This is a genomic window from Winslowiella arboricola (assembly GCF_025527015.1).
GTDB lineage: Bacteria > Pseudomonadota > Gammaproteobacteria > Enterobacterales > Enterobacteriaceae > Erwinia > Erwinia arboricola.
Genome location: NZ_JAODIM010000038.1, coordinates 229,464 through 344,806 on the forward strand (window position 1 = coordinate 229,464; position 115,343 = coordinate 344,806).

Annotated in this window: 105 protein-coding genes and 1 pseudogene (2 of these 106 cut by a window edge); 31 read left to right on the plus strand and 75 right to left on the minus strand. The window is 53.8% G+C overall.

Annotated elements, in window-relative coordinates; all coding sequences use genetic code 11:
• On the plus strand, positions 1-123 hold the end of the coding sequence (gene acrD, locus N5923_RS07030) for a multidrug efflux RND transporter permease AcrD (RefSeq protein ID WP_267143329.1). 2,994 nt of this gene lie to the left of the window's left edge; only the last 123 of its 3,117 coding nucleotides appear in the window; the start codon falls outside the window, past its left edge; its stop codon occupies positions 121-123.
• Between the two features lie 97 nt (positions 124-220).
• Here acrD and ypfM read toward each other — a convergent pair whose 3' ends face one another.
• The gene (ypfM, locus tag N5923_RS07035; protein WP_101505280.1) at positions 221-280 is read right to left on the minus strand and encodes a protein YpfM; all 60 of its coding nucleotides are present in this window, start codon (positions 278-280) and stop codon (positions 221-223) included.
• Between the two features lie 186 nt (positions 281-466).
• On the opposite strand from ypfM, the gene N5923_RS07040 reads away from it, so the two are divergent.
• On the plus strand, positions 467-904 hold the full coding sequence (locus N5923_RS07040) for a GNAT family N-acetyltransferase (RefSeq protein ID WP_267143328.1): 438 nt from the start codon (positions 467-469) through the stop codon (positions 902-904).
• A gap of 106 nt (positions 905-1,010) precedes the next feature.
• On the opposite strand, the gene N5923_RS07045 is transcribed toward N5923_RS07040, so the two are convergent.
• Positions 1,011-1,187 carry a Hok/Gef family protein gene (locus N5923_RS07045; protein ID WP_407704404.1) on the minus strand — a complete coding sequence of 59 codons (177 nt, stop codon included), beginning with the start codon at positions 1,185-1,187 and terminating at the stop codon, positions 1,011-1,013.
• A gap of 252 nt (positions 1,188-1,439) precedes the next feature.
• On the minus strand, positions 1,440-1,565 hold the full coding sequence (locus N5923_RS07050) for a Hok/Gef family protein (RefSeq protein ID WP_267143345.1): 126 nt from the start codon (positions 1,563-1,565) through the stop codon (positions 1,440-1,442).
• Between the two features lie 363 nt (positions 1,566-1,928).
• Here N5923_RS07050 and N5923_RS07055 point away from each other — a divergent pair, with 363 nt between their 5' ends.
• The 3 genes from N5923_RS07055 to N5923_RS07065 are packed head-to-tail and all read left to right on the plus strand — an operon-like array spanning position 1,929 to position 3,627.
• Positions 1,929-2,285: an ArsC family reductase gene (locus tag N5923_RS07055; protein WP_267143344.1), complete on the plus strand. Its 357-nt coding sequence runs from the start codon at positions 1,929-1,931 to the stop codon at positions 2,283-2,285.
• A 1-nt stretch (position 2,286) separates the two neighbouring features.
• On the plus strand, positions 2,287-3,414 hold the full coding sequence (gene dapE / locus N5923_RS07060; protein WP_267143327.1) for a succinyl-diaminopimelate desuccinylase: 1,128 nt from the start codon (positions 2,287-2,289) through the stop codon (positions 3,412-3,414).
• Between the two features lie 24 nt (positions 3,415-3,438).
• A complete protein-coding gene (locus N5923_RS07065) occupies positions 3,439-3,627 on the plus strand; it encodes a YpfN family protein (protein WP_267143326.1) in 189 nt (62 codons plus the stop codon).
• A gap of 6 nt (positions 3,628-3,633) precedes the next feature.
• On the opposite strand, the gene N5923_RS07070 is transcribed toward N5923_RS07065, so the two are convergent.
• The 5 genes from N5923_RS07070 to dapA all read right to left on the minus strand — a co-directional run bounded on the left by N5923_RS07070 (position 3,634) and on the right by dapA (position 9,457).
• Complete coding sequence (locus N5923_RS07070; RefSeq protein WP_267143325.1) at positions 3,634-5,649, minus strand: tRNA(Met) cytidine acetyltransferase TmcA; 2,016 nt, start codon at positions 5,647-5,649, stop codon at positions 3,634-3,636.
• 6 nt (positions 5,650-5,655) lie between these two features.
• The gene (gene ypfJ, locus N5923_RS07075; RefSeq protein ID WP_267143324.1) at positions 5,656-6,510 is read right to left on the minus strand and encodes a KPN_02809 family neutral zinc metallopeptidase; all 855 of its coding nucleotides are present in this window, start codon (positions 6,508-6,510) and stop codon (positions 5,656-5,658) included.
• A gap of 188 nt (positions 6,511-6,698) precedes the next feature.
• Positions 6,699-7,412: a phosphoribosylaminoimidazolesuccinocarboxamide synthase gene (gene purC, locus N5923_RS07080; RefSeq protein ID WP_026112006.1), complete on the minus strand. Its 714-nt coding sequence runs from the start codon at positions 7,410-7,412 to the stop codon at positions 6,699-6,701.
• 117 nt (positions 7,413-7,529) lie between these two features.
• Positions 7,530-8,564 (minus strand): outer membrane protein assembly factor BamC, encoded by a 1,035-nt coding sequence (bamC, locus tag N5923_RS07085; protein WP_267143323.1) that lies wholly within the window; start codon positions 8,562-8,564, stop codon positions 7,530-7,532.
• A gap of 14 nt (positions 8,565-8,578) precedes the next feature.
• Positions 8,579-9,457 carry a 4-hydroxy-tetrahydrodipicolinate synthase gene (dapA, locus tag N5923_RS07090; RefSeq protein ID WP_267143322.1) on the minus strand — a complete coding sequence of 293 codons (879 nt, stop codon included), beginning with the start codon at positions 9,455-9,457 and terminating at the stop codon, positions 8,579-8,581.
• Between the two features lie 158 nt (positions 9,458-9,615).
• Here dapA and N5923_RS07095 point away from each other — a divergent pair, with 158 nt between their 5' ends.
• Entirely contained in the window at positions 9,616-10,209 is a 594-nt protein-coding gene (locus N5923_RS07095; RefSeq protein WP_017803236.1) for a glycine cleavage system transcriptional repressor, read from the plus strand.
• Positions 10,187-10,654 carry a thioredoxin-dependent thiol peroxidase gene (gene bcp, locus N5923_RS07100; protein ID WP_267143321.1) on the plus strand — a complete coding sequence of 156 codons (468 nt, stop codon included), beginning with the start codon at positions 10,187-10,189 and terminating at the stop codon, positions 10,652-10,654. The genes N5923_RS07095 and bcp overlap by 23 nt, the downstream gene beginning before the upstream one ends.
• A 33-nt stretch (positions 10,655-10,687) precedes the next feature.
• Here the strand turns inward: bcp and N5923_RS07105 are convergent, their stop codons facing one another.
• The 4 genes and pseudogenes from N5923_RS07105 to N5923_RS07120 form a co-directional block, all read right to left on the minus strand.
• Positions 10,688-11,755 carry an AI-2E family transporter gene (locus tag N5923_RS07105; protein WP_267143320.1) on the minus strand — a complete coding sequence of 356 codons (1,068 nt, stop codon included), beginning with the start codon at positions 11,753-11,755 and terminating at the stop codon, positions 10,688-10,690.
• A 121-nt stretch (positions 11,756-11,876) separates the two neighbouring features.
• Entirely contained in the window at positions 11,877-13,487 is a 1,611-nt protein-coding gene (locus N5923_RS07110) for a sensor domain-containing diguanylate cyclase (protein ID WP_267143319.1), read from the minus strand.
• A gap of 274 nt (positions 13,488-13,761) precedes the next feature.
• Positions 13,762-13,911, minus strand: a pseudogene (locus N5923_RS07115) (DsrE family protein); the annotation flags it as partial.
• Positions 13,912-14,051: 140 nt separating this feature from the next.
• A complete protein-coding gene (locus N5923_RS07120) occupies positions 14,052-14,657 on the minus strand; it encodes a DsrE family protein (RefSeq protein WP_267143318.1) in 606 nt (201 codons plus the stop codon).
• A gap of 750 nt (positions 14,658-15,407) precedes the next feature.
• On the opposite strand from N5923_RS07120, the gene bepA reads away from it, so the two are divergent.
• Both bepA and arsC read left to right on the plus strand, forming a co-directional pair.
• The gene (gene bepA, locus N5923_RS07125; protein WP_267143317.1) at positions 15,408-16,874 is read left to right on the plus strand and encodes a beta-barrel assembly-enhancing protease; all 1,467 of its coding nucleotides are present in this window, start codon (positions 15,408-15,410) and stop codon (positions 16,872-16,874) included.
• Positions 16,875-16,880: 6 nt separating this feature from the next.
• On the plus strand, positions 16,881-17,228 hold the full coding sequence (gene arsC, locus N5923_RS07130; protein ID WP_267143316.1) for an arsenate reductase (glutaredoxin): 348 nt from the start codon (positions 16,881-16,883) through the stop codon (positions 17,226-17,228).
• 6 nt (positions 17,229-17,234) lie between these two features.
• On the opposite strand, the gene hda is transcribed toward arsC, so the two are convergent.
• The 3 genes from hda to upp all read right to left on the minus strand — a co-directional run bounded on the left by hda (position 17,235) and on the right by upp (position 20,125).
• Positions 17,235-17,936 (minus strand): DnaA inactivator Hda, encoded by a 702-nt coding sequence (hda, locus tag N5923_RS07135; protein ID WP_267143343.1) that lies wholly within the window; start codon positions 17,934-17,936, stop codon positions 17,235-17,237.
• A gap of 198 nt (positions 17,937-18,134) precedes the next feature.
• Positions 18,135-19,418: a uracil permease gene (gene uraA / locus N5923_RS07140; RefSeq protein WP_267143315.1), complete on the minus strand. Its 1,284-nt coding sequence runs from the start codon at positions 19,416-19,418 to the stop codon at positions 18,135-18,137.
• Between the two features lie 80 nt (positions 19,419-19,498).
• Positions 19,499-20,125, minus strand: a complete 627-nt coding sequence (gene upp, locus N5923_RS07145; RefSeq protein WP_267143314.1) for a uracil phosphoribosyltransferase — start codon at positions 20,123-20,125, stop codon at positions 19,499-19,501.
• Positions 20,126-20,366: 241 nt separating this feature from the next.
• Between upp and purM the strand changes: the two genes are divergently transcribed.
• Together purM and purN are read left to right on the plus strand one after the other, a co-directional pair.
• Positions 20,367-21,407: a phosphoribosylformylglycinamidine cyclo-ligase gene (gene purM, locus N5923_RS07150; protein ID WP_267143313.1), complete on the plus strand. Its 1,041-nt coding sequence runs from the start codon at positions 20,367-20,369 to the stop codon at positions 21,405-21,407.
• Positions 21,404-22,042, plus strand: coding sequence for a phosphoribosylglycinamide formyltransferase (purN, locus tag N5923_RS07155; RefSeq protein ID WP_267143312.1), 639 nt, complete (start codon positions 21,404-21,406; stop codon positions 22,040-22,042). The genes purM and purN overlap by 4 nt, the downstream gene beginning before the upstream one ends.
• A 32-nt stretch (positions 22,043-22,074) precedes the next feature.
• On the opposite strand, the gene pstB is transcribed toward purN, so the two are convergent.
• Genes pstB through N5923_RS07170 form a run of 3 tightly spaced genes read right to left on the minus strand, consistent with a single transcriptional unit; the run spans position 22,075 to position 26,656 of the window.
• Positions 22,075-22,857 (minus strand): phosphate ABC transporter ATP-binding protein PstB, encoded by a 783-nt coding sequence (gene pstB / locus N5923_RS07160; RefSeq protein WP_267143311.1) that lies wholly within the window; start codon positions 22,855-22,857, stop codon positions 22,075-22,077.
• 14 nt (positions 22,858-22,871) lie between these two features.
• Complete coding sequence (pstA, locus tag N5923_RS07165) at positions 22,872-24,524, minus strand: phosphate ABC transporter permease PstA (RefSeq protein ID WP_267143310.1); 1,653 nt, start codon at positions 24,522-24,524, stop codon at positions 22,872-22,874.
• Complete coding sequence (locus tag N5923_RS07170) at positions 24,521-26,656, minus strand: ABC transporter permease subunit (RefSeq protein ID WP_267143309.1); 2,136 nt, start codon at positions 26,654-26,656, stop codon at positions 24,521-24,523. The genes pstA and N5923_RS07170 overlap by 4 nt, the downstream gene beginning before the upstream one ends.
• Before the next feature lie 154 nt (positions 26,657-26,810).
• Between N5923_RS07170 and ppk1 the strand changes: the two genes are divergently transcribed.
• The 3 genes from ppk1 to tehB all read left to right on the plus strand — a co-directional run bounded on the left by ppk1 (position 26,811) and on the right by tehB (position 31,086).
• Positions 26,811-28,871 carry a polyphosphate kinase 1 gene (ppk1, locus tag N5923_RS07175; RefSeq protein ID WP_267143308.1) on the plus strand — a complete coding sequence of 687 codons (2,061 nt, stop codon included), beginning with the start codon at positions 26,811-26,813 and terminating at the stop codon, positions 28,869-28,871.
• Between the two features lie 5 nt (positions 28,872-28,876).
• Complete coding sequence (gene ppx, locus N5923_RS07180; RefSeq protein WP_267143307.1) at positions 28,877-30,403, plus strand: exopolyphosphatase; 1,527 nt, start codon at positions 28,877-28,879, stop codon at positions 30,401-30,403.
• Between the two features lie 77 nt (positions 30,404-30,480).
• Positions 30,481-31,086: a tellurite resistance methyltransferase TehB gene (tehB, locus tag N5923_RS07185; protein ID WP_267143342.1), complete on the plus strand. Its 606-nt coding sequence runs from the start codon at positions 30,481-30,483 to the stop codon at positions 31,084-31,086.
• Here tehB and N5923_RS07190 read toward each other — a convergent pair.
• Positions 31,076-33,310, minus strand: a complete 2,235-nt coding sequence (locus N5923_RS07190; protein ID WP_267143306.1) for an EAL domain-containing protein — start codon at positions 33,308-33,310, stop codon at positions 31,076-31,078. The genes tehB and N5923_RS07190 overlap by 11 nt on opposite strands.
• A 308-nt stretch (positions 33,311-33,618) precedes the next feature.
• Here N5923_RS07190 and N5923_RS07195 point away from each other — a divergent pair, with 308 nt between their 5' ends.
• Both N5923_RS07195 and mgtE read left to right on the plus strand, forming a co-directional pair.
• On the plus strand, positions 33,619-33,801 hold the full coding sequence (locus N5923_RS07195) for a YfgG family protein (protein WP_267143305.1): 183 nt from the start codon (positions 33,619-33,621) through the stop codon (positions 33,799-33,801).
• Between the two features lie 123 nt (positions 33,802-33,924).
• Complete coding sequence (gene mgtE / locus N5923_RS07200) at positions 33,925-35,361, plus strand: magnesium transporter (protein ID WP_267143304.1); 1,437 nt, start codon at positions 33,925-33,927, stop codon at positions 35,359-35,361.
• Positions 35,362-35,367: 6 nt separating this feature from the next.
• Here mgtE and N5923_RS07205 read toward each other — a convergent pair whose 3' ends face one another.
• Complete coding sequence (locus N5923_RS07205; protein WP_267143303.1) at positions 35,368-36,141, minus strand: DUF3750 domain-containing protein; 774 nt, start codon at positions 36,139-36,141, stop codon at positions 35,368-35,370.
• A 74-nt stretch (positions 36,142-36,215) separates the two neighbouring features.
• Entirely contained in the window at positions 36,216-36,623 is a 408-nt protein-coding gene (locus N5923_RS07210; protein WP_267143302.1) for a winged helix-turn-helix transcriptional regulator, read from the minus strand.
• Between the two features lie 96 nt (positions 36,624-36,719).
• Between N5923_RS07210 and N5923_RS07215 the strand changes: the two genes are divergently transcribed.
• Positions 36,720-37,184: a nuclear transport factor 2 family protein gene (locus tag N5923_RS07215; protein WP_267143301.1), complete on the plus strand. Its 465-nt coding sequence runs from the start codon at positions 36,720-36,722 to the stop codon at positions 37,182-37,184.
• 420 nt (positions 37,185-37,604) lie between these two features.
• Here the strand turns inward: N5923_RS07215 and N5923_RS07220 are convergent, their stop codons facing one another.
• The 16 genes from N5923_RS07220 to satP form a co-directional block, all read right to left on the minus strand.
• Positions 37,605-38,249, minus strand: coding sequence for an NrsF family protein (locus tag N5923_RS07220; RefSeq protein ID WP_267143300.1), 645 nt, complete (start codon positions 38,247-38,249; stop codon positions 37,605-37,607).
• Entirely contained in the window at positions 38,236-38,805 is a 570-nt protein-coding gene (locus N5923_RS07225; RefSeq protein ID WP_267143299.1) for a sigma-70 family RNA polymerase sigma factor, read from the minus strand. Before N5923_RS07225 ends, N5923_RS07220 begins: the two co-directional genes overlap by 14 nt.
• 49 nt (positions 38,806-38,854) lie before the next feature.
• On the minus strand, positions 38,855-40,087 hold the full coding sequence (locus tag N5923_RS07230; protein ID WP_267143298.1) for a protein-disulfide reductase DsbD family protein: 1,233 nt from the start codon (positions 40,085-40,087) through the stop codon (positions 38,855-38,857).
• Between the two features lie 24 nt (positions 40,088-40,111).
• A complete protein-coding gene (locus N5923_RS07235; RefSeq protein WP_017803207.1) occupies positions 40,112-40,693 on the minus strand; it encodes a peroxiredoxin in 582 nt (193 codons plus the stop codon).
• A 115-nt stretch (positions 40,694-40,808) separates the two neighbouring features.
• Positions 40,809-41,501, minus strand: coding sequence for an amino acid ABC transporter permease (locus tag N5923_RS07240; protein WP_267143297.1), 693 nt, complete (start codon positions 41,499-41,501; stop codon positions 40,809-40,811).
• A gap of 18 nt (positions 41,502-41,519) precedes the next feature.
• Complete coding sequence (locus N5923_RS07245; protein WP_267143341.1) at positions 41,520-42,212, minus strand: amino acid ABC transporter permease; 693 nt, start codon at positions 42,210-42,212, stop codon at positions 41,520-41,522.
• Positions 42,213-42,297: 85 nt separating this feature from the next.
• A complete protein-coding gene (locus N5923_RS07250; RefSeq protein ID WP_267143296.1) occupies positions 42,298-43,116 on the minus strand; it encodes a transporter substrate-binding domain-containing protein in 819 nt (272 codons plus the stop codon).
• A 20-nt stretch (positions 43,117-43,136) separates the two neighbouring features.
• Positions 43,137-43,874 carry an amino acid ABC transporter ATP-binding protein gene (locus N5923_RS07255; protein WP_267143295.1) on the minus strand — a complete coding sequence of 246 codons (738 nt, stop codon included), beginning with the start codon at positions 43,872-43,874 and terminating at the stop codon, positions 43,137-43,139.
• Positions 43,875-43,932: 58 nt separating this feature from the next.
• Positions 43,933-44,496, minus strand: coding sequence for a peroxidase-related enzyme (locus N5923_RS07260; RefSeq protein ID WP_267143294.1), 564 nt, complete (start codon positions 44,494-44,496; stop codon positions 43,933-43,935).
• Positions 44,493-44,975 (minus strand): carboxymuconolactone decarboxylase family protein, encoded by a 483-nt coding sequence (locus tag N5923_RS07265; protein WP_267143293.1) that lies wholly within the window; start codon positions 44,973-44,975, stop codon positions 44,493-44,495. Before N5923_RS07265 ends, N5923_RS07260 begins: the two co-directional genes overlap by 4 nt.
• Positions 44,972-46,441, minus strand: coding sequence for an NAD(P)-binding domain-containing protein (locus N5923_RS07270; protein WP_267143292.1), 1,470 nt, complete (start codon positions 46,439-46,441; stop codon positions 44,972-44,974). The genes N5923_RS07265 and N5923_RS07270 overlap by 4 nt, the downstream gene beginning before the upstream one ends.
• A 351-nt stretch (positions 46,442-46,792) precedes the next feature.
• Positions 46,793-47,863 carry an ABC transporter ATP-binding protein gene (locus tag N5923_RS07275; RefSeq protein WP_267143291.1) on the minus strand — a complete coding sequence of 357 codons (1,071 nt, stop codon included), beginning with the start codon at positions 47,861-47,863 and terminating at the stop codon, positions 46,793-46,795.
• Positions 47,856-49,625 (minus strand): ABC transporter permease, encoded by a 1,770-nt coding sequence (locus N5923_RS07280; RefSeq protein ID WP_267143290.1) that lies wholly within the window; start codon positions 49,623-49,625, stop codon positions 47,856-47,858. Before N5923_RS07280 ends, N5923_RS07275 begins: the two co-directional genes overlap by 8 nt.
• An 86-nt stretch (positions 49,626-49,711) precedes the next feature.
• On the minus strand, positions 49,712-50,800 hold the full coding sequence (locus N5923_RS07285; protein WP_267143289.1) for an ABC transporter substrate-binding protein: 1,089 nt from the start codon (positions 50,798-50,800) through the stop codon (positions 49,712-49,714).
• Between the two features lie 437 nt (positions 50,801-51,237).
• Complete coding sequence (locus tag N5923_RS07290) at positions 51,238-53,355, minus strand: tetratricopeptide repeat protein (protein WP_267143288.1); 2,118 nt, start codon at positions 53,353-53,355, stop codon at positions 51,238-51,240.
• A 171-nt stretch (positions 53,356-53,526) separates the two neighbouring features.
• Complete coding sequence (satP, locus tag N5923_RS07295; RefSeq protein ID WP_267143287.1) at positions 53,527-54,093, minus strand: acetate uptake transporter; 567 nt, start codon at positions 54,091-54,093, stop codon at positions 53,527-53,529.
• Between the two features lie 339 nt (positions 54,094-54,432).
• Here satP and N5923_RS07300 point away from each other — a divergent pair, with 339 nt between their 5' ends.
• Entirely contained in the window at positions 54,433-55,059 is a 627-nt protein-coding gene (locus N5923_RS07300) for an SMI1/KNR4 family protein (protein WP_267143286.1), read from the plus strand.
• A 205-nt stretch (positions 55,060-55,264) separates the two neighbouring features.
• Here the strand turns inward: N5923_RS07300 and N5923_RS07305 are convergent, their stop codons facing one another.
• Both N5923_RS07305 and N5923_RS07310 read right to left on the minus strand, forming a co-directional pair.
• Complete coding sequence (locus N5923_RS07305) at positions 55,265-55,735, minus strand: DUF943 family protein (protein ID WP_267143285.1); 471 nt, start codon at positions 55,733-55,735, stop codon at positions 55,265-55,267.
• Positions 55,735-56,580, minus strand: coding sequence for a DUF3289 family protein (locus N5923_RS07310; protein ID WP_267143284.1), 846 nt, complete (start codon positions 56,578-56,580; stop codon positions 55,735-55,737). Before N5923_RS07310 ends, N5923_RS07305 begins: the two co-directional genes overlap by 1 nt.
• Before the next feature lie 516 nt (positions 56,581-57,096).
• Here N5923_RS07310 and N5923_RS07315 point away from each other — a divergent pair.
• From N5923_RS07315 to N5923_RS07325, 3 genes are read left to right on the plus strand one after another with little or no spacing between them, the layout of a single operon-like run.
• Positions 57,097-57,423, plus strand: a complete 327-nt coding sequence (locus N5923_RS07315; protein ID WP_267143283.1) for a type II toxin-antitoxin system RelE/ParE family toxin — start codon at positions 57,097-57,099, stop codon at positions 57,421-57,423.
• Between the two features lie 4 nt (positions 57,424-57,427).
• The gene (locus N5923_RS07320) at positions 57,428-57,766 is read left to right on the plus strand and encodes an addiction module antidote protein (protein ID WP_267143282.1); all 339 of its coding nucleotides are present in this window, start codon (positions 57,428-57,430) and stop codon (positions 57,764-57,766) included.
• Positions 57,767-57,805: 39 nt separating this feature from the next.
• Positions 57,806-58,420, plus strand: coding sequence for a Shedu immune nuclease family protein (locus N5923_RS07325; RefSeq protein ID WP_267143281.1), 615 nt, complete (start codon positions 57,806-57,808; stop codon positions 58,418-58,420).
• 354 nt (positions 58,421-58,774) lie between these two features.
• On the opposite strand, the gene guaA is transcribed toward N5923_RS07325, so the two are convergent.
• Both guaA and guaB read right to left on the minus strand, forming a co-directional pair.
• On the minus strand, positions 58,775-60,355 hold the full coding sequence (gene guaA / locus N5923_RS07330) for a glutamine-hydrolyzing GMP synthase (RefSeq protein WP_267143280.1): 1,581 nt from the start codon (positions 60,353-60,355) through the stop codon (positions 58,775-58,777).
• A 79-nt stretch (positions 60,356-60,434) separates the two neighbouring features.
• Positions 60,435-61,901, minus strand: a complete 1,467-nt coding sequence (gene guaB, locus N5923_RS07335; RefSeq protein WP_267143279.1) for an IMP dehydrogenase — start codon at positions 61,899-61,901, stop codon at positions 60,435-60,437.
• A 170-nt stretch (positions 61,902-62,071) separates the two neighbouring features.
• On the opposite strand from guaB, the gene xseA reads away from it, so the two are divergent.
• From xseA to N5923_RS07350, 3 genes are all read left to right on the plus strand, one after another.
• Entirely contained in the window at positions 62,072-63,439 is a 1,368-nt protein-coding gene (gene xseA / locus N5923_RS07340; protein WP_267143278.1) for an exodeoxyribonuclease VII large subunit, read from the plus strand.
• Between the two features lie 157 nt (positions 63,440-63,596).
• A complete protein-coding gene (locus tag N5923_RS07345; RefSeq protein WP_267143277.1) occupies positions 63,597-64,613 on the plus strand; it encodes a M4 family metallopeptidase in 1,017 nt (338 codons plus the stop codon).
• The gene (locus N5923_RS07350; protein ID WP_267143276.1) at positions 64,610-64,942 is read left to right on the plus strand and encodes a protealysin inhibitor emfourin; all 333 of its coding nucleotides are present in this window, start codon (positions 64,610-64,612) and stop codon (positions 64,940-64,942) included. Before N5923_RS07345 ends, N5923_RS07350 begins: the two co-directional genes overlap by 4 nt.
• Before the next feature lie 61 nt (positions 64,943-65,003).
• Here N5923_RS07350 and der read toward each other — a convergent pair whose 3' ends face one another.
• The 11 genes from der to N5923_RS07405 form a co-directional block, all read right to left on the minus strand.
• Complete coding sequence (gene der / locus N5923_RS07355; RefSeq protein WP_267143275.1) at positions 65,004-66,503, minus strand: ribosome biogenesis GTPase Der; 1,500 nt, start codon at positions 66,501-66,503, stop codon at positions 65,004-65,006.
• Positions 66,504-66,672: 169 nt separating this feature from the next.
• Positions 66,673-67,854 (minus strand): outer membrane protein assembly factor BamB, encoded by a 1,182-nt coding sequence (gene bamB, locus N5923_RS07360; RefSeq protein ID WP_267143274.1) that lies wholly within the window; start codon positions 67,852-67,854, stop codon positions 66,673-66,675.
• A 19-nt stretch (positions 67,855-67,873) separates the two neighbouring features.
• Positions 67,874-68,491 carry a YfgM family protein gene (locus tag N5923_RS07365; protein ID WP_267143273.1) on the minus strand — a complete coding sequence of 206 codons (618 nt, stop codon included), beginning with the start codon at positions 68,489-68,491 and terminating at the stop codon, positions 67,874-67,876.
• A gap of 39 nt (positions 68,492-68,530) precedes the next feature.
• Complete coding sequence (hisS, locus tag N5923_RS07370) at positions 68,531-69,805, minus strand: histidine--tRNA ligase (RefSeq protein ID WP_267143272.1); 1,275 nt, start codon at positions 69,803-69,805, stop codon at positions 68,531-68,533.
• A gap of 166 nt (positions 69,806-69,971) precedes the next feature.
• On the minus strand, positions 69,972-71,093 hold the full coding sequence (gene ispG, locus N5923_RS07375; protein WP_017803181.1) for a flavodoxin-dependent (E)-4-hydroxy-3-methylbut-2-enyl-diphosphate synthase: 1,122 nt from the start codon (positions 71,091-71,093) through the stop codon (positions 69,972-69,974).
• A 40-nt stretch (positions 71,094-71,133) separates the two neighbouring features.
• Entirely contained in the window at positions 71,134-72,156 is a 1,023-nt protein-coding gene (gene rodZ, locus N5923_RS07380; protein WP_267143271.1) for a cytoskeleton protein RodZ, read from the minus strand.
• A complete protein-coding gene (pilW, locus tag N5923_RS07385) occupies positions 72,146-72,880 on the minus strand; it encodes a type IV pilus biogenesis/stability protein PilW (RefSeq protein ID WP_267143270.1) in 735 nt (244 codons plus the stop codon). The genes rodZ and pilW overlap by 11 nt, the downstream gene beginning before the upstream one ends.
• 99 nt (positions 72,881-72,979) lie before the next feature.
• Positions 72,980-74,146: a bifunctional tRNA (adenosine(37)-C2)-methyltransferase TrmG/ribosomal RNA large subunit methyltransferase RlmN gene (locus tag N5923_RS07390; protein WP_267143269.1), complete on the minus strand. Its 1,167-nt coding sequence runs from the start codon at positions 74,144-74,146 to the stop codon at positions 72,980-72,982.
• A gap of 206 nt (positions 74,147-74,352) precedes the next feature.
• Entirely contained in the window at positions 74,353-74,784 is a 432-nt protein-coding gene (gene ndk / locus N5923_RS07395; RefSeq protein ID WP_267143268.1) for a nucleoside-diphosphate kinase, read from the minus strand.
• 187 nt (positions 74,785-74,971) lie between these two features.
• Positions 74,972-77,293, minus strand: coding sequence for a peptidoglycan glycosyltransferase PbpC (pbpC, locus tag N5923_RS07400; protein ID WP_267143267.1), 2,322 nt, complete (start codon positions 77,291-77,293; stop codon positions 74,972-74,974).
• Positions 77,294-77,335: 42 nt separating this feature from the next.
• Positions 77,336-82,312 (minus strand): alpha-2-macroglobulin family protein, encoded by a 4,977-nt coding sequence (locus tag N5923_RS07405; protein WP_267143266.1) that lies wholly within the window; start codon positions 82,310-82,312, stop codon positions 77,336-77,338.
• 262 nt (positions 82,313-82,574) lie between these two features.
• Here N5923_RS07405 and sseA point away from each other — a divergent pair, with 262 nt between their 5' ends.
• Positions 82,575-83,423 carry a 3-mercaptopyruvate sulfurtransferase gene (sseA, locus tag N5923_RS07410; RefSeq protein ID WP_267143340.1) on the plus strand — a complete coding sequence of 283 codons (849 nt, stop codon included), beginning with the start codon at positions 82,575-82,577 and terminating at the stop codon, positions 83,421-83,423.
• Positions 83,424-83,459: 36 nt separating this feature from the next.
• Here sseA and sseB read toward each other — a convergent pair whose 3' ends face one another.
• From sseB to trmJ, 5 genes are all read right to left on the minus strand, one after another.
• Positions 83,460-84,242 carry an enhanced serine sensitivity protein SseB gene (gene sseB / locus N5923_RS07415; RefSeq protein WP_267143265.1) on the minus strand — a complete coding sequence of 261 codons (783 nt, stop codon included), beginning with the start codon at positions 84,240-84,242 and terminating at the stop codon, positions 83,460-83,462.
• 88 nt (positions 84,243-84,330) lie between these two features.
• A complete protein-coding gene (gene pepB / locus N5923_RS07420) occupies positions 84,331-85,617 on the minus strand; it encodes an aminopeptidase PepB (RefSeq protein ID WP_267143264.1) in 1,287 nt (428 codons plus the stop codon).
• A 276-nt stretch (positions 85,618-85,893) separates the two neighbouring features.
• Positions 85,894-87,075, minus strand: a complete 1,182-nt coding sequence (locus N5923_RS07425) for an IscS subfamily cysteine desulfurase (RefSeq protein WP_267143263.1) — start codon at positions 87,073-87,075, stop codon at positions 85,894-85,896.
• A 156-nt stretch (positions 87,076-87,231) separates the two neighbouring features.
• Positions 87,232-87,729 carry a Fe-S cluster assembly transcriptional regulator IscR gene (gene iscR, locus N5923_RS07430; RefSeq protein ID WP_267143262.1) on the minus strand — a complete coding sequence of 166 codons (498 nt, stop codon included), beginning with the start codon at positions 87,727-87,729 and terminating at the stop codon, positions 87,232-87,234.
• A gap of 175 nt (positions 87,730-87,904) precedes the next feature.
• Complete coding sequence (gene trmJ / locus N5923_RS07435; protein ID WP_267143261.1) at positions 87,905-88,633, minus strand: tRNA (cytosine(32)/uridine(32)-2'-O)-methyltransferase TrmJ; 729 nt, start codon at positions 88,631-88,633, stop codon at positions 87,905-87,907.
• Between the two features lie 120 nt (positions 88,634-88,753).
• Here trmJ and suhB point away from each other — a divergent pair, with 120 nt between their 5' ends.
• A complete protein-coding gene (suhB, locus tag N5923_RS07440) occupies positions 88,754-89,557 on the plus strand; it encodes an inositol-1-monophosphatase (RefSeq protein WP_267143260.1) in 804 nt (267 codons plus the stop codon).
• Positions 89,558-89,595: 38 nt separating this feature from the next.
• Here suhB and N5923_RS07445 read toward each other — a convergent pair whose 3' ends face one another.
• Positions 89,596-90,594: a nickel/cobalt transporter gene (locus N5923_RS07445; protein ID WP_267143259.1), complete on the minus strand. Its 999-nt coding sequence runs from the start codon at positions 90,592-90,594 to the stop codon at positions 89,596-89,598.
• Positions 90,585-91,235 carry a DUF1007 family protein gene (locus N5923_RS07450; RefSeq protein ID WP_407704410.1) on the minus strand — a complete coding sequence of 217 codons (651 nt, stop codon included), beginning with the start codon at positions 91,233-91,235 and terminating at the stop codon, positions 90,585-90,587. Before N5923_RS07450 ends, N5923_RS07445 begins: the two co-directional genes overlap by 10 nt.
• Before the next feature lie 138 nt (positions 91,236-91,373).
• Between N5923_RS07450 and csiE the strand changes: the two genes are divergently transcribed.
• A complete protein-coding gene (gene csiE, locus N5923_RS07455; RefSeq protein ID WP_407704411.1) occupies positions 91,374-92,642 on the plus strand; it encodes a stationary phase inducible protein CsiE in 1,269 nt (422 codons plus the stop codon).
• Here csiE and N5923_RS07460 read toward each other — a convergent pair.
• Complete coding sequence (locus N5923_RS07460; RefSeq protein WP_267143256.1) at positions 92,628-93,785, minus strand: 3-phenylpropionate MFS transporter; 1,158 nt, start codon at positions 93,783-93,785, stop codon at positions 92,628-92,630. The genes csiE and N5923_RS07460 overlap by 15 nt on opposite strands.
• Before the next feature lie 92 nt (positions 93,786-93,877).
• Positions 93,878-95,131: a serine hydroxymethyltransferase gene (glyA, locus tag N5923_RS07465; protein ID WP_267143255.1), complete on the minus strand. Its 1,254-nt coding sequence runs from the start codon at positions 95,129-95,131 to the stop codon at positions 93,878-93,880.
• A 345-nt stretch (positions 95,132-95,476) separates the two neighbouring features.
• Here glyA and hmpA point away from each other — a divergent pair, with 345 nt between their 5' ends.
• Complete coding sequence (gene hmpA, locus N5923_RS07470) at positions 95,477-96,661, plus strand: NO-inducible flavohemoprotein (protein WP_267143253.1); 1,185 nt, start codon at positions 95,477-95,479, stop codon at positions 96,659-96,661.
• Positions 96,662-96,732: 71 nt separating this feature from the next.
• Here hmpA and glnB read toward each other — a convergent pair whose 3' ends face one another.
• The 5 genes from glnB to purL form a co-directional block, all read right to left on the minus strand.
• Positions 96,733-97,071 (minus strand): nitrogen regulatory protein P-II, encoded by a 339-nt coding sequence (gene glnB / locus N5923_RS07475; protein ID WP_017803161.1) that lies wholly within the window; start codon positions 97,069-97,071, stop codon positions 96,733-96,735.
• Positions 97,072-97,205: 134 nt separating this feature from the next.
• Positions 97,206-98,543 carry a two-component system response regulator GlrR gene (glrR, locus tag N5923_RS07480; protein ID WP_407704407.1) on the minus strand — a complete coding sequence of 446 codons (1,338 nt, stop codon included), beginning with the start codon at positions 98,541-98,543 and terminating at the stop codon, positions 97,206-97,208.
• Entirely contained in the window at positions 98,540-99,310 is a 771-nt protein-coding gene (gene qseG, locus N5923_RS07485; protein WP_267143252.1) for a two-component system QseEF-associated lipoprotein QseG, read from the minus strand. The genes glrR and qseG overlap by 4 nt, the downstream gene beginning before the upstream one ends.
• 4 nt (positions 99,311-99,314) lie before the next feature.
• Positions 99,315-100,697 (minus strand): sensor histidine kinase, encoded by a 1,383-nt coding sequence (locus tag N5923_RS07490; protein ID WP_407704412.1) that lies wholly within the window; start codon positions 100,695-100,697, stop codon positions 99,315-99,317.
• A gap of 664 nt (positions 100,698-101,361) precedes the next feature.
• Positions 101,362-105,252 (minus strand): phosphoribosylformylglycinamidine synthase, encoded by a 3,891-nt coding sequence (purL, locus tag N5923_RS07495; protein ID WP_267143250.1) that lies wholly within the window; start codon positions 105,250-105,252, stop codon positions 101,362-101,364.
• Positions 105,253-105,520: 268 nt separating this feature from the next.
• Between purL and mltF the strand changes: the two genes are divergently transcribed.
• The gene (gene mltF / locus N5923_RS07500) at positions 105,521-106,978 is read left to right on the plus strand and encodes a membrane-bound lytic murein transglycosylase MltF (protein ID WP_267143249.1); all 1,458 of its coding nucleotides are present in this window, start codon (positions 105,521-105,523) and stop codon (positions 106,976-106,978) included.
• 24 nt (positions 106,979-107,002) lie between these two features.
• Here mltF and tadA read toward each other — a convergent pair whose 3' ends face one another.
• Positions 107,003-107,497 carry a tRNA adenosine(34) deaminase TadA gene (gene tadA, locus N5923_RS07505; RefSeq protein WP_267143248.1) on the minus strand — a complete coding sequence of 165 codons (495 nt, stop codon included), beginning with the start codon at positions 107,495-107,497 and terminating at the stop codon, positions 107,003-107,005.
• 100 nt (positions 107,498-107,597) lie between these two features.
• On the minus strand, positions 107,598-108,236 hold the full coding sequence (yfhb, locus tag N5923_RS07510; RefSeq protein ID WP_267143247.1) for a phosphatidylglycerophosphatase C: 639 nt from the start codon (positions 108,234-108,236) through the stop codon (positions 107,598-107,600).
• 263 nt (positions 108,237-108,499) lie between these two features.
• Here yfhb and N5923_RS07515 point away from each other — a divergent pair, with 263 nt between their 5' ends.
• Together N5923_RS07515 and N5923_RS07520 are read left to right on the plus strand one after the other, a co-directional pair.
• Positions 108,500-109,339: a MurR/RpiR family transcriptional regulator gene (locus tag N5923_RS07515; RefSeq protein WP_267143246.1), complete on the plus strand. Its 840-nt coding sequence runs from the start codon at positions 108,500-108,502 to the stop codon at positions 109,337-109,339.
• 172 nt (positions 109,340-109,511) lie between these two features.
• Complete coding sequence (locus N5923_RS07520; protein WP_267143245.1) at positions 109,512-109,763, plus strand: YfhL family 4Fe-4S dicluster ferredoxin; 252 nt, start codon at positions 109,512-109,514, stop codon at positions 109,761-109,763.
• A gap of 45 nt (positions 109,764-109,808) precedes the next feature.
• On the opposite strand, the gene acpS is transcribed toward N5923_RS07520, so the two are convergent.
• From acpS to lepA, 7 genes are all read right to left on the minus strand, one after another.
• On the minus strand, positions 109,809-110,189 hold the full coding sequence (gene acpS, locus N5923_RS07525; RefSeq protein WP_267143244.1) for a holo-ACP synthase: 381 nt from the start codon (positions 110,187-110,189) through the stop codon (positions 109,809-109,811).
• Entirely contained in the window at positions 110,189-110,920 is a 732-nt protein-coding gene (gene pdxJ / locus N5923_RS07530; protein WP_267143243.1) for a pyridoxine 5'-phosphate synthase, read from the minus strand. The genes acpS and pdxJ overlap by 1 nt, the downstream gene beginning before the upstream one ends.
• A 76-nt stretch (positions 110,921-110,996) precedes the next feature.
• Positions 110,997-111,734, minus strand: a complete 738-nt coding sequence (gene recO / locus N5923_RS07535; protein WP_267143242.1) for a DNA repair protein RecO — start codon at positions 111,732-111,734, stop codon at positions 110,997-110,999.
• A gap of 7 nt (positions 111,735-111,741) precedes the next feature.
• Positions 111,742-112,647, minus strand: a complete 906-nt coding sequence (gene era / locus N5923_RS07540) for a GTPase Era (protein ID WP_267143241.1) — start codon at positions 112,645-112,647, stop codon at positions 111,742-111,744.
• A gap of 56 nt (positions 112,648-112,703) precedes the next feature.
• Positions 112,704-113,384 carry a ribonuclease III gene (rnc, locus tag N5923_RS07545; RefSeq protein WP_017803142.1) on the minus strand — a complete coding sequence of 227 codons (681 nt, stop codon included), beginning with the start codon at positions 113,382-113,384 and terminating at the stop codon, positions 112,704-112,706.
• Positions 113,385-113,534: 150 nt separating this feature from the next.
• The gene (lepB, locus tag N5923_RS07550) at positions 113,535-114,509 is read right to left on the minus strand and encodes a signal peptidase I (protein ID WP_267143240.1); all 975 of its coding nucleotides are present in this window, start codon (positions 114,507-114,509) and stop codon (positions 113,535-113,537) included.
• Between the two features lie 12 nt (positions 114,510-114,521).
• On the minus strand, positions 114,522-115,343 hold the end of the coding sequence (lepA, locus tag N5923_RS07555) for a translation elongation factor 4 (protein ID WP_267143239.1). Its footprint extends 978 nt past the window's final position; only the last 822 of its 1,800 coding nucleotides appear in the window; its start codon lies beyond the right edge, outside the window; the stop codon is at positions 114,522-114,524.

Sequence of the window (115,343 nt, forward strand, 5' to 3'; positions counted from 1 at the left end):
GCGGTGGGCACCGGGGTAATGGGCGGGATGATCTCGGCGACGGTGCTGGCAATTTTCTTTGTCCCGCTGTTTTTTGTCGTGGTGCGTCAGCGCTTCCCGCTTAAAACGAAAGTGACCGACTAAAAAACAAGGCAGCCAACATGTTGGCTGCCTTTATTCATTTTGCTGTGGTCAGAGTTTATCGCAATAAAGACTGTAACTGCTTTTCTAATAGAATCGCTTACTTACGCAACATTGCTTCAATAAAGTCTTTCCAGTTCCCAAGTTCTAAATCGATCATGATGCCCTCTCTTATAATTAGCGCCAGTATACGCTGGTTTTTTATCGGGGTGAATAGTTTGGCGCTGTAATGACTATCGGCATTTTTAATCAAAACTGTAAATTTTTTTGATACTCATATATATTTTGAATAAATCTTCGCAACCACTGATTAACTATGCCAAACGAAAAATAAAGGAGCCTGTGAATGGGTTTTATTCTCAAAACCAAAGATGATAATCCACCAGTTAACTGGCAACAGCTGGCAGAGATGATTGCACGCGCTGGTCTGAGCGCGCGCGATCCACAAATTCTGCAACGCGCTTATCAACACAGTCAGTTTGTCTGGTTTGGCTATGTTGACGGTAAGCTGATGGCAACGGCCCATGCCATTAGCGATTTGACTTATACCTCTTATCTCTCCGACGTGATTATTGATCCGCAGTATCAGGGTAACGGCTATGGCCGCCAGCTGATGCAGGCTATCCTTGAGGCCCTGTCGCCTTTTGGCAAAGTGGTTATCTACTCAATGCTGGATAAAATAGAGTTTTACCAGAACCTGCAATTCCACCGGTTGAATAGCGCGATGGTTTACGCGCCGGATAGTATTATTAAAGTTTTACGCAATGGGAAATTCATAGATTAAATAATAATTAAATTTATTATTAATTGCATTGATAATAATGAAATAAAAAAGGTGCCTGAACTGCTGATCACCACAACCCGTCAGGCGGGGTTTCCCCCGCCTGTGGTTAGCTCTTAACTTCGTAGGCTAATAGCGCCATATATTCATTACCACCATGAGTAATACGCACCTCGCATAAGCGATCGCGTACCAGCCACAGGCAGGAAAGAATTGTGAAACAAAGCACAATCAGTCCCTGTAATAATGCTTTTTTGGCATTTTCATCTCCGTTGCATTTCTGCAATTAAGAGGCTATCCTGACATTGTTGGTGTGTCGGGACGGCCTCAGGTTAATAGAATATTGACCTGGGGCCTTCTTCTGCCTGCTCCCGACAATACCTGAAGCAGACAGCTTCAGGCACCCGGCAGAATTCTAACCTGTATTATTCCACTGCGTCATTAGTCGAAAGATTAATAAACATCAAAATAAAAAAAGAAAGGGCGCCTGAATACCTGATCACCACAACCCGTCAGGCGGGGTTTCCCCCGCCTGTGGTTAGCTCTTAACTTCGTAGTTTAAAAGCGCCATATAGTTATTACTTCCGTGAGTAATACGCACCTCGCATAAGCGATCGCGTACCAGCCACAGGCAGGAAAGAATTGTCAGACAAAGCACAATCAGTCCCTGTAATAATGCTTTTTTGGCATCTTAATCTCCGTTGCATTTCTGCAATTAAGAGGTTACCCTGACATTGTGTGGTGTCGGGGCGGCCTCAGGCTCATGAAATATTGACCTGGGGCCTTCTTCTGTCTGCTCCCGACAATACCTGAAGCAGACAGCTTCAGGCACCCGATATCATTCTACCCGCTGTTATTTCACTTCGTCATTAGCCATATGGTTAACAAACTATAAAAACCCGAGGCAGATCGAAAAATAATATTGTATTGCTCACTCAATTTATTGCATGATCACCATTAATATTAAATATAAAATAATTACCAGGAGAATAATGTGACTGATACAAATCAGAAGCCCGCGCTGACGATGTACGGCATCAAAAATTGCGATACGATTAAAAAAGCCCGCCGCTACCTGGAAAGCCAGCAGATTGATTTTCAGTTTCATGATTACCGCGCGGATGGCCTTGAGCGCGAATTATTACAGGGTTTTATCGATAAACTGGGTTATCCGGCACTGCTAAACACCCGTGGCACCACCTGGCGTAAACTGCCCGAAGAGCAGCGCAACGCAATTGATAATGCCGATGCCGATGCCGCACGGGAACTGATGCTGGCACAACCTGCAATCATCAAACGCCCATTGCTCTGCGACGCCAGCGGCTCTATGCTGCTGGGCTTTAGTGAAGAAACTTATCAGCAGTTTATGCAGGAGAAGTCATAATATGTTCTGTCCGGTCATTGAGCTGACGCAGCAGCTCATTCGTCGCCCTTCCCTCAGCCCGGATGATGCCGGCTGCCAGGCTATCCTGATCCAGCGCCTGCAAGCGATTGGCTTCACTATTGAGCCGATGAATATCGACGATACGCTCAACTTTTGGGCATGGCGCGGTCAGGGCGAAACTTTAGCCTTTGCGGGTCATACCGATGTGGTACCGACCGGCGACGCCAGCCGCTGGATTAATCCACCTTTTGAACCGGCTATTCGTGACGGCATGTTATTTGGTCGTGGCACTGCCGATATGAAAGGCTCGCTGGCGGCAATGGTGGTGGCAGCTGAACGCTTTGTGGCAGCAAATCCTGACCATAAAGGTCGCCTGGCATTTTTAATCACCTCTGATGAAGAGGCCAGCGGCGCCAACGGCACGGTAAAAGTGGTAGAAAAACTGATGGCGCGCAATGAACGCCTCGACTACTGCCTGGTGGGTGAGCCATCCAGTACGGAAGTGGTAGGTGACGTGGTGAAAAATGGCCGTCGTGGCTCAATAACCGCTAATCTGACCATTCATGGCGTGCAGGGTCACGTGGCTTATCCGCATCTGGCGGATAACCCGGTGCACCGCGTGATGCCAGCGTTAAATGAGCTGGTTGCCACCGAATGGGATCAGGGCAATGAATTTTTCCCTGCCACCAGTATGCAGATTGCTAATGTGCAGGCCGGTACTGGCAGTAATAATGTGATCCCCGGTGAATGCTTTGTACAGTTCAATTTCCGCTTTAGTACCGAGCTGACCGGCGAGCTGATTCAACAGCGCGTTCAGCAGCTGCTCGATCGCCACCAGCTGCGCTATACCATTGAGTGGAAACTTTCCGGCCAGCCATTCCTGACCACCCGCGGTAAGCTGGTTGATGCGGTGGTGAACGCCGTTGAGCACTATAATGAAATTAAACCGCAGTTGCTGACCACCGGTGGCACTTCAGATGGTCGTTTTATCGCGCGTATGGGTGCACAGGTTGTTGAGCTGGGGCCGGTAAACGCCACCATCCACAAAATTAACGAGTGCGTTAAAGCTGCTGACCTGCAACTGCTTAGCCGTATGTATCAACGTATTATGGAACAGCTGGTCGCATAAGCGTCTCGCTGTGGAGAAGAGATCATGGAGTGGTTTAAAGAGTACTGGTGGATTCTGATTATCGTGCTGATGGTTGGCATACTGATGAATGTCTATAAAGACCTGAAACGTATCGATCATAAAAAGTTTATGGACAATAAGCCTGATCTGCCACCCCATCGTGATTTTAACGATAAATGGGATGACGAAGACGACTGGCCGAAAAAGAAATAATCAGCCTCACTTTCCTCTCCCGTCCGGGAGAGGAAAATATTCAGATACTTGTTTGCTTATCGCACCGCATGGATCGAAATCCGCTAAAGCCAGCCGGGCTTCCTGACGCCAGCGCTGTAGTAAGGCTTTGCGCCCGGCTAATCCCAACGAGCGGCATAACTCACCGACCGACAGTTGCCGGGTAATCGCTCCGCGTAGTGCAGGCAGCGCCAGCGACGAGCGCGCCAGTAAGCGTCCCAGCGCAGGCATCGCGGCTTCAAACGGACGATGCGCAAAGGCGAATCCGGCCACTTCCTGTCCGTCCGCGTGGTTAAATTCCTGCTGTAAATCACAGACTATCGCCAGCGATTGATCAAGCTGTTGCTGCAACCAGTAGTAGTCACGCGCCAGCCGTTTTACCGCGCGCTGTGTAAGATCGCGCCCTGCTGCACTGACTGGCAATAACGCCATCGCGCTGTAACAGCCACTGCTGGCTTCACGCTGGGTGCCGATGCGCACCAGCTGAAAACCACAAGCCTGCCAGAACTGCCAAAGTTCATCGGTATAGCCGAAACTGACTGACAGAAAATCCAGTCCGGCCGCACCGGCAACGCACTGCGCTATCAACTGTCTTCCGATGCCGCAGCGGCGGCGCGCGGGCGTGATGGCAATGCGTGAAATACGCCTTGAACGCAGCTGCGCCGCCTCAGGAAAGCCTGAATGTGCTGCCAGCGACTGCGCCACCAGATTACCGCGCGGACGGCGAGCCCCTGCCCATACCGCAGACGCCAGCTCAGCGCTCAGCCCTCCCTCGTCAACCAGCCACAGCGCCGCGCACACTTGTTGCTGACAATACGCGGCAACAAAATGCATGCCCTGCGCATCCATCATACGGCGTAAATCCAGCGGTGAGGTGCGATAGTGCGCGCTGGTCAGCAGCTGGTATAACGCCGTCAGCGACGCTGGCCGGGCCAGCCAGTCACTCTGCTCAGCACGCTGAAAATGCACTTCTCCGCTACTGCTAAAGCTGCCGCCTTCATCAAACAGCAAACTGCGTTCAACAAAACTTTCCAGCGGATCGTTCAACGCCCAGCGTAGCGGCTGATCAAGGGTGAAAAACTGCGCCTGCGGCAGCGCAGCACAAAACTTCAACAGAAAACCGCGACCGGTGCCTTCATAGCCCTGCACGGTAGTGGTCAGCAGGACGCGCGGAAAATAGCGGATTAAGCGCTGTAATATCGGCGCCGGGATCGCCGCCGCTTCATCGATCAACAACCAGTCAACTTGTGCCGGTGGCTGACTGGCGCAGGCAGCTAACAGCGTATCGGGCGCATAAAACCGAAATGCCTCTCCGGCAAACTGCGCCAGCACATCGGTTGATACTTTGGCCGGTGCGGTGACCCAACATTTTCCCGGCCAGCGTTGTGCCAGCATACCAGCCAGTGCCGATTTACCGCGTCCCCGTGGGGCAGTGAGCACCGACACACCTGGCGGTGCGGTCAGCAACTGCTGTAACAGCCGCTGTTGCTGTTGTTGCCCCTCAGGCTGCCAGTCGGCCGCTGCAGGTAAGGGTTGCAGGCGAAGCGGCGCATCCTGGCGCAGGATCGCTACACGTTTATCGCTTAACAGTTGTTGTTGCAGGTGGGCGACAAAATTGGGCGTAGCGATGGCCTCTGCAGCATCATTCCAGCGCAGTGAATCGCGGTCGATAGCGGCTGACCATGCCTGCCATGGCGGCACCAGCAGCAATAACCAGCTACCGGCCAGCAGTGTGCCCGCCAGAGCGGCGAAGGCTTCGGCATGGAAACCTTTGCGGGCATCAAATAGCGCGTGACGAAACTCCTGCCCCAGCAAGTTACGCAGCGCACCTGGCGCACAATGTGGTTGCTGCTGTGCTGCTTCACCCACCCACAGCCAGTCGCCTGCCAGCTGCGCCTGCCACTGCTCTGCCTGATGCTGGCACCACTGTGCATCGCCGCTGATCACCAGCAAACGACGCATGCCCTGACGCTGCATCTGCGTGGTAAGCTTTTGCAGATCCATTAAAGATTAACTACCAAAGGTATTACATTTACCCGGATCGCCACTATCATAGCCGCGTTTAAACCAGCTGTAACGCTGTTCAGAGCTACCATGGGTAAAGCTGTCCGGCACCACGCGCCCCTGACTCTGCTGTTGCAGGCGGTCATCGCCAATCGCTTCAGCGGCATTCAGCGCTTCCTGCAGATCGCCCGGCTCCAGAATCTGCTGCTGCTGCATATAGTGTCCCCAGACACCGGCAAAGCAGTCGGCCTGTAGCTCCATTTTTACTGATAGCTGGTTAACCTGGGTTTGCGACGCATTTTGCTGCATCTGCCGCACTTTCGGCTCTATTCCCAACAACTTCTGCACATGATGTCCAACTTCATGCGCAATCACGTAGCCCTGGGCGAAATCGCCGTCAGCGCCGAGTTTGTTTTTCATCTGGTCATAGAAAGAGAGATCGATATACACCGTCTGATCAGACGGACAGTAGAATGGCCCCATCACCGACTGGCCGGTGCCGCATCCGGTGCGCGTGGCGCCGCGATACATCACCAGCTTCGGCGCCTGCCAGGGTTTATCCATCTTCTGAAACAGTTTTTGCCAGGTGTCTTCAGTGGTAGCCAGTATCACCGAAGTGAACTTCGCCGCCTCATCATCATTCGGGCTGATGCTCTGCTGCGATGACTGCTGTGTGGCCGGCTGTTCACCGGTCAGCAACGGCGTCAGATCATAGCCATAATAGCCCGCCACCATGACGATAATCAGTAAAGCGATACCACCTTTACCGCGCGGGATACGCATGCGCCCGCCACCCATGGAAGGCGACTGATTGCGTCGGTCTTCCACATTGTCGCTCTCGCGACGCCCTTGCCAACGCATAGCCAGCTCCTGCAATTGTGCCAATAAAATAGATAGTAGTCGTGCCGCCAGTGAATAACCAGAGCGCAACGCGGCCAACGCGCGCAACAGGACCATTTATGAACGGAATGAAGGAGATTCAGACAATAAAAAGAGGCCGGGATTAACCGGCCTCTTCGCGAAGAAAAGCGAGGTAAACGATTGCGCAGTTAGTCTAATTTAATACCAAGACGGTGTGCGACTTCTTCATAGGCTTCGATAACGCCACCGAGGCTCTGACGGAAGCGATCTTTATCCATTTTCGCCATGGTCTCTTTATCCCACAGGCGCGCGCCATCTGGTGAGAATTCATCACCCAACACCACTTCACCGTTGAACAGACCAAACTCCAGTTTAAAGTCCACCAGAATCAGACCCGCATCAGAGAACAGCTTGCTCAGCACTTCGTTGGCTTTATAGGTCAGCTCACGCATACGCGCCAGATTCTCTTTATTCACCCAACCGAAGGTTTCGCAGTATGACTCATTTACCATTGGATCGTGTTTGGCATCATCTTTCAGAAACAGATCGAACAGCGGCGGATTGAGTACGATCCCCTCTTCCACGCCGAGACGTTTCACCAGTGAGCCTGCGGCACGGTTGCGCACAACGCACTCCACCGGCACCATCTCCAGCTTTTTCACCAGGGCTTCGTTATCGGACAGCAGCGCTTCCATTTGCGTCGGGATACCCGCTTCCTCAAGTTTGGTCATAATAAAGTGGTTAAACTTATTATTGACCATCCCCTTGCGGTCGAACTGCTCAATACGCGCACCATCTCCTGCTGACGTATCGTTGCGGAATTCGAGTATCAGCAGGTCCGGGTTTTCGGTGCTGTAAACTGTTTTCGCTTTGCCGCGATACAACTCAGCTTTCTTTTGCATCTTGATTAACTCCAAACGTGGTAGAAGTGTTGCTATACATCTGCACGGGCAAAGGCCCCTGCGTCGGTTAACTGGGTTAGTAATGAAAAAAGGCCGGAGTGCTCCGGCCCTTTTAGTTTACTTGCTAAATGCCGCCTGGAATACGGCGACCAGTGCATCGTTTTGCGACTGTGTCAGCGGATGCCCTTTCGGATCGATAAACTGCAGACTACTGCGGTTATCTAAATCACCCACCTGCAGTTTGTAATCACCGTTTGGCAACCCAGGATCTTTCGCGCCCAGGTCATCCCAGTGACCACTGCCCGGTGACTTATAGGTCACCGCCAGGCTGCCCTGAGAGCGGTTATTATCCGTCACTGTCATGCCGGCACGCTTCAGTGCATCCGGCAAACGCTGCCAGACAGCATTGAACGGTGCGCGCAGAATCAGATTCGGCAGGCCGGTATCATCAGCGCCGCTCTGTACATCGATTTGCGATACGCTGCGATTGGCAGCGGCATCTTCCTGCGCGGATTCAATTTTGTCTAAACCGGTGCTGATGTCGTTAAGCATCTGCGCGGTATAGCGCTGGATCTGCACCGGAGAAGTGACATCTTTATCCTGCTGCTGTAGCTGCAGTAAACGTACTGTCAGCGCCTGCTGATAGCCCTGCTGCTGCACGCTCACCTGATAGCGGCCACGATACTGATTATCTTCGTCCGCACGATTCCACTGTACCCAGTCGGTGGTCAGCTGCTGGCTGGCATCCTGACGATCGGCAATCGGGAACTTATACGACTGAACCACATTCACTACCTGTGACCAGATAGAACCGCTACGCCCGTTCTCCACCAGCAGGATGCCGGTATTGCCGGTAAACTGCGTGCGCGTGCCGTTCATCAGCGCCAGAGGCTGGGCGGGTGGACGAATGTCGAGCTGCTTGCCAACGGCACCGTTGCTGTTGGTTGCTGCGATCTCATAATCACCGTTTTGCAGCGGCAGAATGGTTCCTGCTGGTGCGGTTAAATCTTTCAGTTCGGTCGCCTGCAAATAAGACTCGTCGCCACTGACCTGACGCTTATAGCGCTGATCGGTAGAACAAGCTGCAAGCAGCATCACCGTTGACAGTCCAACAACTTTCACTACCGTGGACTTCTTTACTGAGTAAGCCATCAAATCTCCCTAATTTACAGCAGACCCGCATGCTTGAGCGCCTGCTCGATAACCGGACGCCCCGCGTCGGTTATTGGCGTCATTGGAAGACGCAGCGTATCGGTTGCTATTAATCCTAATTTCATCGCGGCCCATTTCACCGGGATAGGATTGGGTTCAACAAATAACTTCTGATGCAGATGCATCAGGCGCTGGTTAAGGCGGCGCGCTTCAACAAAGTTGCCCTGCTGCGCAAGCGCACAGAGTTCAACCATCTCGCGTGCGGCAATGTTGGCCGTTACCGAGATCACGCCATGACCGCCCAGTTGCATAAAGTCCAGTGCAGAGGCGTCATCGCCACTGACTAACACAAACTCTTCATCAACCAGCTCTTGGATCTGGCTAACACGCGATAAGTTCCCGGTCGCTTCCTTAATACCGATAATATTTTTAATTTTGGCCAGACGACCCACGGTTTCCGGCAGCATATCGCAGCCAGTACGTGAGGGAACGTTATACAGCATCTGCGGCAGTGAAGTACTTTCCGCGATCGCTTTAAAGTGCTGATACAACCCTTCCTGCGTCGGACGGTTGTAGTAAGGCGTCACGGTCAGGCAACCGACAACCCCGGAATTCTCGAAGCGTTTGGTAAGAGAGATGCCTTCCGCTGTCGCGTTAGCACCGGTTCCGGCAATCACCGGAATTCGCCCATCGGCCAGCTCCAGCGTCTGCATCACGACATCGCCATGTTCATCATGGCTGAGGGTGGCGGACTCGCCGGTAGTGCCTACAGATACAATCGCTGCGGTTCCGCTAGCGACATGATAATCAATCAGTTTTTTCAGACTCGCCCGGCAGACATTACCTTTGTCATCCATTGGCGTAACGAGCGCAACTATACTTCCCGTGAACATTGGCCATCCCCTCCACAAACAAGTCCTTCATGGTACGTTTGACGGGCATTGAAAAGCAAGCAGGCAACACCCTGGAGACCCTTGGCAGAGGGTATTTTTTATGTTTACCTTAGGGTTATCACTATTGCTAATCACCATGACCGACAGGACGTATCATTTTGCCGCAGTCACAGCAACATCATTTGGTCATTACCGCACTGGGCGTTGACCGTCCGGGTATTGTCAATGCCATTACCCGCCATGTCAGCAGCTGTGGGTGTAATATTGAAGACAGTCGGCTTGCGATGCTCGGCGATGAATTTACATTTATCATGCTGCTTTCCGGCAGCTGGAATGCAATTACCCTGATTGAGTCGACCCTGCCGCTGAAGGGTGCGGAGCTGGAGTTACTTATCGTAATGAAGCGCACCAATGCCAGAGCCCACCCGCCAATGCCCGCGACAGTCTGGGTACAGGTAGAAGTCACAGACTCGCCACATATCATTGAACGCTTTACCGATCTGTTTGATTCACACCAGATGAACATTGCGGAACTGGTGTCACGCACCCAACCGGCACAAGAAAATCAGCCGCCATTCCTCTATATTCAAATTACTGCGCATAGTCCTGCCAGTCAGGATGCATCATTTATTGAACAAGCATTTAACCAGCTATGTACAGAACTGCAGGCTCAGGGCACTATTAGTGTCGTGAATTATCCACAGCATGAAGAAAAAATGGAGAGTAGTGATGAATCCACTGAAAGCCGGTGATACTGCACCGAAATTTAGCTTGCCCGATCAAGACGGCGAACAAGTAAATTTGGCCGACTTCCAGGGACAGCGCGTGTTAGTCTATTTCTATCCGAAAGCGATGACACCGGGCTGCACCGTTCAGGCTTGCGGCTTACGCGATAACATGGACGATTTGAAAAAGTCAGGGGTAGAAGTGCTGGGTATCAGCACCGATAAACCGGAAAAATTGTCACGTTTTGCCGAGAAAGAGCTGTTGAACTTCACGCTGCTTTCCGATGAAGACCATCAGGTTTGCCAGCTGTTTGGCGTCTGGGGGGAGAAAACCTTTATGGGAAAAACCTATGACGGTATCCATCGCGTCAGCTTCCTGCTGGATGGTAATGGTAAAGTGGAAAAAGTGTTCGACGATTTCAAAACCACCAATCATCACGATGTGGTGATGGATTATCTGAAGTCAGCCTGATGTCAGCGGGCGGCAATGCCGCCCTTACTGAAATCACGGCTCCTCGTCGACCAGCATGCCATCTGGCCAGGCATGCACTACTGCCTTCACCAGCGTCGCCAGCGGAATGGCGAAGAACACGCCCCAGAACCCCCACAGGCCGCCAAAGATCACCACCGAAAGAATAATCACCAACGGATGCAGATTCACCGCCTCGGAGAACAGCACCGGCACCAGCAAATTACCGTCCAGCGCCTGAATAATCAGATAGACGATAATCATAGTCCAGAAATCGCTGCCCAGTCCCCACTGGAACAGGCCGACGCAGATCACCGGAATGGTCACCACCAGCGCGCCGATATAGGGAATTAACACCGAGAAACCGACCAGCACCGCCAGCAACAAGGAGTAGTTCAGGCCAATTGCGAGGAAGCCGATCCAGGTCGCAATCCCAACCACCACCATCTCCAGCACCTTACCGCGGATATAATTGGTAATTTGCTGATTCATTTCGCTCCATACCTGCCCCGCCAGCCCGCGGTTGCGCGGTAACACCCGGCGCACGGCATTCAGCATCTGTTCTTTATCCTTCAGCAGGAAGAACACCATCAGCGGCACCAGCACCAGGTAGATCGCCAGCGTCATTAAACCGACCAGCGATGCCAGTGAGTATTTCACCAGCGATTCACCGAGTCCGGTCAGACGACTGCGCAAATTCTCGACGATAATATCGATAATGCCGGCATCCATCAGTGCCGGAAAACGCTTTGGCAACCCCGCCGCATAGGTATAGAGCTTATTCAGCATATTCGGCATATCGCGCGTCAGGTTGATGCCCTGCTGCCAGACCACCGGCGCCACCACCAGCACCATCAGCAGTAAAATACCGGCGAACACCGTCAGCACAATACTGGTCGCCCAGCTGCGCGAGCACCCCATGCGCTCGAGACGAACGGTTGGCCATTCCAGCAGGTAGGCCAGCACCAGCGCCACCAGCAGCGGAGCCAATAAACCGCTAAAAAAGAATAAAATACAGAACGCAGCAACCAAAATGATCAACAACGCAATGGCTTGTGGATCGCTGAAGCGACGGCGATACCACTGTATTAACAATGCCAGCATGACATTAACTTCCTTGAGTGCATTTTGGAGAAGGCAGGATTGTACTTGAAAGGCGCGGCGAACAGAAAGGCAGTCAGCAGGTTAGCGCAATTTTTGTCTGACCTGCTGGCTGCTGGCTAATTTAGCCGTGTAAACGGGCGGGTGAAATCAGCAGCGGTTGTTGTTGAACACCGGCGTGGACCACACAATTACGACCGGCTCTTTTGGCCTGATACAAAGCCTCATCCGCGAGTTTAAATGCCTCTTCCATACTCTCACCATCGGGCCGCCACAGAGCAACGCCGACAGAAACAGACACATTCCCGACCTGCTTAATCTCGGTCTGCGCCACGCGCTGACGCACGCGTTCGGCGATCATAAGTGCGGTTTCGCTATCTGCACCCGGCAGAATCAGCAAAAACTCTTCGCCGCCATTACGGCATACCACATCGGTCTGGCGCGAACTATGTTCCAGTTCACGCGCAATGCGAATAATCACGTCATCGCCGACATCGTGGCCATAGGTATCGTTAACCTGTTTAAAATGGTCGATATCCAGCGCCAGCACCGCAAAAGACTGGCGCGTGGTGAGGAAATACTCCATCACCGCACTAAGACCACGACGATTGAGCAGCTGGGTTAACGGATCGGTCTGTACCTCAAACTTCAGCCGGCCAATCTTATCCTGCAACAGGCCAATACCAGCCAGCAGCGCTCGCTTAATCTGCGCCGCTTCAAAGTACCAGGAGCGGATGCCATTAATCTCTGTCGACACTCCCTGCGCATCCATCTGACTGGCTTTACGCGCCAGCTGATAAAGTGGCAAGGCGATCAGGCGCGCCAGAATCCATGCGGAAATCAGCGTCAGCAGCGCAAAAGGCACCGAATGTTTTAGCACCTGCAGTAGCAAGCTGCTAAGAGGTTCGAGCGTGGTCTGCGTAGGCTTCAGCGCGACAATCATCCAGTCAGCCGCGGGAACCATGGCATAACCCGCCAGCATCGGCTCACTATTCTGCGGATGAATTTCCAGATAACCATTGCGGCGCTTACTTTTCTCTTCATCACTGATCAACGGCGCAATGCCCTTGCCAATCAGTTTACTGTCTTGGTGATACAGTACCTGATTCTGTTTATCGACCACATACAGCGAAGAACCATCGCGGTAATACTGCTCGCCAAGCAACTCATTGAGAATGCTTTTCTTCTTCAGATACAGCGTACCGCCAACATAACCGAGATAGGTTCCGGTTTTCGACCACACAGGATATGAGATAAACACCATCAGATTATTCGCTGCCGAAATCGTTGGCTGGCTAATCAGCGGTTTGCGTTCGGTCAATGCCTGACGCGCCGCAGCCGTAGTCAGATGCATCCCTTTCAGCATCAGCGACTCCGGCGAAATTGATCGCACCCAACCGTTGGCGTCAACAATCACCACGGAGTTAAAACTGGTGGTTTGTTCGCGTAACCGGTCGACTTCCTGCTGCAACGCCGCGTCATCATCTAAGCCGCTGCTCAGAATAGTCGCGCTCCATGAGAGCTGAGATTTTGCCAGCTGAAAGAAAATCTCGGTGGTTGAAGCCAGTTTCGTCGCGTAAACCCGGTTCGATTCCAGCGTGTTATTAATCAACAGCTCACGCTGTACGCGCCATGTTGCATACAGTGTATTCGCCAGCGTAATGACAATGCTGGCAACAGCAAGCATTGTGATCAACGTGCGTAAGTCTGTCTTCGGCCAGAGTCGCCTCAACATAGACTTATCTCGATTTTACTGAACATTTTTATTAGCGCCCTGGTATGATTTTATTGTGCGCAATTCTTATACGTGCGATGTATGCCCTGGTGAAGCAAGGCACGATTGTATTCCTCCAATGGCTGCCACTGCAATTGGCTTTAACCGGCAAATGAAATATTTACTCATTTATTTCGTTAGCCGGGATAAATGACGTTAAATATATTCCACCGGTTCGAATATGCAGCCCTGTTAGCCAAAGTTAACCATATCCGCGCCTTTGGCGATCGACCGATTAAAGCGGTAAAAATGCGTATCCCTGATTTTCTAAAGTCGCGACGGTGGTGCCGCTGGAAAGGGTATGGGCCACCGATTTATCTGCCCAGTCACGTTGCAGATGATGAAATGCAACAGATTGTTTACAAACCTTCACTTCAGCCCCAGCCACCACATACAGATTAGTGACGCGCGCCCCCCCATTTAACACCGGGGTTGGGGTTAACCCTCTGCCATTTCGCTGTGGTTAATCTGAATAGATGCAATTACAGAACGCATAGTTTATTCTCCCGACGGAAACAGAACGGGTCACATTGGCAAAAAGGCATACCCCTGATTTTCAAGGGTAGAAACCGTGGTGGGACTGGAAAGCGCATGTACCACCGATTTATCGATCCAGCCGAATTGATAATGATGAAACGCCACGGACTGGTCACAAACGGAAACCACTACGCCAGACTTTTTAAGCTCATCAATCAGCTTAAGATTTGGGTTATCAAAACCATATATTTTATTAAACTGCGCATTATTTAACATCGCAGGGGTGGCATCGCCGGTGACCGAAACCACAAACTTTAATTGCTCTGCGGGTACACCAGACGCGACATACAGATTGACTACCCGCGCCACGCGCTCAAGGCCTAAATTAGCCTCTTTCATCGTCCCTTCGCTTTTCGTAATTTGAAAAACAATTTTATTCGACATTGTGGTGTCTGGCTTGAATTGCACGTCACTTTCGTAGTGCATTTTGCCATAACCCATAATCGCCGGCGTCGACCAGAAACCTTCAGGGTCTGCGGCAACGGTAACAAAATGCCTGCTCACTTTATCGTAAAGGGCTGGCGCCTGACTGATGGCAGCACCAACAGAACCTGCAACTACTGCAATAAATAAACAGGAAACAACTGAACGCATAAATTGAACTCTCCGGTAAAACGATGGCAGGCGCGGAAAACAGGCGCTATTCACTTAAGCCAAAATAAATGACTCATTTATCTATATCACAGCGCGTCTGATTCAACCTTTATTCCATCCACCACTCACGTGACAAGTTTACTTTTCGTCTGATAGTTAGCCCGGTAAAATATAAAGCCTTAGTTGTCTGTAAAGACCCTGACCTTTATTTATTGCTGGCCCTGCTTAGCTAATCCGACAACATTACCAGCGAATAAACTACGGCGATAAAGCTGACAATTCAGTCTGATTAAGAGACAGTGACACAACTGATTGCGACCAATAATATTGTCTGCCTGGCGTTGAAACAGGCGTTAAAGATTAAATTAACTGTATGAACAGATAAAAACCTTACCGATTAACCGGCAGCTTTTTCAGATTTTTCAGCTTTTCACTTGTCAATTTGCATACCAGATTCAGTTTAACTGAACAACTTTACACAACTTTAAAAAACAACCACCATCGCAATGAGATAACAAAGCCAGCCGCCAGCAAATTTTAACCCTTTTACTTTCTGCTAATGTTCAATTTTTTACACTAACTCTGCGGAAAATACGGTTTTCCGTCACATTCTGCCGCCGCGTGGTGATTTCTTTCTCAATCAGCACTCGCTAAACTGTCACCGTGAGTGAGGAACGTCTGCGTGGTAAATAAAGAACGTTTCGTACTGCCGCCTGTCAAAATTCTACCTTCTTGTTATGGGACTGAAGTATGTTCAACCGGTTGAAGAAAAGTCTGGTCGCTTCCTTGATTGCCACACTGCTTGCAGGCAGCGTGCTCCCTGCCGGGGCAGATGATCTGTCCGATTCCCTGCCGGACATTGGCACCACAGCCGGCGGAACGCTGTCGATTAATCAGGAACTGCAAATGGGCGACTTTTATGTGCGCCAGCTGCGCGCCAGTGCGCCACTGATTAACGATCCACTGCTGAATGACTATATTAATCAGCTGGGACAACGTCTGGTTGCCCATGCCAACTCGGTCCGAACGCCGTTTCATTTCTATTTAATCCGTAATGATGAGATCAATGCTTTCGCCTTTTTTGGCGGTAATGTGGTGCTGCATTCGGCACTGTTCCGTTATGCCGATAACGAGAGCCAGCTGGCGTCAGTAATGGCCCATGAAATCTCTCACGTCACCCAGCGCCACCTTGCGCGCGCAATGGAAGAGCAGCAGCGTAATGCGCCACTGACCTGGGTCGGTGCTTTAGGCTCCATTTTACTGGCGATGGCGAATCCGCAGGCGGGTATGGCGGCGCTGACCGGTACGCTCGCCGGCACCCAGCAGGGGGTGATTAGTTTTACGCAGAATAATGAACAGGAAGCTGACCGCATCGGTATTCAGGTGCTGCAACGAGCCGGTTTCGATCCGCAGGCGATGCCGAATTTCCTGCAAAAGCTGGCCGATCAGTCACGTTTTGCCTCTAAACCGCCAGAAATCCTGCTGACCCACCCTCTGCCCGACAGCCGTCTGGCCGATGCGCGCAACCGCGCCAATCAGATGCGTCCGGTGGTGACCCAATCCTCGCAGGATTACTATATGGCCAAAGTGCGTGCGCTGGGCATGTACGCCACCGGGCGTAATCAGCTTGGCGACGATTTACTCGATAGCTGGTCAAAAGGCAATGTGCGCGAACAGCAGGCAGCGCTATATGGCAAAGCGATTCAGTTCCTTGAGGCGAAAAGCTTCGCCGATGCGAAACGGATTGTTGAACCGCTGCTGAACAAGCAGCCGGATAACGTCTGGTATCTGGATATTATGACCGATATCGATATTGGCCTGAACCAGGCGCCGCAGGCGATTAAACGTCTGACCGCGCTGCGCGCCGCAACCACCAATCCGGTATTGCAGCTCAATCTCGCCAACGCTTATGTTGAAGCGAAGCAGCCCGCAGCTGCCAGCCGGATTCTTAATCGCTATACGTTCTCCCATCCTGACGATCCTAACGGCTGGGATCTGCTGGCGCAGGCTTCGGCGGCACAGGGCTTACGTGATGAAGAGCTGTCCGCCCGCGCGGAAGGTCTGGCGCTTGCCGGCCGTCTCGACCAGGCAATCACCACCTTAAGCGGTGCCAGTGCGCAGGTTCCGCTGGGTAGTTTAAAACAGGCGCGCTACGACGCGCGCATCGATCAGCTGCGTCAGCTGCAAAAACGCTTCCGACAGTACACAAGGACATAACCACTAATGGTGACGATTTATCATAATCCGCGCTGCTCAAAAAGCCGGGAAACGCTGGCTTTGCTACAGCATCGTGGCGTAACGCCGCAGGTGCAGCTCTATCTTGAAACGCCACCCGATTTGGCGACACTTAAAACGCTGCTGAAGCAGCTGGGCATGCAGAGCGCGCGTGAACTGATGCGCAATAAAGAAGAGTTATATAAAACCCTGCAACTGGCGGATGCGAGCTTAAGTGAGACGCAGCTGATGCAGGCGATGATTGATAATCCGAAACTGATAGAGCGCCCGATTGTGGTCGCTAATGGTCAGGCGCGGATCGGACGTCCGCCTGAGCAGGTACTGGAAATTTTATAGACGCGGTTACAGGTCGAGCGTCTCTTTCACAAACGGAATGGTCAGCTTGCGCTGGGCGCTGATGGATGCACTGTCCAGCCGGTCCAGCGTCACAAACAGCGTACGCATTTCACGATCCAGTCGCTTCAGCAGGAAGCGGCCCACATCTTCCGGCAGTTCAAAACCCCGCAGATTGGCGCGCAGCTGTAACGCCTGCAACTTGTCTTCATCGGAAAGCGGTTGCAGTTTATAGATTTGTCCCCAGTCGAGGCGCGACGCGAGATCGGCCAGTTTGAGATTCAGCTGGCGTGGTGGCCGATCGCCGGTGATCAGCAACCGCGTCTTACCGGTTTCAAGAATACGGTTATAGAGATCGAAGATCGCCATTTCCCACAGTTCATCCCCGGCGATGCACTCAATATTATCGATGCAGATTAGCGCCAGTTGCTCCATGCCATCCAGCACTTCCGGCACGAACCAGGTGCGTTTATCCAGCGGCACATAACCCACCGCTTCACCGCGCGCAGAAAGCTCGGCGCAGGCCGCGTGCAGCAAATGGCTGCGTCCGCCGCCTTCGCGTGACCAGAAATAGAAATAGCTGCCATGTTCCTGAAGCAGAGCGCCTTTCAGCGCAGCCAGCAGCGACGGATTTTCCCCCGGCCAGAAGCTGGCAAAGGTTTCGTCGTCGGGCAAATAGAGTGGCAATGAAAGCTGTGCCGGCGTGTTCAGAAGCACCTCAAGTGTGAACGGGCAGAAAACGGCAAAAGTTTATCATAACTTTCGCCATTTAATAAAACGGGCAGCCGCGCAGGCGGCATTATCTGTCGTAGGGGAGCCGTTATCGGCTCCCGTTCAGATGGCGGACACAGTGCAAACCATCGCCACGGGCGGCGAGAACGCCGCCCCTACGGTCGGATTATCTGTCGATCAATGTGGCGATTTCTCATCCGCATCAAGGATCACTTCGTCCGGACGCAGCATGCTGATGACTTTAAAGATCAGGCTTAAACCGACGCCAACAATAGTCGCCAGCGCCATCCCTTTCAGTTCCGCCGCGCCGATATGCACTTTCGCCCCGCTGACACCGATAATCAGGATCACCGAAGTCAGGATCAGGTTTTGCGCTTTGTTGTAGTCCACTTTCGATTCAATCAGCACGCGAATACCGGAAGCGCCAATCACGCCATACAGCAGCAGTGACACGCCGCCCATCACCGGCACCGGAATCGCCTGGATCGCCGCCGCCAGTTTGCCGACGCAGGACAACATAATCGCCAGAATCGCTGCCCCGCCAATCACCCAGGTACTGTAAACACGGGTAATCGCCATCACACCGATATTTTCACCATAGGTGGTATTCGGCGTGGAGCCAAACAGACCAGAGAATATCGTTGAAATACCATTGGCAAACATTGAGCGATGCAGGCCTGGATCTTTCAGCAGGTCTTTTTTCACGATATTGGCGGTGACGACCAGATGGCCGATATGCTCCGCAATCACCACCAGCGCAGCAGGCAGGATGGTAAAGATGGCGAACCACTCAAAGCGCGGGGTATAGAAAGTGGGCAGCGCAAACCAGGGTGCATCGCGCACCGGCGTCCAGTCAACAATCCCCATGGCGAAAGAGAGGCCGTAACCGACCAGCACGCCAATCAGAATCGGGATAATCGCCATAAAGCCACGGAACAGCACCGAACCAAACACCGTGACCGCCAGCGTCACCAGCGAGATAATTACCGTTTTACTGTCAGGTGATGTGCCATCCGCAGGCAGCAGACCGGCCATATTCGCCGCCACGCCCGCCAGTTCCAGACCAATTACCGCGACAATCGCCCCCATCGCCGCCGGGGGAAACATCACGTCCAGCCAGCCGGTACCGGCTTTTTTCACAATCAGCGCCACCAGACAGAACAGCACGCCGCACATAATAAAACCGCCCAGCGCCACTTCATAACCCAGCGGTAACAGCAGCAGCACCGGCGAGATAAAGGCAAAGCTGGAGCCGAGATAGGCCGGGATTTTTCCTTTACAGATAAACAGATACAGCAGCGTGCCAATACCATTAAACAGCAATACCGTCGCCGGATTGATATGAAACAGAATCGGCACCAGTACCGTGGCGCCAAACATGGCGAACAGATGCTGGAAGCTGAGTGGAATGGTCTGAAGCAGCGGTGGCCGCTCACTGACGCCAATGGCACGACGAGTCATGGTTTCCCCTATGAGATGTTTTTCTTGCTATGAAAAGCGCCATAAAAAAGCCGACTCTTCAGTCGGCTAAAAAACCAGGGTTACTTGGTTCCGAAAATCTTATCCCCGGCATCGCCGAGGCCAGGAATGATATAGCCTTTCTCATTCAGTCCCTGATCGATTGACGCGGTATACACTTCCACATCCGGATGCGCCTGCTCCAGCGCCGTCAGACCTTCTGGCGCTGCGACCAGCACCAGCACTTTAATACTGTTACAGCCCGCTTTTTTCAGCAGGTCGATGGTCGCAATCATCGAGCCGCCGGTTGCCAGCATCGGATCGACCACCAGCGCCATGCGCTCTTCAATATTGGAAACCAGTTTCTGGAAATAAGGTACCGGCTTCAGCGTCTCTTCATCGCGGTAAACACCCACCACGCTGATGCGCGCGCTTGGTACGTGCTCCAGTACCCCTTCCATCATGCCTAAACCGGCACGCAGAATCGGCACGACGGTAATTTTTTTGCCTTTGATCTGCTCGATCTCTACCGGGCCATTCCAGCCTTCGATAGTAATGGTTTCAGTTTCCAGATCGGCGGTGGCTTCATAAGTCAGTAAACTTCCCACTTCTGAGGCGAGCTCACGAAAACGCTTGGTGCTTACATCATGCTCACGCATCAGGCCCAGTTTGTGTTTGACGAGCGGGTGTTTGACTTCCACGATCTTCATTGTTGTTCTCCCGGAGTGGTTAGCGGCAAAAAAAAATCGCCGGATTATACCGCCTTTTTTTCAGTGCGCCATATGACTTACGGCAATTAAAATCAATTATCGCTGCTTCGGCTAAGAATTGACTAAAATCTGGCTATACGCAATGTCAGCTCAGATGAGACTCGCAAACGTTTGCCTGCGCTGATAGAATTGCCGCGCTTTATTTTCAAACCACCAACCGCAACCGCGTGGGGATTTCGCAGTGACCGACAAGACCTCTCTCAGCTATAAAGACGCCGGCGTAGATATTGATGCTGGTAATGCTTTAGTCGATCGTATTAAAGGTGTAGTGAAAAAGACCCGTCGCCCGGAAGTGATGGGTGGACTGGGCGGTTTCGGTGCCCTTTGTGCGCTGCCGCAAAAATACCGCGAACCAATTCTGGTTTCCGGCACTGACGGCGTCGGCACAAAGCTGCGTCTGGCTATGGATCTGAAGCGCCACGACAGCATCGGCATCGATCTGGTCGCCATGTGTGTTAACGATCTGGTGGTTCAGGGTGCAGAACCTCTGTTCTTCCTCGACTACTACGCGACCGGCAAACTGGATGTGGATACCGCAGCCAGCGTGATCACCGGTATCGCCGAAGGCTGCCAGCAGTCTGGTTGTGCGCTGGTTGGCGGTGAAACCGCTGAAATGCCAGGCATGTACCACGGTGAAGATTACGACGTGGCCGGTTTTTGCGTCGGCGTAGTCGAAAAATCAGAAATTATTGACGGCAGCAAAGTGCAGGACGGCGACGTGCTGATCGCACTCGGCTCCAGCGGTCCACACTCCAACGGCTACTCGCTGGTGCGTAAAATTCTGGAAGTCAGCCAGACGGCGCCAGAAACCACTCAGCTTGAAGGCAAATCTATTGCCGATCACCTGCTGGAACCGACTCGTATCTACGTGAAAAACATTCTCAGCCTGATTGAACAGGTTGAAGTGCATGCGATTTGCCATCTGACCGGCGGCGGCTTCTGGGAAAATATCCCTCGCGTACTGCCAGACAACACCCAGGCGGTGCTGGAAGAGTCCAGCTGGCAGTGGCCAGCCATCTTCAGCTGGATGCAGCAGGCAGGTAACGTGAGTCGTCATGAAATGTATCGCACCTTTAACTGTGGCGTCGGTATGTTAATCGCCCTCAGCCCGGCAGAAGCCGACAAAGCGGTACAACTGATGACTGACGCTGGCGAAAAAGCATGGAAAATCGGCGTCATCAACGCCTCCGACTCTGCTGAGCGTGTGGTTATCAACGCATGAAAAAGATAGTCGTGCTGGTTTCCGGGAACGGAAGCAACCTTCAGGCCATTATGGATGCCTGCCAGCAGGGACACATCAACGGCAGCCTCGCTGCCGTTTTCAGTAATAAAGCTGATGCTTATGGTCTGGAACGCGCGCGCATCGCAGGCATTCCGGCCCACGCGATTGAAGCCGCCCAGTTCTCTGACCGTGAAGCTTTCGATCGTCAGCTGATGATGGAAATTGACGCGTACGCGCCGGATTTAGTGGTACTGGCGGGTTATATGCGGATTCTGAGTCCGGCGTTTGTCGGCCACTATCAGCAGCGACTGCTGAATATCCACCCTTCTCTGCTGCCAAAATATCCTGGCCTGCACACGCATCGTAAAGCGCTGGAAAACGGTGATTCGGAACATGGCACCTCGGTGCATTTTGTCACCGATGAACTGGATGGCGGCCCGGTTATTCTGCAGGCTAAAGTGCCGATTTTCTCCGGTGATAGCGAAGAGGCGTTGAATGCGCGCGTCCAGCATCAGGAGCATGTTATCTATCCACTGGCGGTTAGCTGGTTTATTGAGGGCCGTCTGACGATGCGCGATAACGCGGCGTGGCTGGATGGCGAAAAACTGCCAGCTGAAGGTCAGAGTATCGAGTAATGCATTATGGGCCAGGATATGCCTGGCCACTTTCAGCCATATCTGCCCGTAATATAATCTTCCGTACGCCGCGCCTTGGGTGCAGTGAACAGCTCGTCAGTCTCTGCAAACTCCACCACGCTGCCGTTATGCATAAAAGCGGTGTAATCCGATACGCGCGCCGCCTGCTGCATATTGTGCGTCACCAGCACCAGCGTAAAATGCTGCTTCAGGGTGGTCATCAGCTCTTCAATCACCAGTGTGGAGATAGGATCCAGCGCCGATGTCGGCTCATCCAGCAGCAATACTTCCGGTTCAATCGCTACCGCGCGTGCAATCACCAGCCGCTGCTGCTGACCGCTGGAGAGCGTCAGGGCATTCTGCCGCAGGCTGTCTTTCACCTCGCTCCACAGCGCCGCCGCACGCAGCGCACGCTCAACCGCTTCATCCAGCACCCGCCGGTCGCGTACCCCCTGCAAACGCAGGCCGTAAACCACATTTTCATAAATTGATTTTGGAAACGGGTTTGGCCGCTGAAACACCATACCCACCCGCCGCCGCAGTGCGGAGAGATCGCCGGATGTCTGCATAATCGACTCTTTCTCCAGCAGAATATCGCCTTCTGTCCGGCAGTCATCAATCAGATCATTCATACGATTAAAACAGCGCAGCAGCGTCGATTTACCACAGCCGGAAGGGCCAATCAGCGCGGTGATACGGTTCTTTGGCAGCCGTAGTGAAATATCTTTCAGCGCCGGTTTCTCGCCATACCATAACGACAGCTGCTGCAGTTCCAGCGCCGTTTCATCATCGGCAAACGTCACAGTTGCATCCATAACAGGTTCCATAGTTATTGCACCAGCGCGCGATAGCGCTCACGCAGGCGATGGCGCAAACCCATCGCCGCCAGGTTCAGTCCTAATACGATGGTGACCAGCAACAGCGCGGTGGCATACACCAGCGGCCGCTCGGCTTCGGCATTAGGACTCTGAAACGCCAAATCGTAGATCTGGAAGCCAAGGTGCATAAATTTACGGTCGAGATGCAGATAAGGGAAAATACCGTCGATCGGCAGCTCCGGCACCATTTTTACCACACCAACCAGCATCAGCGGCGCGGTCTCCCCTGCCGCGCGCGCCACCGCGAGGATCAGGCCAGTCAGCATCGCCGGCAACGCCAGCGGCAGAGTGATATTCCATAGCGTCTCCGCGCGGGTTGCTCCCAGCGCCAGCGAGCCCTGACGCAGCGTCGGCGGAATACGTGACAACCCCTCTTCGGTGGCGACAATCACCACTGGCAAGGTCAGCAACGCCAGCGTCAGCGACGCCCAAAGCAGCCCCGGGGTGCCAAACGTCGGATTCGGTAACGCTGCCGGGAAGAATAACTGATCCAGCGAGCCACCAATCAGCCAGACAAAAAAGCCGAGGCCAAATACGCCATAGACAATTGATGGCACCCCGGCCAGATTTACCACCGCAATGCGCACCAGCCGGGTTAAGGCGTTGCGACCGGCATACTCATGCAGCCAGACCGCGGCGACCACCCCCAGCGGCATCACCACCACCGACATCAGCAACACCATTAATACCGTACCGAAAATCGCCGGAAACGCCCCGCCTTCCGACTGGTTTTCGGCTGGCGAATCACTGACAAAGTGCCACAGCTGGCTGGCAAAATGGCGCCACTTCTGCCCAGGGCTCATCGCATTGGGTTGCCAGGCGGCGACCACCTGCGCCAGCGGAATACGCTGCACGCTACCGCTGGCATCACGCAGGATCAGCGCGCTGCGGTCAATCTCGCGATTAAGTGAGGCCAGCCGGGTCGCCAGACGGTTAAACTGGCGCTGTAACTCGGTACGATCCGCCTGATGAATTGACTGCTGTTGCGCATCGAAGCGCTTTGCGGCGCGCAGCTCATCGGCCTGATGTTGCAGCGCTTCGAGCTGGGCATTGATGCGCGCCATCTCAACCCGGCGCAGCTCAGCCGCCTGCGCCAGCTGCTGATGGGCCTGTTGCAGACGCTGCTGCAGCGCACGCCCCATATTGCGCGCAATCAGCGGCTGCGTGCCTTCCCGCAGCCCTTCGAACCAGCCGTACGCATTGCCGCCGCTGCGACGTTGCAACACGATAATCTCTTTGGGATGCTGCCGCTGACTGATATCGCTGGATAACAATGCGCGGAAATCCGGCGCGGCAAAGTCACGGTTGCCGGTTTTAAGCAGATAACGCGTCACCTGCGGCGGCATATCCGCCGGTATCTGACGACCACTGGCTTGCAACTGCTGGCGCGAGACCTGGCTGCTGCTCACCACTTCGCCCAGCAGTTGTACCCCGCCAGCGCCCGCCTGGTTAAGGGTAAACAGCGTTACCGGTTGCGGCCAGAAGCCACGCAGTCCCTGCCAGGCCAGCAAGGTAATCAGCAGCAAAAAGGCCAGCAGGCTAAAGGCCACCGCACCGGCGGTTAACCAGCGCCAGCGATCATTTTGCCGCATCGACTTACTCATCCCTGCCCCTCATGCTTACCAAAGCGCAGCCGCAGCCGCTGGCGCACCAGCTCTGCCAGCGTGTTGACCACCAGGGTAAACACCAGCAGCACCAGTGCGCTAAGGAACAGAATACGATAGTGCGCGCTGCCCGCCGCCGCTTCCGGCATCTCCACGGCGATATTTGCCGACAGCGTGCGCAAGCCGTCGAACAGCCCGCCATCGGGAACCGGGGTGTTGCCGGTAGCCATCAGCACAATCATGGTTTCGCCCACAGCGCGGCCGAAGCCGATCATCAGCGCGGCAAAAATACCCGCCGAGGCGCTCGGCAGCACCACGCGCGACAGGGTTTGCCAGGGTGTCGCGCCCAGCGCCAGCGATCCCTGACCTAAGGAGGCCGGAACGCTAAATATCGCGTCCTCCGCCAGGGTGAAAATTAATGGCACCAGCGCAAATCCCATCGCCACACCGGCCACCAGCAGATTGCGCTGCTCATAGCCGTGCGTCAGACGATCGGCCAGCCCACGGCCAAACAGCGCGCTATCCAGCAGCGGCCAGAGCCACAGGCTAAGCATACTCACCAGCAACAGCAACGGCAGCAACAGCCAGACTTCACGTCCGTCTGAGCAGAGCCGCTGTCGCCAGCGCGCCGGTAACCTGCGCGAACCCCATGCGCACAGCAGCAACGCCAGCGCCAGCATAAAGGGCAGCAACAGCACGCCGAGCAGATGGTCGGTAACGCGCGGCGCCAGCCAGAGTCCGGCAATCAATCCCACCACCACGCTGGGCAAGGCGCCCATCATTTCAATTCCCGGTTTGATCCAGCGTCGCAGAGCGGGCGACATAAACCACGCACTGTAAATCGCGGCGGCCAGCGCCAGCGGCGTGGCGAACAACAGCGCCAGCGCCGAGGCTTTCAGGGTGCCGGACACCATCGGCATCAGACTGAATTTCGCCTGATAGTGGTCGTCCGCGGCAGTGGACTGCCATACCCAGGCCGGTTCAGGATAGTTTTCATACCAGACCTTCTGCCACAGGCTGCGCCAGCTAAAGTCGGGCCACGGATTATGCAGACGATAGTATTGCCACTGTCCGCTGCGCTCCACCAGCAGCCCGTCCCCCTCTGGCGCAAACTCCGCATGGCGGATACCGGCGACCAGCTTCTGCGAGAAGATCGCGCCATCCTGTTTACTGGCAAATAACTGCAGCTCACCGCGCGGATTAAGCGTGGCAAATACTCGCCGCTGCGGTTCAGTGAGCAGCAGAGATTGCGCGCTGGCGCCGTGAAAATAACGAATAAAATTCAGATGCGGACCGCTGGCGCTGGCGATATCAAACCACTGCGCAATACCGGACGGTCCGGCAATCAGCAGCGAGTTGCCACCACTGAGCAGTTGCATCTGCTGTGGTTTTTCTTGCAGCGTAATGATGTCGCGTAAGCTAATCTGATCACCCGAGATGCGCCAGACGCGCAACAGATTACCAGCCAGCGCAAACAGCAGTTTGCCGTCCGGGGTCAGTAATAACTGGTCGCTGCCGGCACTGTTAATGGTGCGAACCACTGGCGGCTGGCCGGCGCGTAACTGCGCCAGCACGATGGCGTCGCCCGTGGAGGCCGCCGCCAGCCACTGGTCGTCACCACTGCGCGCCACAGCAGGATGCTGTAATCGTTGTGAAGCAATCTTCTGCGCAATATCGCCAAGCGGGAATTTCCAGCGCGGTTCACCGTCGCGGGCAGTGAAATCTGCGCTGGCCAGCTTTACGCTGTCATCAGACTGTAACAACAGCACCGCAGATTTGTCGGCGGTGAGCGCCACCTGCACCGGGCCTTTCGCCAGTTGCAGTGCCGGTTCAGCCGGTTCGCCGCTCAGCGGGATAAAGCGCGCCAGACCCTGCTGGTCAATACGCCAGCCCCAGTTGCCGTTAAGGCCAAGCGCCACCGCGGGCTTGGGTTGCCACAGGGAAAAGGTGCTGACTGACTGCAGTGAAGGTGAAGAAAATAACGGTGTCACCACCCAGATAAGCCAGAAGAAAAGCAGCATCATCACCAACAAGATGCCGATGCCACAGGCCGTCACCACGCGACGCGTCAGCCGGTCGATAAATCGCCGGCGTTTGTCGCTGAACTGTACGGGAATATGGTTATCGATCATGCCTGCATGGGTGTCCGTTTCATTTTCAAGCCGCTATGTTGCCCGTAGCCGCTTGATAAGACAACTGTTGGGGTTGGACAATGCTGCCATACTCTCGCCATAATGGGTGTGGACATGGGGTACCCTGGTGCCAAATCAGCACAACGGAGTAAAAATGGGTCAGGAAAAGTTATATATAGAAAAAGAACTTAGCTGGTTATCCTTTAACGAACGCGTGCTGCAGGAAGCGGCTGACAAGACTAACCCGCTGATTGAACGCATGCGTTTTCTGGGTATTTATTCCAATAATCTTGATGAGTTCTATAAGGTACGCTTCGCCGATCTGAAACGTCGTATTCTGATTGGTGAAGAGCAGGGGTCCGCCAGTACGCCACGCCATTTACTGAAAAAGATCCAGCAACGGGTAATGAAAGCCGATCAGGAATTTGACGGCCTGTATAACGATCTGCTGCTGGAAATGGCGCGCAACCAGATTTTCCTGATCAACGAACGTCAGCTGTCACCCAATCAGCAGAGCTGGCTGCGTCACTATTTTAAACATCATCTGCGTCAGCACATCACCCCCATCCTGATTAATCACGACACCGACCTGACCGAATTTCTCAAAGATGATTACACCTATCTGGCGGTCGAGATTATTCGTGGCGACGAGGCGCACCATGCACTGCTGGAGATCCCCTCCGATAAAGTGCCGCGCTTTGTCAATCTGCCGCCGGAAGCACCACGCCGTCGCAAGCCGATGATCCTGCTGGATAACATTCTGCGCTACTGCCTGGATGATATATTTAAAGGCTTCTTTGATTATGACGCGCTGAACGCCTATTCCATGAAAATGACGCGGGATGCGGAGTATGATCTGGTCACTGAGATGGAATCCAGCCTGCTGGAACTGATGTCCTCGAGCCTGAAACAGCGTCTGACCGCCGAGCCGGTGCGCTTTGTTTATCAGCGTGATATGCCGGATGCGCTGGTTGAGTTGCTGCGTGGCAAGCTGAATATTTCCAATTACGACTCGATTATTCCCGGCGGCCGTTACCACAACTTTAAAGACTTTATTAGCTTCCCCAATGTCGGCAAAGCTAATCTGGTTAATAAACCGCTGCCGCAACTGCGTCATATCTGGTTTGACCGTTTTCGCAACGGCTTTGACGCCATCCGCAATCATGACGTGCTGCTCTACTATCCATATCACACCTTTGAGCATGTGCTGGAGCTACTGCGTCAGGCCTCGTTTGATCCGAGCGTACTGGCGATTAAAATCAATATTTACCGCGTCGCCAAAAACTCGCGCATTATCGATGCGATGATCCACGCCGCTTATAACGGCAAAAAAGTCACGGTGGTGGTGGAGTTACAGGCGCGGTTTGATGAAGAAGCCAATATTCACTGGGCCAAACGCTTAACCGAAGCCGGCGTGCATGTGATTTTTTCCGCGCCGGGTCTGAAAATCCATGCCAAGCTGTTTTTGGTTTCCCGCCGTGAGAACGGTGAAATTGTGCGCTACGCTCATATTGGTACTGGCAACTTTAATGAGAAGACCGCGCGCCTGTATACCGATTACTCACTGCTTACCGCTGATGCGCGCATTACCAACGAAGTGCGCCGGGTGTTTAACTTTATTGAAAACCCTTACCGCCCGGTCACTTTTGAGCATCTGATGGTATCGCCGCAAAATTCACGCCGCATGCTGTATCAGCTGATCGATAACGAAATCGCCAACGCACAGAATGGTATTGCGGCTGGCATTACGCTGAAAATCAACAATCTGGTGGATAAAGGTTTGGTCGACCGTCTGTACACCGCTTCCAGTGTTGGCGTGAAGGTTGATCTGCTGGTACGCGGCATGTGCTCACTGATCCCTGACCTGGAAGGCATCAGCGATAATATCAGAGTAATCAGTATCATAGACCGTTATCTTGAGCACGATCGGGTCTATATCTTTGACAACGGCGGCGATAAAAAAGTGTATCTCTCCTCCGCTGACTGGATGACGCGTAACATTGATTATCGTATTGAAGTGGCGGTGGCGATCCTCGATCCGACGCTGAAACAGCGCATCCTGGATATTATTGGCATCCTGTTCAGTGATACCCTGAAAGCCCGCTACGTTGATAAAGAGCTGAGTAACCGTTATGTGCCGCGTGGTAACCGCCGTAAAGTACGCGCGCAGTTAGCCATTTACGATTACATCAAATCCCTGGAACAACCTGAATAATCACTATGCCAATATCCCATAAAAGTACGCCTAAACCGCAGGAATTTGCTGCCATTGACCTCGGTTCTAACAGTTTTCACATGGTGATTGCCCGCGTGGTGGATGGCGCCATGCAGGTGCTGGGACGGTTGAAACAGCGGGTACACCTGGCTGACGGTCTCGATGCCAATAATGTGCTGAGCGAAGAGGCGATCCAGCGCGGGCTAAGCTGCCTCGCGCTGTTTGCCGAACGTCTGCAGGGTTTCAGCCCGGCGAATGTCACCATTGTCGGCACCCACACCCTGCGCCAGGCAATCAATGCCGAAGAGTTTCTGCAACGCGCCGCTGATGTGATCCCCTATCCGATCGAAGTGATCTCCGGTCACGAAGAGGCACGTCTGATCTTTATGGGTGTGGAACATACACAGCCGGAAAAAGGCCGTAAGCTGGTGATTGATATCGGCGGCGGTTCGACAGAGCTGGTGATCGGCGAAGACTTTGAGCCAAAACTGGTCGAAAGTCGCCGCATGGGCTGCGTCAGTTTTGCCCAGCACTACTTCGCGCAAGGGGTAATCAGCAAAGAGAACTTCCGCCGTGCGCGCCTGGCGGCGGCACAGAAACTGGAAACCCTGGCCTGGCAGTATCGCCTGCTGGGCTGGCAGTTTGCGCTTGGCGCCTCCGGCACCATTAAAGCGGCCTGCGAAGTGTTGCAGGCAATGGGCGAGAAAGAGAAGCTGATTACGCCAGAACGTCTGGAGATGTTGTATGACGAAGTGATCAAACATAAATCTTTTGATGCGCTTAGCCTGCCAGGCCTTTCCGACGAACGTAAAGCGGTATTTGTGCCGGGACTGGCGATTCTGTGCGGCGTCTTCGATGCGCTGGCGATCCGCGAGCTGCGTCTTTCAGACGGCGCGCTGCGTGAAGGGGTGCTGTATGAGATGGAGGGCCGCTTCCGCCATCAGGATATTCGCAGCCGTACCGCGCAGAGCCTCGCTAATCATTACAATATCGATACCGATCAGGCGCGTCGCGTACTCGACACCACCGAACAGCTGTATCTGCAGTGGAAAGATCAGAACCCGAAACTGGCTAACCCGCAGCTGGCGGCGTTGCTGAAGTGGGCGTCGATGCTGCACGAAGTCGGCCTGACGATTAACCACAGCGGTCTGCAACGCCACTCCTCTTATATCCTGCAAAATACCAATATGCCGGGCTTTAACCAGGATCAACAGTCGCTGCTGGCGATGCTGGTACGCTATCACCGTAAAGCAGTAAAAGTGGATGAGATGCCGCGCTTCACGCTGTTTAAGAAGAAGCAATTTCTGCCGCTGGTCTTTTTGCTGCGTTTAGGTGCGCTGTTAAATAATCAGCGCCAGGCGACCACCCGGCCCGAGGCGTTAAAACTGGAAACCGATGATGGTCACTGGACGCTCACCTTCCCAACCGGTTATTTCGCCCAGAACAACCTCGTTCAGCTCGACCTTGAGCGCGAGCAGGCTTACTGGGAAGAGGTGATCGGCTGGAAGCTGGTGATTCAGGAAGGGTTGTAAACGCCCGGCGCAATAGTTCACTGCCGGTTGCGCCATCAGCGCGTAACCGGCGAGTACTGACAAATGGTTTGATCATGATGACTACAGACTGCGGAAAATTTTTTACCGAAAAGTATCAGCTTAGCGCGCCCCACTCCGAAATTGTGGCCGCCGCCACGTCTGTCCCCGCCGGTAAAGCGCTTGATCTCGGCTGTGGCAGCGGACGCAATTCGCTGTACCTGAATCAGCAAGGGTTTGATGTTACCGCCTGGGACAAAAATGCCGACAGCATTGCCACGCTAAACCAGATTATTGCGCAGGAGTCGCTCAGCAAACTCCACACCGCCATCAAGGATCTTGATAATCTGCGCTTTAACGGCGAGTACGATTTTGTCTTCTCCACCGTGGTGATGATGTTCCTGCAAGCGGAAACCATTCCGCAGATGATTGCCGATATGCAGGCCAGCACCCGCCGTGACGGTTACAACCTGATTGTCGCAGCGATGGACAGCACGGATTATCCCTGCACCCTGCCCTTCCCGTTCACCTTTAAATCCGGTGAACTGAGCCACTATTACCGCAAGTGGCATATTGTGAAATATAACGAGGATGTCGGTCAGCTGTTTAAAACCGATGAACAGGGGAATCGCATCAGCCTGCGATTCGCTACGCTGCTGGCGCAAAAAGCGCCGACTAAGGATTGATCTCTGCGCCGCCCGCAGGCGCCAGCGTCTCCAGCCGCTGCGGCAGACTGATGGCGTACCCTTGCAGGTAATCCACTCCCATTTTGCGTAACGCGGTGGCGATATCGTCAGATTCGACGAACTCCGCCACCACCTTCATCCGTCGCAGGCGCGCAACGCAGCAAATCGACTCAATAATATGGTAGTCCAGGCTGCTGATAAGAATGTTGCGCACAAAGCTGCCGTTGATTTTCAGGATATCTGCCTGAATCTCGCGCAGGCGCGTGTAACTGGCGTAGCCGGTGCCGAAATCATCAATCGCAACCTGACATCCCATTTCACGCAGCTGATTAATCGAGCGATTGCCCCAGGTTAAGTCACTGAGCATATGCGACTCTTCCACTTCGACAATCAGCTGCCAGGGTTCGATATGGTAGTTACGCAGCATCGTGGCGATCTCCTTCGCCAGGTGCGGGCGACACATGGTGGAAGCAAACAGATTGACGGCAAAACGCGCCCCGGGCAATGACTGGCGATGCTCGTCAATAAAGCTTAATGTCTGCTCCAGCACCCAGCGGTCAATTTCCCAGCTCATACCAAACTCATGCACCACCGGCAGAAAGATCCCCGGCTTCAGCTGCTCGCCCTGAGAATCCACCATGCGCAGCAATATTTCGTGATAGTCATCGCCACGCAGCCCCTGAATACGCTGCGCCAGCAATACGAACTTATCGTTATCCAGCGCAAACTGCACTTCATGCAGCATCGCCAGCTTATCTTTGACTTTACGCTGCACCGGAATGCCACCCTGCTGCAAATTTTCCGGCAGCCCGCTATTCAGTGACACCTCCGCCATTGCGCTAAGTTCACCAAGCAGCTCATGCAGATGGCTGACCGGCGGTCTGACGCTGCAAAAGCTCAGGCCAACACTTGGTTGCAACGGTAAACCATCCCAGGTCAGGCGGTAGTTCTTCAGCCGTGCGGCAATCTCTTCCACGCGCATCAGCGGGGCGTCACTCCCCAGCCGCAGCGCGAGGTCAAAGCCCGGCAGCTGATACACCTCTTCGCCAGCGCGCATAAAGGGGCGCAAATGACCAGCCAGACAGCGTTTATACTGAATGCGCAGTTGCAGGCCATAGGTGCGGCTCAACAGATCGAGTTCGGGAATGCGCAGAAAACAGAGCGTCGAGGGGACGCGCGCCGAGAGATCGGCGCTAAGGGCGCGCAGATTCGGCAGGCCAATCACCGGATCGGTTAACGCCGCGCGTTTCGCCTTAATAATAATCCGCCGTTGATGGGTGCCAAGCGCCGCCATCAGAAAGATGGTGACGGTAAATACCAGCAGATTGGAGGAGATAATCGCCAGATGCTGCAACTGCGTCTGCATATCAAGAAACTGCTCACGGAACTGATACAGCGCCACCAGAATCAGCGACCAGCTCAGGGAGGTCATCAGATAGCCAAAACGCATCGCCGCCCACAGCATCAGCGGCAGCAGCAAGGTTAAGGTGTAGTCACTGGTCAGCAGGTTGGCCCGATCGACGCGAAAATGGGTCAGCACCGCCAGCATCAGCGCCATCAATACTCCCCAGCAGAGCAGCTCGCGCAGCGTGGCCTCTTCGGCAATCTGCTGCTTTAACCGCTGCCATAAAATCACCGCAAAGCGCGGATGTTTAATAATGCGAATCAGCCAGTAATAGACCTGCAACACCGAAGCGCAGGAGAGCAACAGCGCCTGAAAGTTAATCAGCGTGCGGATAGTGAAAGGATCGCGCGAAAAAATAGCACTGGCTTCAGGTAAAACGCCCAGCGTTACCACCATTTGCAGCAAGAACAGCATCAGCGTCGGTAAAAAAAACGCCAGCCAGAACAGCCGCACCGGCGCCATACCCAGTGCACCAAAACCGACGCCCCAGCGATTACGCGCATGCATACGATAACCAGCCCAGCTGATGCAGATGCCGGCGAGAAACAGCATGCTGGCAATCAGCGCCTGCCCTGGCGGGATAATCATGGCGTAGCGAAACAGCAGCGCGATGCAGATTCCCGGTAGCGCCGCCCAGTCAAATACCATCAGCATCGCCACCATCATCGCCAGCGGCAGATAGATCAGATAAACATCGCCTTCGGCAAGTTGCAGGCGCGCGGAGAAGTGGCTGGAAAGCGGCATCAGGATCAGCGGCAACAGCAGCGGTAAACCCCACCAGTGCGTACTGAAATATCGGTAACGGAAAGTTTTGCGCATATGCATCATCTATGTTGCAGAGCCCGGCGATCTGTCTCTGCCGTTGGTTGCTCTTCGTCCTGAAGAAGCCCGTGAGGGCTGGCCCGCCCCGCTTCGGGGCTGCCTGGCATGCGACCAGGTCACTATAAGTTTGACATAAATCAACAAACAGATTGATAATTTTTTGTACAACCCGCATGTTTAACCCGTGGTAAGCCGCAGGATGCTATTTTATTAGCCTGGACGCTGAGGCGGATTGACCTGATCGCCGCGCTGTGCCTAAATACTCTTATCGCTCGCCATGCGGGCTTACTGCAGGAACCCTCCGCGTGAATAACGCTATGCATATACAACGACACAAGAAAACTGGACAGATGACGCGTATCGTTTTGCTGATCAGTTTTATTATTTTACTCGGCCGTTTGATCTACACTATTCCGGGTGCCATCGAACATCATCAGCAAAAGAATGCACCGACACCGGCAATCACCGCCCCCGTAACCACGCCATAATGCTCACGTGATGACACGAGAGTTAAGTTGCCTTGATTGAGACAACTTACCCTCATTTCATAGAGTTGCTTTGTCGGCTTTATGCCGCTTTGACGTGCTGCTTTACAGACACAAGGGATATTTATGTCTGCACCTGCTTCCCACGCCCAACAGCTGGCTGAGATCCGTAGCCGTATTCTCAACCTGCTGCTGAATAATAATGATTTAGTCGACACCCTTCTCGAACATCCCCATCGTGAAACCGAACAAGAGACCCAGGCGGTCGAGCAGCAAACGGCTGAGCTTCAGCAATATATTCCGCTGCTGCATGCGGCTGACCTTGCGGATATCCTCGAAGCGCTGCCGGAAGATGAACGTCTGGCGCTCTGGCGTCTGATTGAAGACGCGCGCCGCGGCCAGGTACTGGTTGAGGCCTCGGAAAGCGTCTGGGAAAGCCTGATCGAGGAGATGAGTGATAAAGCGATCCTGCAGGCGATTGAGCCGCTGGATATCGACGATCAGGCTTATCTGGCGAAATATCTGCCGCGTGACCTCACCGGCCGTCTGCTGACCTCGCTGGAGCCAGGCCAGCGCGCACATGTGTTGAATATGATGCATTTCGACCGCGATCGCGTCGGACGCATTATGGATTTCAATCTGCTGACGGTACGCGCCGACGTGACGCTGGCGACGGTGCAGCGCTTTCTGCGCCGTAAGAAATCGGTGCCCGACGGCACCGATAAACTGTTTGTGACCGATAAAAATAACGATCTGCTCGGTGAATTACCGTTAACCGCGATTCTGCTGAATACGCCGGATAAACAGGTGTTTGAGGTGATGAACAGCAAGCCGACCACCTTTCGCCTCGACGACAAGGCGGAGGATGCGGCTGGCGCCTTCGAACGTTATAACCTGATCTCCGCCGCGGTTATCGACCAGCAAGGCAAGCTGATTGGCCGCGTAACCATTGAAGATGTGGTGGATTTGGTCAATGAAGAGAGCGACAGCAATATTCGTAAAATGGGCGGCTTAAGCCCGGACGAAGATGTGTTTGCGCCGGTAAAAAAAGCGGTGCGCACGCGCTGGGCCTGGCTGGCGGTCAATCTGTGTACTGCTTTTGTCGCCTCGCGGGTGATCGGCATGTTTGAAGCCACTATTTCGCAGCTGGTGGCGCTGGCGGCGTTGATGCCGATTGTCGCCGGCATTGGCGGTAATACCGGCAATCAGACGATTACCATGATTGTTCGCGCTTTGGCGCTGCATCAGGTGGAGCCGGGCAACTTCTCATTTCTGATCCTGCGTGAACTCGGCGTGGCGCTGATTAATGGCCTGTTCTGGGGCGGAATTATGGGCATCGTTACCTGGCTGATGTATGACAATCCACAGCTGGGCGGCGTAATGATGCTGGCGATGGTGCTGAACCTGCTGCTGGCGGCGCTGATGGGCGTGCTGATCCCGCTGATTATGACGCGGATGAAACGCGATCCGGCAGTCGGCTCAAGCGTATTAATCACCGCTTTAACCGATACCGGTGGCTTCTTTATTTTCCTCGGTCTGGCGACGCTGTTTTTACTGCACTGATTAATATCAGCTTTGCGGCTTTTCCGCCGTCGCCGCAGCCAGCTGACCAATAAACGGCAAACGCAGGGCCGGAGGAGCAATATTCACCCCGAGATTCAGGCCGAGAATATTCACCTCCAGCCCCTCCTGCGCGCCGACCGTCAGTGCCAGCACGCCCAGCACGGAGAGCTGTACGCCTTTGCCTGACGGCGGTAAACCAATTGGATTGGTCAGGGCGCGATAATCCTTGCCGATGGCATTAGCCGGCATATTCAGTTTCAGCTCCGGCACTTCCCGGCCGATATGGGCAAGAAAGGTGTTGCTGTTTGGCCCGGGCCACGCGTGATAAGTATGCGGCCACGGATAGCTTTTAATCGCCGCTTCAATATGCGGAATCATCGCTTCCGCCTCAGCACCACGATGCTCCAGCAGCAGTCCCGGCTTCGCGCCAAACCAGAAACCATCGGCCACCGTATAGTTGTGGCGCACCACATCGCTACTGCCCCAGCTGATCACTTCGTAGCGATGATACTGGCTTTCACCGGCACGCTTAAAGATGATCCACGGGTGGACAGCAAACAACCCGCGCCAGCCATAAGTCTGGGCGGTATAGACCTGCACAATCGCCAGATTGCGATAATGGCGCGCATCCGGCGCAATGCCTGCAGAATCGCGGCGCGCCGTCATCCAGCCCTGAGCGCTGGAGCTCTCACCATTACGCATCGACTGCGCCAGACTCTGACCAAATGACAGCAGCAGCACGCAAAGAAAAACGATACTCATCACTTTGAGAAGGCTCATAGATTTTGTCGGTCCAGTGGCAAGAAAAGCAGGTTAACGCCCGGCCAACCAGTGTACTGCGAGTTGGCGTCAATTTACATCTCCTCAACCGGGCGCTGATCATACTGCGCCTGTGCCTGCATCACCGCGGCTGAATGGCTGACCGTCCATAAATATAACGCCTGAAACGGCGCTTCCAGCGTGCGTCCCAATGGCGTGATGCTGTACTCCACGGCGATCTGCGAGGAAGGGATCACCCGCCGGGCCAGGATACCGTTCCGCTCCAGACGGCGCAGACTCTGGGTTAACGATTTTTGCGTAATCCCTTCCAGTTGCCGCTTGATTTCATTGAAACGTTGCGGCTTTTTGCAGAGCACCGTCAGGATCAACACCGACCATTTATCGGTGATCTGATCCAGCAATAAACGGCTTGCACTGTCGCCACTACACTCCACAACGGCTGGCTCGATCTGCTCCGGCGTCGGTTGATTATTTGCAGGCATGGTTTCCTCCGCTATACCTGATAGATTTTAAGTGCCTGATTGACACCAGGTATACACAATATACCATGATGCAACATTTTAAATAAGGAGTTCATTATGTCATCCACATCCCCTAATCAGGCCGCTGACCAGCTGGCAGTCGTTGAAGCCCTCTACCGTTTCGCCGCCGGTATCGATCTGCGCGATAAAGCGCTGCTGGCCTCTGCGCTGGCAGAGAATGCCGTATCCGATTTCCGCCCTGCCGCCGCCAAAGCTGGCTTTGAGTATCCGCTGCTTGAAGGCCGCGAGAATATTGTCGCCGCGCTGGCCGGCGCGCTTAGCCCGTTCGACACCACCCATTCAGTCAGCAATCCCCGCGTCAGCATTGAGGGGGATAAAGCGCAGCTGGAAGCGATCGTCGAAGCGCAGCATCTGCCGCGCAACGATCACTCGCGTCACTATCTGATGAAAAATCGCTATAACGTCGAACTGGTAAGGCAGGGGGAAAGCTGGCTGATCCAGCGCAATACCGTGGATAATGTCTGGCGTAGCGGTGATCCAGCGGTGCTGGCTGGGGTTTAGTCGATAATAACCATCAAACAATGTCATCTTCAGTATGGTGGCTGGGAGAGGACGCAAGCACAGAGCTGCGTCTGATTATTCCAGCAATATCCTGCTTGTCGGGGCGATGTTTCCTGTGCAAACCTTGAGGGGTATTGTACATGCCTGAGATTAAATACGTTTCGATCACCTGACGCCCCGCCATTGTGCACATCATCGGCACGGGCGGCGAAAACGCCGCCCCTACATAAGCCTATGAATTTTCTGTACGGGCGGCGTTTTCTCCGCCCGTAAAAACGCCCCATGTCACAATGATAGTTTTGACCTCTGGCGGCACAACTGGAGCGAAGTTGCTCCGGGTGATAATGTAACACACTTATTTTAATGAAGTTTATCTTGAGTGACGGGTATTAGCCGGCATCGATACTAACTTGCCTCTGGCTAACTGGCAGTAAAAACCTGCAATCTCACCCAGCGTTTTCCGCCCACCATGGTCAGCGCCACAATGGACGCTATCGCTGCAAGGTGCATCAGCAAATCAAGCGGATGAAAATGCAGCGGATGGCAAAACGCCAGCATGGTCATCGCCATACAGGCGACGCCAAATCCCGCCATCGCCAGGCTGCGTAGCGGATATAACGTCCGTGTGCGGCGCAGGCTGGCAATCATAATCGCGATCATCGGCAGGCTGACCACCAGCATAAAGCGATAACAACCGGTTCCTTCGGCGATATTGGCCAGCAAAGGCTCTGCCGACAGATTGCTGCTGCTGGCAATCAGCCAGAGCACAATCAACGGCACGAACACCTTCCAGCTCAGCACGCGTCGTCCGGGAATGCTCAGATTAAATGCGCTGCGAATCGCCAGCACGCCCAGCAGAAACGACAGCAGCAGCTGCAGGATGGTCGGCAGCACGCCGGGTTGCGTCCAGTCAGTCAGGGTGCGTTGCACCAGCAAGCTGGCGATAGCGCCGCACGGCAGTGCAATCGCCATCCAGCAGGCCACACGCCAGCGGGTCGGTAAAGGCCGCTTGACCGGACCGGCGGAACGACTCAGTTTTTCAATTAACAAATCATGATCTGCCATGATGGGCTCCGAAACGACGAAGATTTTTTAACGCGCGATGTAATAGCGATTTCACCACCGCCACGCTCAGGTTGTTATGCGCTGCGGCCTCCGTCAGGCTCATCTCACGTAAATGCACGTTCTCGACGATTTCGCGTTGTCGCACTGGCAACTGACGTAAAAAAACATTCAGCTCCTCCCGCGACTCCTGCTGTCCGGCTCTCAGGGCTGAGCTGCTGTCCGCAACGTTGAAACTCGCAGCCACCTCTTCCTCTTCCCAGCGCTGATGACGACCGCGCCGTCGCAGCGCATCCACCGCACGCGCCGAGACAATCGCCATCAGCCACGGCAGAAAGGGATAGTGCGGATCATAAGTGTGGCGCACCCGATGCAGCGTCAGCAGCACGTCCTGAATCACATCCTCGATCAGAACATCATCCGCAATATGTTTATGCGCCAGCGAGCGAATAACCGGCACCAGCGCTTTTAACAGCTGCGTATAGGCGCGCTGATCGCCAGCCTGGGCGCTTGCCATTAAGCCCGGCCAGCTTTCTCGCGCTGCATCGCACATCACCATATTTCACCTTGTTGCTATGACGACAGGCAGCCCGCGCGCTGCCTGGCTGTCATGTCTTCTTACCGACTGCCTGATGCAGAGCGTTCACCACGATGCCGGGGGTTAATACCTGCGGCAATACTTTTGGCGCACTGCCATCGGCGGGATAGACCACATACAGCGGCAACCCACCCTGACCAAACTGATTAAGTGCATCATCGACATCAGGATTAAATTTGGTGGAATCCGCCACCATATACAGGGTGCCGGTTTTCGCCAGCGCGTCCTTAACCGCCACGGTAGAGAGCGACGTCCGTTCATTAACCTGACAGGTTATACACCAGGATGCGGTGAAGTTTACAAAGATCGCTTTGCCATGACCGCGATTGTCGTCGACATTTTGCGGCGACCATTTTACCGGCGTGACGTTTTCCGTTAGCTGGCTGTCTGGCAATGACGTCCCCACTTTCATCATTGAGGGTAGCGGCACAATGATGACCAGCGCCAGCACAGCAGTGACGGCAAACAGGACTTTATGTGCTTTGCCCGCCAAACGCCGGTGCTGCGCCATACCGTACAGCCAGGCGGCGAAGCCCAGCAACACGGAACAGGCCAGCAGGGTCGCCAGCGCGGCAGTCCCGGCCTGTTGCGCCAGCACCCAGACCAGCCAGGCGTACGCGCCAAACATCGGGAAGGCAAGCCCGCGTTTCAGCACATCCATCCAGGCGCCGGGACGCGGCAGGATTTTCGCCAGCAGCGGAAAGAGCGAGACCAGGGTAAAAGGCGCGGCAAATCCCAGCGCCAGCGCGGCGAAAATCGCCAGCGCTACTGCCGGTGGCTGCACCAGCGCATAACCTACCGCGCTGGCCATAAAGGGAGCGGAACAGGGGGTGGCGACGATAATCGCCAAGGCGCCCGTCATTGCGGAACGCATAAACACGCCACCACCGGCGGAAATCGCGCCGACCCGTTGCGCCGAAAGTCCGACCTCAAATACGCCCAGCAGGTTGAGGGCCGCCCCCAGGATCACCAGCGCCAGGATCGCCACCACCAGCGGCGACTGTAGCTGGAAACCCCAGCCAACCGCTGCGCCGCCGGCGCGTACCGCCAGCAACACGCCAGCCAGCGCCATCATGGTGACAATCACCCCCAGCAGGAACCCCAGCCCTTCGCGGCGTGCGCTGGCCGGACTTCCCTGATGCCGCAATAATCCCAGTGCTTTCAGCGAAATAATCGGGAAAACACAAGGCATAAGGTTAAGAATTATGCCGCCAATAAAGGCGGCCAGCATAGCGGTCAGCATCGTTGGCCCCGGGATGATAAAGGATTAATTAGCAGCTGCGGTCTGCGGATGTGACTCACTGTAGTGCTTCACCGCGTCGAGGGTTTTCTGGATATGCGCATCGGGGTTACGATCGGTGTAACTCAACAGGATATTGCCATCGGGAGCAATAACATACGAGGTGCGGTCCGAAAGGGTTTTGCCCTTCATCTGCATAAGCGTGTTGTACTCGGCGGCGACTTTCGCGCCCGGATCTGCTGCAACGGCAAATTTGTCGCGGCATTCCAGTTTCGAGAATTCATCGACCTGATCGGTATTGCCGGCGGTTACGCCAACCACCGTCGCGCCCATTTTGTTAAAGCTGTCGCTGGCTTCAGCAAACGCATGGGCTTCGATAGTGCAACCGGCGCTAAAGGCTGCGGGGAAGAAGTAGAGCACCACCGGCCCTTTCTGCAACGCCTTCTGCAACGAGAAGGTCAGCGGCTTGCCGCCCAGTGCGCCCTGCAACTCAAAGTTGGGCGCTTTAGCTCCGGCAGGCAGCGCGGCTTCGCCAGGCAGCGCGACAAAAGAAAGGCCGATGGCCGTTGCGATGCTCAGACTGCAAACAAGATTTTTTATGCGGTTCATCTTCTGCTCCTGCGACTGTTAAGGGGTCCGGATTTGGACGCTCAATAACAGTTCGCTATGCAGATGCAAAAAGTTTCGCCGCAGAAAAAAAAGATTTACTTACCAGCCGTTATTATCAGGTGCGCTCCCGCAGCGCCGACTCAATCTTATCGGCAACTTTTGTCACCACCCAGGCAATAACCATATAGAACACCACGGCAATCGCAAAGGCTTCGAGATAGTAGAAATTCAGCGCGGCGGTTAACTGCGCCTGAGCAAAAATATCGACAACTTCAATGGCGAAGGCCAGCGAGAGCGCCTTCATAATCACCATAAACGCGTTCGCCAGATCGGGGATCGCCGCGACAATTATCTGCGGAAACATCACCCGGCGGAACAGCTGGCCGTTGGTATAGCCTAACGAGTGCGCCGCATCCGACTGACCGCTGTCAAAAGAGTTCAGCGCGCCTTTTACCACCTCAGCCTGGAACGCCGCCACACAGGCGGTCAGCGCCACAACAATAATCACCCAGTTCGGCATCGAGTGGGCGTTGACTTCTACCCCCATCAGCGAGGCGACAAAATGCAGCGCCGGTGGAATACCGTAGTAGGCAAGGAAGATCACCACCACCATCGGCACGCCTTTAAAGGCGACTTTATAGGTCACTACCAGCTGGCGCAGCACCGGTATACGCTGGTGCTCAATCCACGCAAACAGGCCGCCAGCCAGCGTGGAAAATATAAAGATGGTGACCGCCATCGCCAGCGTCACCGGCACGGCGTCCATAATGCTCCAGAAATCTGGTAACAAAACGTCGATATCAAACATAAATGATTACTCTCTCAGTCAGAGGTTCGCCGTGAACTTAATCTTCGCCGCTGTGGATTTTGCGCTGTACTTTGCCTGGCGCAGCTCGAAGAAACGCACAATCAGCCATGCAACCAGACACAGCAACGAATAGAGCACCGCCAGCACCAGATAGGTGCCAAACTGATACTGGTTATAGTCGCGTTCCATAATCAGATGCGCCGTCGCCATCACATCGGCTGCGCCGATATACATCACCAGCGCAACATTGTGGATCAGGTAAATAACCGCGTTACCATAGCCCGGCAGGCCGATATGTAACGCCTGCGGACCGACAATACGGGTGATCTTGTGGCGCAGGCTGTATCCCAGGCTGTCTGCCGCGTCATGCTGACCGCGTTCAACCGCAAGAAATGCAGGCCGCATCACCTCTGACAGATAACCGCCATGGTAAAGGCTCAGCCCCACCATTGAAGCGACGGTCGCCGAGAAAAAATCGTCCACGCCAAACAGGCCGCCGACCAGCGGCAGGCCGTAGAACGCGACGAATAGCTGGAGCACCACCGGCACGCTGCGGGCGTAAGATACGTAGAGATCGGCCAGCTGGCTGATCACCAGTACCCTGCGCACGCGGAAGGTCGTTGCCACCAGCGCCAGGCAAAAACCGGCGATAAGGGCGACAAACATAATGCCGAGTGTCAGCGGCAAAGCCGAAAGTAACTCGGGGATCATGGTAGATAAATCCACTGTAAAACACTCCTGATGGCAATTTCAGCTTTGACCGTTGACCACTAAACCATAGGTTTCGGTGAATCAGTTACTTGATATATTTGACGACTTCTTCGCCAAACCACTTCTGTGAAAGTTTGTCCAGCGTACCGTCCTCTTTCAGCTCTTTAAGTGCCTTGTTGATGTCGTCGTTCAACACCTTGTTTTTGTCTGACTTATGAATCAGGGCGTAGGTGTTGTTAATCGCCACCGGCTCACTGGCTTTAATTTTGAGCTTCTGGTTATCAATAACGGTCTGCTCACCGAGGTTTGACGGCAGGATCAGCGCGTCATATTTGCCGTTCTGCACTTCTTTCAGGCGATCCGGGTAAGGAATGCCGGCGCTGGAGGCTTTGATATCGACTTTGGCGTCAGGGTTATCTTGCTGCCACTGATTAACAAATTTGTAGACGCCGCCACCGGCGGTAACCGGTACAATTTTCTTACCGACCAGATCCTTCATACCGTTGATATTGCTGTCATCACGGCTGTAGATTTTCATCAGGCTGGCGCCCATCGGGCTGTCCGGGATCAGAAACTGTTTGCTGCGCGCTGGCGCTTTATAGTAGCCCCCGGTAGCCATATCGTACTTGCCGGTGACCAGGCCGGTTTCCTGCGCAATATCCGCAGCGCCTTCCATCACAAATTTGTACTGTGGCAGCTTAGCGTTAATGGCTTTCAGCACATCCGGTTCATAGCCTTGCGGCTCGACGCCGATGGCGCCCCATGACAGTGGCTTGGATTCCGCCGCCGTGGCGATTTTAATGGTGCGCACCGATTCAGCATGGCTTAACGCGGAGATCGACAGCGCGAGGGTCATGCCACCCAGTACCGCCAGACGACGTAACGTTGATTTGATTGCAGACATATCATTGAGTCCTTTTATTATCAGAGTACCGGTTCAGAATTAAGGAACTGCGCAAGGCGTGGTGTCGCGGGATTATCGAAAATCTCCGCCGGACTGCCTTCAGCGGCGACAACACCCTGATCCATAAACACAATGCGATTGGAGACGCTTTTTGCAAACTGCATTTCGTGGGTCACCAGCAGCGACGTGATACCTGAAGAGGTGACATCTTTAATCACCTTCAGCACTTCACCCACCAGCTCAGGATCCAGCGATGAGGTTGGCTCATCGAACAGCATCACATCTGGTCGCACTGCCAGTGCGCGTGCGATACCAGCGCGCTGCAGCTGCCCACCGGAAAGGCGCGATGGATAGTGGTCCAGCTTCGCCGCCAGACCAACACGCTCAAGCTCTTGCAGAGCAATCGCGCGCGCCTCTTCTCTGGATTTGCGCTGCACCACCATCAACGGATCCATCACGTTTTCCAGCACCGTCATATTTTTGAAAACGTTAAATTGCTGGAACACCATTGCGGTACGTAAACGGATCGCCTTGATATCAGCCTTATTTGCATGCTGATAATCCATGCGAATCTGATCGAAGGTAATAATTCCTGATGCTGGCTTAGCCAGATAGTTAATGCAGCGCAGCAGCGTGGTCTTACCGGTGCCGCTCGGGCCGATAATTGACACGACGTCACCGCGCTTCACCGAAAGGTTGACGCCTTTCAGGATCGGCGTGCTGCCGTACGACAGTTTTAAATCTTTTATTTCAAGCATTTATTTGTGCCCTTTAAATGAGAGTCTTTATTTAACGCTTGTTGCAGGTGAAATTTCATTACGCGATCTCAGCGTGGCCGAGTACGTGCATCAGGCGATTTGCCCAGCCAAAGATAGAGATGGCGTGGATCAGATCGATAATCTCGTGGTCATCCATGCCGACGGCGCGTAGCGCAGCGATATCCCCGCTGGTCGCCTCTGAAGGCGCCGCCGACAGGTTGCGGGCAAAGCGGTAAATGGCCGCATCACGCGGGCCGAGCGTTTCAGCTTTGTTGAAATAGAGTGCGCTCACCACTTCATCGCTTTTCGTCAGCTGAGCATGACGACGGGCATGCACTACCGCACAATATTTGCAGCCATTGACGATCGAGGCGCCCAGCGCACCCAGTTCGCGATCGGCACGCGCAAGCCCGCCCTCAACATACATAATGGCATTGAACAATACGGTGCGCGCCACGTAGCTGTCAGGATCATGCGCCAGCGTACGCACATACTCTGAAATCTTCTTGCTGGATGGCGTCACCTTCATCGCTTCAAGCTGTTCAGATGTGGCGTCGGCTAGTTCGACCGGCGCAATATACGGATGCCAGGAGAGCGGCTTCAGGCTAACCAGCGGAATCATAATGACCTCATCAGGCGTAAACCGGCCGCAACCCGCGTCTGGAAGTTGACGAAGGCGATCAGTTCGGAAAGTGCGACAATCTGCGGATTGTTCAGCCCGGCCTGCTCCAGCAGCCGGATATCGTTCGCCACAGCCTTCACCGGCGTCAGCGTAACCAGATCGACATGACGGGCGATGGCCGCCAGCGGTTGTTCCAGATCGGTCGCGCCGGCGGCCAGCGCCAGCAGCGATTCTGTCGCTGTCAATCCGGCCAGCTGCGCATCATAAGCAGCAATTAAGTCCTGATCGGCATTCAGCGCCGCCATACGACGCGCCAGAGCAGCGCGTAACACCGGCGCCAGCCCCTGATCGTCAGCAGGTTGCAATACCGAGAGGCGGCAATGCTCCGCCCCTTCAACGAATTCTGGCCGAAAACGGCGCGCGCTGAACAGTGCATCGTCCGGTGAAAGACCGGCGGCCTTGTCTATTGCGTCGATCACAACGCGTTCTCCTGTTTAATAAAGGGGGTCGAATCCAGCCACTCGTCGCCCTGAAGTTCAGGGTTGTCGTAAGCGACCAGACTGGCGAAGTGAGTTTTAACATCTTCGGCAAATAACGATGCGGCAATGCCGCGCACCAGACGATCGGCGCCAGCACTGACGGCCGGAATATCACCGGAGACCTTGCCATGGGTCAGCATCGCAGCGTCGTTAAAGCAGTGAATATGCGCCAGTATCGGACAGGCGCCAGCGACACGCTCACGGAACTCGAAGGCAGGCCCCAGATCCGGCGCTTCTGACAGACCCGCGCGCGGCGCGCCCATCTCCGGTGTATAGCGGCCATCCGCCCAGTTGCGAATATGCGGCGCAATAGCGTTAAACTCCGGGCGACCACTGAAGTCATTGGAAAAACCGGTAGCGGCAATCAGAAAATCGTAGCGCATCGCTCCCTGGGTGGTTTCAATCAGCAACCCCTCAGCGTCCTGCTCTACCGCCACGATGCCGCAATTAAGGAAGAAGCGGGCATTCGGGTGACGCGACACGCGCAGCGTCGAGGAACGCGGTGGCGGCGTCTGGGTCGAGGCGGTGTAATCGACAAACTTCCACTTCCAGGCATCAGGCAGTTGATGCATGCCATGGACCACGCCCTGGCTGCCGATACCGGTCATCTTATTAATGCGCGGCATCTCTTTACGTCGGATCAGCAGATCAACTGCCCCGGCTCCCGCCTCAAGCGCGGTTGCGGCATTATCCATAGAAGAGGCGCCCGCGCCGATAACCGCCACGCGTTTGCCCTGCAACGCGTCAAAGTTGATCTCGTCCGCAGAATGCGCCCAGTAACGACGATCGATACCCTGAAGAAAATCGGGAACGGCAAAACCACCCAGACCGGAGCGGCCGGTTGCCAGAACCAGACGACGCGTGAGGATCCGGCCGGTTTCCGCGCCTTCAATAGCGATGGCAATCAGATCGCCGACCTGCTCAATACCAGTCATACGCACATTATTGCGCACCGGCAGATTAAGCACTCTGCGATACCAGACGAGGTAATCCATCCACTGATTTTTGGGAATTTTGTCCAGCGCCTGCCAGGCCTCAGCGCCCCACTGCGCGGTAAACCAGGCGCGGAAAGTCAGTTGCGGCAGGCCCAGCGCCGGACCATGCAGGGTTTTCGGAGAACGCAGCGTCTCCATGCGGGCAAAGGTCACCCACGGCCCTTCGCGTCCGGCCGGAGCCGCATCATAAGCGACGATATTATTTATCCCGCTCAGTAACAGTTTTGCCGTCGCCGCCAGTCCGCACATGCCACCGCCAATCACCACCACGTCGCGAACCGGCACGCCGTCGTGCAGCTGTTCAGGAACCCAGGGTTTAGCGGGCAGTTCAAGCAGTTCGAGATCCTGCTGAAGTCGCGCCTCCAGAGCGGGAAGACCGGCCGACAATGGCGAAATCGCCGCATACGTCATGATTTGGTTCCTTAACTTTTTCCCGTTCGCGGGAGTGTTACAGGTTGTCTGATTAAGGCGCAGGGCATCAAACAGGCCCGGTTATTGTGCGTTTTTATTATCGCCTTAACACATAATTACTGACTTAGTATCTCTGTAGTGCATAGTAAAAGATGTGGCACGGAATACTCCCCCCTCCACAGAAAGGAGTCAAGAATTACGCCTGATTGTTAACCAATGGTTTTCTTATATCTTATACACAAATTCATATATAGGATGCTGCACCGAAGCCATAAATAAAAAACCCGCTGTCGAAACAGAGGGTTATATTGAGTTCCTGCTTTAAGCTTAAAGCCGCATCACTTATATATTTTATTCTTTAGGGAATATCCACAGATCATTGGCCGGCAAAGTAATATGGCAATGTTGTGCGTTACGCAGCTCTTTGCCATACACACGAATAGCAAAATCATCCCCTTCGGTGCGGAACAGATATTCCCAGCGATCACCAAGATACATGCTTGTTAACAGAGGAAGTTCGAGCGAGTTTTCCACAGGCGATTCGCTAAAATGCAGGCGTTCAACGCGAATAACCGCCGTAGCGTCCTGCCCGACAGTTACCCCTGCGCCAGCGCGTCCCCATAACGCCCAGTTCGCGCCTGCAATACGCGCCCTGTCTTCCGCCACATCGGTAATTTTGCCATGCAGGCGATTATTACTGCCCATAAACTCGGCGGCAAACAGCGTCTGCGGCGTGCCATACATCTCCTCTGGCGTCCCCTGCTGTTCTATCACCCCGTTATTAAGCAGCAGAATACGATCAGAGATCGCCATCGCCTCGTTCTGGTCATGTGTCACCATCAGTGCTGACAATCCCAGTTTAACAATCAGCTCACGCAGGAATACCCTGGCCTCTTCACGCAGCTTGGCATCAAGGTTAGACAAAGGTTCATCCAGCAGAATCACCGGTGGGTTATAGACCAGCGCGCGTCCAATCGCCACACGCTGCTGCTGACCGCCAGAAAGCTGATGCGGATGTCGCTTGCCCAGATGTCCCAGCCCAAGCTGGTCGAGTACGCTTTGTACCCGCTGGTTGATTTCAGAGGCAGCGACTTTGCGCAGTTTGAGTGGATAAGCGACATTTTCAAACACTGTTTTATGCGGCCATAACGCGTATGACTGAAATACCAGCCCCAGATTTCGCTCTTCTGCCGGGATCTCACTGCGCGGATTACCATCGTAGACAATGTTGCTGCCGATGGTAATTCTGCCCTGGGTCGGTTTTTCCAGCCCGGCCACCGCGCGCAGTAAGGTGGTTTTCCCGCTCCCCGAAGGCCCAAGCAGCGATACCACTTCTCCTTTGTTCAGCTGCATTGAAACGCCTTTCAGCACCGGGTTATCGCCGTAGGTCAGATGCAGGTTTTCTACCGATAGTTCAATCATGTAATTTCACTCCAAAGCGCAGAGCCACACCAAGGCCAATGACCACCAGCAGGATATTAATAAAGGAGAGCGCCGCCACGATATCAATGGCGCCTGCCGCCCACAGAGAAACCAGCATCGAACCAATGGTTTCCGTGCCGGAGGAGAGCAGATAGACACCGGTGGAATATTCACGCTCAAAAATCAGAAACATTAACAGCCAGGAACCAATCAGACCGTAACGCGAGAGCGGCACGGTGACATGGCGGGTCACCTGCCCGCGCGTGGCGCCGGTACTCCTCGCAGCTTCTTCCAGCTCCGGCCCAACCTGCAACAGCGTTGAAGATATCAACCGCAATCCATAGGCCATCCACACTACGGTGTACGCCAGCCAGACGCTGAAAATGGTACTTCGCAACGATCGCAGCCAGACGATCAGATGTTCACGCAGCCATTCCGCGATCGGCAATGCTGAAAGCCAGCCATTTTTCAGCGACTGATCCAGCCACATCGGCAGAAACAGGAACACCCACAAAAATGCCAGCCCTGCCAGCAGTCCCGGCACCGCACGGGGAACCAGCACACTGTAGTCCAGAAAGCGCGTAACATTATCCTGCTTACGGTGCATGGCGATGCCGACAAACAGATAGCACAGCACGGCCAGCGCCCCACCGATCACGCCGATGGCCATTGAGTTAACGATGGCGCGCAGCAGGTTCGGTTGCTGCCAGATATTACGGAAGGTATCCAGCGACAGTTCATCCCACACGGAAACACCGACGCCCCAATTGGAAATAAAGGCCCGCAGCACCACTCCCAGTAATGGCACGCCAATAGTGACGGTAAGCCAGGCCACCACTACCGCCCCGGCTACCCAGCGCCATTTGCCAAGTGGCAGCGCGCGAGCCTGAGAGGCTTTGCCTTTCATGGTGACAAAGCGGTTAGCGGTACGCATCAGCCGGCGTTGCAGCATCACCAGCGGAATGGTGATACAGATCAGCACCACCGCCACCGCAGCCATCAGATGGTAAGAAGGAGTTCCCAGTTTGTTGGTGAGTTTATACAGGTAAGTGGCAAGCACCATATTGCCTTCCGGATCGCCCAGCACCAGCATCAGGCCGAACACTTCCAGTCCAAGGAAAAACAGCAGCACACAGGCATACAGAACGGAGGGACGTACCATCGGCAAACTGACGGCAGTCATGATCTGTAGCGGCGAAGCGCCCACCGTTCTGGCGGCTTCTTCCACATCGGATCCCACGCTGCGTAACGCCGAAGAGATATACAGATAGGCATGCGGTACATGCGTCAGACCGGCGATTACCACAATGCTGAACATCGAATAGATGTTCCATGGCACAAAACCAAGCAGTTGCTCCGCCCAGCGGGAGAAAAACCCGACCGGCCCGACGGCCACCACATAGCCAAAGCCCAGCACCATCGGCGAAACAAATATCGGCACCAGAATCAGGGGTTCAATAAATCTGCGACCGGGTAAATCAGTGCGCACCATCAAAAAGGCGAGGATCCCGCCCAGAGGGATCGCAATGATCACCAGTCCAAACGCCAGAATAAATCCTGATTCCAGCGCATGCCAGAAATCGGGGTCGGTAAAAATAAACTCAAAGGACTCGAGACTGAATTCTTTGCTACGGGCAAAAAAAGGCGCAGAGAGGAAACTCTGTACGATGATAAACAGTAGCGGTATATAAATAACCAGAGCGGTTATCAATACCACTACGCCACGCGGCAACCCCTGCCACCTTCTGCGCAAGCTATTCATATGCATCCCTTTGGTCAGATGTTTAATGCAAACCAGTTGGGTGATAAACAGGGTTGTGTGCCATCAACACACAACCGTAGCAGATATTATTTCGCCGCGGCTGCGCGCCACTGTTTAATAAACTCCAGACGTTTTTTCGGCTCCAGATATTCCAGCAGCGATTCATCAACCGGGATCGGCTTCAACGCCCTGCCGAGGACTTTGGTGATGCCGTCAATATCATTTTCACCTTCAATATCATTACGCAGGGAGGGAATATCGGACTGGTTGGCAAGAATGCTCTGCCCTTTTTCTGACAACACATAGTCAAACCATAGCTTCGCCGCATTACTGTTCTCCGCCTGATCGCTGATAAACGACACGCGCGACAACACCAGTACATAATCTTTCGGATAAGAGATACCCAGCGAGGCATCGCCTTTGGCCCGCGCTTCAGCATAGGATCCGAGGATGTTATAACCAATCAGATTTTCCCCGGAGGAGACGCGTTCCATCATCGTACCGGTCGATGACTGCACCGTCAGTCCGCCTTTCGCCACGTCGCCAAGGGTTTTAAAATAGTTCGCATCCGCTTTATCATCCTGGACGGCAAGCATAAAACCGAGCCCGGATTTTTCGATATCGTAGGTGGTGACTTTATTTTTAAATTTATCGGCCTGACTGGCGATCAATTTTGCCAGTGCGCTGTGCGAATCCGGCACATCGCCCTCGGGAATCAGACGTTTATTATAAATAAATACCACCGGCTCGTAAGTTGTGCCATACGCCTTTTGCTGCCACACCGCCCATTTGGGTAATTTATCCAGCTCCGGCGAGGCATACTCCGCAGCATAGTCCGTCGCCAGCTTAAGTCCGGTATCCATTGAAGAGCTCCAGACCACATCTCCACTGCCGCCGCCGGAGGCCTGTTCGCTGATATAACGGTTATACAGTTCGGTGCTGTTCATATCGTTATATTCGACTTTAATGCCCGGATACAATGACTCAAAACCTTTGATCAGCGGACCCGCGGCTTTGGTATCGGTGGTTGAGTAAATGACAACTTTGCCCTCCTTGATTCCGGCATCAACCACTTTTTGATAATCTGCCGGGTAGCCCTGCGGAACCGCCGCCAGAATGGAACCAGAAAATATCGTCGCCAGTGAAGCAGCTATCGCACCTATTTTTATAACCATAAGCTCAGCCCCTAATCATCGTTTTAAACACAAAATTAACATATAGCGCGTTGCGCGCACGATGCAACGCGGTGGTTTGTTTTTTTTGACTTTTGTGACGGTTATGCGATTTAAATAACGCGACTTTAAAGCTTAATGAGAAAATTGAGACTTAAAGCAGGAAGATAAGTGACTTTTCCAAATAATAATTTCAAAGTGAAATCATACTAATCAGGATATTAAACCCGCAGAAACACTGAAAATACCACAGAAAGCAGAATAATTTACCGAAATAATATCCTGTAAAGTAAATTAAATTAACTGAAAATCACTTTTACATTCTCGTTTCAGTATGAAAATGTAATTAAATTCTCTCTGTATATTGAAGCGCAGATATTACGGCGCATTTCACAGGCTCAATCATAAATAATCTTATTTTTGATTAAGCCTGTACCCTGCTACTTTCCTGACACCCGCTCCAGCCATGCAGTAAAGGCTGCGTCAGAATCCGTCAATGAATTCTGACGACTGGCGTTTAACCCGGCATCCATGCCGAATATTTTCCAGACCAGCGGTGCCAGCCGGGCAGCCGGGCTATTCGTCCGTTCAGCGTCGCGCAGCAACTCAAGAGTCCGTTCCCGGTATTCCGCAAGTGCCTCAGATTTATAGTCGAAGGCATTGCCCAGTCCTGAGAGATACATCAGCTTCGGTACTTCCACTGACGGCCAATGTAGAGCCATATTGAGCGGCCAATCAAGCATTGCCCTCTCGCCCCATATCGCGGAGCGCGGTATCCGCTCATTTGCGGCCATCGTCAGTATAAATGCCTGTCCCAGCCCGGTCAGATAAATCGGCATTGCTTCGCCAGAAGGTCGCTGGTAGAACGAATCCAGCGGCTGTTCACGCTGCTGGCCAATATGTGCAAGCAAGCGTTGTTCAAGGTTCAGTACCAGCGCGCCGAGCTCTGCATGGGCAGCATGACCCCTTTCGGTCGCCAGTTTGCTGCGGGTGGTGCAGTCCCAGACAGTTAACGATATTTGCCACTGACGCTGTTTATCTTCACCAGAGCAGCCTGTTTCACCGGTGATAAAATAGTTCATTGTCGGCGGCACAATGTCAAAAAGCGCGTTACCATCGGTCTCACCGCGTGATACCACCGGACCGGCCCCCTCAACTAGCTGGATATAGCAGCTGGTCGCAAAATTGCTCCAGTAATGAGTCGCTTCGGCAAAATAGAGCGGAATTGCGCGTGTCATACGTCCAGTATCATCTTCGCGTTGCGATTCAGCGCCAGCTGCCTCATCCGCAATTTTACCCAGGGCGAAGAAACCGACGCTTTGTGCCCCCTCAGGCTTACGTTTAAACAGCCAGTCGGCTTTGCATAAGCCGTAATGCCAGATCGGCTGAGTCAGTGACAGGGTGCTGATATTCAGCTTATCAGGATCGACAGGGATGTTTGGCGTGGCTTGCCTGCGTATCTGCTGAAAGGCCTGCGCAGACTGGTCAAGATGCTGTTTAATTGGCGCGAAACCCAGCGCATACATGCGGGCAAGCAGCTTTTCGCCTTCGTCGGCATCGCCGAGCTGCTGATAAGCGCGCAGCAAGTTAATCCCGGCCATAGGATCATATTTATGCTCGTCATAAGCCGGTGCAACCAGTTCGATCATCAGCGGGATCTGATCATTTCTGCCGAGGTCGCCGGAAATCATCATTAATGAGCTACCGTCAAACAGGCCACCGGCCAGAACTTCGGTGTATAACGTCCGCGCCGCTTCAACGTCTTTCTGTTCCAGATGGTGACGCGCCAGCCATAATTGCGCTCGCCAGCTGCCGGGCAGAGCCGCCACAGTGCGCAGCGCTGCCAGATAAGCCGCATCGCCGCCACGCTCCTGCTGAATGCTTATCCACCACAACAAGCCATTATCCTGGTTTGGATCGGTCTGTATCGCCTGCCACAGCGTGTCGTCGGCACGACTCTCTTCACCGCGCTCGGAAAATACTTTGGCCAGATTAGTGAGCAGGCTTCCTGTTGCACCCACTTTTGCGATGCCCGCACGCAACGTGCTTTCAGCGGCAGCGAGCTGGCCATTCTTCATCAGCACAATGCCTTCAATAACATGGCTGCGCTCGGGATCTTCGTCGATCTCAACCAGGCGACTGGCGGCCGGGATCAGATCGGCGGAAAAGCCATCATTCAGGCCCGCCAGGATCGTATCGCAGAGTTCGGCAGCGCTGTTCCACTTTTCCTGCAACGCGGGCAGGAAAACGTTGTCACGCCACTGGTTACGGGTGATATGAATTTCCTGCCCGCAGGCATCATAGGCAACAATCATATCCTGATTAGTTCCCGGGGATTCTGATGCGTGGATTTGCTCAGCAATGGCGGTCACAGCGGGATTATTTTTTTTGCCGCTCAGGGCAGACTTGATACGTTTGAACATAGCTGTAGTGGCCACTTGTAGTGAGTCGGTAATAAAGTTCTGGCGGCCAGCCTCGACTCTCCCGTCCGTGATTTTCTTCTTATCCGGCGGGATTTTCTGGCTGATAATATTACAGCGGTCGACGTGTAAATCCATGGCACGTACAGAACACTAAGTATTAATCTGGCATAAAACCTGATGTGGGTCCAACAGATATCAGTCAGCTGCCGGAGTCCTGCTTACCAGCAAAAAACGTTAATGGTGAGTCAGGCTTTACAGAGCTGTAGAGAGAAACTTGCCTGCGAGCGCAGGCAAGAGAGGAAGGAATTAATGCTTTTCACCCACCGGCAGAATGGTGCGATCAAACTGCTCGTTGAGCACTTCACCCATTGCCAGGTAGATCGCGCTACTGCCGCAGATAATACCAACCCAGCCTGCAACCTGAACGATATTCTCATTATCCAGCAGATGGCCAATCGCCAGCAGGACGAACAGTACGCTCAGGCTCAGGAACACCAGTTGCAGCGCGCGATTACCTGCCAGGGTGCCGAAGAACATAAACAAGGTAAATACTCCCCACAGGCCAAGGTAAACGCCGAGAAAGTGTGCGTTTGCAGCATCCGTCAGACCCATTTTCGGCATCAGCAGAATCGCGACCAGTGTCAGCCAGAAACAACCATACGAAGTAAAAGCAGTTAAACCGAAGGTGTTACCTTTTTTATATTCCAGCAGGCCCGCAAAGATTTGTGCGATACCGCCGTAGAAAATGCCCATTGCCAGGATAATGCTATCCATCGGGAAAAAACCGATGTTGTGCAGGTTTAGCAGAATTGTGGTCATGCCAAAACCCATCAGACCCAGCGGAGCCGGGTTAGCTAATTTAGTGCTGCCCATAAGTCCTCAAAAATCATCATTGATATGCTGAAATAGTTAAACCCACGCCAGCTTTACCTGGCGGGGCGCGAAATCATAATCAGAGCTATCAACAGCGTCTTTGATCTGAAGGTGGGTGAGATAAAAAAATTTTTATCCTTTCAGATTTGATGAGGGCAATTGGGGCGGGTCTGTTCTTTATTGATTGCCACTGTGCGTCGGCGTTACACAAACTTTCCAGCGAGATTTGATAAATTGTTCTGTCTTACCAATGCAGTAGGTTATCTTTATCTTCCATTGGGTGCTGACGGTGGGCTTTATCGGCAGCAAAACCGGGTAATCTTGAGGCCAAAGTCAGATATGAATTCAAATAACAACCAACCTGAGCCTGCCAGCGAACTCCCGCCATTGGCATGGCCAGAATTTACCGATGACAAAGCACGGCTGGACTGGTGGCGATCCTGCGTCCAGGCTTATCTCGCACTATGGGATAGCCCAGCCTCCTTCACCCCGGTAACCCCCAAAGAATCAGATGCACTTGAACTGCGTCTGAGCTGCGCCATTCCCCCGTTATTGCGCACTTATCACGAACAAATTGGCACACTGAACCTGGCCGAAACGTTGTGCAGCGTGACGCCTGCAAAATGCTCCAGCATTGAATCATTACACGACGGCTATCCCGGCATTACTGACATTCTGGAAGATGCCCCCGACGCCAGGCAGCAATGGGCGCTGGTAAACCAATTGATCGTTTTCGGCGACTATCTTGGCAACGGCAACTTATGGTGCTTTCATCGTGAAACCGGCGAGGTCTGGTACTTCGATCACGACTGCTCGCCCATGCTCACGCAAATATTCACCGACGTGGGTCAGTATCTCGACATACTGATGTTCAAATGCCTGCTCGAAGCCCATGGCGAGGAGGAAAATGAAGACCTGCTGCGCGAACGCCTGGGCGATGCCGTAGTGGAAAAATGGATGTATTGAGCTGACAGACTGATACTGAGTCGGGCGCTGGCTAATAAGCGCCTGCACCGGTTTGAACTGAACGACAGGCGTATGTGCTTTGACACTATTTCCCAGAAACAATGGTTCTGCCAGCCTTGCGTAGAACATAGTTGAAATTATTATCTTATTAATAGAATGTGAGTGACACTATAGTTTAATAAATACACAACTCATTAGACTGTAATTACCAGTTCTTATTCTTCTGAACTTTTACTATTTCATCACCATTCAAAACATAAGTTTCACCATTGATACCAATAGTAAATATTGTTTTTCCATCCACGCCCTTTCTTATCGTCAGAAGAAGATTTTTCTCGATGCAATTCTTGTCTGCCTTCATATCACCAAAGCAATATAAATCTTTTTTATAATTCCGTTCAAAGTTAATATACCCATCACCAATACCCCACACAGCTATATTATAAGAACCATATTTTGATGGGGAAGGTATTTTATATTTATCTTCAAACCCTTTCTGGTTTTCAAGCCACCATTCTATTCTGCTTTTATCCGTGTAAGGTAAGTGACTAACAACAATATTACTGTATCCAGCATCAGACATGTGGACATCAATAACCTCTACCGACTTCATGCTCCAGAAGGTTAACAAGACAGTAATTACCACCACCAATAATACTATGATTTTATTCATCATCAACCTTCTGACTCGACATGTGCGCTGAAATTTGTCATGAATGGTTTAAATGCGAACTTCTCATAACGTTGTAATAAAAACCAGATACGAAAAAAACGGAACTGGCGGTACAGATTTTGACTAATATCGCTATTATCCAGGCCGAAATGATCCTGTGCTTTAAATGAAATTGTTGCACGCCAGCCTGAACGAGTAGTATCCAACGATAAGATAGTTATTTCTTGTGCATGAATATCGTGAACAGTTATACCCAGACCATTAAAATTATCTGAAAACCGGTTAAACTTAGGCAGTTTTGTCTGAGAAATTGCATTTCTCACATCGTTTGCAAAAAAATCACCATCGCGGATGGTTCTGCTTTTCGACAGATACTCGTTCACAACGTTTCTAATCGCCCCAAGTGGATTTTCATGGCGTTGTTCCCAGATCAGACTTTCATAAGCGTCATCCAGCGAGAGACTGCGAAAGGAGGCGCCATTCATATCTTGAAAATGCGTAATCATCTGTGTGATCAAATTCGCATAACGGCCACTGGCAAATAGTGTTGATAACTCTCTCATTTCATCAAAAAGGATCTGCGAGCATTCTGCCTGTGTAGTCGACGTGCCTTCCGGCTGCGAACCTGGCAGGATTGTGCCATAAGGATTATAACCACGCGCAGGTAACCTGACAGGACGCGGGTATTGAGTCAGGGTAAACGGATTAATCCTGGTTGATATGGCGACTACTCCCATACTACGCAGACTCGCCTCTGATAAGTCACCGCACTTCATATCGGCAGCATCAGTGTCATCGAATTTTTTTTGCGTCAGGTATACCTGACGCGGCAAAAAGAATATGCCCATTTCTGGCCCTCCTTCCGTGGTCAGCCCTTTACACATCAGCTTATCTCATCTGTCACCAATTTAAAGTGATTTAGTTCCTGAACCAGTCTTATTCAGGCCATTCTCGCAAGAATCATATCGAAACCTTCAGCAATATGGATGTGGTTGGCCAGTCATCAAAGCATGATATAAAATCAATCCCCATAAACAAAAAACCCTCTGTAAAAACAGAGGGTTTCTTTTAACTTACGCCTTCATGACACAGCAGGAATCAGCGAAAACTTATTCCCACTCGATGGTTTACTGAAGTCATAGTCATCTGATTAATAATGTTTTTATTAAATTATTTTTTGATTTTACCGCCCGTTTTACCGTCAATATTGTCCTTCTCTTCTAAGCCGAATCTTTTCCCGTTTTAGCCAGAACTGCCAGCAGGCTGAGTAAAGCGCAGGTGCATAAGTGTTGCCCATTCAGTGCTTGCAATTTTGTCTTTTACAAACGACAATAAAGTCAGGACTATGGACTCGCGAGGATGCAATGCAGTACATAACGGAACGTTACAAGGATGGAAACGGCAAAGTCCCATACACGGAGTGGATTAAGAAGCTACGAAAGAAAGATCCTCGCGCAGCTTCCAAAATTGATATCAGAATAGACCGCGCTGAAAAGGGAAACTTTGGTGACCATAAGTTTGAACGTGATGGGGTATGGGAGCTTAGAATCGATTATGGGCCGGGATATCGGGTGTACTACGCGATGGACGGTAATAAAATTATTCTACTGCTAACCGGTGGCGACAAATCTGGCCAAAAAAGTGATTTAGATAAAGCGGTTCAATACTGGCGGGATTATCAACAGGAGTAACATCATGACTATCGTCACTCAATCTTCCAAAAACAAAAAATCCGTTAGCCACGATGATGCGATGATAGCCGAGCTGCGGGAAAATCCTGAATACGCAGAGGTATATCTTCAGACCGCATTAGAAGATATTTATGAAGAAGGTGGAGTCGGTGCTTTCCTTACTGCATTGCGCCGTGTCGTTGAGGCGCGTGGCGGGATTGGTGAAATAGCCAAAAAGTCAGGGTTATCCCGTCAGCAGCTCTACAGAACATTGTCTGAGAACGGTAATCCGACGATCACTACGCTTACTGAGATTACGCGGGCTGCTGGGGTTCGGCTTATTCCTCATGCGCATATCTCGTGAGGGATATATTGCTACTTTCGTTTTGCAAAGGAGAACCAAGTGAACTCATTAGTTGCCTTAGCTGACACGAACCCGCCAGAGTCAGTAATTCAACATTTTTTTGAGCAAAATCCTCATGCTATCTGTGGAAGTGACTTCGTACATGCAAATTCGCTAATATCGAAGTTCTGTCTTGGTTCGGATTACGAAACAGATTTTGCATATGTTAATCCACAATCAGGCCCCACCTTTTTATATCTTGTAGAGATTGAACGACCCGATAAACCAATTTTCAACAAAAATGATTCTTTTACACAAGAGTTTAACCATGCTTTCCAGCAAATTGAAGATTGGTTTGTTTGGTGTTCAAACAATTGCACAAATCTCCGCAACACGTTAACCCCCTTAAAACGAGGTTATAATCTCCCTCCATTTTTTGTTATCAGAGGGATTTTAATTTATGGCAGAGCCTCCGAAATCAATAATACAAGAAGAAAGGAGCGCTGGACTCAGAAAGTATCTTCCAGCCATTATATCAATATACGAACTTATGACGGGTGGGCGCGTGAAATGGATCGTTTTTTACCTGGAGATGGAGAGGATTCACCCTTTGGTTATGTTGAAACCGTTCGTTATTCTCAGCGTGAGTTCAAAAAGCTAACGAAACCTTCATAAACTTTATATAAACACTTTATTTAATAATAAATGTCAAATATAGCTAACCACCTGAAAATAATTAGGTTATGCTTTTTTATACTTCGACTTTAAACCCTGGTTTATATTATGCATATCGGTGGCGATATATCTTGTTGAAATATCGCCTTATGGGTACCGTTAAATTATTTCTACATCTACTTTTGTCTTGCTGTGGAGTCAGCATACGCCCTCCCAAAATACCGTCAGAAATACCGTCAAAAACCCTGCGCTGCACTGAAACTTCATGTTCCACCATAAACATAAAACCCTCTGTAAAAACAGAGGGTTTCTTTTAACTTACGCCTTCATGACACAGCAGGAGTCAGCGAAAACTTATTCCCACTCGATGGTCGCCGGCGGTTTACCGGAGATATCATAAACCACACGGGAAATACCGTTGATTTCATTGATAATACGGTTAGACACACGGCCAAGGAAATCATATGGCAGATGCGCCCAGTGTGCGGTCATAAAGTCGATGGTTTCAACAGCGCGCAGGGAAACTACCCAGTCATATTTACGGCCATCACCCATTACGCCAACCGAACGCACTGGCAGGAATACGGTAAAGGCCTGGCTGACTTTGTTGTACAGATCGGCTTTATGCAGCTCTTCGATAAAGATGGCATCAGCACGACGCAGCAGATCGCAATACTCTTTCTTCACTTCACCCAGCACACGTACGCCCAGACCCGGCCCCGGGAACGGATGACGGAACAGCATGCTGTGTGGCAGACCCAGCTCCAGACCGATTTTGCGCACTTCGTCTTTGAACAGCTCTTTCAGCGGCTCAACCAGGCCCATCTTCATCTCTTTCGGCAGGCCACCGACGTTATGGTGTGACTTGATCACATGTGCTTTGCCGGTAGCAGAAGCCGCAGACTCAATCACATCAGGATAGATGGTGCCCTGCGCCAGCCACTTCACATCCTGCAGCTTGATAGCTTCTTCATCGAACACTTCGACAAATACGCGACCAATGGTTTTACGCTTCGCTTCTGGCTCATCGATACCGGCCAGCGCATCAAGGAAACGCGCTTCAGCCGCGACATGAATAATGTTCAGACCAAAGTGGTCACCAAACATCTCCATTACCTGCTCAGCTTCGTTCAGACGCAGCAGGCCGTTGTCGACAAACACACAGGTCAGACGGTCGCCGATTGCGCGGTGCAGCAACATAGCAGTGACGGATGAATCGACACCGCCAGACAGGCCGAGGATCACTTTATCGCCGCCAACCTGCACACGCAGACGTTCAACCGCATCTTCAATAATCTTCGCCGGCGTCCACAGAGCTTCACACTCGCAGATATCCACGATGAAACGCTCGAGCATCCGCAGACCCTGACGGGTATGGGTGACTTCCGGGTGGAACTGCACGCCGTAGAAGCGCTTCGCTTCGTTGGCCATAATGGCAAACGGGCAAGTTTCAGTGCTGGCAACGGTAACGAAGTCGGACGGGATAGCGGTAACTTTGTCACCGTGGCTCATCCACACATCCAGCAGCGGTTTACCGGCCGGGCTGATAGCATCTTCGATATCGCGAATCAGTGCGCTGGCGACCTTCACTTCTACCTGCGCATAACCAAATTCACGCTCGGTAGAGCCTTCAACTTTACCGCCCAGCTGAATCGCCATGGTCTGCATGCCATAACACACACCCAGTACCGGTACGCCAGCAGTAAAGACATAATCAGGCGCGCGCGGGCTGTCGTGCTCGGTGGTACTTTCCGGGCCACCGGACAGAATGATACCGCTCGGATTAAACTGACGAATTTGCTCTTCGGTGACGTCCCACGCCCAAAGCTCACAATAAACACCCAGTTCACGCACGCGGCGCGCGACCAGCTGGGTATACTGAGAACCGAAATCGAGGATCAGAATGCGATGTTTATGAATATTTTCCGTCGTCATTGAGGCTATTCCAGAGCGATGTATTACTGATAATGAAATCGCCCGGTGGTGAAAGCCGGGCGGTGAATCTGAAGCGCGATTAAGAACCCATACGGTAGTTCGGCGACTCTTTGGTGATGGTCACGTCATGCACATGGCTCTCAGAGATGCCGGCGCCACTGATGCGAACAAATTCCGCTTTGGTGCGCAAGGTATCGATAGTACCACAGCCGGTCAGGCCCATACATGAACGCAAACCGCCCATCTGCTGATGAACGATCTCTTTCAGCAGGCCTTTATACGCCACGCGACCTTCGATACCTTCCGGCACCAGTTTGTCAGCTGCGTTATCGGTCTGGAAGTAACGGTCAGAAGAGCCTTTGGACATCGCGCCCAGAGAACCCATACCGCGATAGGATTTGAATGAACGACCCTGATAGAGTTCGATTTCACCTGGAGATTCGTCGGTACCCGCCAGCATTGAGCCGACCATCACGCAGGATGCGCCCGCAGCGATAGCTTTGGCGATATCACCAGAGAAACGGATGCCGCCATCAGCGATAACCGGAATACCGGTGCCTTCCAGCGCTTCAACCGCATCGGATACGGCAGTAATCTGCGGCACACCCACGCCAGTGACGATACGGGTAGTACAGATCGAGCCTGGGCCGATACCCACTTTCACTGCGCTGACACCGGCTTCAACCAGCGCCAGAGCGCCCGCGCCGGTCGCCACGTTACCGCCAACGATTTGCAGATCAGGATATTTGGCACGGGTATCGCGAATACGTTGCAGTACGCCTTCGGAATGACCATGAGAGGAGTCGATCAGCAGAACGTCAACGCCCGCAGCCACCAGCGCATCAACGCGCTCTTCGTTACCGGCACCAGCACCAACTGCCGCACCGACGCGCAGACGGCCATGCTCGTCTTTACAGGCGTTAGGTTTACGTTCGGCTTTCTGGAAATCTTTAACGGTGATCATACCCAGCAAGTGGAAACTTTCATCCACTACCAGCGCTTTTTCAACGCGTTTTTCGTGCATTTTCTGCAGCACAACTTCGCGCGCTTCACCTTCTTTTACCGTGACCAGACGCTCTTTCGGCGTCATCACCGCAGAAACCGGCAGGCTCAAATCAGTCACAAAACGCACGTCACGACCGGTAATAATACCGACCAGTTCGTTAGCGCCGTTAACCACCGGGTAGCCGGCAAAGCCGTTACGTTCGGTCAGCGCCTTAACGTCGCTCAGAGGGGTGCCAGGCAGAACGGTTTGTGGATCGGTCACCACGCCGCTCTCATGTTTCTTCACCTTGCGAACTTCTTCCGCCTGGCGCTCGATGGGCATGTTTTTGTGAATAAAGCCGAGGCCGCCTTCCTGCGCCAGCGCAATGGCCAGACGTGCTTCGGTAACGGTGTCCATAGCAGCGGACAGCATAGGAATATTCAGACGGATGGATTTTGTCAGCTGGGTACTGAGATCCGCCGTGTTTGGCAGGACATCAGAGTGTGCAGGAACGAGTAAAACGTCGTCAAATGTGAGTGCTTCTTTCGCGATTCTTAGCATGGCAATATCTCAACCTGGGGTGAATGAGAACAGATAAAATATTGCCGCGGCATTATACAGAGCGTAATCGATTGCCTCCAGCTTTATTTAACAAAAACTCTTGATCCCTTGTACCAGCAATGTAGTATCGACGGATTAACCCTCTGATTTAAAAGTTTGATCTCCGTCACATGTCGCTACCGCCAACAGCAAATATTTTTACCGTAAGCCGTCTCAATACCACAGTGCGCAAGCTGCTGGAAATGGAGATGGGACAAATCTGGCTGAGCGCGGAGATCTCCAATTTTTCCCAGCCCTCTTCCGGTCACTGGTACTTTACGCTGAAAGACGAAACCGCTCAGGTTCGCTGCGCAATGTTCCGTAACAGTAACCGACGCGTCACCTTCCGCCCGCAAAATGGTCAGCAAATTTTAGTACGCGCCACTATTACCCTGTATGAACCGCGTGGCGACTATCAGCTGATCGCCGAAAGCATGCAGCCCGCAGGTGATGGTCTGCTGCAACAGCAATTTGAGCAGATGAAACAGCGGCTGGCGGCCGAAGGGTTGTTCGATCAGCAGTTTAAACAACCATTACCCGATCCGGCGCGTCAGGTTGGCGTGATTACCTCGGCCACTGGCGCCGCGCTGCACGATGTGCTGCGCGTATTGCATCGCCGTGACCCTTCGCTGCCGGTGGTGATCTACCCGACTCCGGTTCAGGGAGTGGATGCGCCAGCCAGCATCGTGCGCGCCATTGAGCTGGCCAATTTGCGCGACGAGTGCGATGTGCTGATTGTCGGACGCGGCGGCGGTTCGCTGGAAGATCTGTGGAGTTTTAATGACGAACGGGTGGCGCGCGCCATTTTTGCCAGCCGCATTCCGATTGTCAGCGCCGTCGGTCATGAAACCGATGTCACCATCGCCGACTTTGTCGCTGACCTGCGCGCGCCAACGCCTTCTGCTGCTGCCGAACTGGTCAGCCGTAACCAGATCGAACTGTTACGTCAGCTGCAATCGCAACAGCAGCGGATGGAGATGGCGATGGATTATTATCTGGCGCAAAAGCAGCGCAGCTTCAGCAAACTGCACCATCGCCTGCAACAGCAGCATCCACAGTTACGCCTGGCACGTCAGCAGACCGCCCTGTTCAGGCTACAGCGGCGTCTGGACGATGCCATACAGTTTCGCCTGCGTCATGCCACGCGCCTTCAGGAACGCACTGAGCAGCGTCTGATGGCATATCAGCCGCAGGGGCGCATCCATCGTGCGCAACAACAACTGCAACAGTGGCACTATTGCCTGCAACAGGGGATGCATAACCAGCTTAATCGTGATAAACAGCGATTTGGCAACCTCGCAGCCCAGCTTGAAGGCGTCAGTCCGCTGGCGACGCTGGCGCGCGGTTTCAGCGTCACCACCGCCGCCGACGGTAAAGTGGTGAAAAAAACGAAACAGCTACACCCCGGCGACACCCTAAAAACTCGCCTTGATGATGGCTGGGTTAAAAGTCAGGTCACTGAAATCACTGCTTTAAAAAAATCCCGTCGCCATAGCTGACCCCGACAGGTGGCGAGAACGTCGCCGCTATGTTGACCTGTCCAGCAGGAACCGTTTTCGGCTCCTGCCATGACAGCAGTCACCGTGCAACTTCCCGGCATCAGACGCTGATCCAAACTATACTTTGCGGACACTTACCAACCGTAAGGGAGTAAGAATGTCTAATGCTGTTATCCCACCCTATATTCTGCGCAACATCATTGACCACGGCTCCGGACAGCAACAGCTCCATGCCCGACATACCCTGACGCATGTGCAGGCACTGATGGCGGAAAACTGGCAAAAACCGGTTGCCCCGCAAAAAGCCACTGCCGGTCAGGTCGACCGCGAAATCTATGATGCACAGCAGCAGCAAAATCTGCCCGGCAAGCTGATCCGCAGCGAAGGACAAGCGGCAAACGGTGATATCGCGGCAGAAGAAGCGTGGAACTACCTTGGCGTTACCTATGACTTTTTCTGGCAGGCTTATCAGCGCAACTCGCTGGATAATCAGGGATTAACTCTGATGGGCAGCGTGCACTATGGTAAGGAGTACCAGAATGCCTTCTGGAACGGGCAACAGATGGTTTTTGGTGACGGTGACGGCGAGATATTTAACCGTTTTACCATCGCTATTGATGTGGTGGCGCATGAGCTGGCCCACGGCGTGACAGAAACGGAAGCCGGTCTGATCTACTTTTCACAGGCGGGAGCGCTAAACGAATCGTTGTCTGATGTTTTCGGTTCGATGGTGAAACAGTTCCATCTGCAACAGAATGCCGATCAGGCCGACTGGATTATCGGTGAAAAGTTACTGGCGGAGGGGATCAAGGGACGCGGTTTGCGTTCGATGTCAGAACCGGGCAGCGCTTACAACGATCCGATGCTCGGCAAAGATCCGCAACCCGGCCATATGCGTGACTATATCACCACTCGCGAGGACAATGGCGGCGTGCATCTTAATTCCGGCATCCCGAATCGCGCGTTTTATCTGGCGGCAAAAGCGCTGGGTGGCCACAGCTGGGAGCAGGCTGGCTATGCCTGGTATGATACGGTGTGTGATAAAGCCCTGCCGCAGGATGCCGATTTCGCCACCTTTGCACAGTTCACCATCCTGCATGGCCAGCAGCGATTTGATAAGTCGGTGGCGCAGGCTATTGAAAAGGCCTGGAAACAGACAGGCGTAGTGCCATGAACCCGCTGCCTGAACTGAGCGATGACGCAGTAATCGAACTGGCGCGTGAAGGCGGTTTTGCTTATCTGCCGAAACTGGCAGCGCAGCGGCGTATTGCGCTGGCCCAGCTTGCCAGCCCGCAGCGCGAGCGTGTTTGCGATATTCTGCGCAAGGCGCTGGCGCAGGGCGAGCCGGCCGGTCCTGCCTGCTCTGCCGGACGCGGCGATCAGCGTTATTATCGCCTGCAAATCAGTTACAGCACCCATCAAAGCAGTGGCGATATTATTATTCTGATCCCTGAAAGCGCCGCGCCGCCAGAGCTGGAAATGCTCTGGCGTGACGGTGAGTGAACGCTTACCCTGCCCTGCATAACAAACGGGAGCCTGTTCAGGCTCCCGTTTGCTGCAAGGCTTACTTCTTGCCTTTCTTCAGATGCGACATCAGACGCTTACGTTTACGCTGCTGATTTGGCGTCAGCAGGTTACGTTTACCGGCAAACGGGTTATCACCCTCTTTAAACTGGATACGGATCGGTGTGCCCATCACGTTAAGTGAACGACGGAAGTAGTTCATCAGATAACGCTTGTAGGAATCCGGCAGGTCTTTTACCTGGTTGCCGTGAATCACCACGATTGGCGGGTTATAACCACCGGCATGAGCATATTTCAGCTTCACGCGACGTCCACGCACCAGCGGCGGCTGATGATCTTCTTCCGCCATGGTCATAATGCGCGTCAGCATCGAGGTGTTGATACGGCGGGTAGAGCAGTCATACGCTTCAGTGACTGACTCAAACAGGTTACCCACACCGCTACCATGCAGCGCAGAGATAAAGTGAATGCGTGCAAAATCAATAAAGCCCAGACGGAAGTCCAGCGTCTCTTTCACTTCGTCACGCACTTCCTGCGACAGGCCATCCCACTTGTTGACCACGATCACCAGTGAGCGCCCACTATTCAGGATAAAGCCGAGCAGCGAGAGATCCTGGTCGGAAATACCTTCACGGGCATCGATTACCAGCATCACCACGTTGGCGTCTTCAATCGCCTGCAGGGTTTTAATTACCGAGAACTTCTCAACGGTATCGCTAATTTTGGCGCGCTTACGCACGCCAGCGGTATCGATCAGAATATATTCGCGCTCGTCGCGCTGCATCGGGATATAGATGCTGTCACGCGTGGTGCCCGGCATGTCATACACCACCACACGATCCTCGCCGAGGATGCGGTTAGTTAGTGTGGACTTACCAACGTTAGGACGGCCAACAATCGCCAGCTTAATCGGCAGATCCAGCGGATTAAAATCATCCTCTACTTCTTCCGGCGGTGCATCGGGGTCTTCGCCGCGCTCTTTCGCTGCCAGCGCCGCCCAGTAGGCTTCGTTCTCTTCTTCTTCGCTCAGCACTTTAGGATCGACCACTTCCATCCATGGCAGCAGTGCGGTTTCCAGCAGGCTGGTCACCCCACGACCGTGGGAAGCGGCAATCGCATGAACTTCACCTAAGCCCAGCGAATAGAAATCACCCACTGCGGAATCCGCATCGAGACCATCGGTTTTATTGGCGACCAGGAAGGTCGCTTTCTGGCGCGATCGCAGATGTTTTGCAATCGCGATATCGGCAGCCATCAGGCCAGCACGGGCATCGACCAGAAACAGCACGACATCGGCTTCTTCAATCGCCAGCAGTGACTGCGCCGCCATGCGGGTTTCAACGCCCTCTTCGTTACCATCGATACCACCGGTATCAATCGCAATAAATTCGCGCCCTTCTACTTCGGCACGACCGTACTTGCGATCGCGTGTCAGCCCGGGGAAATCCGCCACCAGCGCATCTCGCGTATGCGTTAAACGGTTAAATAAGGTAGATTTGCCCACATTGGGACGCCCAACCAGCGCGACCACAGGTACCATATTGAAGCCTCATTACTCAAATTAAATGCCTGACGATGCATTATTATAAACGGAATAAACCGTTCTGGTCAGGCTGAAGGCGCTAAGGATAACACGCCCGCTCAGAAAAAACGAAACGGCCCCTGAGATCATCAGGAGCCGCTGGAACATTGCATTTCAGACCGGAAAATTAACGCGTAAACGCGTAAACCTCACCATTTTTAGCCTGAATCAATAACTTATCACTGGCCACCACCGGCTCAGTTTGCAGACCGGAGCTGTCCACTTTCTGCTGGGCGACAAAACGACCATCATCGGTGTTCAGCCAGTGCAGGTAACCTTCACTGTCGCCAACCACGATATAACCGTTATACAGCACCGGCGAGGTCAGATTACGATGCAGCAGATCGCTTTGACGCCAGATGGACACGCCACCGTCAGCACTCAGCGCAATCACACGGTCATCCTGATCAACCAGGTAGATACGGCCGCCATCAACAATCATATCGTTAACGGAACCGATTTCGCGTTTCCACATAATCTGGCCAGAACGCAGATCCAGCGCCGTCAGGTTGCCGTTATAAGCCAGCGCGTAAACCACACCGTTGACCACTACAGGCGTGGTATCGACATCACTCAGGCGATCAATCTCAGTAGCACCACTTGGCTGCGAAATACGCTGCTGCCAAATTAGCTGGCCCTGATTCATCATCACCGCACTGACGCGGCCATTATCACCGCCAACAATCGCGGCGCCAAACGCCGTGGTAGGGGCAGATTCGCCGCGCAGGGAGAGGGCTGGCATGTCGAGGTTCACCGACCACTTAATTGCCCCACTCGCCTGATCCAGTCCCTGCAACATGCCGTTGCTGGTATGAATCAGCACTAAACCATCGCTGACGACCGGACGTGACAGCGCTTCGCCAGCCACTTTGGTCTGCCAGGCAACGCTGCCATCGGCGCTGTTCAGTGCATAAACCTGCGCACGTTCACTGCCGATATAGATATGTTCACCACCTGCCGTCACACCGCCAGACAGCAGTGCAGGTCGGTTGCTGGAGAAGAATCCGGTTTTTTCCGCCAGATCGACTTTCCACTTCTCTTTGCCATCCGCAGCATCAAGCGCTTTCACCACACCATGACGATCGGCGGCGAATACAGTGCTGTCCTGCCATGCGGGATGCAGATTGGAATAGAAGTCACCAATGCCATCACCAACTGAAGTACTCCACACTTTTTCTGGTGTGAACTGATTTTCAACTGTTGGCAACGGGGCCATTTTTACTACATCTTCTTCGCCGCTGAACAGCGAACAACCGCTGAGTAACGTGACTGAAATCAGCCCGGGCAGCAGGTATTTACGTAATTCCATGCGCTCTCTCTTGAATGGCTTAACCTAAGTTATTCATTTTCATCTGCATCATTTCTTTCAGCGCGGGAGAAGCATCGGAAGCAATACCTTTGCTCCATGCATCACGCGCACCCTGCATATCGCCTTTACTTAACAACGCTTCGCCACGAATATCAGCAATAATCGCTACCCAGCCATCGCCTTTCACGCTGTCGAGGGTCTTCAGCGCGTCATCCGTTTTCTTCTGCTGCAACTGAATACGTGCCAGACGCAGGTTCAGAACCGCCTGCAGATTGGCATCCTGCGTCGCTTTCAGGCCGGTCTGTAATTGCGCTGCGGCTTTATCCAGTTCGTTTTTATCAACGAACTTTTTAGCCAGATCCAGTGACGCTAATGCACCGTAGGTATTGTTGTTTTCACTGGCAAATTTGCTGGCCGCCGCCAGGGTATCCGGTTTGCTGGCATCAAGGGCGGTAGTCACCTGCTGATAAGCAGCAGAAGTCACTTTTGCATTACCATCCTGATGGCTGCCCCAGTAACGCCAGCCCACCAGAGCACCAACGCCTAAAACGACGCCGACCACCAACGCTTTGCCATTGTTGGCAAAGAAACGACGGAGTGCATCAACCTGTTCGTTATCGTTGCTATAGACTTCCACGCAATCCTTCTCCTTAACTTATGTCCTGCTGCACCGAAATTATTGCAAAAGCGCCGTGAGCGTAGCTGCCGCATCACTCTGCGCCAGCGTTTGCTGTTCACCGGTGCGCAGATCTTTAATCACCACCTGGCCCGCTTTCACTTCATCTTCACCCACCACCAGTGCAACGCGAGCGCCCCACTTATCGGCACGGGCAAACTGCTTCTTAAAGTTGCCGCCGCCATAGTTGGTCATCAGCTTCAGCTCAGGCAACGCATCACGCAGCTTTTCTGCCAGCAGCATCGCTGCGGACTGCACGCCCTGACCGGAAGCGATAACATAGACATCAACAATGCGCGTCGGTTCAAATTCTGGATTAACTGCCTGAACCAGCAATACTAAACGCTCGAGTCCCATGGCGAAACCGACGGCTGGCGTCGCACGTCCGCCCAGCTGTTCAACCAGACCATCATAACGACCGCCGGCACAGACGGTACCCTGCGCGCCAAGGCTGGTGGTCACCCACTCAAACACCGTACGATTATAATAATCGAGGCCGCGCACCAGGCGCTGATTGATGCGATAGGCAATACCGGCGTCATCAAGAATGGCGCACAGACCAGCGAAATGTTCGCGCGACTCGTCATCCAGGTAATCACCTAATGCCGGTGCGTCATTCAGCAGTTGCTGCACATCAGGATTTTTGCTGTCCAGCACGCGCAGCGGATTGCTGTACATCCGGCGTTTACAATCCTCATCCAGCACCTCTTTATGCTGCTCAAGGAAGGCCACCAGCGCATCACGGTAGTTAGCACGCGCTTCCAGCGAACCAATGGAGTTCAGCTCCAGCGTCACATGCTCCGCGATACCCAGCGCTCTCCACCAGCGGGCGCTCAGCAGAATCAGTTCGGCATCGACGTCCGGCCCCTGCAGGCCAAACACTTCGACACCCAGCTGATGGAACTGACGATAGCGCCCTTTCTGCGGACGTTCGTAGCGGAACATCGGACCGATGTACCACATACGCTGTTCCTGATTGTACAGCAGACCATGTTCGATACCGGCGCGTACACAGCCCGCCGTGCCTTCCGGACGCAGCGTCAGGCTTTCACCGTTGCGGTCTTCGAAGGTATACATCTCTTTCTCAACCACGTCGGTCACTTCGCCGATAGCGCGTTTGAATAATGGGGTCTGCTCTACAATCGGCAAACGAATTTCGCTGTAACCATAACCGGCCAGCACCTGCTTCAGGATGCCCTCAATGCGCTGCCAAACCACGGTTTCAGCAGGCAGATAATCGTTCATGCCGCGGATAGCTTGAATATTCTTTGCCACTTATTGTCTCTCTAAATTGACTTCTGAATCGACGCTGGCGTCGCTTTGTCAGTAGCTTAAATACAAAAAAAAGAACCTGACCGGCATCTTAACCCATGAGGAAGGCACCGAACAGGCTCTCTTTGACCTGACCGTCATCTTTCGACAGGCCGGCTGTGGCTAATGATTATTTTTCGACCTGCTGCACGTCGATACGCTGACTGGCGTCGAGCATCGAGGCTTTGGCGCGGATACGCGCTTCCAGCTGATCGATCATATCGTCGTTATCCAGACGTTCGCGCAGACGCACGCCATCTTCATAGAAGCCGCTTTTCTTATTGCTGCCGGTGACGCCAAGAGTGGAGACCAGCGCTTCGCCCGGACCATTGACCACACAGCCGATAATCGAAATATCCATCGGCGTGATGATATCTTCCAGTCGCTGTTCAAGGGCATTAACCGTGCCAATCACATCAAATTCCTGACGTGAACAGGTCGGACAGGCGATAAAGTTAATCCCGCGTGAACGGATGCGCAGTGACTTCAGAATATCAAAGCCGACTTTCACTTCCTCGACCGGATCTGCCGCCAGCGAAATACGCAGCGTATCGCCAATCCCTTCAGCCAGCAGCAGGCCGAGGCCAATCGCCGATTTTACCGATCCGGCGCGCGCGCCGCCCGCTTCGGTAATGCCGAGATGCAGTGGCTGCTTGATCTGTTTTGCCAGCAAGCGATAAGACTCAACGGCAAGAAACACGTCGGAGGCTTTTACGCTGACTTTAAACTGATCAAAATTAAGGCGATCGAGATGATCAACATGGCGCATGGCGGATTCCAGTAACGCCTGCGGCGTTGGCTCACCATACTTTTCCTGCAGATCACGCTCCAGCGAACCGGCATTGACGCCGATACGAATGGGAATATTGTAATCACGCGCGCAATCCACCACCTGGCGGATACGTTCGTTGTTACCGATATTTCCCGGATTGATACGCAGACAGTCAACGCCATATTCAGCGACTTTCAGCGCAATGCGATAGTCGAAATGGATATCCGCCACCAGCGGAACATCAACTTGTTGTTTGATCAGTTTAAAGGCTTCTGCCGCGTCCATGGTAGGCACGGAGATACGCACAATATCTGCGCCAACACGTTCCAGGGCTTTGATTTGACTGACCGTCGCGGCAACATCAGTAGTGCGCGTATTGGTCATGGACTGAACGGCGATAGGAGCGCCATCGCCCACCGGCACCTTGCCGACGTAAATACGTGTAGATTTGCGACGGATAATGGGTGCTTCGTTATGCATATTCTTTCTCCACAATCACTCGAGACCAGAAAAAGATGCGTTATTGCGCACCGATGGTCAGGCGAGCAACCTGGTTGCTACGGATAAAACGACTCAGATCAACAGGCTTACCCTGATACTGAATCTGTACTGCGCTCGGCGCACCAATCTTCACACGATAAGGTGCAGTACCGGCAAGACTAAGTTTACCACCACCGCGCTGCATGCCACTGAACAGTTTCTTACCTGCTGAGTCAGTGACTTCCAGCCAGCAATCGGCATTGAATTCCATCACTACCGCATTAGGATCAACTGCCGGGGTATTCACCCCGGCACTGCCAGTAGGCAACTGACCGTTAGTTGCCTGACCGTTAGCCGCAGGTGCTGCGGCATTATTGATCGGTGCCTGGCTCGGCGATACTACCTGACTGGCAGAATCAGCAGCCGGTGCGGCATTGTTTGGCGCCGGTGCGTTAGCACCCGGCGCCGCGGTATTGGTCGCCGCATTGTTGCTGTTCGCTGCGGCAGAACCGCTGTCAGCAGGCGTAGCCGGCGACTCTGTCGCACTGTCATTCGCCGTGCTGCTGCTGTCGGTCAGGGGAATAGACTGACTGTTATCCCCTTCTGCAACGGAATTCTGGTCCGCCATTGACACCAGATCATCCTGTGCCGCCTTGTGATTTTGCCACCACCAGGCGCCCGTCAGACCCACCACCACAAACAGTACCAACCAGGTGAAAATCATCAGCCAGCCATCGCGTTTTTTACGACGCTTGCCGAGTGAGAAGCTCTGCATCGGTTCCACTTTTGCTGCACGAACCGGTGCCTGTTTGGCCATCATGGGCAGCAGCTCTTCTTCCGGCACATGCACCAGACGAGCATACGAGCGGATATAACCACGCAAGAAGGTCGATGCGAGATCGGCAGGAGACTTATCGTCCTCAAGATCGCGAACGGTAGAAAGTTTCAGGCACAGACGCTCAGCAACATTCTGCTGGGTCAGCCCCATTGTTTCACGGGCAGCACGCAGGCGTTGGCCCGTGGAATTTACTGCAGATTTGTCTTCAGTGGCTTCAGTATTCATTAGCTAAAAAATGCTGGTGCTGTATCGAATGTGGAAAATTTCGCGCCAGTTGCGTGCCATAACGCTTAACATCAGCACTACGCTTAACCAACGCGGCGAAACGAATCTCTAACCACAAGCTCTCTGCCGAAGCAGGTAAGCTGTGTTGATACACATCTAACAAGAGCCGCGCCTCAGCACGTTCTTCCTTTCCAAATCGCTTTTCTGCTTCAGCCAGCACAGGCGCTCCTTTCTGTCCGTCGGCCTGAACCGCCAACAATAATGACCGCCTTGCCTGCTCAAGCTCTCCAGCGTTCAGATAGCAGTAACCGGCATTCTCAAAGCTATCTGCTCTGGCCCCGGACTGCGGCAGACGTTGTGCCTGGCTAAACTGCTGTTGTGCCGCATCATACTGCCCTAAACCGCAAAGAAACGCACCGTAATTGTTAACGACAAAACTATTTAACGGTGCAAGCTTTAGCGCCCGATCATAACGCAATTGCGCCAAAGGGTTATCGCCGGTCATCTGATAAAGACGGGCCATGGCCAGCTGCATACGATAATCCTGTGGCAGAGCAGCGTCAGCACGTTCCAGATTACGTTGCGCAGCCGCAATATCGCCGCGCGCAAGGTATTCTAAACCCAGCTGAAGTCGCGTCTGCGCTGAGGCATCTGCCGACGGGTCAGTGACACAACCACTTACAAGAAAAGCACTCAGCAACGCATACAGTAATCCATTACGCATACATAACTTCTCCCTGATGTTATGAAGCCTGGTATGTTACTCCAAACACAGCAAGCCAACATCAGAGAAATTGCTGAAAAAACAATTCAATCTCAACTTTCAGAGCGCTTTCACAGATATTTCTTCACCAGCCATTTTTTTGCGCAGCGTTCGCTTGGTGCGGTCAACCACATCACCGGCTAACTGGCCGCAGGCGGCATCAATATCATCGCCGCGGGTTTTGCGCACGATAGTGGTAAAACCATAATCCATCAGCACCTTGCAAAAACGGTCAACGCGGCTGTTGGAACTGCGACCATAGGGCGCTCCCGGGAAGGGGTTCCATGGGATCAGGTTGATTTTGCACGGCGTCTCTTTCAGCAATGCCGCCAGTTCATGGGCATCATCGGTACTGTCATTGATATGATCCAGCATCACATACTCAATGGTCACGCGGCCCTGATTGGCATTTGATTTGCCAATATAACGTTGTACCGCCGCAAGGAAAGTGGCGATATTGTATTTCTTGTTAATCGGCACGATTTCATCGCGAATCTTATCATTCGGCGCATGCAGAGAGATCGCCAGCGCAACATCAATCATATCGCCCAGCTTGTCGAGCGCTGGCACCACACCGGAAGTCGACAGGGTCACACGGCGCTTTGACAGCCCGAAACCAAAGTCATCCAGCATAATTTCCATCGCCGGAACGACGTTGTTCAGGTTCAGCAGGGGTTCACCCATTCCCATCATCACCACGTTGGTGATCGGGCGCTGACCGGTGATACGCGCTGCGCCGATAATTTTCGCCGCACGCCAGACCTGGCCAATAATTTCTGACACTCGCAGGTTACGGTTAAAGCCCTGCTGCGCGGTGGAGCAGAAAGTACATTCCAGCGCACAACCTACCTGTGAAGAGACGCAAAGTGTGGCGCGGTCTTTTTCCGGGATATAGACGGTCTCAACCAGCTGGTCGCCCACACGAATCGCCCATTTGATGGTGCCATCCGCTGAGCGCATCTCTTCCGCAACTTCTGGCGCGCGAATTTCGGTCAGCTCTTTCAGCTTGCCGCGCAGCACCTTGTTGATGTCGGTCATCTCATCGAAATCATCGCTGCAGTAGTGATAAATCCACTTCATCACCTGATCGGCGCGGAAAGGTTTCTCACCAATTGAGCTAAAAAACTCACGCATTTGCTGGCGATTAAGATCGAGCAGGTTGATTTTTTGTTTTTGCTTTACGGCTACAGGCGTTGCGGACGACGGCGTCACAATAAGTTCTGACATAATATTCTCTCGCCTCGTTATTACACGTTATGGCGTTCAGTTAATGATAAGTCGGGATGAATGATAAAAAAAGAAGCGCCCCTGATGAGCATGCTCACCTGGGGCGCATTATTGTACAAACATCGTTAGCGGGATGCCAGTTATCGGGATAAAGCGCAGCAACAATTTTGTAAACTTCGCTTACCACACGGCAAGCCCAACACGAATTAACGTGTGCGCGGGCAGATTTCGCCTTCGCCGAAGAAGTACGCGATTTCACGGGCTGCAGACTCAGCAGAGTCAGAACCGTGAGTGGCGTTTTCGGTGAAGCTGTCAGCGTAATCGGCACGCAGAGTACCAGCCAGCGCGTTTGCCGGGTTGGTAGCGCCCATCAGGTCACGATGACGCTGAACGGCGTTTTCACCTTCCAGCACAGACACCACTACCGGACCTGAGGTCATGAATTCAACCAGGCCATCGAAGAATGGACGACCAGCGTGCTCTGCGTAGAAACCCTGAGCCTGTTCAGTGGTCAGGTGCAGCATTTTAGCCGCAACAATTTTAAAGCCAGCGCTTTCAAAACGGTTGTAGATTGCACCAATTACGTTTTTTGCCACCGCGTTCGGTTTTACGATGGAAAAAGTACGTTCTGTTGTCATGTTGACCTCTGTAATTAACTTCCAGTTTAAGCCGGAGAGAAAAAATCTGGCTTCCGGCCCGAGAAAATGGCGGCGATTATAGGGGCGTGGCCAGCTATTGCCTACCTAAGATTCAACAATTCGTTAAAAAAATTTGATCGCCGTCGCGACAAACCGGTCGCATTTGCTGTTCAGAGCGTAAAACAGTTTACTCAACTGTAAAAGACGCGGTTGCTACCTGTCCACCTTCATCCAGTATCGTGAGCTGATAAGCGCCAGGCTTTTCGAAAGATAATGCCTGCGATTGCGCACCACTCTGATCCTCCAGCGGCGAGCCATTCAGGAACCACCAGCGTTGATTTCCCTGGCCTCCCTGCACGCTGACGGTGATCGCCAGCCGCTGTTGCCCTGGCAAGCGATGCAGAATCTGACTATCACGCAGTCCGGTTAAAATCAGAGGAACCGTATTACCGGCACTGAGTGGCGGGCAGTGCGTATCAATCGCGGGCAGACGGCTAGCGCGCCGTTCGGCTTGCGGCAGCCATGGCTCCAGCGGCAACGGCCATAACATCAGCGTTTGCGCCTGCGCCCCACTACAGTCTGACGCTACACGCAGTCCCTGAGAGTTTAGCCAGATCGGTTGCTGCAGACCCGAAACGCCCTCCTGTCCCGGCGCCAGCAGCGTCGGCGGCACGGTATTATTCACGATCCAGCTCTGGCGGCGCTGGCGGCAGTTGCTATCTCCCGGCGCCAGGCTTTGTCCGCCGGGCCAGCAGATGGTCGCTGCGCTCACCGAAGCAGGGCGCGGATCGCCCGGCAAAACCGGTCCACGAAACCCCGGCGATGACATCAGCAAATGATGGACCTGATTTAACACTGGAACCGCGCTGGCATAGCCATACTGACCAGCCACCGGCGTACCATCAGGACGCCCCACCCAGACACCGATCAGATAGCGCGCATCAACGCCCACCGCCCAGGCATCACGGTAGCCATAGCTGGTGCCGGTTTTCCACGCCAACGGTACTATCGCAGAACCATCGCCCCCCGACTGTGGCTGCGCCTCACCGGCCAGAATGCGGCGAATCACCCATGCCGCCCCCGGCGAGAGTAAACGGCGCTCCTCCAGTTTCTGCCCGGGCAGAAATCGCAGTGCGGCGACATTCCCCTGGCGTGCAAAAGCGCTGTAAGCTGACACCACCTCATCCATCCGCGTACCGGTTCCACCGAGCACCAGCGAAAGATTCGGTTCTACCGCCGCCGGAAAGCGTAAATTAATCCCGGTATTACGCAGCGCGGCGGCAAAACGCTTCGGCCCATAGGCATCCAGCAACTGCACCGCTGGCAGGTTTAACGATCGTGACAGCGCCTCGCTGGCGCTGACCGGACCATGAAAACCGCTGTCAAAATTTCCCGGTCGGTAATCGCCAAAACGGCGCGGCACATCCTGCAACAGCGACTCGGCATGAATCAGTCCGTCGTCAATCGCCAGCCCATAGACAAAGGGTTTCAGAATCGATCCTGGTGATCGCACGCTGCTGATCATATCGACATGACCAAAGCGGTTGTCATCATTAAGATCAATCGATCCCAGATAGCCACGCACTTTCATGGTGGTGTGATCGACCACCAGAAAGGCCAGCGAGGTACGCGGCGGCAGCTGGTTTTTCCAGCCCGTTGCCAGCGCTTCCAGCTGACGCTGCAGCGACGCATTGATGGTGGACGTCACCTTTTGCTGTGGAGAAACCGTCAGCAACCGTCTTGCCAGCAGAGGCGCCAGTTCAGGCATCTGACGCGGTGCCAGCCACACCGGCTCAGCAAACAGTTCATCAACCTGCTGCTTCGGCCACACCTGATAATCAATCATGCGCTGCAACACTTTGTTGCGCGCAGCCTGAGCGCGCAGTGGCCAGCGATCGGGCCGCAAGCGGCTCGGGGCCTGGGGCAGCACCGCCATAAGCGCGGCTTCACTGCGCGTCATCTGCGCCGGCGATTTTCCCAGCCAGGTCCAGCTGGCCGCGCCGATCCCCTCAATCGTGCCGCCAAAAGGCGCTCGATTAAGATACAGAGTCAGAATCTCTGACTTCGACAGATGCCACTCCAGCTGTAAAGCACGCCAGACCTGCAGCAGTTTACCGCGCCAGTTGCGCGGTTGCGGATCGATTAAGCGAGCAACCTGCATGGTCAGGGTACTGCCACCGGAAATAATGCCGCCACCGCGAATATCCTGCCAGGCGGCACGCAAAATGGCGAGAGGATTTATCCCAGGATGCTGCCAGAACCAACGGTCTTCATAGGTCAGCAGCGCCTCAAGATACAAGGGAGAAACGTCATCAAGGGTGACCGGATAACGCCAGATACCGTTACGATCGGCAAAACGCCACAGTGGCGTACCATCTTCCGCCACCACCACGCGTGCAGGTTCAACCTGTTGCAGCGGCAAGGGTGAGAGCCGGTCTGCCACCAGCAGCACAATAATGAGCGCAGCCGGCAACAGCAGCCAGCGCAAAATGCGAAAACGTCTTTTCATCGGCAATTTAATGGCGCCCGACACCGGGCCGGGCGCCAGGTTTTAGTGCACGTTCAGGCGGCCGGGCGTAACGCCCAGCGCACGCCATTGCGGCACATACATTGACTCAACCTGCGGTGCAGGAACCTGATAACTGCCCGGCGTCACTGCGCGCGCCAGATAGAGTAATGTCACCGGACGATAGCCATCAATATCCACCGCCGCAACGAAACGATCGTCGCGGAACTCAAGATGTTTAATGCTGGCCTGCTGCATATCGCCAATCGACTCCTGCACATCAGCCGCACTATCGGCCAGGCTGGCGCTGCTGTCACTCAGGTTCTGATTTTCCAGCTCCAGACCGGCGGGTAGCAGGTCAACAACCAGCGCATCAGGAACGCGTTCACGCGCTGAAACTTTCAGCTGAACCAGCACCAGCTCTCCACTCTTCAGATTTGCCAGCGACTTCTCTCTGCCATCCAGCCCCAGATAGCTACGGCTGATTTGCAGATTGTTACTCCAGGGTTCCGGCGCGTTCTGCGGATAACCCACCACGTCCAGACGCCCGTACAGATTACCGCTACCCGGATTGGCTAAACTGACACCGCCAGTTAGCTGCGTCGCTGACAGCACTCCGGTGTAGGTTTCCGTGCCGCTCAGCGCCGGAGTCTGGTCGTTAAGTACCGCCTGCCAGGGCTGTCCAGCCGAAGACATCAGCGCCTTACCGGCAAGGAACAGGGCATTATTCTCCTGCGTCGAAAGCCAGCGCTTGCCGTTAAGCTGTTGCGACAGCCTGACCAGCAGCAGATCCTGCTCATTGAGGAGTAGTTTATTTTCCGCCAGCAGGTTCAGTATCATCGCATTATCCCTCAGCGCGCTACCGTAATCCCCGAGCCACAAACGGTTATCCGTACGGCTGGTATCCATACCCTGGTTAATCGCATCACTTCCGCGCGGCACATCGCCCATCAGCCTCAGCGCAATACCCAGTTGCACCAGCGGCAGCCCCGCTTTGGCGCTGGCTTTTTTGTTATAAAGCGTACGCAGGGCGCCTAGTGGCGCTTTTTGCTGACGCGCTAATACTAATGCGGCATAGGCCTGTACGCTGAAGCGTGAGGCGGCAGCGTCGCTGCTGTAGTAGACCTCAATCTGATTCGCATCCTGCAGATAACGCAACAGACGCTGATTAGCGCGATCCAGCACGGACTGCGATACGCTATAACCCTGCTCACTGGCACGAATCAGGAAGTCGGTGACATAAGCTGTCAGCCAGAACTCTTCCTGGCTCTCTTTGCCCCATAAACCGAAACCGCCGTTCAGACGCTGCATGCCGGCCAGACGATCGATACCAACATCGATCGATTCGCGCCGGGCAGTATCGCTGCTGCCTTTGATCCCCAGCGCCATCAGCTGCGCATGATTGGTATACAGCGACGGGTAGAGGCCACTGACCGTCTGCTCAAGGCAATCATAGGGATAAGCGTACAACTCACGAATATAGCGCGCAATATTCAGCGGTGGGCGGCTGCCAATTGCCAGCTGGCCTTGCAGTGTGGCATGAGCCAGTCCGCTTAGTGCTTCAGCAGGCACACTCCAGGGTGCGTCACTGCGGACAACCGCTTCAAAATTACGCGTCTCCGCAGGCCATGCCGGGCGCACACCGACTTTCCAGCGCTGATGGAGCGGCTTGACAGTTTCACCTGGCAGATTAAGACCGGTTATCTCAGCGGTAATTTCGCCATCGCCAAAACCGGTCAGCGCGCTGACGGGAACCAGCAAGGTGGTGCGCTCCCCCGCTTTCAGCGCGACCGTCTGCATCCCGCTGTCATCCAGTTTTACCAGACCCTGTGCCGCCAGATTAATCTTCAGGGTTTGCGGCAGGCCAGAAAGGTTAGTCAGATCCAGCGCCAGACGGGCGCTATCGCCGCCAGCCATAAAGCGCGGGGTTGCCAGCTCACTAATTAGCGGCGCGGCGACCACCAGCTTCTGTTCACCCTGACCGAAGCTATCGTCGCTCCACACCTGCGCCATTAAGCGCAACTCACCGTTAAACTCCGGTACAGGCAGTTCGACACTGCCTTCGCCGTTAGCATTCAGCGTTACCGGTAGCGCCTGCTGCGCCACAATATTGACATGGGTCACTGGTTTCTGACCGCCGCGCGCCAGCGGGTCATCTTCATCGCCATCACCACCAAAGCGCAGCGTCGCCTGACGTCCCTGCCCTTCAATCAGTTGTCCGTAGATATCATATTGATCGGCGTTATAACGTTTACGGCCAAAGAAACCGTTAAAGGGATCCGGGGTTTTATAGTCGGTAATGCTTAATACGCCGCTATCTACCGCCGACAGCAGCAAATGGATATTTTTCGGCACTTCGCCGCCCTGTCGCGCCGCTTTCACTTTCACCGTCAGCGTCTGGTTAGGTCGAATTTTTTCCGGAACATCAAGGGCAAGCGTGAGTTTACGATTGTTATCCGCCAGCGGCAGATGCAGCAGCCCCACAGCCCGTTTTGGCGTGGTGCCTTTCTCTTTTTCCCCAGGACGAATGACCAGCGCACTGAGATAGAGATCGTGACGACGCCACTCCTGATTAACCGGCACTTCAACGTCGAGTCCCCCGGCTGGCACATCGATTTCCTGCCACCATAATGGGCCATTGCTGGACTCCAGCATCAGATAGCCTTTACCTGCTGCCGGTGCTTCGATATGTACGCTGGCTTTTTCACCTGGCCGATAAGCGGGTTTATCCAGTTTAAGTTTTACCTGGTCCGGGCGCAGTGCGCCGCTGCCAGCGGTATTATCCTGCCAGCTGTAACCTGCCCAAAAACGTACGCTGCTCAGCATATTATTATCGGCAGTGCGCACTTCAAGACGATACGAGCCCCAGTCGACCGGGAACTCAACGCGCGCCGTGCCATCGGCGGCCAGCGAAATTTGTTGCTGCTCCTCAACCAGATCTTTCTGATCGTAACGCGACTGCCAGCCTTCTCCATCGGAGAAGCTCCAGTAGTAGTCACGACGTTCACGCACCAGACGCACATCAACATTCTGTGCCGCCAGTTTCTCACCGCTTGCATTCGCCAGCAGAATATCAAACGCGGCATTACTGCCCTCCTCCACCATCGGCTGACTGCGATAGCTGTCGCTACGGTAGTCATAAACATCTTTATTTCCGAATAGCGGGCGGATGCCTGGCAGCGCATCAGCAGGCCAGATAGCCTGGGTAATACGACGGGTTACCGGACGGCCACCGCTCTCCAGCAGACTGGCCTGCATGATGACATTGATCGGCGAATGGACATCCTCCCAGCCTGACGGCACGGACACCACAGCGTCTCCCTGTGCATCCAGAGTAATATCCAGCTCATCAAGGCTGCGTTTTAAGCCATCTTCATTAATATCGCCAAACTGATAGCCTGGCAGCGCGGCAACCGCTTCGCGGTTGGGGCGCAAATAGAGCTGTCCCTGCAAATGATTTCCTGCGGCAGGCGCACCATACAGATAGCGGCCATTCACCTGGAAAGAGAGATCTTCAGCGGGTGACAGGGGATGATCGGCACCTTTCAGCGACAACGCCATACGTTCCGGCAGAAAATCCTCCACATTAAAACGCCAGCTGCGTGGACGATTGTCACCAGTATTGACCCGCAGCGTCCAGCCACCGGTAGCTGCGGATTCCGGCAGACTATAACGATATTGATAGAGACCGTTTTCTGGTTGCCACACCTGAGTGCGGGCCACCTCACCATCCGGTTTAACAACTTCCAGTTTAACGGGCTGTGGCGGTAAAGGTTTTCCGTCAGCATCGCGCAGTAAGGCATTCACGATTACCGTTTCACCAGGACGATAAAGATCGCGCGGCCCAAAGATAAACAGCTGCTTGTCATAGCCTTCCGGCCCCGCGATGGCGAACTCCGCCAGATCCAGCGCCGGGCGACTAAGATCCAGCAGCGTGGTTTGCTGATCTTGCGTGGCCAGCAATAATTTCGCTTTGTCCGATGATTTTAGCTGCGCATGTCCCTGCTTATCGCTGGTGGCTTGCTGCAGCGTTTGTCCTTTTTCATCCAGCAGGGTCAGGGTAATGCCAGACAGCGCCGCGCCATTTTCCAGGCTCTGGCTAAACACATCCATCTGCGTCGGAAACTGATGCAACGACAACCCAATATCACTGCGGGTAAACAAGGTGGCGGCATTACTGTAGCTGTAAGATCCGGCTTTTTTCATCACCGCCAGATAGACGCCTGGCTGTTTAAAGGCGTCGATATTGCTTAGGGGCAGCAGCATTTTTTCGCGGGTATTGCGCGCGGGATTAAGATCAAAACGGCCGCTGTAAACCAGATCCGCTTTTTTCAGCAACTCATCCGATTGCCAGATTTGCAGACTATTGCCGTACTCCCAGGCGGAGAGAAAGGTGGGCAAAGAAGCGGGTTTAACCCGGAAGAAATCGACATCCACGCTATTCACGTTGAGCGCCAGAATCGGTAATCCCTGGATGACGCGCGTTGGCAGCAGAGAACCGCGGCTGGCAAATCCCACCATCGGCTGCACATCACGCGTGGTGATCTCCTGCTCGGCGGCGCTCTCCAGCGTGGCGCCATTGAGCGCTTTCAGTCCGCTATCGATGGAGGCGATCAGCTTGCGATTCGGCTCCAGATGGCGAAAACGCAGCTCGCGCTGATTAGCCGCCAGTTCCCAGCCGCCGTCGATAGCGCCGCTTTTGCTGTCCACCAGATGCAGTTTCTGCGCAAAATTTTGCTTGTCATCCAGCGCTACCGAGAAGGTCACTACCAGCGTACTGGCGCCATCCAGTTGCACCTCGGAGATATCCACAACCTGCAGCGGTTTTCCTTTATCGCGTTCTGCTTCCGCCGCGCGTCGGGTATCGCTTAAGCTACTTTGCGCCGCCGCGCCGCCGGATGGCGTGGCGCTTTTTTCGGCAGATATCGCAGGTTGCGCTTTTTTATCATTATCATCGCAACCCGACAGCACAGTCAGCGCCAGTAAAGCAGCCACAGCTAACCCGTTTCCCAACCCTTTCATACGATCTCCATGGCACAATAGCCTGCGAAATGAGAACAACATTATGGCGGGAAACGCCTCAAAGTGATCAAATAATTTATTATTATGCGAGCGATTACTCAGCAGCTTGTTGATTTGCTGTTTATGATCTCTCATTTTTCGAGGCATCTCGTAAATTTCATTTAAGATCATCCGCATAATAGAAATTTTCTTGTGGTGTCGTCAGAGATCGCCGACACTCAAAGTCAGCACTTCTATGACACAGACCCCTAACGAGGCCGCGATGACAACCTCCTTCTTTGTTACTGCCGACTGGCTCGCCGAACACCAGATTGAAAATGATGTCCAGGTGATTGATGCACGTATGCTTCCTCCCGGTCAGGAGAAGGTACGTGATATTAAGGCTGAATATCTGGCGGGCCATCTGCCTGATGCGCCCTTCTTCAATATTGAAGCGCTCTCCGATCACACCAGCCCCTGGCCGCATATGATGCCGCGCGCGGAGAGTTTTGCCGTGGCGATGCGGGAACTGGGTATCAACAGTGATAAGCACCTGGTGGTTTACGACGAGGGTAATCTTTTTTCCGCGCCGCGCGCATGGTGGATGCTGCGTGCCTTTGGCGTTGCTCAGGTATCGATTCTGGCAGGCGGCCTGCAAGGCTGGAAACAGGCGGGTTTACCGCTGGCTACTGGCGAAGTCTCGCTGCCGGAAGGTGAATTCGACGCGCAGTACGATGCTGACCTGGTGCGTCGGGTTACTGATGTATTGCTGATCAGCCATGAAGGCACAGCGCAGATTGTTGACGCGCGTGCCGCTAACCGCTTTAACGGCGAAGTCGATGAGCCGCGTCCGGGGCTACATCGCGGGCATATTCCCAACAGTTTTAACGTGCCGTGGAACGAAGTGGTGGTCGATGGCCAGCTGAAACCAGCGGCAGAGCTGGCAGCAATTTTCCAGCGACATGGGGTCGACCTGGCTAAACCAATCGTTGCCAGCTGTGGTTCCGGGGTGACGGCGGTAGTGCTGATTCTGGCGCTGACGACGCTGGGTGTGGCCAACGTTAAGCTGTATGACGGCTCCTGGGGGGAATGGGGTAGCCGCGACGATTTACCGATTAAGACTAACGTCTGAGACAAACGGCCGGGAACGCCCGGCCAGTTGTTCGAACTAGTTGACCTGCTTAAACTCACGAAGGAAGCTACCCCAGCGACGCTCATAAAACGGCGTAATATGGGCGGTAAAGAAATGGCTGATGCCCTTGTCACCCTCGACAATTTCGCAGATATCAACCGGTTCATCTTCCAGTAAGGTGTCAGTTGCCACGCTGCCTGCCGCACGAATAATCGCATCAATATTACTGTCGGCCTCAATACCAATCAGCAGATTGGCTGGCTGATCCGACGACTCTTTGATATGCGCGACATAAGCACGACGCACCTGTTTATGTTTGGCAAACAGCTGGGTCAGCGAGTCGATGACCTGCGACGGTGGCTCAGCAATTTCAGACAGCAACAGTGGCGTACCACCCTCCAGTACCGTTTGCTGGCTCAGCGCATCGCCGCCTTCACCAAGCAATCTGGCGATTTCACTCGGTGAAAACTCTTTGCCGGCGGGCAGTTTTGGATTAAGAAACAGGGTTTCACCCAGCGTAATCTCAAACAGCGTACGCACCGGCATAATCAGATACGCCTGCTCGTCACTGACAGCCTGCTGCATGGCTTCAATTGAGGTGAAGAAAGGGATAATGCTGGCGCCGTCCTCTTTTTCCCAGTGCCGGAGATCAACAGCGGCACTGGCATCCAGTTGTCCGGTGGCGCTCGCTTCAGTGGCGCTTTCGCCCGGCACCCAGACGCTGGCGCTCATCAGCAATTCAAAAAACTCAGGCCGATGCGCAGCTTCAGTGGCTGCCAGTTTCAGCACCTCTTCAAGGCGGTTATTCGATTGGTTCATGGTTTGATTCCGGGCAATAATTTGCCGGGGCGGCAATGATTACTGTCGCCCCGCTACCACAGGACCGGATGATCCGGCCCGTTTCAGCTTACTTTAACAACAGATTAGCAATGGTGCGTACGCCCAAACCGGTGGCACCAGCAGACCATTGATCCACTGCACCTTTACGGTAAGTGGCGGAACAGTCGATATGCAGCCAGCCTTTCTGGTAGTTCTTAACGAAATGCGACAGGAAGCCGGCAGCAGAGCTGGCGCCAGCAGAATGCGCAGGACTGGCGATATTGTTCAGGTCGGCAAAGTTCGATGGCAGATGGCCGCGATGGAATTCAGCCAGCGGCAGACGCCAGAATGGCTCGTTTTCACTTGCCGCGCTCTCCATCAGTTTACCTGCCAGCTGATCGTCAAAACTGAACAGCGCGTGGTAGTCATTTCCCAGTGCGGTTTTCGCCGCCCCGGTCAGGGTGGCGGCATCAATTAACAGCTCAGGATTCTGTTCGCTGGCGTCAATCAGACCATCCGCCAGCACCAGACGCCCTTCGGCATCGGTATTCATCACTTCAACGGTTTTGCCGTTGCGGTAATGGATAATATCGCCCAGCTTAAAGGCATTACCGCTGACCATATTTTCTGCACAGCAGAGATACAGTTTCACGCGCTTCTGCAGGCCACGGGTAATCGCCAGCGCCAGTGCGCCAGTCACCGTTGCCGCGCCACCCATATCGGATTTCATCGAATCCATAAAGGCGCTCTGCTTCAGGCTATAGCCGCCGGTATCAAAGGTGATGCCTTTACCCACCAGACAGGCGTAAACCGGTGCATTTTCATCGCCGGTTGGATTGTAATCCAGCGCCAGCAGAGCAGAACTGCGCTCTGAACCACGGCCCACCGTGTAAATGCCCATATACTTCTGTTCACGCAGATCTTCGCCTTTAGTAATGCGATAGCTCACCTTCTCGCCACCGACATCACTCAGCAGATCAACCGCGCTACGCGCCAGCTGGGATGGACTCAGATTGTCCGCTGGCAGGTTAATGGTGTTACGCACCCAGTCCACCACCTTCAGACGCGCATCGAATTCTGCACGCTCGCTGTCATTCAGCTCGGCCCAATCAACCGTGCGCTCGCCTTTCGGGCCACGATAACCCTGCCAGAATGCCCAGCTTTTTTCTAAATCCCAATCGGTACCGCTGAGAACCACTTTGCGAATACCCTGACCATCAATTTTGCGCGCTGCGCGCTGAATGACTGCCAGCGGATCGTTACCATTCAGATGAATTGTCATGCCACTGTCATTACTGCTGAGGATCGCTTTTTCGCCCCAGCGTGCGTCTGCCGCTGCCGTTGACAGGGTGATATTCATTGCTTCTGTTGTCATCGCATGGCTCCTTGTTTTTTTATATTCAATTTGTCGTAAAAATCATTAGCTCCGGCGGTATTAACGTCGCTCCGCCACCCGGTTTCAGGTGGGCGAACCATGGGGTGATATCGGCAAAAAACACCCTGGATGGATCGGTAGCCAGATAAGCATCATACAATGCCTGAGTAATTTCGCGACTGTCAGTCTGATTAAGTGATCATTTTATTTCTTCAGATGTAAAACGGGCCGAATAAAATCCGGCCCGTTCAGCATCTGCGGCATACGGCTGAGATCTCAAACCGCTTTATGCATTTCCCATTGCGGAGAGAGCGCGCGCAGACGGCTGATGGATTTTCCAATCAGCGCAATGGCGTAATCGATCTCTTCTTCAGTGGTAAAGCGACCGAGCGAAAAGCGGATCGAGCTGTGCGCCAGTTCATCAGCAATACCCAGTGCGCGCAGCACGTAGGAAGGCTCAAGGCTGGCCGAAGTACAGGCCGAGCCTGAAGAGACCGCCAGATCCTTCAGCGCCATTATCAGGGATTCACCCTCAACATAGTTAAAGCTGACGTTAAGGATATTTGGCGCGCCCAGCGCGATATCCCCGTTGAGGTAAATTTCTTCAATATCCTTAATGCCCTGCCACAGACGGTTGCGCAGCGTGCGCAGACGCGCCATTTCACTGCCCATCTCTTCTTTAGCGATACGGTAGGCTTCGCCCATGCCGACAATCTGGTGCACCGGCAGAGTACCGGAACGCATACCACGCTCGTGGCCGCCACCGTGGATTTGCGCTTCCAGACGGATACGTGGCTGACGACGCACAAACAGCGCGCCAATGCCTTTCGGCCCGTAGATTTTATGCGCCGAGAAAGACATCAGATCCACCGGCAACTGGCTCAGATCGAGCGGCAGCTTACCCACGCTCTGCGTGGCATCAACATGATACAGCACACCGCGCGCATGGCAGAGTTCGCCGATGGCGGCGATATCCTGAATCACACCGATTTCATTATTAACATGCATGATCGAAACCAAAAGGGTATCGTCACGTATTGCCGCCTCAAGGGCCGCCAGATCAACGATGCCGTTGCGCTGTGTATCGAGATAAGTGACCTCGAAGCCCTCACGCTCCAGCTGCGCGCAGGTATCCAGCACCGCTTTATGTTCAGTTTTGCAGGTAATAATGTGCCTGCCTTTCTGCTGATAGAAGGTCGCGGCACCTCTGATTGCCAGGTTATCGGATTCGGTGGCGCCGGAAGTAAATACAATCTCGCGCGGATCGGCGCCGACCAGTTCGGCGACCTGGTTACGGGCGATATCTACCGCCTCTTCTGCCTGCCAGCCAAAACGGTGCGAGCGGGAAGCCGGGTTACCGAATGTGCCATCCATAGTCAGAAACTGCATCATTTTCTCCGCCACGCGCGGATCCGCAGGGGTGGTAGCAGAGTAATCCAGGTAAATCGGTAATTTCATTGCGCCATAAGCTCCGTACATCGCTTCACTATTAAATACGACTGATACTGCCTTCTGTTTTTTTACTCTCTTCACCATCAGGTGAAAAGCACAAATGCTTGCGGCGACCGAAGTCGCCGCATTAATCGCTTATTAACATCTGTCGCGGGTGATAAATTACGCGCGCAAATTAACGTTAATCGTTTCCTGCATACGGCCGTGCGGTAAGCGACGGGCTTCAATACTGTTCTGACGGTCGGCAACATCAAGGATTTCCTGATTATTAACCAGCTCAGCCAGGGTAATGTTATTCAGGAAATCACTGATACGCTCGCTCAGGTCGCGCCACAGCACGTGGGTCAGACAGCGCTCACCGCCCTGGCAACCCTCTTTACCCTGACACTTAGTCGCATCAACAGATTCATCAACCGCCGTAATCACTGCGCCAACTGCGATCGCACCAGAGTCTTTACCCAGCAGGTAACCGCCGCCCGGACCACGTACGCTGGACACCAGCCCATTTTTACGCAGACGAGAGAACAGCTGCTCCAGATAGGAGAGAGAGATCCCCTGACGTTCTGAAATATCTGCTAACGGCACTGGACCATCGTGAGAGTGCAGTGCAACGTCAAGCATGGCGGTAACGGCATAACGGCCTTTGGATGTCAGTCTCATAACTTTTGCGACCTCGGTTAGACCCCAGTTATCGGGGGCTGTTAACAAAAAGTGATGAGGCAAGTCTGACATTCCTGAGTGTTTTGGTCAACTATTTAACCGAGTAAAACACTCAAGTATTATTCTTATCGGAAAAATGCCATGCAGCCTGACAAACTCCTTACGAATTAAGGTGTTATTTTTCACCCCTAATTTTCTCCAGCGACGAGAACATGCCGCGCAGGATATTCAGCTCGTCTCTTTCCGGCCGCGCGCGGGTATAAAGACGGCGCATTTTGCTCATTACCTGGCCTGGATTGGCTTCACGAATAAAGCCACTGGACACCATTAACTGCTCCATATGCTGATAAAGACGTTCGAGGTCGTCGACCAGCGGATAAGGGGATTCGGTAAACTCCGGTTGTGGCTGTTCCTGCGATTGTAAAAATGCCATCCGCACTTCATAAGCGATAATCTGTACCGCCATCGCCAGATTCAGCGAGCTGTATTCCGGGTTTGCAGCGATCGCCACATGATAGTGACATTTTTGCAGCTCTTCGTTGGTTAAGCCGACGCGTTCGCGACCGAACACCAGCGCCACCGGCGCCTGCTGCCCTTCCTGCACGCTTTTGATCCCGCATTCGCGCGGATCCAGCATCGGCCATGGCAGCGAGCGTGAACGCGCGCTGGTGCCAACCACCAGACGACAACCGGCAATCGCTTCATCAAAAGTGTCGACAATTTTAGCATCGCCAATCACATCGCTGGCACCAGCGGCGAGAGCAATGGCCTGCGAATCAGGTTTTACCAGCGGATTAACCAGATAAAGGTTGGTCAGGCCCATGGTTTTCATCGCGCGTGCGACGGAGCCCATGTTGCCGGTGTGAGAGGTTTCAACCAGCACGATACGAATATTCTGTAGCATAGAGATTCAGGGGTCTGTGAGATTATTGCGTGATGCTAACATAAATGCAGGACATTTTCCGAACTCCCTGCTATACTCCGCGCCGTTTTCCCGTTCTTTAACATCCAGTGAGAGATACTGATGCATCCGATGCTCAACATCGCCGTGCGCGCTGCGCGCAAGGCCGGAAATTTAATTACCAAAAACTATGAAACCCCGGACGCAGTTGAAGCGAGCCAGAAAGGCAGCAACGACTTCGTAACCAATGTTGACCGCGACGCTGAACGCCTGATTATTGAGGTGATTCGCAAATCTTATCCGCAACACACCATTATTACTGAAGAGAGTGGTGAACTGGCGGGTGAAGATCAGGATGTGCAATGGGTTATCGATCCTCTGGATGGCACCACCAACTTCATCAAACGTTTACCACACTTCGCTGTTTCTATCGCCGTACGCATTAAAGGCCGTACCGAAGTTGCCGTGGTTTACGATCCAATGCGTAATGAATTGTTCAGCGCTGTGCGCGGTCAGGGCGCTCAGCTGAATGGCTATCGTCTGCGTGGCAGCACTTCCCGCGATCTGGAAGGCACCATTCTGGCTACCGGCTTCCCGTTCAAACTGAAACAGCATGCGACGCCTTACATCAATATCGTTGGCAAACTGTTCTCCCAGTGCGCGGACTTCCGTCGTACCGGTTCAGCTGCGCTGGATCTGGCTTACGTTGCGGCCGGCCGTGTTGATGGTTACTTTGAGATTGGCCTGAAGCCATGGGATTTCGCGGCCGGTGAACTGCTGGTACGTGAAGCCGGTGGCCTGGTGACCGACTTTGTTGGCGGCCACAACTATCTCACTTCAGGTAATATTGTTGCCGGTAACCCACGTGTGGTGAAAGCCATGCTGGCGACTATGCGCGACGAACTGAGTGAAGCACTGAAGCGTTAATCTGCTTCGTACGGGCCGGATGAAACCGGCCCGTCTGCTTACAGAATACGCCTGATCCCGCCCGAGATTGCTGGCTGCGCGCTCTGCCACAGCATCACCCCGGCAATAATCAGCAGCACACCGCCCAGTAAGCCAATACTCTGCACCGCCACTTTTTGCCAGCCTGAAGGTGTGGTCGTACGACTTAATCTGCTCGCCAGCGCCCTTGAGGTCTGAACCAGCAGCGCCATCGCCGAGACGGTCAGCGCAGTACCCAGCGCCATCGCAATCGCCGACAATACCCCCCAAAAATAAACCCCAATGACTTTCGCAAACAGCAGCATCATCAGCGCGCCAGAGCAAGGCCGTAACCCCATCGACAGCACCACAACCATTTTTGTTTTCCAGCCCACCACCTGCGCCAGCCGGGCGTTATCAGGCACATGCTGATGACCACAACCGCAATGCGAATGATGAAGATGATCAGCCGCACGGATTGCGGTGATCGTCGTCAGGGTTACCGGACGCAGCAGGCGCCATAACTGACGCAACGCACGCAGACAGAGCCAGGCTCCCAGCGCCATTACCACCAGATAACTGCCCTTCTCCAGCCAGTAACTGCTGAGATGCAGCTGACGCGATGACAGTTTCAGCACCACCAGCAATACTGTTACCAGCACAATTGCCATCAGCCCTTGTACCACCGCAGCCGCCAGCGTGAGTTGCAGACTGGTTTTTACTTTCGTCGGATGGGTGGCGAGAAAAGTGGCGATCACCACCTTGCCGTGGCCGGGACCTGCGGCATGCAGAATGCCGTAGATAACGCTGAAGCCAAGCAGGGTCAGCCCGGCCTGATGTGGATTGAGTTCCACCTGTTGCAATAAGGCGGTCATCTGCTGGTGCAGGGCTTTCTGCCACAGCACGCTCTGCAATAACAGCTGCGGCCATTGCTGCCACAGCCAGAATCCGGCGCCCACCAGCAACAAGGCAGACAGCAGCAGCGGCGTGGCGCTCAGCCAGCGGCGCGTGGGCTTCGTACTGGCAATGCTTACTGACATACCAGCGTCACCGTCTGGGCAAACTGTCGGCCAAGATCCATCTCTTCCGCTGGCGCATCGGCTTTATCCAGCGACAGCGCATAGGCCTGCATTGAGGCATCCGGCTTCGGCGTTTTCAGGTTGATTTTACATTGATTTTGCAACGTTTTCGGCAGTTGCAGCGACTTCTCATCATCGTAAAACATATCGACAAAGTAAGTGGGATCAAAAGTCATAAAAGTATACGTCTGTCCGGTTAAAGGTTGCGGTTCAGCCAGCGGCAGGACAAAGGTTAATACCGCCTGATGCCCTTGACGCGCAAGATGGTATTCGGTCGGCAAATTATCAAACTTCACCCGCTGGCCGTTATGCCAGAATTCGCTGAAATAGTGCTGACCCAGTACGTTGGCCATCACTTCCGCCGCCAGCTTTTTCCACACCACGGAATCAGGCTTCGCATCCCCGGCGTCGTACAGCAGATCCGACGAGGTAATTTCATCCATCTTCCACACCATATGCAGACCATTCAGCATGCCGGGCTGCTGGCTGACCAGCGTGGTTTGCAGTGAAATAAAGCTGTGTGGATGCGCCGCAGCCAGCGGCGAAATCAGGACCATCATAAAACCAAGGTTCCGGTACAGCACAGTGTTATAATGTAACAAATTTCGCTTCATCTGCCTTCCTGAGAAAAAATTCTGTGACCCGCTTACAACGTCTGAACAAAAAACGGTGACTGGCCAGTTAATGTCACGTTTGTTGACTATTCTTAGCTCTGTTATGACCTACTGGAATAGTGAATGATGAGTGATGGGCCACTAACAGCACCTCTGTTCTCCAGTTCTCAGCGTCGTTGCCATCTGCTTTTAACGCTTTATCTGCCTGATTCTGCCGTCACCCTGGATTCCCTGAGTCTGTTAAATGGTGTGGATCAGCATTTAGTCCGGCAAGATATAGCGGAGGTTGGTGAAGAAATCCAGCGTTACCATCAGCTGGATATTCACGCTCACCCGGATGGCAGTTTGCGGCTGCATGGCGCTGAACTGGACCTCCGACTCTGCCTGCTACACTGGCTGCGCCGCGCATTGCGGCTGTCACCTGATTTTGTCGAACAGCAATTTGCCCCGGCCATCCGGCAATGGTTGCGCGCCTGCCAGATCGAAAAGGCGGTGTATGACGAGAAGAACCTGCAGGCGCTGATTCAGCATTGCGGCATACGGCTGAACCGCAGTTTTACCGTGCGCGATCGGCAGCTGTTGCAGCTGTTTATGCAGTTTTCGCTCTGCCAGCACAGTTATACTGACTTCACGCCTGCCCAGCAGCAGTGGCTGGCAAGCAAAGCTGAACGGCTGGCAGCTGAAGAGGTGATTCGTCACTGGCAAAAACGCTGTAAATCTGCGCCGCACCCTAACGAAATCGATTTTTACGCCCTGCTGTTCAGCATTATCCATGCGCCAGATGTCGACACTATTGAGCATGAAAATGAACGCCATCTGCTGCAATCCGTGCAGCTACTGATCCAGCGTTTTCAGACCCTGTCTGGCATGCATTTTAATGATGAGGAAGGGCTTACCGGCCAGCTGTACACCCATCTGGCACAGGCACTGGATCGCAGCCATTTCTCGATTGGCATTGATAGCAGCCTGACAGAAGAAGTTACTCGGCTCTATCCACGCCTGCTACGCACTACGCGCAGCGCCATCGCGCCTCTGGAAAGCCATTATGGCGTCAGTTTTTCGCCGCAAGAGTCCGGACTGATTGCGATTATATTTGGCGCCTGGCTGATGCAGGAGAGTGCGATGCAGGAGAAACAGGTGCTACTGCTGACCGGTAACAACGAGCTGCTGGAGCAGGAAATCGAACTGCAACTGCGCGAAATAACGCTGCTGCCGCTGAATATCAAATATCTGGATATGTATCAGTATCAGCGCGATGGCGCACCAAAAGATACCGCGCTGGTGATTACGCCTTACGCTACCCCACTGCCACTCTATTCGCCGCCACTGATCCACGCAGAATTACCCCTGAGTGAGAAACAGCAGCGACGTATTCGCACGCTACTTGAGGCCTGAGGATTTCGCCGCCACGCCAGGCCGCAAAAACAGAGCCGGAAGCGCCACCAGCGCCATCACCCAGAACAGTTTGCCCTGCAGGTACGGAAACAGCAGGCCGCAAACCATCGTCATAATCGCAATGCCACCGCCCATCGCCAGCGCCGAGTAAACTGCCTGCAGACGAATCACTTCGCCGCCTTCGCGTGCGGCGATAAAACGCATTGCCGCCAGATGACAGATGGTGAAACTGCCACAGTGTAAAATCTGCGCCACGACCAGCCATGGCAGCGCCGTAGTGGCGCCCAGCAGCCCCCAACGAACCAGCGCACAGACGCCGGAAAGCAGCAGCAGATCCCGTGCGCCCCAGCGGCGGAACAGACGCCCGCTGGAAGCAAACACGATGATTTCCGCCACCACACCCAGCGACCACAAATAACCGACAGTGCTGGCGGAATAGCCCGCATCCTGCCACCAGATAGCGCTAAAGCCGTAATAGGCGGCATGGGCTCCCTGCAGCAGGGTGACGCAGAGTAAGAAGCGCCAGACGGCGTTCTCGCGCAACAGCGTGCACCACACCTGCCAGCCCGCGTGCTGCTCCTTTTTAAGCTCACCATGTGGCATTACCGCCGGGCGCAGCATCATGCCGATAAACAGCGTGACGACACCGGCGCCCAACAGTAACAGAATTGCCTGCACCGACCAGGCGCTGACCAGCACACCGGTCAGGGCGGAACTGACAACAAACGCCAGCGAGCCCCACAGGCGCACCGGACCATACACCAGCGCAATCTGGCGTTGCCAGGTAGCGGCCAGCGCATCACTGAGAGGCACTAACGGCGAGAAAAACAGGTTGAAGCCAATCATCACCAGCAGCAGCCACAGCCACTGATGGCTGAACCAGAAGCCGAGCACAAACAGCGCGGTCATCAGGGCTAACAGACGCAGAGCGGTGATCAGTTGAGCAGGATTTTTGACCTGAGAGGCGATCAGTAAACTACCGACAAAACGCGCGATCATGCCGGCGCCGAGCAGCAAGCCAATTTTGCCGGCATCAAGCCCGGTATCTTTTAGCCAGACGGCCCAGAACGGCAGATAAACGCCATAAGCAAAGAAGTAAGTGAAGTAAGCCAGACCCAGCCAGTACGCAGAACGGATTGCCATATTCCCTCCGACAATGAGGGCGATACTTTGGCAGAGAAGGGATCAAGAAGCAATTTTATGCCAGGCAGAGGGCCTGCCTGGCACAGACAAACTTAAGCGTATACCGGGAAGCGCGCGCAGATTTCCAGCACTTGCTGTTTCACGCGTTCGATATTGCCTTCGTCATTGATATTGTCGAGGATATCAACAATCCAGCCAGCCAGCTGACGGACTTCAGCTTCTTTAAAGCCGCGACGGGTCACCGCCGGTGAACCGATACGGATACCGGAAGTCACAAACGGGCTCTTCGGATCGTCAGGCACGCTGTTTTTATTCACCGTGATATTGGCACGGCCCAGCGCTGCGTCCGCTTCTTTACCGGTCAGGTTTTTATCAACCAGATCCAGCAGGAACAGGTGGTTGTGCGTACCGCCAGAAACCACTTTGTAGCCGCGATCAAGGAACACTTCGACCATCGCTTTAGCGTTTTTAGCCACCTGCTGCTGATAAACCTTGAACTCAGGTTCCATCGCTTCTTTCAGCGCCACCGCTTTACCGGCGATCACATGCATCAGCGGGCCGCCCTGGCCACCTGGGAAGACGGCAGAGTTCAGTTTCTTATACAGATCTTCGTCGCCGCCTTTCGCCAGAATCAGACCGCCACGTGGGCCTGCCAGCGTTTTGTGCGTGGTGGTGGTGACGATATGCGCATGTGGAATCGGGTTAGGATAAACGTCAGCCGCGATCAGACCCGCAACGTGCGCCATATCCACAAACAGATAAGCACCGATGCTGTCAGCGATTTCACGCATTTTTGCCCAGTCGCAGATACCGGAATAGGCCGAGAAACCACCGATAATCATTTTCGGTTTATGTTTCTGCGCCTGTTCCGCCAGGTCGTTATAATCAATCTGTCCGGTTTCGTCGATGCCGTAAGGCACCACGTTGTACAGCTTACCGGAGAGGTTGACCGGAGAGCCGTGAGTCAGGTGACCACCGTGCGCCAGGTTCATACCCAGAATGGTATCGCCCGGCTGCAGCAGCGCGGTGTAAACCGCAAAGTTAGCCTGTGAACCTGAGTGCGGTTGCACGTTAGCGTAATCGGCGCCAAACAGCGCTTTTGCGCGGTCGATAGCCAGTTGCTCAACGATATCAACATATTCGCAGCCGCCGTAATAGCGTTTGCCCGGATACCCTTCAGCGTATTTGTTAGTCAGCTGTGAACCTTGCGCCTGCATAACACGCGGGCTGGTGTAGTTTTCAGAAGCAATCAGCTCAATGTGCTCTTCCTGACGCACTTTCTCTTGCTCCATCGCCTGCCACAACTCGGCATCATAATCGGCAATGTTCATATCACGCTTTAACATCCGGATCTCCTGACTCAGCTAACTTTATAAAAACGGCAGTGAATGGCCCTGTAGGGCGAAGGCCAACAGTTTAAACTGTTTTACCGGGTGATGGATAGCGGCAAAGCCAGCTTTTTACGCAAACGATTGGCTCCGCCACTGGCAAGGGTTTCTTACAGTTTTTGCAAGCTTTTCCTTCTGGATAGTTCTTCATCAGCAGATGCATTTTTTTCACGATCGCCACCTCTGCCACAAGCTATTGAAAAACCCTTTTTAACTCACGGTTATTTACAACCCTTAGCGCTTCGCTATAAGATGCATTTAAAATACATCTTTTAAAAATCGTGTTTTGTGAGGAGCTACACCATGCTTGATAGCCAGACCATCGCCACTATTAAATCGACCATTCCCGCTATTGCCGCTACCGGCCCGGCGCTTACCGCCCACTTCTATGACCGCATGCTGGCGCATAATCCTGAGCTGAAAGATGTGTTCAATATGAATAATCAGCGCAACGGCGATCAGCGTGAAGCGCTGTTTAATGCCATCTGCGCCTATGCGAGCAATATTGAAAACCTGGCGGCGATTTTGCCGGCGGTGGAACGTATCGCGCAGAAACACACCAGCCTGAACATTCAGCCATATCAGTATCAGATTGTTGGTCAGCATCTGCTGGCAACAATTGATGAGTTACTGAGTCCGGGAGAGGAGGTGCTGGAGGCCTGGGGCAAAGCATATGGCGTGCTGGCGAACGTGTTTATTCAGCGCGAAGAGGCGATCTACCAGCAAGCCAGGCAACAAATCGGTGGCTGGCGTGGCACCCGTGCCTTTCGCATCAGCGAAATTCGCGTCGAGAGCAGTATCATTAAGAGCTTTGAGTTAAGCCCGCTGGATGGTCAACCGGTCGCAGATTATCTGGCCGGACAGTATCTCGGCGTGACGCTGAATGATGCCAGCTTTGATAATCAGGAAATTCGTCAGTACTCGCTGACGCGGGCGCCAAATGGTCGCAACTATCGTATTGCGGTAAAACGTGAAGCGCAGGGTACGGTGTCTGGCTGGCTGCATCAGCAGGCCAAAGTCGGTGATCAACTGCAGCTGGCGGTACCGGCCGGTGATTTCTTTATCGATATCAGCGCGGATACCCCGGTAACGCTGATTTCAGCCGGTGTGGGTCAGACACCAATGCTGGCAATGTTACATAGCCTGACAAATCAACGCCATTCCGCGCCGGTAAACTGGTTACATGCCGCGCAAAATGGTGAGGTGCATGCCTTCAGCGATGAAGTTAAGGCGCTGGGCGCGCAGCTACCGGCGTTCTACAGTCATATCTGGTACCAACAACCCGCCGCGCAGGACACAGGCCGTTATCAGAATGCCGGATTAATGGATATGGCTTCAGCAGGGGCGCCGCTGGGCAGCGCAGAGATGCAGTATTACCTGTGTGGACCGCTGGGGTTTATGCAGTTTGCAGTACAACAGCTGATGGATGCAGGCGTCGCAACAGACCATATTCATTACGAAGTATTTGGTCCGCATAAAGTGGTTTAAGGGGGAAGCAGCGTCGTTTGTTCCCCCATCCCGCCCTTCCCCCACAAAATGGGGGAAGGAGGAACAAGGCATTAAATCGCCTCTTCATCCTCTTCGCCGGTACGGATACGTACCACGCGCGCCACATCAAACACAAAGATTTTGCCGTCGCCAATTTTACCGGTTTGCGCCGTGCGCATAATGGTTTCAACGCAGGTATCGACAATATCGTCGGCGACCACAATTTCAATTTTCACTTTTGGCAGGAAATCGACCATATATTCCGCACCGCGATACAGTTCGGTATGACCTTTCTGACGACCAAAGCCTTTTACTTCCGTTACCGTCATCCCGGTAATGCCAACTTCGGCCAGTGCCTCACGCACGTCATCGAGTTTGAACGGTTTGATAATCGCATCAATCTTTTTCATGGCAGACCCTTTTTTCTCCCTCCGTGGCCGGACGGGTTACATTCAGTATATGTGCTGCGGACAGATACCGTATGCGGCCTGTCTCTGTTCGCTGGCTAAACTAACATAACTCCGCAGCGAAGCGGCACTAAAAACTACTCTTTAAAATCGCCAGCATCCAGCTCGTGGCGCGACAGCAGCTTATAGAACTCGGTGCGATTACGTCCGGCAAGACGCGCAGCGTTAGTGACATTGCCTTTGGTCATTTGCAATAATTTACGCAAATAGTTCAGCTCAAACTGATTGCGCGCCTCGACAAAGGTCGGTAACGCGGTGTTTTCGCCCTCCAGCGCCTGTTCGACCAGCGCTTCGCTAATCACCGGCGAAGAGGTCAGCGCCACGCACTGCTCAATCACGTTGACCAGCTGTCGCACATTGCCAGGCCAGCTGGCAGCAAGTAAACGCTTCATCGCATCGGTGGAAAAACTGCGTACCTGCGGTTTATGGCGATCGGCGGTTTGACGCAGCAGATGATTAGCCAGCAGTGGAATATCTTCCGCGCGCTCATGCAGCGCCGGAATGCGCAGATTCACCACGTTCAGGCGATAGAAAAGGTCTTCGCGAAACTCTTTTTTCTCCATCGCTTTCGGCAAATCACGATGTGTGGCGGAGATAATTCGCACATTAATATCCAGATCGCGATTACTGCCCAGCGGACGCACTTTGCGCTCCTGCAACACACGCAGCAGTTTCACCTGCAATGCCTGGGGCATATCGCCAATCTCGTCTAAAAACAGCGTACCACCTTCTGCCGCCTGAAACAGTCCTTCACGCGCACTGACCGCGCCGGTAAAAGCGCCTTTGGCATGACCAAACAGTTCCGACTCCAGTAACTGCTCCGGCAACGCACCACAGTTGATGGCAATAAACCCTTTGCCTGCACGCGGACTGGCGGCGTGAATCGCCTGCGCCAGCACCTCTTTGCCGGTGCCGCTCTGGCCATTAATCAGCACGCTGACATCCGATTGCGCCACCATCCGCGCCTGCTCCAGCAGCCGCAGCATTAGCGGACTGCGGGTAACGATGCTGTCACTCCATGCTTCGTCAGTGGCCGGTGCGCTGTGCGCCAGCGCTTCATCGATTGCTTTATACAGTGCATCGCGATCGACTGGCTTGGTGAGAAAACTGAATACGCCCTGCTGCGTCGCCGATACCGCCTCCGGAATCGAACCATGCGCTGTCAGGATAATCACCGGCATTCCCGGATGCAGCTTCTGAATTTCACTGAACAGTGCCAGGCCGTCCATCTCATCCATGCGCAGGTCGCTGATCACCAGCTCCACTTTTTCGCGGGCTAACTGGCGCAACGCCTCCGGGCCGCTGGCGGCGGTGGTGACCTGAAACCCTTCACTACTCAGGCGCATGCCGAGCAACTTCAACAGGCTGGGATCATCATCCACCAGCAGTAATCGGGCTGACTTGCGTTGTATCATGGGTTGCCGCTCTCCGTGGCGTTCTGGGCTTTATCCGGGGCAGACGGCACATAGGTATCATCCGCCTCAACTGCTGGCGTGGTATCACTCTTATCGGAACTGTGGGAATTATCAGAAACATCAGCTGATTTACGCGATGATAACTGGCGCTCAATATCGGTCAGCGATTCCAGTTTACGCCGGGTATCCGCCAGTTCACGCATCAGTTTGCGCTGATTATGCCGTAGCTCATCCAGCTGGTTGTCAGAGGTTTGCTGCAGTTGCGCGTAGCGACCGCGATCTGCCGACAGTTGCAGTTGCGCCGCTTGGTTATCGCGCCATAACTGCAACAGCGGGCGGATTGACAGCGGATAATCGACGCTGAAGCTGTCCAGCCGCACCATATACTGACGGCGCTCTACCGGTGTCACATTGCCGTTATTCAGCAATACGCCCTGTTTAAAGGTATTTTGCCAGTTGCCGGCGGGCCATTGCCGCGCTTCGGCACGCGCTTCGGCGGGAGACAGGCGAGTGCCGCAATCCATCGCCCGCATCCAGTAGAGGGGATTTTTCATGCTCTCTTCGTCTTCGATCTGCCAGACACGCTCGCAGCTTACCGACAGGTAATCGACGATTTTGATCTCCGGCTCCAGCACCACGTTATTTTTACTGTTGTGTTGTGTCTGGTGCGACGGCTGCGCGCATGCTGCCATGAACAGCGGGAAAAGCATGGCGGAGATCCTGCCAAAAGGACGCAAAGTCACGGCAGAAAAAAAATGGAATTTCATTGGTTTACTCTTTCCCGGCGTTTAAATTCATTTCGATACGGAAGCAGACATCTGCATCATCGTCTGCCGCCACCAGGTGAAGATCACCCTGCATTCGCCGTATACAATCTTTGGCAATACTCAGTCCCAGACCACTGCCTTTTACCGCCCCTTTGCGTTGCAGGCTGCCCTGGAAAAAGGGCTCGAAAATCATCGCCTGCTCTTCCGGCGGGATCGGGGTGCCGGTATTCGCCACATCAATAAAAATACGCTGCCCCTGCTGGTGGCTGCGCAGCCAGATCTTACCGGATTCGCTGCCGTAGTGCACCGCGTTCGAGTAGAGATTATCGATGACACGCATCAGCAGCGTCGGCTCGGCATGGCACTGTGTGACCTGCAGATCGATCTCGGTGTGGATCAGCTTAGCGCGTGCGGTAAGACTGTGTGAGGAAACCACGATCTCAACGATCTGATCCAGCGCCACCGATTCCAGTTCCGTCGGGCCATCTGCCAGTTTACGGTTGTAATCCAGCAGTTGTTCAATCAGCTTTTGCAGATGGCGGCTGCTCTGATCGAGAATGCTGACCACTTCCTGCTGATCGGCCGTTAGCGGCCCGGCGACCTGATCGGCCAGCAATTCGGTACCCTCACGCATACTGGCAAGCGGCGTTTTTAATTCATGCGAAATATGGCGTAAAAATTCATGCCGCTGCGACTCCAGCCATGCCAGACGCTCGCTGAGCCAGATAATACGCTGCCCGAGGGAGCGGATCTCGCGCGGGCCTTTAAACAGTACGCTGTTGCCCAGCGGCCGCCCTTCCCCGAGCCGGTTAATCATGCGCTCAACCCCTTTCACCGGACCGATAATCATGCGGGTAAACAGCAGCACTAAACCGAGGGTGATGAGAAATAAAATCAGCGCCTGCCAGCCAAAATACTGTCCGCGATCGGCGATTTCACGCTGTAATTGCAGACCTCGGGAAAACACCACTTCACGCGTGGCCTGTACCATCTGGCCATTCGCATTGGAGAAGCCCTCAAGATTATCCGCCGCCGCTTTGACCGGGTTGCTGTTCTGGCAGTGTAGCTGGGAAAGCTGAGTAAGAAACTGACGCAGACTGCGATAATAACGAATGTCGGGCAGCACCGGCGCATGCGCATCAAGCATCTGCGAATAGCGGCTGTGCTGGGTCTGATACAGACGCGCCAGCATCGGATCATCCAGCACGCAGTATTGACGATAGCTGCGCTCAAGCTCCAGCGCGGTACGCGCCATCGCTTCGCTGCGTCGCACATCGGTCAGGGTGGTGCGGTTAGTATCAGCGGCGCGTTCACTCAGCGCCGCCAGACTCTCCCACGCCTGCCACGCCAGTACCAGCAACGGCAGCAGCACCAGCAAAAAAGCCATCAAAACCAGTTGCCGCAGCGAACGCGGAAAGAGACGCCATTTATTCACAAAGTTGATTCCTGTGCAAAATCTGCTGTTGATGCTAGCTGAGTGTGAGGCAGGAGGAAAGCGTACGCACAGAAAAGAAAAACGGCAGATTCAGGGAATCTGCCGTTTTTAGTTCGCTGACATAAAATCAACGGAACTGAAAAGGTGGTGCCTAACTCAACGTTGCGTCCGAAGCTTGATAAAGTCACAAGTGAACTGTTATCGGTTTGGTGGACGGCAGGCACCGTATTGTGCGTCATTCGAAGTTTTATGAAGCGCTTGTCCGCTTGCGCAGGGCTGTCATAACAGGGTGAATGAGCCACTGAGTAGAATAATGCAATCAACGTGCCAGGTTTAAATAAAAACAATAACATATTGATTATAAACCAATATATAATTCCGGGTCTTCTGCATTGCCGCTAAATTTTACCGGCTGGTCTGCCAGAGTGTCGCTGAAAAGTAACACCATTAAGAATTTTCGCAGACACACTGCAAAATCAAAGAGTTAAATGTCTCCTTTTAGAGACAGCATCCGACCGTGTTTGTCGTAGATTTGCAACACCTGCTCTGCTCAGCTGAAAACCGATACAAAAAAGGCCGGAATAATCCGGCCTTCTGATAATTGAGCAGTTAACGTTTAGCCCAGTTGCTTACGCGCATTACGGAAGATACGCATCCACGGACTGTCTTCGCCCCACTCGGCTGGATGCCAGGAGTTGCTGACGGTGCGGAATACTCGCTCCGGGTGCGGCATCATAATGGTCACACGACCACTTTCGTTCGATACCGCCGTAATGCCGTTTGGTGAACCGTTCGGGTTGGCCGGATAATCCTGAGTCACTTTGCCAAAGTTATCAACGTAGCGTAGCGCGACCAGTCCCTGATGCTCCAGCGTCGCCAGATGCGCGTTATCACGCACTTCAACAAAACCTTCGCCATGGGAAACCGCGATTGGCATCCGTGAACCGACCATTCCATCCAGCAGCAGCGACGGGCTGGCGGCGACTTCGACCAGGCTAAAGCGCGCTTCAAAACGCTCCGACTGGTTGCGCACAAAGCGCGGCCAGTTTTCGCTGCCCGGAATCAGTTCGCGCAGGTTCGACATCATCTGACAACCGTTACAGACACCCAACGCCAGCGTCTGTGGACGATGGAAGAAGGTTTCAAACTCATCACGCACGCGGCTGTTAAACAGAATCGATTTCGCCCAGCCTTCACCGGCGCCCAGCACGTCACCGTACGAGAAGCCACCACAGGCAACCAGCGCCTGGAAATCTGCCAGACCCGTACGACCCGCCAGCAGATCGCTCATATGAACGTCGACTGCATCAAAACCGGCGCGATGCCATGCGGCAGCCATTTCCACATGCGAGTTAACGCCCTGCTCACGCAGCACCGCCACTTTCGGACGGGCGCCAGTGGCGATAAACGGCGCGGCGATATCTTCTTCCGGCTTAAAGCTCAGGTTAACGTTGAGACCCGGATCGGTATCATTTTTCTTCGCTTCGTGTTCCTGATCGGCACAGATCGGATTATCACGCAGACGCTGCATCTGCCAGGTGGTTTCTGCCCACCAGGTACGCAGTGTGGTGCGGCTTTCGCTGTACAGCGCTTTATCACCGGCGCGGATCACAAAGCGATCGCCGCTCTGCGCCTGACCGAGGAAGTGCACGCATTCTGCCAGCCCGTTGTCGGCCAGCACCTGCTCCACCTGCGCGCGATCCCGTGCGGCAACCTGAATGACTGCACCCAGTTCTTCATTAAACAGCGCCGCCAGGTTATCGCTGCCCAGCGCGGCAATATCCACTTCCACGCCGCAGTGGCCGGTAAAGGCCATTTCCGCCAGCGTCACCAGCAAACCACCATCAGAACGGTCGTGGTAAGCCAGCAGTTTCTCGTCGGCCACCAGCGTCTGGATAGCGTTAAAGAAGCCTGCCAGCTGCTGTGCGTCACGCACGTCAGCTGGTTTCTCGCCCAGCTGACGGTAAACCTGTGACAGCGCAGTTGCACCCAGCGCATTCTGCCCCTGGCCCAGATCGATTAACAGCAGCGCATTATCCTGCTGCGGTTGCAGCTGTGGCGTTACGGTGCGACGCACGTCTTCGACGCGGGCAAACGCAGTAATTACCAGCGACAGCGGCGAAGTCATCTCGCGCTGTTCGGTACCCTGCTGCCAGCGGGTTTTCATCGACATGGAGTCTTTGCCCACCGGAATGGTAATACCCAGCGCCGGGCACAGCTCTTCGCCGACCGCTTTCACTGCCGCATACAGGCCAGCATCTTCACCCGGGTGTCCGGCCGCCGCCATCCAGTTTGCCGACAGCTTGATGCGCTTCAGCGAACCAATCTGCGTCGCCGCGATATTGGTCAGCGCTTCACCTACCGCCAGACGGCCTGAAGCGGCAAAGTCAAGCAGCGCAACCGGTGCGCGCTCGCCCAACGCCATCGCTTCGCCGTAGTAGCTGTCGAGGCTGGCGGTGGTCACCGCACAGTTAGCGACCGGGATCTGCCACGGGCCTACCATCTGATCGCGCGCCACCATACCGGTTACGCTACGGTCACCGATGGTGATAAGGAAGGTTTTTTCCGCCACGGTTGGCAGATGCAGTACACGTTTCACCGCATCTTCAATAGTGATGCCATCACGTACCAGCGCTTCGCCTTTGGCCTGCAGGGTAGTGACGTCTCGGGTCATCTTCGGCGTTTTACCCAGCAGCACATCCAGCGGCATATCGATCGGTTTATTATCGAAATGGCTGTCAGAGAGGCTCAGATGCAGCTCTTCAGTGGCTTCACCGATGACGGCATAAGGTGCGCGCTCACGCTCACAAAGGCTGGCGAACTGCGCCAGTTTATCCGGTGATACTGCCAGCACATAACGTTCCTGCGACTCGTTACACCAGACTTCCAGCGGACTCATGCCCGGTTCGTCGTTAAGGATATCACGCAGGTTAAACTTGCCGCCGCGCTCGCCATCGCTGACCAGTTCTGGCATCGCATTTGACAGACCGCCTGCGCCAACGTCATGGATAAACAGAATCGGGTTGTCTTCGCCCAGCTGCCAGCAGCGGTCGATCACTTCCTGACAACGACGTTCCATTTCCGGGTTGTCGCGCTGCACGGAAGCAAAATCAAGATCGGCATCGGACTGGCCGGAAGCCATCGAAGATGCTGCGCCGCCGCCCAGACCGATATTCATCGCCGGACCACCCAGCACAATCAGTTTGGCGCCAACGGTGATCTCACCTTTCTGTACGTGGTCAGCACGGATATTGCCGATACCGCCCGCCAGCATAATCGGTTTATGGTAGCCACGCAGCTCAACGCCATTATGGCTGTTAACCCGCTCTTCATAAGTACGGAAGTAGCCATTCAGCGCCGGACGACCAAATTCGTTGTTAAATGCCGCACCGCCAAGTGGGCCATCGGTCATAATATCCAGCGCGGTAACGATGCGGTCTGGCTTACCAAAATCTTCTTCCCACGGCTGTTCAAAGCCCGGAATACGCAGGTTGGAGACGGAGAAGCCCACCAGACCCGCTTTGGGTTTCGCACCACGACCGGTCGCGCCTTCATCACGGATTTCACCGCCGGAGCCGGTTGCCGCGCCAGGCCATGGTGAAATCGCCGTCGGATGGTTATGGGTTTCCACCTTCATCAGAATATGCGCATCTTCCTGATGGAAGTCATATACACCTTTATCTGCATCGGCGTAGAAACGGCCAATCTGCGAACCTTCCATCACTGCGGCGTTATCTTTATACGCTGACAGCACATAGTCAGGGGTCTGTTCAAAGGTGTTTTTGATCATCTTAAACAGCGATTTAGGCTGTTGCTGACCATCAATAATCCAGTCGGCGTTGAAAATTTTATGGCGACAGTGCTCTGAGTTTGCCTGAGCAAACATATACAGCTCGATGTCGTTCGGGTTGCGCCCCAGTTTTTCAAACGCGGCCTGCAGATAATCAATTTCATCATCCGCCAGCGCCAGACCCAGCTTCTGGTTAGCCTGCACCAGCGCATTGCGCCCTTCACCCAGCAGATCGACGCTCTGCAACGGCTGCGGCTGATGGTGAGCAAACAGCTGCTCAGCCTGATCCAGCTCGGTGAAGATCGTCTCCATCATGCGGTCATGCAGCAGTCCACCCAGCTGCGTCCACTGTGCTTCGGTCAGCTGTGGCGCCTGCAGATAGAACGCCAGTCCGCGCTCAAGGCGCAGCACCTGTGGTAAATCGCAGTTATGGGCAATATCGGTAGCTTTAGAAGACCATGGCGAAATGGTGCCTGGACGTGGGGTCACCAGCAATAAACGGCCTTGCGGCGCATGCTCAGCGAGAGACGGGCCGTACTTCAGCAGACGCTGAAGGCGGGCTTTTTCGTCAGCTGCGAGCGGCGCGCTGACATCAGCAAAATGGACGTACTCAGCGTAAATATCACTCACCGGCAGGTGAGCGTCCTGAAATCGGGCCAGCAGTTTGTTTACACGAAATGCCGACAGAGCGGGCGAACCACGCAGAATTTCCATCATCAAAGATCTCTCGTCTTCGAAGCGCCGGGCGACGCTTCTTTGGGCGCAACAGGGAAAGCGGGCGCTATTATAGAGAATCCGCGGCCCCAACGAAACCGTTTGCGCACAATTTCTCGGATACAGGAATTGGCTTAAAATTGCGCAAAAACTGCTGAATTAGTTGCAGCGCTGCACTTTGTTGCGCAAAATGCCCCACGCTCTGGGAAATCCACCATAACTAATACTGCCGAAAGAGACAGAGGCCTGCGGGCAACCAAGAGATAACTATTTGAAACGCCTAAAAATTAATTATCTGCTGATCGGGCTGATCACCGTGCTGCTGGCGCTGGCGCTGTGGCCATCGATCCCCTGGTACGGGGGTTCGCAAGATCGAATCGCACAGATAAAATCGCGGGGCGTACTACGTATCAGCACCATTAATTCCCCGCTAACGTATTACACCATCAATAAATCACCGGCCGGGATGGACTACGAGCTGGCAAAACGTTTTGCCGGTTATCTGGGCGTTCGCCTGGAAGTGACCGTGCGTCAGAATCTCAGCGATCTGTTTGACGACCTTGACGATGACAAGGCCGATATTCTGGCCGCCGGCCTTAACTACAACAGTGAAAGACTGGCACGGTTTCGCACCGGCCCGACCTACTATTCCGTTTCCCAGCAGCTGGTATACCGTATTGGCAAACCGCGCCCTAAAAGTCTTGGCGATCTGAAAGGCCGTCTGACGGTGGCCTCCGGTTCCGCTTATCTGTCAACGTTGCGCAACGCCAGGCAAAATCAGTATCCGGATCTCGACTGGGCTATCTCGACCGATCAGGGGCCGAAAGCTCTGCTGGAAGCGGTAGCGGACGGTAAACTCGAATATACCGTCGGTGATTCGGTAACCATCGGCCTGCTGCAACGTATCCATCCGCAGCTGGCGGTGGCCTTTGATATTACCGATGAAGAGCCGGTGACCTGGTATATGCAGCGTGACGAGGATGACACCCTCGATGCGGCGATGCTCGATTTCTTCAGCCAGATGAGCGAAGAAGGCAGCATGGCGCGCCTGGAAGAGAAGTATCTTGGTCACGTTGGCACCTTTGATTACGTGGATACCCGCACCTTCCTGCGCGCGATTGACGGTACCCTGCCCGATATCAAGCCGCTGTTTGAACGCTATGCCAGCAATATCGACTGGCGTTTGCTGGCGGCGATCTCCTACCAGGAGTCGCACTGGAATCCGCAGGCTACCTCGCCTACCGGCGTGCGTGGCCTGATGATGCTGACGCGCAACACCGCTGACAGTCTGAACGTTGATGACCGGCTGGATCCGGAGCAGAGCATTCGTGGTGGCAGCGAATATTTACAGCGCATGATGGAAAAAGTGCCCGCGACCATCCCGGAGGATGAGCGCATCTGGTTTGCGCTGGCGGCTTACAATATGGGGTATGCCCATATGCTGGATGCACGCAGGCTGACCGAGAAACAGAAAGGCAACCCGGACAGCTGGGCTGACGTTAAAGTGCGTCTGCCGATGCTGAGCCAGAAACGCTATTACAGCCAGACCACTTACGGCTATGCGCGCGGCCATGAAGCATACGCTTACGTAGAGAATATCCGTAAGTATCAGATCAGTCTGGTGGGGTATTTGCAGGATCAGGAGAGAAAACTGGCCCAGCAGGCAGCGATGGAAGCCGAACTGGGTAAAGGTTATCCGACGGTGGAACCGGTGATTGCGCTTAACTGACGATAACGGTGGCGCAGGCCGCCGTTACTGATTGAGTGCTTTACGCAGTGCCTTTTTTTGTTCACGGCGCATACGGAAAAAATCACTCAGCATGCCTGCACACTCCGTCGCCAGCACCCCTTCCATTATCTGTACCTGGTGGTTCATCCCCGGATGGCCCAGCACATCCATCAGCGAACCTGCGGCGCCGGTTTTCTCATCCCGCGCGCCAAACACCACGCGTCCAATGCGGCTATGCACCATCGCGCCTGCACACATCACGCAGGGTTCGAGGGTTACGTAGAGCGTGGTATCGATCAGGCGATAGTTTTCCAGCGCCTGGCCGCCCTGACGCAACGCCATAATTTCGGCATGAGCGGTCGGATCATGATGGCCTATCGGCCGGTTCCACCCTTCCCCCACCACCCGGTCGCCCAGTACCAGCACCGCACCCACCGGAACTTCACCTTCATCCCAGGCGCGTTGAGCCAGCGTTAAGGCGTGACGCATCCAGAATTCATCGTTGTTGTTGTTGCTCACCTGAGTCTCCAGTGGGGGAAAAGCGGGGCATTATACCTAAAATGCTGAGGAGACTAAGTGAAACCTGTTACAGAGGAGGGCAAACCTGGCCGCCCTGCCACTACTCCAGCTGTTGCAACTGTCCTGTCGGCGTGACACGCCAGCGGTGCTGGCAGAAGAACAGCAGCGGGTTATCCTGCTTGCTGTCGCTATAACCGCTATACAACTGCAACGGCGTACCAATCTGATCCTCCAGCCGCGCCACTTTTTCATGACCTAAACAGCGCATCGCCAGCACCCGGCCGCCAAAGCCACGCGCCATCTGGCTGGCAATCAGTTTTACCCGCGGCAGAAACGGCGAATCATGATAGACCTGCTCCACCAGCGACTGCGGCGAGCCGGTAATCAGCCAGACATCGGCGTCTTCGCTGCTCAGATAATCGGTCAGACGCTTCACCACCACCGGAAAAGCGGTTACGCGCGGGCGAAACCACTCGGCAAAAGCCTGCTCGCGCTGGCGTAAGCGCTCCTCACTATGACCAAAGGTGATTGCCCACAGTAACAGGCTCATCGGCCAGCGTGCAGCGCGGCCCTTGATCAGCAGAGCCAGACCAATTACCGGCAACAAAGGCGTCACCAGCAGCAGATTAAGCGGCTGACGCCACAGCAAATAGCGCATAAATGTGCCAAACATATCCTGCTGATGCAGCGTGCCATCCAAATCGAAAAATACTACGCGCTTTGGTGATCCCTTAATCAAACAATACTCCTCAGGGTAAAATACCAATTAGTCGGGCAACTGCTGTCGCCACTGTCAGAGCTACCATAACAAGTGTAGACAGAAGCGGTAAACTCAACCCGTGCTTTACCGTATCGATCAATTTCCACGCAAGTTATCCCTTTTACCTGTTTTAATCATGGATCGCACAGCGGGGCACGGTAGACTAAGTTATTCATATTCAGGACATCAGTTCGACGCAGGTAGGTAAGCTCATGCTATCGCGTTAATCAGAGGAAAACAGAATGAGTTCACTGCTGCGCATTCGACAGCTCTATCCGCGACTGGCGTTAAACGAACGCCGGCTGGCGGATTACCTGCTGTCGCAGCCGGATCGCGCTCGTCACCTCAGCTCGCAAAAGCTGGCGGAGGAGTCCGGCGTCAGCCAGTCCAGCGTGGTCAAATTCGCGCAAAAGCTGGGTTATAAAGGCTTCCCGGCATTGAAACTGGCGCTCAGTGAATCCCTCTCAGAAAAAGATGCGATCACCGTCCATAATCAGATTTTAAGTGATGATCCGCTGAAAGTCGTTGGCGAGAAGCTGTTTGCCGAGAAGCAATCGGCGATCCGCGCCACGCTGGATATTAACAGTGAAGAGAAGCTGATCGAGACGTTGCGGCTGTTGAAGTCCGCCCATCGTATTGTGCTGGTCGGTATCGGCGCCTCGGGCCTGGTGGCAAAAGACTTCTCCTGGAAGCTGATGAAAATCGGCATCAGCGCGGTAGCGGAGCAGGATATGCATGCGCTGCTGGCCAGCGTACAGGCGATGAAAGCCGGCGATCTGCTGCTGGCGATCTCATATAGCGGCGAACGCCGTGAGATCAATCTTGCCGCACAGGAAGCGCGCCTGGCCGGCGCCGATGTGCTGGCGTTTACCGGTTTTACGCCCAATACTCTGCAACAATCCGCCAGCCACTGCCTGTATACCGTGGCCGAAGAGCAAACCACCCGCAGCGCGGCGATTTCATCCACCACCGCTCAGCTGGCGCTGACCGACCTGCTGTTTATGGCGCTGATCCAGAACGATCCGCAGCGCGCCTCCAGCCATATTCGTCATAGTGAAGCGCTGGTGAAAAAGCTGGTGTGAGGGTATATCGCGATCAGTAGTGTGGAGTGCCCCTTATGACGGTGATCATTGGGGGCACTTTCTTTTTATGTTATTGTTCGCGACATAAAAAACTGCCTGACAGCTGTCGGACATGGGCGACAATAGAATTTAACTTATTAATTTATATAAACTTTAAGCGTAAATAACTGAAATGGCTTTACTAATAACCAAGCGCTGTATCAACTGTGATATGTGTCAGCCCGAATGCCCTAATAATGCCATCTCAATGGGTGATGAGATCTATCAGATCGATGTGAATAGCTGTACTGAATGCGTTGGTCACTATGATACGCCGACCTGTATGCAGGTCTGTCCGATCGATAACACCATTATTACCGACCCGCAGCATATTGAAAGTAAAGAAGCGTTGTGGGAGAAGTTTGTGGTGATGCACCACGCATAAAGCTATCCGGCAGGGGCGTCGGTAACGACGCCCGTGGGGTATAACTTAATTTTCAATGATTACCGTGGCGCAGGCATAGTTCCGCTCATCCGCCAGCGTCACGTGCACATATTTTACCCCAAGCTTTGCCGCCACTTCCGCCGCATGCTGGAAAAAACGCAGTCCTGGCTTACCCAGCTCGTCGTTATACACTTCAAACTGGTTAAAGGCTAAACCGCCACGGATGCCAGTGCCAAAGGCTTTAGCCGCCGCCTCTTTCACCGCAAATCGCTTGGCGAGAAAACGCACCGGTTGCTGATGCGCCTGATATTGTGCCCACTCGTTGCTGCTGAGCACACGCTGCGCCAGACGATCACCGGAGCGCGAAATCACGCCTTCGATGCGCGCGATCTCAACGATATCGGTACCCAGCCCGAGGATAGCCATTAACGACGCGCTTCCCGCATCAGCTGCTTCATCTCTTTTACCGCATCCGCCAGACCGCTCATCACCGCACGTCCAATAATCGCGTGGCCGATATTCAGTTCATGCATCTCCGGCAGCGCCGCAATCGGCAGCACATTGTGATAAGTCAGACCATGCCCGGCATTAACCTTCAGGCCTTTACCCGCCGCGTAACTTGCTGCGGCGGTGATGCGCGCCAGCTCTGCATCACGCGCTGGGCCCTCTTCAGCTTCCGCGTAAGCGCCGGTATGGATCTCAATCCAGGGCGCACCAGAAGCGACCGCCGCGTCAATCTGGCGCTCGTCGGCGTCGATAAACAGCGATACCAGGATGCCGGCGCTATTCAGACGACTAACGGCAGCAGTGACTTTCGTCAGCTGACCGGCGACATCCAGACCACCCTCAGTGGTGACCTCCTGGCGTTTTTCCGGTACCAGACAGCAGAAATGCGGTTTCACTTCGCAGGCAATATCGACCATTTCGTCGGTGACCGCCATCTCCAGATTCATCCTTGTCTGAATCGTCTGACGTAAAATACGTACGTCGCGATCAGTGATATGACGACGGTCTTCACGCAGATGCACGGTGATGCCGTCTGCGCCTGCCTGCTCAGAGACAAACGCCGCCTGAACCGGATCGGGATAGTTGGTGCCACGTGCGTTACGCACAGTAGCCACATGATCGATATTGACGCCCAACAACAACTCAGCCATGACAATCCTCAGATTTTTTTCGAAAGACAGGGAGGCAGTTTACAACGTTAAGCGCGACAGTCGGAACTCCCTGTCGCTATTCTGCGTCCGCAGGCGGTGCATCTGCACGTTTTTTTGGCACAAACTGGCGGAAAAGCTCCTGGCTTTTAAGCGGCTTACCGCCGAGGTAGGGTTTTAATGCGATGCGGGTAAAGCGTTTTGCCGCGCGTAAGCTGTCAGCGTCATGAAATTCACGCTCATACAGCGCACGCAAATGGCGGCCGGTAAAGCTGCGGTTATTAATCACCAGACTGGCAATAAAGCCTTTCTCTTCACGGTAGCTGTAGGTCATCTCATCCGCCACCTCTTCCCCGCTGCCGGCACAGTGCAGGAAATCGACGCCATAGCCAAGATGGCCAAGCATCGCCAGCTCAAAACGGCGCAGCGCCGGTTCCGGCGAACTGCTGATGCCCGCTAAGGTCTGGATACAGTGCAGATAGTCGAAGAACAGCTCCGGGAAAGGCGTTTCGTGTTGCAGTACTCGCGAGACCAGTTCATTGACGTACAGACCACAGTAGAGAGTGATGCCGCTTAGCGGCAGTGACAGCGAGACCGCTTCAGCACCGCGCAGGGTTTTGACTTCACCGCGCCCGCCCCAGCGGACCAGCAACGGTGTAAAAGGCTGTAACGCGCCTTTCAGATTGGAGCGTTTTGAGCGGGCGCCTTTAGCCAGTACCCGCACACGTCCGTGGCTTTCAGTAAACAGATCTAACAGCAGACTGGTTTCGCTGTAATGACGCCCATGCAGGACAAACGCGCGTTGCCAGCCTTCCATTCAGGATTTACAGATCGTCTGTATAGCCCAGGCTGCGCAATGCACGTTCGTCATCCGCCCAGCCAGACTTCACTTTAACCCACAGTTCAAGGTGCACTTTCGCCTCAAACATATCTTCCATATCTTTACGCGCTTCGATACCGATGGTTTTAATCTTGGAACCCTGGTTGCCAATCACCATCTTCTTCTGGCCTTCACGCTCTACCAGAATCAGACCATTAATATCGTAGCCGCCGCGCTCGTTAGTGATAAAGCGCTCAATCTCCACGGTAACCGAATAAGGCAGCTCAGCACCAAGGAAACGCATCAGTTTCTCACGGATAATTTCCGAGGCCATAAAGCGCTGCGAACGGTCAGTAATGTAATCTTCCGGGAAATGGTGATCGGCCACCGGCAGGCGCTTACGCACGATGCTGGCAATGGTATCAACATTTTTGCCGGTTTCCGCGGAGATCGGCACCATATCCATAAAGTCCATCTGCTGGCTAAGGAACTGCATATGCGGCAGCAGGATACTTTTATCGGTGACGTTATCCACTTTGTTGATCGCCAGAATCACCGGCACGCGGTTATCTTTCAGCTTATTCAGCACCATTTCATCGTCGGCGGTCCAGCGCGTGCCTTCAACCACAAAGATTACCAGCTCAACATCACCAATCGAGCTGCTTGCTGCGCGGTTCATCAGGCGGTTAATTGCGCGCTTTTCTTCCATATGCAAGCCCGGGGTATCGACGTAGATCGCCTGATAAGCCCCTTCGGTATGGATACCCATAATGCGGTGACGGGTGGTTTGCGGTTTACGCGAGGTGATGGAAATCTTCTGCCCCAGTAACTGGTTCAGCAGGGTAGATTTACCAACGTTTGGGCGGCCTACAATAGCAATAAAGCCGCAATGGGTCTGTTGTTCGCTCATTCGAGTCCTGAGTTAATCAGCGCCTGTTTCGCTGCTGATTGTAATGTGTTATTCACTTATTCAAGTCCAAGCTTAATCAGCGCCTGTTCGGCCGCTGCCTGTTCAGCTTTGCGACGGCTTGATCCGGTGCCTACCACCGGTTCTGCCATACCGCTCACCTGACAGTGAATAGTAAATTCCTGGTCATGCGCTTCACCACGCACCTGCACCACCAGATAGGAGGGCAGCGGTAAGTGGCGACCCTGCAGATACTCCTGCAGACGCGTTTTTGGATCTTTCTGTTTGTCGCCCGGGCTGATGTCATCAAGGCGCGACTGATACCAGTTAAGGATCAGTTGTTCGACGGTCTGAATATTACTATCCAGGAACACGCCACCAATCAGCGCTTCGACGGTATCGGCCAGAATTGACTCACGGCGGTAACCGCCGCTTTTAAGTTCGCCCGGCCCCAGACGCAAACACTCACCGAGATCGAACTCACGCGCCATCTCCGCCAGCGTGTTACCCCGTACCAGCGTGGCGCGCATGCGACTCATATCACCTTCATCCACCCGCGGGAAGCGGTGGTAAAGGGCATTAGCAATCACATAACTAAGAATAGAGTCGCCAAGGAATTCGAGCCGTTCATTATGCTTGCTGCTGGCACTACGATGGGTTAATGCCTGCTGCAATAATTCCTGATGAGTAAAAGTGTAGCCCAGCTTTTGCTGCAGCCTGTTAATTACGATGGGGTTCATGCGTTACCAATTTCAAGAATGCGTCAATATATTCTGCACACGGAACAGGGCTGACTTAAAAACCAACACTAAACAGTTTCGTTTGCAGTGGCTTCCCGCAGGAAGCCAACCTTTGGATCCAGATATTGCCCGCATTGCTGCGGGCGGCAATCAATGAATTCCGCCAATACGGCTCAGACGAACACCGGTTGGCCACTCATTTTCCTGCTTCTCAAAGCTCATCCAGATAGTGGTCGCTTTACCAACCAGATTTCTCTCCGGTACAAAGCCCCAATAACGGCTGTCAGCGCTGTTATCGCGGTTGTCGCCCATCATAAAGTACTGGCCTTGCGGCACTACCCATGTTGACTGCGGCTGGCCTGGCTGACGATAGTACATGCCTGGCTGGCTCTGCGCTTCGGTTACCATCAGAATACGATGCGACACATCGCCCAGCGTCTCATTACGGGTTGCCAGACGCAGGCCCCCCTTCATCGATTCGCCCTGCGGCACCTGGAAGAAACCGTTACCGGATTCATTGCCGGCAAAGCCGCTAAAGGTCTGAATAAAGTCACTTGGTTGCACATCGGAATAGGTCACCGGCAACGCCGTGTTACACGACTGGCCGCTGTCACAGGCCGGGTTGATAGTCACCGTTTTGCTTTCCGGATCGTAGCTAACCCGATCGCCCGGTAAACCTACCACGCGTTTAATATAATCCAGACTCGGATCCTTCGGATATTTAAACACTGCAATATCGCCGCGTTTCGGATGTCCGGTAGGGATAAGAGTCGTCTGGGTAATCGGATCCTTAATACCATAGGCGAATTTCTCCACCAGGATAAAATCACCGATCAACAACGTTGGCATCATAGAGCCGGAAGGGATCTGAAATGGCTCGTACACAAACGAACGCACGATAAATACCACCGCCAGCACCGGGAACACCGATGCAGCCGTTTCGACCCAACCTGGCTGTTTAGCCACTTTTGCCAGCGTTTTATCATCGACGGCATTACCGGTTTGCGCGCGCACTTCGGCCAGTTTTGCACGGCGCGCGGGCGCCAGTTTGAACTTATCAAGACACCAGACGATGCCGGTCACCACTGTCGCGATAAACAGGATCAGGGCGAAGGTATTAGCCATTAAACGATTTCCTTATTTGCTGTCTTTGCCAACATGCAGAATGGCAAGGAACGCTTCCTGCGGCAGCTCTACGTTACCGACCTGCTTCATACGTTTCTTACCATCTTTCTGTTTCTGCAACAGTTTTTTCTTACGGCTGACGTCACCGCCATAGCACTTGGCCAGGACGTTTTTACGCAGCTGCTTGACGGTGGACCGGGCAATAATATGGTTGCCAATCGCCGCCTGAATCGCGATATCGAACTGTTGACGTGGAATCAACTCTTTCATCTTTTCCACCAGATCGCGACCACGATACTGCGAGTTATCACGGTGAGTGATCAGCGCCAGCGCATCTACACGCTCGGCGTTAATCAGCACATCAACACGTACCATGTCAGAGGTTTGAAAACGTTTAAAATTATAATCCAGCGACGCATAACCGCGTGAAGTCGACTTCAGACGGTCAAAGAAGTCGAGAACCACTTCCGCCATCGGAATTTCATAAGTCAGCGCCACCTGGTTGCCGTGGTAAACCATATTGGTCTGCACGCCACGCTTCTCGATGCACAGTGTAATCACATTACCGAGATACTCCTGCGGCAGCAGCATATGACACTCCGCAATCGGTTCGCGCAGTTCAGCGATGCTGTTCAGCGCTGGCAGCTTAGCCGGGCTATCAACATAGACCGTCTCACCCGCAGTGGTTTCCACTTCATAGACTACCGTCGGTGCGGTAGTAATCAGGTCAAGGTCGTACTCACGCTCCAGACGCTCCTGAATGATCTCCATATGCAGCAAACCGAGGAAGCCACAACGGAAGCCGAAGCCCAGCGCGGTAGAACTTTCTGGTTC

Coding starts and splice junctions, on each gene's coding strand:
- N5923_RS07310 (WP_267143284.1), bottom strand. CDS start 56,580: ATGGGCATATTCTTTTTGCCGCGTCAGGTATACCTGACGCAAAAAAAA.
- N5923_RS07250 (WP_267143296.1), bottom strand. CDS start 43,116: ATGTCTGCAATCAAATCAACGTTACGTCGTCTGGCGGTACTGGGTGGC.
- N5923_RS07230 (WP_267143298.1), bottom strand. CDS start 40,087: ATGCTGACCGCTATGCTGGCCGCCTTTATTGGCGGCATAATTCTTAAC.
- satP (WP_267143287.1), bottom strand. CDS start 54,093: ATGGGCAGCACTAAATTAGCTAACCCGGCTCCGCTGGGTCTGATGGGT.
- N5923_RS07460 (WP_267143256.1), bottom strand. CDS start 93,785: ATGGCAATCCGTTCTGCGTACTGGCTGGGTCTGGCTTACTTCACTTAC.
- purN (WP_267143312.1), top strand. CDS start 21,404: ATGAAAAAGATAGTCGTGCTGGTTTCCGGGAACGGAAGCAACCTTCAG.
- csiE (WP_407704411.1), top strand. CDS start 91,374: ATGAGTGATGGGCCACTAACAGCACCTCTGTTCTCCAGTTCTCAGCGT.
- pdxJ (WP_267143243.1), bottom strand. CDS start 110,920: ATGGCTGAGTTGTTGTTGGGCGTCAATATCGATCATGTGGCTACTGTG.
- N5923_RS07315 (WP_267143283.1), top strand. CDS start 57,097: ATGCAGTACATAACGGAACGTTACAAGGATGGAAACGGCAAAGTCCCA.
- uraA (WP_267143315.1), bottom strand. CDS start 19,418: ATGACTCGTCGTGCCATTGGCGTCAGTGAGCGGCCACCGCTGCTTCAG.
- suhB (WP_267143260.1), top strand. CDS start 88,754: ATGCATCCGATGCTCAACATCGCCGTGCGCGCTGCGCGCAAGGCCGGA.
- N5923_RS07350 (WP_267143276.1), top strand. CDS start 64,610: ATGAACCCGCTGCCTGAACTGAGCGATGACGCAGTAATCGAACTGGCG.
- N5923_RS07235 (WP_017803207.1), bottom strand. CDS start 40,693: ATGAACCGCATAAAAAATCTTGTTTGCAGTCTGAGCATCGCAACGGCC.
- N5923_RS07490 (WP_407704412.1), bottom strand. CDS start 100,697: ATGGCTTTTTTGCTGGTGCTGCTGCCGTTGCTGGTACTGGCGTGGCAG.
- N5923_RS07445 (WP_267143259.1), bottom strand. CDS start 90,594: ATGTCAGTAAGCATTGCCAGTACGAAGCCCACGCGCCGCTGGCTGAGC.
- sseB (WP_267143265.1), bottom strand. CDS start 84,242: ATGAACCAATCGAATAACCGCCTTGAAGAGGTGCTGAAACTGGCAGCC.
- pbpC (WP_267143267.1), bottom strand. CDS start 77,293: ATGAAAAGACGTTTTCGCATTTTGCGCTGGCTGCTGTTGCCGGCTGCG.
- guaB (WP_267143279.1), bottom strand. CDS start 61,901: ATGCTAAGAATCGCGAAAGAAGCACTCACATTTGACGACGTTTTACTC.
- tehB (WP_267143342.1), top strand. CDS start 30,481: ATGACTACAGACTGCGGAAAATTTTTTACCGAAAAGTATCAGCTTAGC.
- qseG (WP_267143252.1), bottom strand. CDS start 99,310: ATGAAATTCCATTTTTTTTCTGCCGTGACTTTGCGTCCTTTTGGCAGG.
- N5923_RS07280 (WP_267143290.1), bottom strand. CDS start 49,625: ATGAATAGCTTGCGCAGAAGGTGGCAGGGGTTGCCGCGTGGCGTAGTG.
- N5923_RS07225 (WP_267143299.1), bottom strand. CDS start 38,805: ATGGTGATGTGCGATGCAGCGCGAGAAAGCTGGCCGGGCTTAATGGCA.
- N5923_RS07270 (WP_267143292.1), bottom strand. CDS start 46,441: ATGACGTATGCGGCGATTTCGCCATTGTCGGCCGGTCTTCCCGCTCTG.
- sseA (WP_267143340.1), top strand. CDS start 82,575: ATGACAACCTCCTTCTTTGTTACTGCCGACTGGCTCGCCGAACACCAG.
- xseA (WP_267143278.1), top strand. CDS start 62,072: ATGTCGCTACCGCCAACAGCAAATATTTTTACCGTAAGCCGTCTCAAT.
- N5923_RS07065 (WP_267143326.1), top strand. CDS start 3,439: ATGGAGTGGTTTAAAGAGTACTGGTGGATTCTGATTATCGTGCTGATG.
- N5923_RS07320 (WP_267143282.1), top strand. CDS start 57,428: ATGACTATCGTCACTCAATCTTCCAAAAACAAAAAATCCGTTAGCCAC.
- trmJ (WP_267143261.1), bottom strand. CDS start 88,633: ATGCTACAGAATATTCGTATCGTGCTGGTTGAAACCTCTCACACCGGC.
- N5923_RS07220 (WP_267143300.1), bottom strand. CDS start 38,249: ATGGCAGATCATGATTTGTTAATTGAAAAACTGAGTCGTTCCGCCGGT.
- pepB (WP_267143264.1), bottom strand. CDS start 85,617: ATGACAACAGAAGCAATGAATATCACCCTGTCAACGGCAGCGGCAGAC.
- ypfJ (WP_267143324.1), bottom strand. CDS start 6,510: ATGCGTTGGCAAGGGCGTCGCGAGAGCGACAATGTGGAAGACCGACGC.
- pstA (WP_267143310.1), bottom strand. CDS start 24,524: ATGAGTAAGTCGATGCGGCAAAATGATCGCTGGCGCTGGTTAACCGCC.
- ndk (WP_267143268.1), bottom strand. CDS start 74,784: ATGACAACAGAACGTACTTTTTCCATCGTAAAACCGAACGCGGTGGCA.
- bepA (WP_267143317.1), top strand. CDS start 15,408: ATGTTCAACCGGTTGAAGAAAAGTCTGGTCGCTTCCTTGATTGCCACA.
- dapE (WP_267143327.1), top strand. CDS start 2,287: ATGTTCTGTCCGGTCATTGAGCTGACGCAGCAGCTCATTCGTCGCCCT.
- iscR (WP_267143262.1), bottom strand. CDS start 87,729: ATGAGACTGACATCCAAAGGCCGTTATGCCGTTACCGCCATGCTTGAC.
- N5923_RS07305 (WP_267143285.1), bottom strand. CDS start 55,735: ATGATGAATAAAATCATAGTATTATTGGTGGTGGTAATTACTGTCTTG.
- N5923_RS07245 (WP_267143341.1), bottom strand. CDS start 42,212: ATGATCCCCGAGTTACTTTCGGCTTTGCCGCTGACACTCGGCATTATG.
- bamB (WP_267143274.1), bottom strand. CDS start 67,854: ATGGAATTACGTAAATACCTGCTGCCCGGGCTGATTTCAGTCACGTTA.
- acpS (WP_267143244.1), bottom strand. CDS start 110,189: ATGGCTATCCTCGGGCTGGGTACCGATATCGTTGAGATCGCGCGCATC.
- guaA (WP_267143280.1), bottom strand. CDS start 60,355: ATGACGACGGAAAATATTCATAAACATCGCATTCTGATCCTCGATTTC.
- arsC (WP_267143316.1), top strand. CDS start 16,881: ATGGTGACGATTTATCATAATCCGCGCTGCTCAAAAAGCCGGGAAACG.
- upp (WP_267143314.1), bottom strand. CDS start 20,125: ATGAAGATCGTGGAAGTCAAACACCCGCTCGTCAAACACAAACTGGGC.
- bamC (WP_267143323.1), bottom strand. CDS start 8,564: ATGGCTTACTCAGTAAAGAAGTCCACGGTAGTGAAAGTTGTTGGACTG.
- N5923_RS07205 (WP_267143303.1), bottom strand. CDS start 36,141: ATGAGCCTTCTCAAAGTGATGAGTATCGTTTTTCTTTGCGTGCTGCTG.
- pstB (WP_267143311.1), bottom strand. CDS start 22,857: ATGGATGCAACTGTGACGTTTGCCGATGATGAAACGGCGCTGGAACTG.
- lepB (WP_267143240.1), bottom strand. CDS start 114,509: ATGGCTAATACCTTCGCCCTGATCCTGTTTATCGCGACAGTGGTGACC.
- era (WP_267143241.1), bottom strand. CDS start 112,647: ATGAGCGAACAACAGACCCATTGCGGCTTTATTGCTATTGTAGGCCGC.
- dapA (WP_267143322.1), bottom strand. CDS start 9,457: ATGTTCACGGGAAGTATAGTTGCGCTCGTTACGCCAATGGATGACAAA.
- ppx (WP_267143307.1), top strand. CDS start 28,877: ATGCCAATATCCCATAAAAGTACGCCTAAACCGCAGGAATTTGCTGCC.
- N5923_RS07390 (WP_267143269.1), bottom strand. CDS start 74,146: ATGTCAGAACTTATTGTGACGCCGTCGTCCGCAACGCCTGTAGCCGTA.
- N5923_RS07425 (WP_267143263.1), bottom strand. CDS start 87,075: ATGAAATTACCGATTTACCTGGATTACTCTGCTACCACCCCTGCGGAT.
- pilW (WP_267143270.1), bottom strand. CDS start 72,880: ATGCGTAATGGATTACTGTATGCGTTGCTGAGTGCTTTTCTTGTAAGT.
- N5923_RS07170 (WP_267143309.1), bottom strand. CDS start 26,656: ATGATCGATAACCATATTCCCGTACAGTTCAGCGACAAACGCCGGCGA.
- purL (WP_267143250.1), bottom strand. CDS start 105,252: ATGATGGAAATTCTGCGTGGTTCGCCCGCTCTGTCGGCATTTCGTGTA.
- N5923_RS07240 (WP_267143297.1), bottom strand. CDS start 41,501: ATGTTTGATATCGACGTTTTGTTACCAGATTTCTGGAGCATTATGGAC.
- N5923_RS07215 (WP_267143301.1), top strand. CDS start 36,720: ATGTCATCCACATCCCCTAATCAGGCCGCTGACCAGCTGGCAGTCGTT.
- bcp (WP_267143321.1), top strand. CDS start 10,187: ATGAATCCACTGAAAGCCGGTGATACTGCACCGAAATTTAGCTTGCCC.
- purC (WP_026112006.1), bottom strand. CDS start 7,412: ATGCAAAAGAAAGCTGAGTTGTATCGCGGCAAAGCGAAAACAGTTTAC.
- rodZ (WP_267143271.1), bottom strand. CDS start 72,156: ATGAATACTGAAGCCACTGAAGACAAATCTGCAGTAAATTCCACGGGC.
- N5923_RS07300 (WP_267143286.1), top strand. CDS start 54,433: ATGAATTCAAATAACAACCAACCTGAGCCTGCCAGCGAACTCCCGCCA.
- N5923_RS07210 (WP_267143302.1), bottom strand. CDS start 36,623: ATGCCTGCAAATAATCAACCGACGCCGGAGCAGATCGAGCCAGCCGTT.
- N5923_RS07190 (WP_267143306.1), bottom strand. CDS start 33,310: ATGCGCAAAACTTTCCGTTACCGATATTTCAGTACGCACTGGTGGGGT.
- N5923_RS07275 (WP_267143291.1), bottom strand. CDS start 47,863: ATGATTGAACTATCGGTAGAAAACCTGCATCTGACCTACGGCGATAAC.
- N5923_RS07405 (WP_267143266.1), bottom strand. CDS start 82,312: ATGAAAGGGTTGGGAAACGGGTTAGCTGTGGCTGCTTTACTGGCGCTG.
- N5923_RS07105 (WP_267143320.1), bottom strand. CDS start 11,755: ATGCTGGCATTGTTAATACAGTGGTATCGCCGTCGCTTCAGCGATCCA.
- N5923_RS07515 (WP_267143246.1), top strand. CDS start 108,500: ATGAGTTCACTGCTGCGCATTCGACAGCTCTATCCGCGACTGGCGTTA.
- N5923_RS07290 (WP_267143288.1), bottom strand. CDS start 53,355: ATGGATTTACACGTCGACCGCTGTAATATTATCAGCCAGAAAATCCCG.
- N5923_RS07070 (WP_267143325.1), bottom strand. CDS start 5,649: ATGGATCTGCAAAAGCTTACCACGCAGATGCAGCGTCAGGGCATGCGT.
- N5923_RS07260 (WP_267143294.1), bottom strand. CDS start 44,496: ATGATTCCGCTGGTTAGCCTGAAGCCGCTCTCCTGGCATCCGTATATT.
- der (WP_267143275.1), bottom strand. CDS start 66,503: ATGGTACCTGTGGTCGCGCTGGTTGGGCGTCCCAATGTGGGCAAATCT.
- N5923_RS07520 (WP_267143245.1), top strand. CDS start 109,512: ATGGCTTTACTAATAACCAAGCGCTGTATCAACTGTGATATGTGTCAG.
- glrR (WP_407704407.1), bottom strand. CDS start 98,543: ATGATACAACGCAAGTCAGCCCGATTACTGCTGGTGGATGATGATCCC.
- N5923_RS07110 (WP_267143319.1), bottom strand. CDS start 13,487: ATGTTGAGGCGACTCTGGCCGAAGACAGACTTACGCACGTTGATCACA.
- recO (WP_267143242.1), bottom strand. CDS start 111,734: ATGGAAGGCTGGCAACGCGCGTTTGTCCTGCATGGGCGTCATTACAGC.
- ppk1 (WP_267143308.1), top strand. CDS start 26,811: ATGGGTCAGGAAAAGTTATATATAGAAAAAGAACTTAGCTGGTTATCC.
- rnc (WP_017803142.1), bottom strand. CDS start 113,384: ATGAACCCCATCGTAATTAACAGGCTGCAGCAAAAGCTGGGCTACACT.
- glyA (WP_267143255.1), bottom strand. CDS start 95,131: ATGTTAAAGCGTGATATGAACATTGCCGATTATGATGCCGAGTTGTGG.
- N5923_RS07345 (WP_267143277.1), top strand. CDS start 63,597: ATGTCTAATGCTGTTATCCCACCCTATATTCTGCGCAACATCATTGAC.
- N5923_RS07040 (WP_267143328.1), top strand. CDS start 467: ATGGGTTTTATTCTCAAAACCAAAGATGATAATCCACCAGTTAACTGG.
- glnB (WP_017803161.1), bottom strand. CDS start 97,071: ATGAAAAAGATTGATGCGATTATCAAACCGTTCAAACTCGATGACGTG.
- N5923_RS07120 (WP_267143318.1), bottom strand. CDS start 14,657: ATGCGTTCAGTTGTTTCCTGTTTATTTATTGCAGTAGTTGCAGGTTCT.
- ispG (WP_017803181.1), bottom strand. CDS start 71,093: ATGCATAACGAAGCACCCATTATCCGTCGCAAATCTACACGTATTTAC.
- mgtE (WP_267143304.1), top strand. CDS start 33,925: ATGTCTGCACCTGCTTCCCACGCCCAACAGCTGGCTGAGATCCGTAGC.
- N5923_RS07285 (WP_267143289.1), bottom strand. CDS start 50,800: ATGGTTATAAAAATAGGTGCGATAGCTGCTTCACTGGCGACGATATTT.
- hmpA (WP_267143253.1), top strand. CDS start 95,477: ATGCTTGATAGCCAGACCATCGCCACTATTAAATCGACCATTCCCGCT.
- N5923_RS07255 (WP_267143295.1), bottom strand. CDS start 43,874: ATGCTTGAAATAAAAGATTTAAAACTGTCGTACGGCAGCACGCCGATC.
- N5923_RS07055 (WP_267143344.1), top strand. CDS start 1,929: ATGTACGGCATCAAAAATTGCGATACGATTAAAAAAGCCCGCCGCTAC.